The 115,343-nt window shown below is 66.1% G+C and carries 98 protein-coding genes, 2 tRNA genes and 1 riboswitch (2 of these 101 only partly in view); of the genes, 37 read left to right on the top strand and 63 right to left on the bottom strand.

Going from position 1 to position 115,343, the window contains the following annotated elements; translation table 11 throughout:
- The 4 genes from ACWDXS_RS11665 to ACWDXS_RS11650 form a co-directional block, all read right to left on the bottom strand.
- Positions 1–399, bottom strand: partial view of an SAVED domain-containing protein gene (locus ACWDXS_RS11665; protein ID WP_449964643.1) — the 5' portion only. Its footprint begins 642 nt before the window's first position; 399 of the gene's 1,041 nt are visible here — the first part of the coding sequence; it begins with the start codon at positions 397–399; the stop codon falls past the left edge of the window.
- Positions 400–649: 250 nt separating this feature from the next.
- Positions 650–2,410: a ThiF family adenylyltransferase gene (locus ACWDXS_RS11660; RefSeq protein WP_449964641.1), complete on the bottom strand. Its 1,761-nt coding sequence runs from the start codon at positions 2,408–2,410 to the stop codon at positions 650–652.
- Positions 2,407–3,420 (bottom strand): SMODS domain-containing nucleotidyltransferase, encoded by a 1,014-nt coding sequence (locus ACWDXS_RS11655; protein ID WP_449964638.1) that lies wholly within the window; start codon positions 3,418–3,420, stop codon positions 2,407–2,409. The genes ACWDXS_RS11660 and ACWDXS_RS11655 overlap by 4 nt, the downstream gene beginning before the upstream one ends.
- A gap of 202 nt (positions 3,421–3,622) precedes the next feature.
- Positions 3,623–5,203 (bottom strand): Fis family transcriptional regulator, encoded by a 1,581-nt coding sequence (locus ACWDXS_RS11650; RefSeq protein WP_449964635.1) that lies wholly within the window; start codon positions 5,201–5,203, stop codon positions 3,623–3,625.
- Between the two features lie 428 nt (positions 5,204–5,631).
- On the opposite strand from ACWDXS_RS11650, the gene ACWDXS_RS11645 reads away from it, so the two are divergent.
- The 4 genes from ACWDXS_RS11645 to ACWDXS_RS11630 are packed head-to-tail and all read left to right on the top strand — an operon-like array spanning position 5,632 to position 13,863.
- A complete protein-coding gene (locus ACWDXS_RS11645) occupies positions 5,632–7,752 on the top strand; it encodes a hypothetical protein (RefSeq protein ID WP_449964632.1) in 2,121 nt (706 codons plus the stop codon).
- A gap of 42 nt (positions 7,753–7,794) precedes the next feature.
- Positions 7,795–9,417, top strand: a complete 1,623-nt coding sequence (locus ACWDXS_RS11640) for a class I SAM-dependent DNA methyltransferase (RefSeq protein ID WP_449964629.1) — start codon at positions 7,795–7,797, stop codon at positions 9,415–9,417.
- Positions 9,410–10,573, top strand: coding sequence for a restriction endonuclease subunit S (locus ACWDXS_RS11635; protein ID WP_449964626.1), 1,164 nt, complete (start codon positions 9,410–9,412; stop codon positions 10,571–10,573). Before ACWDXS_RS11640 ends, ACWDXS_RS11635 begins: the two co-directional genes overlap by 8 nt.
- A complete protein-coding gene (locus ACWDXS_RS11630) occupies positions 10,570–13,863 on the top strand; it encodes a type I restriction endonuclease subunit R (protein ID WP_449964623.1) in 3,294 nt (1,097 codons plus the stop codon). Before ACWDXS_RS11635 ends, ACWDXS_RS11630 begins: the two co-directional genes overlap by 4 nt.
- A 1,245-nt stretch (positions 13,864–15,108) precedes the next feature.
- On the opposite strand, the gene ACWDXS_RS11625 is transcribed toward ACWDXS_RS11630, so the two are convergent.
- Positions 15,109–15,471, bottom strand: coding sequence for a hypothetical protein (locus ACWDXS_RS11625; protein ID WP_449964621.1), 363 nt, complete (start codon positions 15,469–15,471; stop codon positions 15,109–15,111).
- Positions 15,472–15,473: 2 nt separating this feature from the next.
- Complete coding sequence (locus ACWDXS_RS11620; protein WP_449964618.1) at positions 15,474–15,635, bottom strand: hypothetical protein; 162 nt, start codon at positions 15,633–15,635, stop codon at positions 15,474–15,476.
- A gap of 217 nt (positions 15,636–15,852) precedes the next feature.
- On the opposite strand from ACWDXS_RS11620, the gene ACWDXS_RS11615 reads away from it, so the two are divergent.
- Positions 15,853–16,413: a uridine kinase family protein gene (locus ACWDXS_RS11615; protein ID WP_449964778.1), complete on the top strand. Its 561-nt coding sequence runs from the start codon at positions 15,853–15,855 to the stop codon at positions 16,411–16,413.
- 573 nt (positions 16,414–16,986) lie between these two features.
- On the opposite strand, the gene ACWDXS_RS11610 is transcribed toward ACWDXS_RS11615, so the two are convergent.
- Positions 16,987–19,509 carry a sensor histidine kinase gene (locus ACWDXS_RS11610; RefSeq protein WP_378992154.1) on the bottom strand — a complete coding sequence of 841 codons (2,523 nt, stop codon included), beginning with the start codon at positions 19,507–19,509 and terminating at the stop codon, positions 16,987–16,989.
- Between the two features lie 436 nt (positions 19,510–19,945).
- Between ACWDXS_RS11610 and ACWDXS_RS11605 the strand changes: the two genes are divergently transcribed.
- The 4 genes from ACWDXS_RS11605 (at position 19,946) to ACWDXS_RS11590 (ending at position 24,797) form a co-directional block, all read left to right on the top strand.
- Positions 19,946–20,029 carry a potassium-transporting ATPase gene (locus ACWDXS_RS11605; RefSeq protein WP_067449012.1) on the top strand — a complete coding sequence of 28 codons (84 nt, stop codon included), beginning with the start codon at positions 19,946–19,948 and terminating at the stop codon, positions 20,027–20,029.
- A gap of 83 nt (positions 20,030–20,112) precedes the next feature.
- Positions 20,113–21,783 carry a potassium-transporting ATPase subunit KdpA gene (kdpA, locus tag ACWDXS_RS11600; protein ID WP_449964615.1) on the top strand — a complete coding sequence of 557 codons (1,671 nt, stop codon included), beginning with the start codon at positions 20,113–20,115 and terminating at the stop codon, positions 21,781–21,783.
- Position 21,784: 1 nt separating this feature from the next.
- Complete coding sequence (gene kdpB, locus ACWDXS_RS11595) at positions 21,785–23,926, top strand: potassium-transporting ATPase subunit KdpB (RefSeq protein WP_449964612.1); 2,142 nt, start codon at positions 21,785–21,787, stop codon at positions 23,924–23,926.
- 1 nt (position 23,927) lies between these two features.
- Positions 23,928–24,797 (top strand): potassium-transporting ATPase subunit C, encoded by an 870-nt coding sequence (locus ACWDXS_RS11590; protein WP_449964609.1) that lies wholly within the window; start codon positions 23,928–23,930, stop codon positions 24,795–24,797.
- Positions 24,798–24,850: 53 nt separating this feature from the next.
- Here the strand turns inward: ACWDXS_RS11590 and ACWDXS_RS11585 are convergent, their stop codons facing one another.
- The 10 genes from ACWDXS_RS11585 to ACWDXS_RS11540 all read right to left on the bottom strand — a co-directional run bounded on the left by ACWDXS_RS11585 (position 24,851) and on the right by ACWDXS_RS11540 (position 35,099).
- Positions 24,851–26,995 (bottom strand): amylo-alpha-1,6-glucosidase, encoded by a 2,145-nt coding sequence (locus tag ACWDXS_RS11585; RefSeq protein WP_387442114.1) that lies wholly within the window; start codon positions 26,993–26,995, stop codon positions 24,851–24,853.
- Positions 26,992–28,161 carry a glycosyltransferase family 4 protein gene (locus tag ACWDXS_RS11580; protein ID WP_378992398.1) on the bottom strand — a complete coding sequence of 390 codons (1,170 nt, stop codon included), beginning with the start codon at positions 28,159–28,161 and terminating at the stop codon, positions 26,992–26,994. The genes ACWDXS_RS11585 and ACWDXS_RS11580 overlap by 4 nt, the downstream gene beginning before the upstream one ends.
- A 285-nt stretch (positions 28,162–28,446) precedes the next feature.
- Positions 28,447–29,955, bottom strand: a complete 1,509-nt coding sequence (locus ACWDXS_RS11575) for a PstS family phosphate ABC transporter substrate-binding protein (RefSeq protein WP_378992143.1) — start codon at positions 29,953–29,955, stop codon at positions 28,447–28,449.
- 94 nt (positions 29,956–30,049) lie between these two features.
- Positions 30,050–31,087 carry a PHP domain-containing protein gene (locus ACWDXS_RS11570; protein WP_449964605.1) on the bottom strand — a complete coding sequence of 346 codons (1,038 nt, stop codon included), beginning with the start codon at positions 31,085–31,087 and terminating at the stop codon, positions 30,050–30,052.
- Positions 31,088–31,092: 5 nt separating this feature from the next.
- Positions 31,093–31,674, bottom strand: coding sequence for a dihydrofolate reductase family protein (locus ACWDXS_RS11565; RefSeq protein ID WP_378992139.1), 582 nt, complete (start codon positions 31,672–31,674; stop codon positions 31,093–31,095).
- A 64-nt stretch (positions 31,675–31,738) separates the two neighbouring features.
- Positions 31,739–32,599, bottom strand: coding sequence for a bifunctional DNA-formamidopyrimidine glycosylase/DNA-(apurinic or apyrimidinic site) lyase (gene mutM, locus ACWDXS_RS11560; protein ID WP_378992137.1), 861 nt, complete (start codon positions 32,597–32,599; stop codon positions 31,739–31,741).
- A gap of 3 nt (positions 32,600–32,602) precedes the next feature.
- Complete coding sequence (rnc, locus tag ACWDXS_RS11555) at positions 32,603–33,334, bottom strand: ribonuclease III (RefSeq protein ID WP_358064067.1); 732 nt, start codon at positions 33,332–33,334, stop codon at positions 32,603–32,605.
- A gap of 24 nt (positions 33,335–33,358) precedes the next feature.
- A complete protein-coding gene (gene rpmF, locus ACWDXS_RS11550; RefSeq protein ID WP_040708879.1) occupies positions 33,359–33,541 on the bottom strand; it encodes a 50S ribosomal protein L32 in 183 nt (60 codons plus the stop codon).
- An 80-nt stretch (positions 33,542–33,621) separates the two neighbouring features.
- Complete coding sequence (locus tag ACWDXS_RS11545) at positions 33,622–34,227, bottom strand: YceD family protein (RefSeq protein ID WP_364401610.1); 606 nt, start codon at positions 34,225–34,227, stop codon at positions 33,622–33,624.
- A gap of 98 nt (positions 34,228–34,325) precedes the next feature.
- Positions 34,326–35,099 (bottom strand): DivIVA domain-containing protein, encoded by a 774-nt coding sequence (locus ACWDXS_RS11540; RefSeq protein WP_378992397.1) that lies wholly within the window; start codon positions 35,097–35,099, stop codon positions 34,326–34,328.
- Positions 35,100–35,351: 252 nt separating this feature from the next.
- On the opposite strand from ACWDXS_RS11540, the gene ACWDXS_RS11535 reads away from it, so the two are divergent.
- Positions 35,352–35,897 carry a GtrA family protein gene (locus ACWDXS_RS11535; RefSeq protein ID WP_378992136.1) on the top strand — a complete coding sequence of 182 codons (546 nt, stop codon included), beginning with the start codon at positions 35,352–35,354 and terminating at the stop codon, positions 35,895–35,897.
- Here the strand turns inward: ACWDXS_RS11535 and coaD are convergent.
- Complete coding sequence (coaD, locus tag ACWDXS_RS11530) at positions 35,894–36,379, bottom strand: pantetheine-phosphate adenylyltransferase (RefSeq protein WP_056811926.1); 486 nt, start codon at positions 36,377–36,379, stop codon at positions 35,894–35,896. The two genes, ACWDXS_RS11535 and coaD, sit on opposite strands and share 4 nt — an antisense overlap.
- A gap of 86 nt (positions 36,380–36,465) precedes the next feature.
- On the opposite strand from coaD, the gene ACWDXS_RS11525 reads away from it, so the two are divergent.
- Positions 36,466–37,899 (top strand): RNA-guided endonuclease TnpB family protein, encoded by a 1,434-nt coding sequence (locus tag ACWDXS_RS11525; protein ID WP_378992135.1) that lies wholly within the window; start codon positions 36,466–36,468, stop codon positions 37,897–37,899.
- Positions 37,900–37,936: 37 nt separating this feature from the next.
- Here the strand turns inward: ACWDXS_RS11525 and rsmD are convergent, their stop codons facing one another.
- A complete protein-coding gene (gene rsmD, locus ACWDXS_RS11520; RefSeq protein ID WP_378992134.1) occupies positions 37,937–38,512 on the bottom strand; it encodes a 16S rRNA (guanine(966)-N(2))-methyltransferase RsmD in 576 nt (191 codons plus the stop codon).
- A complete protein-coding gene (locus tag ACWDXS_RS11515) occupies positions 38,509–41,907 on the bottom strand; it encodes a pyruvate carboxylase (RefSeq protein WP_378992132.1) in 3,399 nt (1,132 codons plus the stop codon). Before ACWDXS_RS11515 ends, rsmD begins: the two co-directional genes overlap by 4 nt.
- Positions 41,908–42,208: 301 nt before the next feature.
- Positions 42,209–42,394, top strand: a riboswitch (cobalamin riboswitch).
- Positions 42,395–42,531: 137 nt separating this feature from the next.
- Between ACWDXS_RS11515 and metE the strand changes: the two genes are divergently transcribed.
- A complete protein-coding gene (metE, locus tag ACWDXS_RS11510; protein WP_449964774.1) occupies positions 42,532–44,802 on the top strand; it encodes a 5-methyltetrahydropteroyltriglutamate--homocysteine S-methyltransferase in 2,271 nt (756 codons plus the stop codon).
- Between the two features lie 85 nt (positions 44,803–44,887).
- Here the strand turns inward: metE and ACWDXS_RS11505 are convergent, their stop codons facing one another.
- From ACWDXS_RS11505 to ACWDXS_RS11495, 3 genes are read right to left on the bottom strand one after another with little or no spacing between them, the layout of a single operon-like run.
- Complete coding sequence (locus ACWDXS_RS11505; protein ID WP_449964594.1) at positions 44,888–46,030, bottom strand: bifunctional 2-methylcitrate synthase/citrate synthase; 1,143 nt, start codon at positions 46,028–46,030, stop codon at positions 44,888–44,890.
- Positions 46,031–46,034: 4 nt separating this feature from the next.
- Positions 46,035–46,949, bottom strand: a complete 915-nt coding sequence (gene prpB, locus ACWDXS_RS11500; protein ID WP_449964591.1) for a methylisocitrate lyase — start codon at positions 46,947–46,949, stop codon at positions 46,035–46,037.
- Entirely contained in the window at positions 46,949–48,472 is a 1,524-nt protein-coding gene (locus tag ACWDXS_RS11495; protein ID WP_449964771.1) for an MmgE/PrpD family protein, read from the bottom strand. Before ACWDXS_RS11495 ends, prpB begins: the two co-directional genes overlap by 1 nt.
- Positions 48,473–48,825: 353 nt before the next feature.
- Here ACWDXS_RS11495 and ACWDXS_RS11490 point away from each other — a divergent pair, with 353 nt between their 5' ends.
- Positions 48,826–50,250, top strand: a complete 1,425-nt coding sequence (locus ACWDXS_RS11490) for a short-chain fatty acyl-CoA regulator family protein (RefSeq protein ID WP_378626319.1) — start codon at positions 48,826–48,828, stop codon at positions 50,248–50,250.
- Between the two features lie 11 nt (positions 50,251–50,261).
- On the opposite strand, the gene recG is transcribed toward ACWDXS_RS11490, so the two are convergent.
- Complete coding sequence (recG, locus tag ACWDXS_RS11485; protein WP_378992128.1) at positions 50,262–52,520, bottom strand: ATP-dependent DNA helicase RecG; 2,259 nt, start codon at positions 52,518–52,520, stop codon at positions 50,262–50,264.
- Positions 52,521–54,479, bottom strand: coding sequence for a DAK2 domain-containing protein (locus tag ACWDXS_RS11480; protein ID WP_449964587.1), 1,959 nt, complete (start codon positions 54,477–54,479; stop codon positions 52,521–52,523). It abuts the gene before it with no gap.
- Positions 54,480–54,792: 313 nt separating this feature from the next.
- On the opposite strand from ACWDXS_RS11480, the gene rpmB reads away from it, so the two are divergent.
- The 3 genes from rpmB (at position 54,793) to ACWDXS_RS11465 (ending at position 56,388) form a co-directional block, all read left to right on the top strand.
- Positions 54,793–54,984, top strand: coding sequence for a 50S ribosomal protein L28 (gene rpmB / locus ACWDXS_RS11475; protein WP_011210730.1), 192 nt, complete (start codon positions 54,793–54,795; stop codon positions 54,982–54,984).
- A gap of 99 nt (positions 54,985–55,083) precedes the next feature.
- On the top strand, positions 55,084–55,590 hold the full coding sequence (locus ACWDXS_RS11470; protein ID WP_387442093.1) for a GNAT family N-acetyltransferase: 507 nt from the start codon (positions 55,084–55,086) through the stop codon (positions 55,588–55,590).
- Positions 55,591–55,599: 9 nt separating this feature from the next.
- A complete protein-coding gene (locus ACWDXS_RS11465; RefSeq protein ID WP_378626314.1) occupies positions 55,600–56,388 on the top strand; it encodes an enoyl-CoA hydratase/isomerase family protein in 789 nt (262 codons plus the stop codon).
- Positions 56,389–56,589: 201 nt separating this feature from the next.
- Here ACWDXS_RS11465 and ACWDXS_RS11460 read toward each other — a convergent pair whose 3' ends face one another.
- From ACWDXS_RS11460 to ACWDXS_RS11450, 3 genes are read right to left on the bottom strand one after another with little or no spacing between them, the layout of a single operon-like run.
- Positions 56,590–56,841, bottom strand: a complete 252-nt coding sequence (locus ACWDXS_RS11460; RefSeq protein WP_266291645.1) for a hypothetical protein — start codon at positions 56,839–56,841, stop codon at positions 56,590–56,592.
- Positions 56,842–56,890: 49 nt separating this feature from the next.
- Complete coding sequence (locus ACWDXS_RS11455) at positions 56,891–57,574, bottom strand: uracil-DNA glycosylase (protein WP_358064032.1); 684 nt, start codon at positions 57,572–57,574, stop codon at positions 56,891–56,893.
- 11 nt (positions 57,575–57,585) lie between these two features.
- Positions 57,586–58,590 (bottom strand): thiamine-phosphate kinase, encoded by a 1,005-nt coding sequence (locus ACWDXS_RS11450; protein WP_449964768.1) that lies wholly within the window; start codon positions 58,588–58,590, stop codon positions 57,586–57,588.
- 119 nt (positions 58,591–58,709) lie between these two features.
- Between ACWDXS_RS11450 and ACWDXS_RS11445 the strand changes: the two genes are divergently transcribed.
- A complete protein-coding gene (locus tag ACWDXS_RS11445; protein WP_378992125.1) occupies positions 58,710–59,471 on the top strand; it encodes a DUF3515 domain-containing protein in 762 nt (253 codons plus the stop codon).
- A 66-nt stretch (positions 59,472–59,537) separates the two neighbouring features.
- Here the strand turns inward: ACWDXS_RS11445 and ACWDXS_RS11440 are convergent, their stop codons facing one another.
- Both ACWDXS_RS11440 and ACWDXS_RS11435 read right to left on the bottom strand, forming a co-directional pair.
- A complete protein-coding gene (locus tag ACWDXS_RS11440) occupies positions 59,538–60,629 on the bottom strand; it encodes a D-alanine--D-alanine ligase family protein (RefSeq protein WP_378992123.1) in 1,092 nt (363 codons plus the stop codon).
- A gap of 44 nt (positions 60,630–60,673) precedes the next feature.
- Positions 60,674–61,669 (bottom strand): NAD(P)H-dependent glycerol-3-phosphate dehydrogenase, encoded by a 996-nt coding sequence (locus ACWDXS_RS11435; protein ID WP_378992122.1) that lies wholly within the window; start codon positions 61,667–61,669, stop codon positions 60,674–60,676.
- 31 nt (positions 61,670–61,700) lie between these two features.
- On the opposite strand from ACWDXS_RS11435, the gene cofC reads away from it, so the two are divergent.
- The 3 genes from cofC (at position 61,701) to ACWDXS_RS11420 (ending at position 65,557) form a co-directional block, all read left to right on the top strand.
- Positions 61,701–62,372: a 2-phospho-L-lactate guanylyltransferase gene (gene cofC / locus ACWDXS_RS11430; RefSeq protein WP_378992120.1), complete on the top strand. Its 672-nt coding sequence runs from the start codon at positions 61,701–61,703 to the stop codon at positions 62,370–62,372.
- A 72-nt stretch (positions 62,373–62,444) separates the two neighbouring features.
- Entirely contained in the window at positions 62,445–64,613 is a 2,169-nt protein-coding gene (locus tag ACWDXS_RS11425) for an RNA degradosome polyphosphate kinase (RefSeq protein ID WP_378992119.1), read from the top strand.
- A gap of 23 nt (positions 64,614–64,636) precedes the next feature.
- Positions 64,637–65,557: an NUDIX hydrolase gene (locus ACWDXS_RS11420; protein ID WP_378992118.1), complete on the top strand. Its 921-nt coding sequence runs from the start codon at positions 64,637–64,639 to the stop codon at positions 65,555–65,557.
- A gap of 122 nt (positions 65,558–65,679) precedes the next feature.
- Here ACWDXS_RS11420 and ACWDXS_RS11415 read toward each other — a convergent pair whose 3' ends face one another.
- From ACWDXS_RS11415 to leuC, 3 genes are all read right to left on the bottom strand, one after another.
- Positions 65,680–66,330: an HU family DNA-binding protein gene (locus tag ACWDXS_RS11415; protein ID WP_358105333.1), complete on the bottom strand. Its 651-nt coding sequence runs from the start codon at positions 66,328–66,330 to the stop codon at positions 65,680–65,682.
- A gap of 156 nt (positions 66,331–66,486) precedes the next feature.
- Entirely contained in the window at positions 66,487–67,095 is a 609-nt protein-coding gene (gene leuD, locus ACWDXS_RS11410) for a 3-isopropylmalate dehydratase small subunit (RefSeq protein ID WP_378626302.1), read from the bottom strand.
- A gap of 35 nt (positions 67,096–67,130) precedes the next feature.
- Entirely contained in the window at positions 67,131–68,555 is a 1,425-nt protein-coding gene (gene leuC, locus ACWDXS_RS11405; protein ID WP_378992116.1) for a 3-isopropylmalate dehydratase large subunit, read from the bottom strand.
- A gap of 63 nt (positions 68,556–68,618) precedes the next feature.
- Here leuC and ACWDXS_RS11400 point away from each other — a divergent pair, with 63 nt between their 5' ends.
- Positions 68,619–69,320, top strand: a complete 702-nt coding sequence (locus tag ACWDXS_RS11400; RefSeq protein ID WP_101466364.1) for an IclR family transcriptional regulator — start codon at positions 68,619–68,621, stop codon at positions 69,318–69,320.
- A gap of 51 nt (positions 69,321–69,371) precedes the next feature.
- On the opposite strand, the gene ACWDXS_RS11395 is transcribed toward ACWDXS_RS11400, so the two are convergent.
- From ACWDXS_RS11395 to ACWDXS_RS11380, 4 genes are all read right to left on the bottom strand, one after another.
- Positions 69,372–69,444: transfer RNA gene (locus ACWDXS_RS11395), tRNA-Glu, on the bottom strand.
- Positions 69,445–69,471: 27 nt separating this feature from the next.
- Positions 69,472–69,543, bottom strand: a tRNA-Gln gene (locus ACWDXS_RS11390).
- A 191-nt stretch (positions 69,544–69,734) separates the two neighbouring features.
- Positions 69,735–71,210: a glutamate--tRNA ligase gene (gene gltX / locus ACWDXS_RS11385; RefSeq protein ID WP_379221351.1), complete on the bottom strand. Its 1,476-nt coding sequence runs from the start codon at positions 71,208–71,210 to the stop codon at positions 69,735–69,737.
- A 20-nt stretch (positions 71,211–71,230) separates the two neighbouring features.
- Entirely contained in the window at positions 71,231–72,004 is a 774-nt protein-coding gene (locus ACWDXS_RS11380; RefSeq protein WP_378626299.1) for a fumarylacetoacetate hydrolase family protein, read from the bottom strand.
- 303 nt (positions 72,005–72,307) lie between these two features.
- Here ACWDXS_RS11380 and ACWDXS_RS11375 point away from each other — a divergent pair, with 303 nt between their 5' ends.
- Positions 72,308–73,483, top strand: a complete 1,176-nt coding sequence (locus tag ACWDXS_RS11375; protein ID WP_378992391.1) for an MFS transporter — start codon at positions 72,308–72,310, stop codon at positions 73,481–73,483.
- Positions 73,484–73,667: 184 nt separating this feature from the next.
- Here the strand turns inward: ACWDXS_RS11375 and ACWDXS_RS11370 are convergent, their stop codons facing one another.
- The 3 genes from ACWDXS_RS11370 to serA all read right to left on the bottom strand — a co-directional run bounded on the left by ACWDXS_RS11370 (position 73,668) and on the right by serA (position 77,203).
- Entirely contained in the window at positions 73,668–74,276 is a 609-nt protein-coding gene (locus ACWDXS_RS11370) for a Uma2 family endonuclease (protein ID WP_378992112.1), read from the bottom strand.
- 201 nt (positions 74,277–74,477) lie between these two features.
- Positions 74,478–75,485 carry a 3-isopropylmalate dehydrogenase gene (locus tag ACWDXS_RS11365; protein WP_387442084.1) on the bottom strand — a complete coding sequence of 336 codons (1,008 nt, stop codon included), beginning with the start codon at positions 75,483–75,485 and terminating at the stop codon, positions 74,478–74,480.
- A 119-nt stretch (positions 75,486–75,604) separates the two neighbouring features.
- Positions 75,605–77,203, bottom strand: coding sequence for a phosphoglycerate dehydrogenase (gene serA / locus ACWDXS_RS11360; RefSeq protein WP_378626296.1), 1,599 nt, complete (start codon positions 77,201–77,203; stop codon positions 75,605–75,607).
- A 135-nt stretch (positions 77,204–77,338) separates the two neighbouring features.
- On the opposite strand from serA, the gene ACWDXS_RS11355 reads away from it, so the two are divergent.
- Positions 77,339–78,142 (top strand): nucleotidyltransferase domain-containing protein, encoded by an 804-nt coding sequence (locus tag ACWDXS_RS11355; protein ID WP_378992107.1) that lies wholly within the window; start codon positions 77,339–77,341, stop codon positions 78,140–78,142.
- Between the two features lie 72 nt (positions 78,143–78,214).
- Here the strand turns inward: ACWDXS_RS11355 and ACWDXS_RS11350 are convergent, their stop codons facing one another.
- The gene (locus ACWDXS_RS11350) at positions 78,215–78,418 is read right to left on the bottom strand and encodes a cold-shock protein (protein WP_056812000.1); all 204 of its coding nucleotides are present in this window, start codon (positions 78,416–78,418) and stop codon (positions 78,215–78,217) included.
- Between the two features lie 418 nt (positions 78,419–78,836).
- On the opposite strand from ACWDXS_RS11350, the gene ACWDXS_RS11345 reads away from it, so the two are divergent.
- Positions 78,837–79,619, top strand: a complete 783-nt coding sequence (locus ACWDXS_RS11345) for an MHYT domain-containing protein (RefSeq protein ID WP_378992106.1) — start codon at positions 78,837–78,839, stop codon at positions 79,617–79,619.
- Between the two features lie 113 nt (positions 79,620–79,732).
- On the opposite strand, the gene ACWDXS_RS11340 is transcribed toward ACWDXS_RS11345, so the two are convergent.
- Positions 79,733–79,936 (bottom strand): cold-shock protein, encoded by a 204-nt coding sequence (locus ACWDXS_RS11340; protein ID WP_358063985.1) that lies wholly within the window; start codon positions 79,934–79,936, stop codon positions 79,733–79,735.
- Positions 79,937–80,106: 170 nt separating this feature from the next.
- Here ACWDXS_RS11340 and ACWDXS_RS11335 point away from each other — a divergent pair, with 170 nt between their 5' ends.
- A complete protein-coding gene (locus ACWDXS_RS11335) occupies positions 80,107–81,402 on the top strand; it encodes a hypothetical protein (RefSeq protein ID WP_449964569.1) in 1,296 nt (431 codons plus the stop codon).
- Here the strand turns inward: ACWDXS_RS11335 and ACWDXS_RS11330 are convergent.
- The gene (locus ACWDXS_RS11330; protein WP_449964566.1) at positions 81,392–81,835 is read right to left on the bottom strand and encodes an NUDIX hydrolase; all 444 of its coding nucleotides are present in this window, start codon (positions 81,833–81,835) and stop codon (positions 81,392–81,394) included. The two genes, ACWDXS_RS11335 and ACWDXS_RS11330, sit on opposite strands and share 11 nt — an antisense overlap.
- 76 nt (positions 81,836–81,911) lie before the next feature.
- Here ACWDXS_RS11330 and ACWDXS_RS11325 point away from each other — a divergent pair, with 76 nt between their 5' ends.
- Together ACWDXS_RS11325 and ACWDXS_RS11320 are read left to right on the top strand one after the other, a co-directional pair.
- Positions 81,912–82,556, top strand: coding sequence for a hypothetical protein (locus tag ACWDXS_RS11325; protein WP_378992102.1), 645 nt, complete (start codon positions 81,912–81,914; stop codon positions 82,554–82,556).
- Between the two features lie 87 nt (positions 82,557–82,643).
- Complete coding sequence (locus tag ACWDXS_RS11320; RefSeq protein ID WP_449964562.1) at positions 82,644–83,162, top strand: hemerythrin domain-containing protein; 519 nt, start codon at positions 82,644–82,646, stop codon at positions 83,160–83,162.
- Positions 83,163–83,217: 55 nt separating this feature from the next.
- Here ACWDXS_RS11320 and ACWDXS_RS11315 read toward each other — a convergent pair whose 3' ends face one another.
- The 4 genes from ACWDXS_RS11315 to ACWDXS_RS11300 all read right to left on the bottom strand — a co-directional run bounded on the left by ACWDXS_RS11315 (position 83,218) and on the right by ACWDXS_RS11300 (position 85,047).
- Positions 83,218–83,580, bottom strand: a complete 363-nt coding sequence (locus ACWDXS_RS11315; protein ID WP_387442074.1) for an RpnC/YadD family protein — start codon at positions 83,578–83,580, stop codon at positions 83,218–83,220.
- A gap of 168 nt (positions 83,581–83,748) precedes the next feature.
- Positions 83,749–84,216 carry an NUDIX hydrolase gene (locus ACWDXS_RS11310; protein ID WP_449964558.1) on the bottom strand — a complete coding sequence of 156 codons (468 nt, stop codon included), beginning with the start codon at positions 84,214–84,216 and terminating at the stop codon, positions 83,749–83,751.
- 253 nt (positions 84,217–84,469) lie between these two features.
- Positions 84,470–84,793 carry a hypothetical protein gene (locus tag ACWDXS_RS11305; RefSeq protein WP_378654995.1) on the bottom strand — a complete coding sequence of 108 codons (324 nt, stop codon included), beginning with the start codon at positions 84,791–84,793 and terminating at the stop codon, positions 84,470–84,472.
- Positions 84,790–85,047: a hypothetical protein gene (locus tag ACWDXS_RS11300; protein ID WP_387442071.1), complete on the bottom strand. Its 258-nt coding sequence runs from the start codon at positions 85,045–85,047 to the stop codon at positions 84,790–84,792. Before ACWDXS_RS11300 ends, ACWDXS_RS11305 begins: the two co-directional genes overlap by 4 nt.
- A gap of 188 nt (positions 85,048–85,235) precedes the next feature.
- On the opposite strand from ACWDXS_RS11300, the gene ACWDXS_RS11295 reads away from it, so the two are divergent.
- The 3 genes from ACWDXS_RS11295 to ACWDXS_RS11285 all read left to right on the top strand — a co-directional run bounded on the left by ACWDXS_RS11295 (position 85,236) and on the right by ACWDXS_RS11285 (position 87,469).
- Complete coding sequence (locus ACWDXS_RS11295) at positions 85,236–86,507, top strand: helix-turn-helix domain-containing protein (RefSeq protein WP_387442069.1); 1,272 nt, start codon at positions 85,236–85,238, stop codon at positions 86,505–86,507.
- Positions 86,504–87,109, top strand: a complete 606-nt coding sequence (locus tag ACWDXS_RS11290; RefSeq protein WP_387442067.1) for a GNAT family N-acetyltransferase — start codon at positions 86,504–86,506, stop codon at positions 87,107–87,109. Before ACWDXS_RS11295 ends, ACWDXS_RS11290 begins: the two co-directional genes overlap by 4 nt.
- Positions 87,110–87,229: 120 nt before the next feature.
- Positions 87,230–87,469 carry an HNH endonuclease gene (locus ACWDXS_RS11285; RefSeq protein ID WP_387442065.1) on the top strand — a complete coding sequence of 80 codons (240 nt, stop codon included), beginning with the start codon at positions 87,230–87,232 and terminating at the stop codon, positions 87,467–87,469.
- A gap of 24 nt (positions 87,470–87,493) precedes the next feature.
- On the opposite strand, the gene ACWDXS_RS11280 is transcribed toward ACWDXS_RS11285, so the two are convergent.
- From ACWDXS_RS11280 to ACWDXS_RS11250, 7 genes are all read right to left on the bottom strand, one after another.
- Positions 87,494–88,321 carry a DUF6339 family protein gene (locus tag ACWDXS_RS11280; protein ID WP_387442063.1) on the bottom strand — a complete coding sequence of 276 codons (828 nt, stop codon included), beginning with the start codon at positions 88,319–88,321 and terminating at the stop codon, positions 87,494–87,496.
- Complete coding sequence (locus ACWDXS_RS11275; protein ID WP_449964551.1) at positions 88,318–89,214, bottom strand: hypothetical protein; 897 nt, start codon at positions 89,212–89,214, stop codon at positions 88,318–88,320. Before ACWDXS_RS11275 ends, ACWDXS_RS11280 begins: the two co-directional genes overlap by 4 nt.
- Entirely contained in the window at positions 89,214–91,208 is a 1,995-nt protein-coding gene (locus tag ACWDXS_RS11270) for a hypothetical protein (RefSeq protein ID WP_449964548.1), read from the bottom strand. The genes ACWDXS_RS11275 and ACWDXS_RS11270 overlap by 1 nt, the downstream gene beginning before the upstream one ends.
- Positions 91,205–92,221, bottom strand: coding sequence for a PD-(D/E)XK motif protein (locus ACWDXS_RS11265; protein WP_449964545.1), 1,017 nt, complete (start codon positions 92,219–92,221; stop codon positions 91,205–91,207). The genes ACWDXS_RS11270 and ACWDXS_RS11265 overlap by 4 nt, the downstream gene beginning before the upstream one ends.
- On the bottom strand, positions 92,221–94,776 hold the full coding sequence (locus ACWDXS_RS11260) for a Z1 domain-containing protein (protein ID WP_387442054.1): 2,556 nt from the start codon (positions 94,774–94,776) through the stop codon (positions 92,221–92,223). Before ACWDXS_RS11260 ends, ACWDXS_RS11265 begins: the two co-directional genes overlap by 1 nt.
- A gap of 163 nt (positions 94,777–94,939) precedes the next feature.
- A complete protein-coding gene (locus ACWDXS_RS11255) occupies positions 94,940–96,055 on the bottom strand; it encodes a DNA cytosine methyltransferase (RefSeq protein WP_449964541.1) in 1,116 nt (371 codons plus the stop codon).
- Between the two features lie 43 nt (positions 96,056–96,098).
- On the bottom strand, positions 96,099–97,088 hold the full coding sequence (locus ACWDXS_RS11250) for a DNA cytosine methyltransferase (RefSeq protein WP_449964537.1): 990 nt from the start codon (positions 97,086–97,088) through the stop codon (positions 96,099–96,101).
- A 1,200-nt stretch (positions 97,089–98,288) separates the two neighbouring features.
- Here ACWDXS_RS11250 and ACWDXS_RS11245 point away from each other — a divergent pair.
- The 3 genes from ACWDXS_RS11245 to ACWDXS_RS11235 all read left to right on the top strand — a co-directional run bounded on the left by ACWDXS_RS11245 (position 98,289) and on the right by ACWDXS_RS11235 (position 100,546).
- Positions 98,289–98,504, top strand: coding sequence for a hypothetical protein (locus tag ACWDXS_RS11245; RefSeq protein ID WP_056812051.1), 216 nt, complete (start codon positions 98,289–98,291; stop codon positions 98,502–98,504).
- A complete protein-coding gene (locus ACWDXS_RS11240; protein WP_449964533.1) occupies positions 98,501–99,775 on the top strand; it encodes a hypothetical protein in 1,275 nt (424 codons plus the stop codon). Before ACWDXS_RS11245 ends, ACWDXS_RS11240 begins: the two co-directional genes overlap by 4 nt.
- A 117-nt stretch (positions 99,776–99,892) precedes the next feature.
- Positions 99,893–100,546 carry a hypothetical protein gene (locus ACWDXS_RS11235; protein WP_449964529.1) on the top strand — a complete coding sequence of 218 codons (654 nt, stop codon included), beginning with the start codon at positions 99,893–99,895 and terminating at the stop codon, positions 100,544–100,546.
- Here ACWDXS_RS11235 and ACWDXS_RS11230 read toward each other — a convergent pair.
- The gene (locus ACWDXS_RS11230; RefSeq protein WP_449964526.1) at positions 100,538–101,494 is read right to left on the bottom strand and encodes a helix-turn-helix transcriptional regulator; all 957 of its coding nucleotides are present in this window, start codon (positions 101,492–101,494) and stop codon (positions 100,538–100,540) included. The two genes, ACWDXS_RS11235 and ACWDXS_RS11230, sit on opposite strands and share 9 nt — an antisense overlap.
- Before the next feature lie 89 nt (positions 101,495–101,583).
- Between ACWDXS_RS11230 and ACWDXS_RS11225 the strand changes: the two genes are divergently transcribed.
- Entirely contained in the window at positions 101,584–102,111 is a 528-nt protein-coding gene (locus ACWDXS_RS11225; protein WP_449964523.1) for a DinB family protein, read from the top strand.
- On the opposite strand, the gene ACWDXS_RS11220 is transcribed toward ACWDXS_RS11225, so the two are convergent.
- Complete coding sequence (locus tag ACWDXS_RS11220) at positions 102,071–104,560, bottom strand: tetratricopeptide repeat protein (protein WP_449964520.1); 2,490 nt, start codon at positions 104,558–104,560, stop codon at positions 102,071–102,073. The genes ACWDXS_RS11225 and ACWDXS_RS11220 overlap by 41 nt on opposite strands.
- A gap of 176 nt (positions 104,561–104,736) precedes the next feature.
- On the opposite strand from ACWDXS_RS11220, the gene ACWDXS_RS11215 reads away from it, so the two are divergent.
- Both ACWDXS_RS11215 and ACWDXS_RS11210 read left to right on the top strand, forming a co-directional pair.
- Positions 104,737–105,192 (top strand): carboxymuconolactone decarboxylase family protein, encoded by a 456-nt coding sequence (locus tag ACWDXS_RS11215; RefSeq protein ID WP_378992078.1) that lies wholly within the window; start codon positions 104,737–104,739, stop codon positions 105,190–105,192.
- A gap of 30 nt (positions 105,193–105,222) precedes the next feature.
- Positions 105,223–105,684 (top strand): nitroreductase family deazaflavin-dependent oxidoreductase, encoded by a 462-nt coding sequence (locus tag ACWDXS_RS11210; protein ID WP_378992076.1) that lies wholly within the window; start codon positions 105,223–105,225, stop codon positions 105,682–105,684.
- A 132-nt stretch (positions 105,685–105,816) separates the two neighbouring features.
- Here the strand turns inward: ACWDXS_RS11210 and ACWDXS_RS11205 are convergent, their stop codons facing one another.
- From ACWDXS_RS11205 to ACWDXS_RS11175, 7 genes are all read right to left on the bottom strand, one after another.
- Positions 105,817–107,232, bottom strand: coding sequence for a vWA domain-containing protein (locus ACWDXS_RS11205; protein ID WP_449964516.1), 1,416 nt, complete (start codon positions 107,230–107,232; stop codon positions 105,817–105,819).
- Entirely contained in the window at positions 107,229–108,113 is an 885-nt protein-coding gene (locus tag ACWDXS_RS11200) for an AAA family ATPase (RefSeq protein ID WP_387442036.1), read from the bottom strand. The genes ACWDXS_RS11205 and ACWDXS_RS11200 overlap by 4 nt, the downstream gene beginning before the upstream one ends.
- Before the next feature lie 76 nt (positions 108,114–108,189).
- A complete protein-coding gene (locus ACWDXS_RS11195) occupies positions 108,190–109,548 on the bottom strand; it encodes a DUF2252 domain-containing protein (RefSeq protein WP_449964512.1) in 1,359 nt (452 codons plus the stop codon).
- Positions 109,549–109,694: 146 nt separating this feature from the next.
- A complete protein-coding gene (locus ACWDXS_RS11190; protein WP_449964509.1) occupies positions 109,695–110,774 on the bottom strand; it encodes a DUF4185 domain-containing protein in 1,080 nt (359 codons plus the stop codon).
- Positions 110,775–110,932: 158 nt separating this feature from the next.
- Positions 110,933–111,934: a ketol-acid reductoisomerase gene (gene ilvC, locus ACWDXS_RS11185; RefSeq protein WP_174551969.1), complete on the bottom strand. Its 1,002-nt coding sequence runs from the start codon at positions 111,932–111,934 to the stop codon at positions 110,933–110,935.
- Positions 111,935–112,011: 77 nt separating this feature from the next.
- Positions 112,012–112,515 carry an acetolactate synthase small subunit gene (ilvN, locus tag ACWDXS_RS11180; protein ID WP_019048314.1) on the bottom strand — a complete coding sequence of 168 codons (504 nt, stop codon included), beginning with the start codon at positions 112,513–112,515 and terminating at the stop codon, positions 112,012–112,014.
- Positions 112,512–114,440, bottom strand: a complete 1,929-nt coding sequence (locus tag ACWDXS_RS11175) for an acetolactate synthase large subunit (protein ID WP_378992061.1) — start codon at positions 114,438–114,440, stop codon at positions 112,512–112,514. Before ACWDXS_RS11175 ends, ilvN begins: the two co-directional genes overlap by 4 nt.
- Before the next feature lie 314 nt (positions 114,441–114,754).
- Between ACWDXS_RS11175 and ACWDXS_RS11170 the strand changes: the two genes are divergently transcribed.
- Positions 114,755–115,343: the 5' portion of a PH domain-containing protein gene (locus ACWDXS_RS11170; protein WP_449964505.1), read on the top strand. It continues 191 nt past the right edge of the window; only the first 589 of its 780 coding nucleotides appear in the window; its start codon is at positions 114,755–114,757; its stop codon lies off the right edge, out of view.

The following is a 115,343-nucleotide window of genomic DNA, read 5'->3' as shown; positions in this document are numbered from 1 at the left end:
GGTCAGGTCGATCTCTACCCGGATCTGGCGTCCGTCCACCGAGTACGGGGCCCGGCGGGCTTCGATGAGCGCCTGCGCGATCTGCCTGTGGGATGCTTTGGTCGTAGTGCCGCGGATGCTCGCGCGCGTGGTGACGATCAAGCTGCGGTGCTGGGTCGCGAAATCGGTTGCTGCCATCACCATGTCCTCGTGCCGGGACTTGATCTCCCGCAGGACGTCTACGGTGTAGAGATCACGAAGCTCGGCGTTGTCGATCTTGCGGTGGCAGCTGTGGCACAGCAACAAGACATTGTCGGGGTGGTTGCGTTCGGTGACCGGGATCTCCGACCGACCGCGCGGTGACCCAGGAGTGTCGGTCGCGCCGACGTTGTGGGCCAACTCCCCAACCGACAGGGTCACGTCCCCCCACTCGCAGTCCAACAAAGACGTCGCACACATCGCGCACCGCCCCGCCGACCGCGCCCACACTGTCCTGGCTGTCGTCGCTGAGATCGGTTCTCTATTCACGATTCGGTTCACTCCAGATTGGTTGTCATCTGTGCCGGTGGCCGACTGTCAGCCGAGGTCCAACGGGTGTGGCGGCCTGCCTCACCGTCGATTCATTCACCACTTCCGCCGGGCTGCCGGAAAGGGGAACCCACCCGAGATGTCATTGAGGGGTGCCCGACACAGCCGGAAGGAAGCGATGCCGTACGCCCGCTGGTGCGTGTGGCAGGGCTATGAGGTGAGTCCCGGAAAGAGCTGATTGTGCCTGCAGCAGGTGGAGACCGATCATATTGGCAAGTGTCGCGGCGACGGCTGCGAGGTCTGCGGCCGAACCGTGGAAAGTGGGGAGAGAGCATCCTCTGGTGGGAATCAGTTCATCTCCATCGGCTGTTTCCTGCCAGAGCGGGTGGTAGAGCTCCAGCCCGCCATCGGCGAGCACCGCGCGTCCTGCCTGATCGTCGATGTCAGACGGTGTCCGGGGAGAGTCTGACGTGCAGATGTTGGCGATGCCAAGTGTTCCAGTTCTGGCGTCTGTCCCGACCTGAGCGATGAGCGCCTTGCGTTCTTGCCCGGCGAGTGTGTCAAGGCAGATGGTGATGCCGTGACTGACGGTGGCGTCGAGGATGAGGTCCGCGGCGAGGACAGCGGTCTGGTCGTCGTCGGGCATATGTCCTTCGGCGACGGTGACCGTCAGATCGTCACGGATCGCGCGGAGTCGCGTGGCGAGAGCATGCGCCTTGGTCTGGCCAATGTCGGCTTCGGTGTAGTTCTGTCGCACGAGAAGCCCGCCGGTGATGGTGCCGGGGTCGCAGAGGGTGATGGTGGCGGCTCCGGCGCGTGCAATAAACTCGGCGAGCCATGATCCTAGGCCGCCGCATCCCCAGATGTGGATTGTCTTTCCTCGGAAGCCGTTGACGGGTCGGTTGTCGTCCCGTCGGGTTGTCACTTCGGTTCGTTCGTCGGACATGTTGCACCACTCGATGGGGATGTCGGCGTTGATGGTCGCGTGGTCGATAGCGACTTCGGTTCCGTGCTTCTTGGCGAGGTGCCGGAGTACGTTAGCGGCAGCCGCGGGGAGTCGGCCACCGAGAAGATGGTGCGGTCCGCCTGCCGGGTGGGGAACGGCGAGCACGAAGTACTGCTTGGAGTCGTCGGGGTTTCGTAGTGCACTGGCAAGAAGCGCCGTGAGGAAAGCTGGTGACTGAGGTGTGACCCGTGGAGGCCGTCCTTCGGCGCGGTCGAGGTAAGGGTCGTCCAGAAGTGTCAGTAGCAGTGCAAAGGTGGAGGCCGCGCCGAAGGGGAAGTCACTTGCGAGTGTGAAGACGGGCGTGCGGTGCCCGTCGTGGTCGGTCGAATAGGTGAGGTCATACCGATATGGCGACCGAGTAATCAGCCGAGCTATTTGATGCGGTCGTGATGGGCCGGGCTCACGGGCGACGATTGTGGGGGTTTCCTCGGCCCGATGGAGGATTCCTCCGACAGCGTGGTACATCGCGGTCGAGGGGTCGAATGTCCCGGCGGCTGCGTCGGTGAGCCAGTCCCACAGTCGGGTGAGGAATCCGGCGATCCCGTCGGATGGACGCCATTCGCGGGAGGGGTCGAGGTAGATGCAGAGCCGCTGTCCTTGGAGGACATGTGGGAAGCCGAGGAAACGAGTGTGCTCCACCTCGGCGCGCGGGGCCAGGAACAGCGACGGGCCGATCTTGACGATGAACTCTTCGTCGTCTGCGAGTTCCAGTCCACCGGGGCTACGTGGGATATCTGCGGTGTGGAGCCGAAGCCGGAGGCCGACGGCGCCGTCGGAGTCGAGCTGAGGCTGTTGGGCGATCCGTACGTCGAGAGGTCGTTCCCTCGCGAGCAATCTCAGCTCACCGAGTAGCTGCTTCTGCCAGGTCGACAACGTGGCGCGGTTGCGGGGGCTCATCCGGCGCGGCCAGAGCGCCCCACGGTGCTAACGGCGGCTGAGGCTGCCGTCGGAAATTTGGCGCTGCTGGACGAAGTGGCCGGGGCCTTGAACCCATCGCCGAAGATTCCCTGCCACAGCTCGACGCTGCGTTGCTTGTTCGTCTCCTCGTACGCTGCCTCGATTTCGGCGGCGTGGACGTGGATGCGGGCGCGGAAGTAGCTGTACGTCACCTGCGCTGCCTCCGGGTCAGAACCCCATCGGCGCGTGAAGAAGACACCCGACCCGGACGGATCGGCGACGGAAGGCGTGGTCGGGTTCGCTTGAAGCCAGGTGTCGAGGTCTTTGACCAAGTGCAGAAGGCTCGTCGGAACGTCGGAGTAGTAGCCGGGGTCGAGCAGCGTGCGCTGGTCGGTGACCTGCTCGCCGAGCAGGGTCGTCAGTAGGATAGATCGTGTGCCAGTGAACGAGTTCTTGTGATCCCGCAGATATTTCATCAGTCGGATGACCTTGCGAAGGTTGCCATTGGCGAGTGCGTCCTTCTCCTTCATCCAGTCCGTGAAGCCCTGGGGGTCGGTGATCTCCCAGTCATTATCGTCACGATTGACGATGACTTCGCGTCCGTCGACGAGGTTGAGATGCGGCACGATATCGAGGTGCATGGAATTCGCGTAGACGAGTCGGACGCAGCGGCACTTGCGTGAGTGCGGCATGTTCTTGTAGATGCTGTGGCGGTGCAGAGCCGCGTAGACCTCCTCGATGTACTTCTTGGGATCCTCGGCCCAGTCCGGGTTCTCGCTCATATCGAGCATGAAGTCCGCGTCGAACTCGTTGTCGCCGACCGGGTCGATGATGGTCTTGTGCGCCCACGATCCCTGGGGCGTTTTACCGAGGACGAGTGAACCGATCTGCTCATCGGCCTTCAGCGCTTTGAAGACCGTCTCGACGCGCTGGTCGAGCAGGTCCAGCTTTATCTGGCCGAGGTTGACTGTGTCGTTGAGCAGGACGTTGAAGTAGTCAGTGAGTTTCATCGAAGACCTCCGGAGGTGGGCGTAATGGTCGGGTCGACGCGGTGTCGGCACCCGATCAGCGGTACGGCTTTCGTGGCCTGTTCGGCAATCGCCGTACAACAGATGGGAACGGAACCGGCGCGTCGCGATTGACGCGTTGGTTCCGTCCGCCCAGCGGGGCGGGTGCCGCGCTTTGACCGGGCGGAAACAGGGAAGGGGATGCTCAGGCGACGTCGGTGTTGACCATAGTCAGAGACGTCGGCCCGGCGCTGATCGTGAGGGCGGTGAGCGCTTCGGCGAGCACCAATTCGACCTCGGTCGCGAAGTCGGTCACGGTCTTGTCGATCTTGGTCGCCTCGCGGCGGATTACGTCAGCCGATTTCTTTGCAGCAGCGAGCTTTTCAAGTTTAGACGAGGCGCTCTGCACCTTCTCAGCAGCGGTCGCCAACTGCTCGCCGCCACCGCGCGCGACCACCGTCGCGCTCGCCGCGCGCATCAGCAACACGCACGCGCGCAGCAGATCCGGCTCGTCGGTGTCGGGATCGAAGGCGAGCACCACCCGGCGCGGCCCGAGCACCCGCAGCACCTCGCCGCCGTTCTGTTCTGGCGACCGCACAATGCCCAGCGACGCGGCAGCCTGGCGGTTACGTTCGGCCTCGACGAGGTAGTCCCCCCAACCAGACCGCGGGGAGTCGGTCATCTCGATCACCACCCGCGCGCCCTCGGCGGTGGTCAGCAGCCCATCGCCCTTCTTGCACCGAGGCAGCGCTCCGACCATCGCGCCGGTGTCGTAGTACTCGTCGCCGAGGCCGGCCGCGATGGGTTCCATGAACTGGTGGATTCCTGCGGCGAACGGCTCGCCCTTGCGCGGAGTCACCGAGATGAGGGCTGCTTTGGCCTCCCGCACCTTCAGCGCGGCCGTCATCTCCTCGAACCGCTTGGCCAGGTCGGCGTGGTTGGCCATGAGCAGGTCGCTCGTCGCCAGCTGGCGAGCATCGAGCGCGGCGGTGTGCTTGGCGATCGGCGAGGTCGGGTCGTTGAGGTCGAACTGCTTGGTCGCGGTCGCGATCAGTTCCTGAGTGCCTGCGACGGCCTTGATCGACAGTTCGGCGCTGAACTGCTCGAGCACCGGCTTCAGGCGAGCGACCAGCTCCGGATCCGAGCCACCGAAGAGCCGGTTGACCTGGTCGGTAATGCTGACGGTGGCGGTGCTGACGGTGGCCGCCATTTCCTTGCGGTAGTTCGCGTCAGCCTCGGCCAATGCCTTCTTCGCCGAGTCGACGGTCTTGGTCATCACCGCTGAGGCGTCCTTCGCGGCCTGACCGGTCAACTCTGCCGCCCTGGCCGCCGACGCCGCGGCCTTCTCCCCTACCTCGGCGACCATCCGTTCAAGTTCCTTGGCATCGCTGGCCTGGCCGGTGGCGGCGAGCGCGACCGCTCCGCATTTGACCACCTCGGTGATGAACGCCGACAAGTCCGCATCGGCGAGGGTGTCGGTGTCGTCCACGATGGGACCGCGATGCCCGCTCGTCCAACGCTGGGCTTCGCGCAGGACGTCTCGATCACGCAGGGTCAACTGCTCAATGGCCAGGGCGGTGTTGTTGTCGGTGAAGTGCGCGTTGCGGTTCATGGCTCTCCTCAAGAGGGCGTGGTTGACAGCGGCGCGACCGGTTGTCGCTCCACGTGGTGATGAGCGGGCTTCTCGATCCGGGACCTGGTCGAAATCGAATGTTGTTCTTAGCCTTGGTATTCCGTTGCTGCCCGACCACGTCGGTCCTGGCTGGTCAGATGCCAGCCTTGACACAGCGGGCACGGATAGACCCGCTGCTCGCGCCTGTTCGGGTTCGACGCGTCGATCCCGGCGAGCGCGAGGTCGGCGTCGGCAAAGGTGAAGTACTTCAACTTCCCCGACCCACACCGAGCGATGCGAACCAGCGGTGGCAGCTGTGCCACATCCGCGCCGGTGTGGAGGTCAAGCTTTCGGCGGACCGCAGCCAAACGGGGCGGGTACTGCCGACAGGGACCGTGGGTGCGATGTCCGCTCATGGTGACCTCCTCGCTCGGTGTGCGGTGTGAGATCACGATGAGCCTAAGCACGATATTTGTCTATAAGAATTGCTGATAACCCCTATTATCAAGTGTTCTAAGGTGGATTTTTTGCGTGGACGATAGAGTTCGGGTTAGCGATCGACTGAGAAGCCGAACTCAGCGCAGGGAAGGGTGTGAGCCGAGATGCCTGCAGAGCACGCTGACGCTCGCAAGCTGTCGGACAAAGAAGCCCAGCTGGTCTCCTACACGGAGATCGCAACAATGGCCCAGGTAAAACGCCCCGTCCCCACGACCTGGGCGCGTCGGCACAGCGACTTCCCCCAACCCGTGGACCACGAGGGCACCAGCCCGCTCTTCGACGGCCCGGCCGTAGTCGACTGGCTGGTGGCCACGAGCCACGGCAACACGGACGCCCGCCAACTGCGCGCCGAACTGGCGCTGCATACGCTGTCTGGATGGTGCCGACGAGTACCTGCCCGGATCCTGTTGGATGCCCTGACCTCGCTGATCTGCCTGCGTCAGCAGCTGGAGGCACCACTGAGCGGCAGGGCAGGCTGGTCGGCCCTCGTCGAGCGCGCCGAGGGCCTCGACCCGGATGACACTTTCCTGCTGAGCGAGCTACGCGCCGTGCCGGATGCGGATCATATCGGCCCGGCGCTCGCCACGCTGGCTGATGAGCTGACCGAGGCCGCCTACGCCCCGGCCGAAGCCTTCGACTGGGTGCTAGATTCCCGTCGACGACTCGGTTCCGACGCCCATGTCGCAGACGAGTGCGCCCCGGCCGTCGCCCGCACTCTTGCCCGCCTCGCTCTCACGGCAGAACTCGCGGAGGATGCCGTCATCGCTGTGCCCTACTCCCGCTCAGGAGACCTCCTCTCGATACTGCACGCAGAGAACTCCTCCGACGACGAGCACATTTATGTCGCCGCTGATCCAGATCCGGCCCTGGTTCGGCTGGTGCGCCGCCGCATGCTCGTGCGCGGGGTGTACGAGTTCCACCTGGATGTAGCGGAAGGCGTCGAGCCTGACACTGACGAATGGGGTGACCCGCACGCTCTGGTCTGTGCACTCCCGTACGAGGCGGCCGAAACCCGCACCGCGCTGTCCGTCCTCGAGCACATCCAGAACCTGGCCGACCTTCTGTCGACCGACCGCACTGCAGTGATCCTGGGTCCGGCCGATGCTCTCGTCCACGCGCTGCCAGCCCTCGGCAAAGCTGATCGCCTGAGGAGCTGGTTCCTCGCTGAGGGCCTACTCAAAGCCGTGATCGGCCTGCCCGACGGGGTTTACCCACACCGCCCCGCCTACCGCACCGCGATCTGGGTCCTATCCCGTACGTCGAAGCCAGATCGCCACGGTCTCGTGCTGGTGTCCGACCTCACCGCTGAAGCGATCACCACCACCGCCCTCGACACCATCGTCGAAGAGACCCACGTCTTCCACGCCGCAGGCTGGCGCGCGGACCGTCGACACGAACCTCGCCATGCGGTACTCGTTCCGGTCCTTCACCTCCAGCCCGGCACAGCACTGACGCCTCAGCACCGATCGAATGCGAACCGCTACACCCAGAAGGTTGAAGAGCGCCCGGCGCGCATCTCCGAACTGGAGCTTGCCGTCGAGCAGTTGCGCGAGCAAGACCGTGTAGATCAGAGCAACCCGATCCGGACCCACGCGGTGCTCCGCCCGGAAGATCAGCCAGTACGCCGCACCACCGTCGCGCACCTCCTCAAAGAGCGCCGCCTGCGCCGCCTGCCCGGTCACCGCATCGCAGCCGAGCACATGACAACCGATGGCCATTACCCCGTACTTACCTCCGCCGAGGTCACCGGGGTTGCACCCGTCGGTGGCCGGCGTATCGACCGCTCGATACTGCTCACGGTCTACCAACACGCCGAGTTCACCGAGCCTGGCGACATCGTGGTGACCGCCAACCCCTCCTTTGGCGCGTACGTCGACGAAGAGGGTCTGTCCGTGGTCGCCTACCCTGCACGCGTTCTGCGCGCATGGCATGACCGTGACCCCGAACGCCCTGTACGCCCTCGTGTCCTGGCCACACTGTTGCGCGCCGCCGCAGCGAAACACGGCCGAGCCAGCGGAGCCGTACGCGCAGCCCGCCCCATTGAAGACCTGCTCATCCCCGACCTCGAACCGGTGGAGGCGGAACACTACGACGCATTGCTCGCCGAGATAAGCCGACGGACCGCCCTGCTACGCCAGCAGACCGCAGCCTTTGACGACCTTGTCCGCCTCACCGCCGCTGGCCTCACCGACGGCACGCTCACTCTCAACACAGCAGCACCCTGACCCCGCGCCAACCCGAGAACTTGAAGGAGACGAAAAACCGTCATGCCCCCCGTCAAGAAGAAGCCCGCCGCACAGGCGGAGCTGTTCGCCACTTCCACGCCCAAGGAAATCCAGGACATCCTCTGGAAGGCCGCCGACAAACTGCGCGGCTCCATGGATGCCGCGCAGTACAAGGAGTTCGTCCTCGGACTGATCTTCCTCAAATACATCTCGGATGCCTTCGGTGAGCGCCGCGAACAGCTCGCCAAGGAGCTCGCCGAGGAAGGTATCGAGGAAGATCGCTGGGCGGAACTCCTGGAGGACAAGGACGAATACACCGGCGAACACGTCTTCTGGGTGCCCGAGACCGCCCGCTGGTCTTGGATCGCGGCAAACGCCAAGGCCAAGGGTGTCGGCCTGCTCCTCAACGAGGCCATGGACGCGATCATGCGCGAGAACGCCGCGCTAACAGGCGTACTCCCCAAGATCTTCAACAGCGACAACGTCGACCAGAAGCGCCTGGCCGAACTCGTCGACCTCATCAGCGACGCCCGCTTCGGCGGCTCCGGAGACAAGCCCACTCAGGACGTACTAGGGGAGGTGTACGAGTACTTCCTCGGCAACTTCGCCCGCGCCGAAGGTAAACGCGGCGGGGAGTTCTACACGCCGCGGTCCGTGGTCCAGCTTCTGGTGGAGGTCTTGGAACCGTACGAGGGTCGGGTGTACGACCCGGCATGCGGCTCGGGCGGCATGTTCGTCCAGGCTGGCAAGTTCATCGAGGCGCACCGGGGGCGCGGGCACAAGTCCGACATCGCGGTGTATGGGCAGGAGCTCAACGAGCGGACATGGCGCCTGGGGAAGATGAACCTGGCGATCCACGGGATCGACGGCAATCTCGCGGCACGGTGGGGCGACACGTTCGCCGACGACAAGCACCCGGACCTCAAAGCCGACTTCGTCATGGCCAACCCGCCGTTCAACATCAAGGACTGGGCGCGGAAGGAGTCCGACCCGCGCTGGAGGTATGGCGTCCCGCCGAAGAACAACGCTAACTATGCGTGGCTGCAACACATCGTCAGCAAGCTCGGCGAGCGGGGCACGGCGGGAGTCGTTCTCGCGAACGGATCGATGAGCTCCCAGTCCGGCGGCGAGGGTGAGATCCGCAAGGCGTTGGTCGAGGCAGACCTAGTGGCCTGCATGATCGCCCTGCCCCCGCAGCTGTTCCGCACGACAGCGATTCCCGCCTGCTTGTGGTTCTTGTCTAAGGACAAGTCGTCTCAGGGTGCGCGGCGGTTGAACGACAGACGTGGAGAGATTCTCTTCATCGATGCGCGCGAGATGGGCGAAATGGCCGATCGGACAGAGCGCATTCTGACGGATCAGAATCTTGCGAAGCTCGCAGATACGTACCACGCGTGGCGGGGTACCGCCTCAGCGCGAGATACCGGGATTTCATACGCGGATGAGCCTGGGTTCTGCGCCTCAGCGAGTCTTAAATCGGTCCGGGAGCAAGGATACGTGCTAACCCCGGGCCGGCACGTAGGTGCTGTCGAAGTTGACATAGAGAGCGCAGATTCAATCACGGAGAAGATTTCAGAGCTGACAAAGGACCTGTATGCACACTTCGACAGGTCGGACGCGCTGACGAAGGCAGTTCGAGCGCAACTGGAGCGAATCAATGGCTGAGTGGGATTTTGTCGCTTACCATACGCTCGCTTCGCGCGATCGATCCTCGTTTTCCATGGGACCTTTCGGATCAAAGATCACAAAGGATAACTACGTCGCCTCCGGCGTCCCAGTTATTCGTGGCGTGAACCTGACCCGCGGCGTATTCCTCGATTGCGATTTTGTCTTCATCACCGACGAAAAAGCCGATGACATTCGCGCAGCAAACGTGGAGCCCGGGGATCTCATTTTCACTCACCGAGGCACCATCGGCCAAGTTTCCATGGTAACGCGAAGCCCGAAGTTCCATCGATACGTTATCGGCTCAAGCCAAGTCAAGACTCGTCTCGACGAGACGAAGGCTCTTCCGGAATTCTACTATTATTGGTTCCAATCGACAGAAGGGCAGCGATCGATTCTAGCGAATGCATCAACTGTCGGCGTGCCAGGAATTGCTACGCCGCTCACGTCCATTCGCAACCTCAAAGTCCCGCACCCTCCACTAAGTGAGCAACGGTCTGTGGCTTCAGTGCTTATGGCACTGGACGACAAGATTGCCGTCAACGAGCGCATCGCGGCCACTACTTTAGATTTGGCGCACGCTCGATTTCAGCAGTCTAATTTGTCGACCGAAGGTACCGTCCCGATGGGTGACTTGATCGAACTAAAATACGGCAAATCTCTTCCGGCAACAAACCGTATCGCAGGGGACTACAGCGTTTTCGGGAGTGGCGGTGTCAGCGGCACCCACAATGAGTTTCTGGTAAAGGGCCCTGGCATCATTGTGGGACGCAAGGGGACTGTCGGGTCGGTGTACTGGTCGGAGGAGAGCTTCTTCCCGATCGATACCACGTTCTATGCCGTCTGCAGAGACGGTAACGTATCGCTGGAGTATGCCTACTTCGCGCTCCAGAGTCTGGGACTTGAGCACATGAACTCAGACTCTGCCATTCCTGGACTCAATCGTGACAGGGCCTACTCCGTACCCATGAAGCTGCCCTCCCCCGAGGCTGTTCGCGAATTCACGTCGGAAGTCCGTGCGCTATTTGCATTACAGCGGAGTCGCGAACAAGAGTCTCATACTCTCGGCATCCTCCGGGACACCCTCCTTCCCCACCTGATGTCTGGCCGCCTCCGCGTCAAGGACGCCGAGAAGATTATCGAGGACCACGCATGACATACGATTCCGACGCCGCAGACACGAACACGGCCGAGAACATCACGCACACCAACTACCGCCCCCTGGAAATCGATTGGGAACACCTCGCCCTCGACGAGCTTGAGACGCTCGACTGGTCCAGGAACGAGGGCAACGCGCTCGCCCCCAACTCCGGCCACCGCACCTCCTGGGACGACCTGATCCTCTATTCTGACCTGTGCGAAGCCATCGAGCGGCTCAACCCGGACCTTCCACTGGACGCCGTCCGCGACGCCCTCGCCACCGCCTCGACTCCCACCTCGCTGGACGCGTACGAGGAGAACCGGACCGCCCACGGCTACCTGACGGACGGCATCCGGTCGGTCACGTATACCGACGAGTTCGGGGCTCAGCACAACCCCACTGTTCGTATCGTCGACCTGGCCGACCGGGACAAGAACACCTATCGGGCTGTCCGCCAGGTCACCGTCATCGACGGCGAGAAGAACCGCCGCTTCGACCTCGTCCTGTACGTCAACGGCCTCCCCTTGGCCGTCATCGAGCTGAAGCGCGCCGGAGACGAGGACGTCAAGCTCGAAGACGCGCACGCGCAGATCAGCTGGTACGTGGACGAGTTCCCGACTGCCTTCCGCTACAACGCGATTGTGCTGCTCTCCGATGGCATCACCGCCAAGTACGGCACACCCTTCACGCCATACGAACACTTCGCCCCGTGGAACACGGACGACACGGGCAGACGCATAAACCCCCTGGAGGCCGACGGCCTGACCCAGTCGGGGCAGAACCTCGCCCTACACGGCCTGTTCGACCAGCCCCGGTTCCTCAGCCTCGTCCAGTCATTCATCAACTTCGTACCGTCGAAGCAGATGAAGAGGATCGCGAAGCCGCACCAGTACTTCGCCGTCACCCGCGCCGCAGAGGCCGTGCGCAAGGCTGCGGCGACCGACGGCAAGGCCGGCGTGGTCTGGCACACCCAGGGTTCGGGCAAGTCCGAGGAGATGGTGCTCACCACCAACCTCGTCGGCCGCGATCCGGTACTGCACAACCCCACGGTCGTCGTCATCACCGACCGCAACGACCTCGACGACCAGCTGTACGCCACCTTCCTGGAGAGCGAAATCCTCCCGGAAAAGCCCCGCCAGGTCCTGACCCGTGCCGAACTACGCGAGGAGCTAGCCGCCAAGCGCACCGGCGGCATCCTGTTCACCACCCTGCAGAAGTTCGGCCGTACCAAGGAGGAGAAGGAGTCGGGCGTCGACCACCCGTTGCTCTCCGACCGGCGCAACATCATTGTCGTAGTCGACGAAGCCCACCGCAGCCACTACGACAACCTCGACGGCTACGCCCGCCACCTGCGCGACGCGCTCCCGCACGCCACTCTCCTCGCCTTCACCGGCACCCCGATCTCCGAGGCCGACCGCAATACCCGCGAAGTCTTCGGTAACTACATCGACGTCTACGACCTCAAGCGGGCCGCCGACGACGGCGCGACCGTGAAGGTCTACCACGAGAGCCGCGTCGTCCAGCTCGTCCTCGACCACGACGTCGACCCCACCACTATCGACGAGGAAGCCGACCGGATCACCGACGGCCTCGACGACACCGAGCGCCGCCGCATTGAGCAGGCCGTCGCCACCATGAACGCCATGTACGGCGCACCGGCCCGGATACGCGACCTGACCCGTGACCTGGTCGAGCACTGGGAGGCGAGGCGGGCACGGATGCAGCCGTTCGTCGGCGTATCCGAGAAGCCGGACGGCGCGACCGGCAAGGCGATGATCGTGTGCGCCACCCGTGACATCTGCGTGCGGGTATATGACGCACTACGTGAACTGCGCCCGGAGTGGCACAGCGATGAGATCGACAAGGGCGCGATGAAGATCGTATTCTCCTCGGACTCCCGCAAAGACGCGGCACACCTGCGTGCCCATGCCCTGCGGGACTCGCAGCGTAAGGCGGTCATCAACCGCGCCACGAACCCCGACGACGAGCTCGAACTCCTCATCGTCAACAACATGCTCCTAACCGGCTTCGACGCCCCGCCAGTCCACACCATGTACTTGGACCGCCCCCTCAAGGGTGCCAACCTGATGCAGGCCCTCGCCCGCGTCAACCGGCGCTTCCGCGGCAAGGAGGACGGTCTCCTCGTCGGCTACGCACCGCTGACCGAGAATCTGCAGAAGGCGATAGCCGAATACTCGGATGCGGACCAGGAGGACCGCACCCTGGGCCAGGACATCGACCGCGCCCTGGACGAGCTCCGCAACGAGTACGACATACTCGACGATATGCTTCGCGGCTGGGACTGGCGTCAGCGGCTCGCCCTGCCCAGCCGCACGGCATTCATCGACGCGGCGCTGCGGACCGCGAATTACCTTCGCAACCCGGCAACTCCCGGCAATAACCCCGAGAAGCTCGACAACCCCAATGACACCCTCAGCCGCCGATTCCGCGATCACGCCCACCGGTTGGAGCGCTTCTACGCGCTCGCTGGTTCCTCGGCCGACATCTCCTCTCGCTTCCCGGACCAGCCGCAATGGAAGAGGGACATTCAGTTTCTCGTAGAGGTCCGCGCGTACATGGCGAAGCTCGACGCGATGGACCGGGAAGCCCGCGGCCTGCCCATCGCTCGCGATGTCGAGCTGTACCTTTCCCAGCTCACCTCGGCCGTCGTTGAGACCGGCGGTGTGACAGACCTGTTCGCCGAAGCTGGCCTCGCGACGGCAGACCTCACCCACCTCACCGACGCCGTTGTCTCGCGGCTCCAGAGCAGCGAAACACCGCACCTGGTCGCCGAGGCGTTGCGTCGGCTCGTCGAGCAGAAGATGCGCGAGGTTACCCGCCACAACATCGTGCGTCAGACGACCTTCTCGGAGCGTCTCCAAGATCTCATGGTCAAGTACATGCGTCAGCAGCTCACCAGTGCGGAGATCATCGCGAAGCTGGTCGAGATGGCGAAGGAAGTCAGGAACGACGCCGAACGTGGCAAGCGGTTCGATCCCAATCTGAGCAGCGACGAGCTCGCCTTCTACGACGCCGTAGCTGACCTGGGCAGCGCTCGTGAGGTCATGGGGGATGAGATTCTGGCGGGCATCGCCCGCGAACTGGTCGCGGAGGTCCGCAAGCAGATCAAGAAGGACTGGGTCTCCCGCGAACCGGTCCGCGCGAAGCTCCGCTCTACGATCAGGCGCCTTCTGGCCCGCCGAGGCTATCCGCCCGAGCAAGCACCCAAGGCCATCGAGCTGGTGCTGAAGCAGATGGAGCACTTCGCCAACGACTGGTCGCAGGCCGGAACAGCGGGATCTTGATGTGCCGCCAGGTCTGGGCGGTGGTCTGTTCCGGAAAGTACTGGGCCGGTTCGGTTTCCAGCTGCTCAAGGAAGATGAGCTTGTCCGTCGGATCGATCAACAGGATTCATAACCAAAACGGGGGTAAACGCGGGGTTGGATACAAAACAGGTCAGGCTCGGCCTGAGACCGGGCCTGACCTGCCATTTCTGTGGATCTAAGGAACTCGAACCCCTGACCCCACTCACAGCGTCGAAACTGGCGTACCGGTCAGCCAGAAGGGGCGTCCAGCAACGCCCATCCTGAAGAGTCAGCTGTTGTCAGTGGGCAGCGATAGCGTGTGCGACGCCCGCCGATCGCCCGCTCCAAGGAGCTTTGGCGGTCACCTATCAGCCGGAAGTGCGACGAAAGTGAACTGAGATGGCGCAGCAAGGCAATGACACAAATGACCTTTGCCTGGGGACTGGCGAGCGCGGAGTGCTCGATTTTCAAGCGGTCGGCGATGATTGGTACGTCAAGTGCGCGGTATGCGGGATGACATGGTGCGGCGGAAGCGCTGATAGCGTGTTGCCCCATCGCGATTGGCGAAACCGCTGAATTCAACCGCCGCGGCGTCAGCTCCCGGGACGAACTGACGCCGGTCGGCGCGGCGGCGGACTCCTCGATGGTTCCGCCACCCGACGGATACACTGCGCGCAAGCCACACATCACCGACCGCCGCGCAGCCCTCGTCGACCTCACCGACCACGGCAGAGCCACGACATCGATGCTGCGCAAAACCGCGACACCATGGCTTCCGAGCTGCTCGAAAACCTTCTCGCCCCGCAGGTGTCCGCGTTCTTCGAAACCCTGAACACGGTCATCGCCACGGCACATGCCATCGGCAGCAAAACCGGCTACTGAACACGCACGAACTGCTCGCTCGCCTACAGCGAAACACCCGGCTTCGTTCAATCATCACACCCTCACGGCGGGGCGTCGACGTGAGGCCAGGGACACCACCCAGTACATGCTCGACAGGCACAGCTCCTCATTCCAGGACGAAATCGGCTTCGAGTACCAACCGACCCGCATAGATTCCCCGGTCACCTGCGTTCCCATCTTTGGTGTGCCCCGCCGAGGGCACAAACCTGCGACACGTCTGGATACACCAGGTGTCGGACGCTCCGTTGGCGCAACGCGCGTTCGGCACCCAGTCGCCCTGAGCTGCGCTCTCGGGTGACAGGTGTCCTGATCAAGGCTGACTCGGTGGGCAGCAACAGCGGCTCAGTCTCGCCGTGGACGCAGGGCGTAGCCGGGCACGAGCTGGTCCGTCAGCTGTAGCGGAGTCCGACCGTCGGCGTAGGTGATCGAGTACGTGACCCTGCCCAGCCACTCACCGAAGTAGGTGGGGATCCAGTGGGTGAGCAGCCCGGGGCGCTCCCCGGTCATATCGACTCCGGCACCGTTGACGTGACGGGGCGTGCCCGGATCGCGGATCACGATGGCGTCCAAGCGCACCCACACTGGCTTCGGCGCCTTCATCACGGTCTGCGCGTAGTGCCCCTGCGCGTGCGGATGCTTGGGCTGCGGGGACGTGCCCTCGGTCCGAGCCTCGTCGCTCCCTGATCCCGCGTCGGCGGCCACCATGGTCAGTCAGTCCACGGAGTCAGATCGGTCAGGCGCAACGAGAATTCGTACGACCCCGGCGCGTCGAGCGTGGCCAGGATGCGAGCGTGAGTGCCCTCGACCTCGACCACACGAAACTGCGAGGTGCCAGCCGCACTGATCCTGACTAAGTCACCCACCATCATGTTCACCATCATAATCGAACGTATGTTCCCCAGGGTTGCACCGTCGGTGTCTTCGACGTAGATGACATGGTTGCCTAGATCGGCGAATCTTCACATGGGTGACAGAGAAATGCGACGTCGAGCAGGACGTGGCACTTGTCGAATCAGCAGATCCTGACGCCACGGCCGCACCGGACATTCGCCTGTTGCGGCTTCTTCTGCCCACAATGGCGACGTGATGATCGAGGAGATCGTGGCCAAAGTCGCCGATGCCGTACCGAGGTTGGGCTCCACGAGGCTGGTCGCCGTGGACGGTCCCGGCGGTGCAGGGAAGTCCACGCTGGCAGAGCAGCTCGCCGCCACATGCGGCGCGACACTGCTCCACACCGATGACTTCGCCTCCTGGGACAACCAGTTCGACTGGTGGCCGCGGCTGGAGGAGCAGGTTCTGGAGCCGCTCAGTAGAGGCCAGTCCGGCCGATACCAGCGCTACGACTGGACTACGCGGGCCTTGAGGGAGTGGCATGAGATCGCGCCGCCCGCAGTGCTGATTTTGGAAGGAGTGTCTTCGGCACGCGCATCAGTGCGTGACCGGCTCTCGCTGTCGATCTGGGTCGAGACCCAGCGGCACGTCCGCCTGGAGCGGGGGCTGAATCGGGACGGGCACGACGCACTTCCGATGTGGCAGCGGTGGATGGCTGCCGAGGACGTTCACTTCGCTTCCGATCGAACGCGGAGCCACGCGGACGTGATAGTCAACGGCTGCGCTGGGGATGAAGCACCACACGATCATCAGTGATTCCAGAATTCGCCGACGACATCGTCCGCGGACCCGCTAACCGACACGGTTACCTGGAGCTGTCCACGACGCGCCGATCCGAACGAATCACCGCGTCGAAGAATCCGTCCACGAGGTAAATCTGCCGGTCCCGCCATGAAAGAGACTGGCGGACTCAGGGGAACGTGTGTGCGACTCAAGGCGCGGTGCACCGTGTCGGGCACACAGTCATCGGCGACAGGATCGTGTGCGCGACCGTTAGGCCACCGGGACCAACTCTGCGCCGCTCAGATCCGGCGCATCGTGCAATCCAGGACGCTAGCAACCGCAACGACCCAGTCACTCGTGTGCGGCATGGTTTGCTGGCCAACCGGCGTGGCTTGTCATCAAACCCGTCATTTAATAGCTGACGTCAGCCAACGCCACCCACACGCTCCAACGCAAGTAGCCGATATCACAACGGCAACCAACCGTACTTCCGGCATATTCGCCGTTCAGCAGCCTACTGAACCAACGACGCCCGACGCTGCCAACGTTGACAACGACATCCGCCGCACGCTAGCCCCATGTGAGTACATGGAGTTGCCCATGTGCTCACTTTCCTCGGGAGTCGACGTGTGCCGGCGCCGCGGGTGTGCCGGACGGCAGATCGACGAGCATCGTGAGCCCACCTCCCGGGGTCGGCTCGGCGTGGACGGTGCCGCTCATTGCTTCGACGAAGCCGCGGACCACGGACAGGCCGAGGCCGACGCCGGTGGTGTTGTCGCGGTCGCCGAGGCGCTGGAAGGGTTCGAACAGTTGCTCTTCGGTGCCGGACGGGACGCCGGGGCCGACGTCGACAACCGCGATCGACACCCGGTCACCGTCGTGTTCGGCGGTCACCCGCACGGGCGACTCGCGACCGGAATGGCGCAGGGCGTTATCGATCAGGTTGGCCAGGACGCGTTCGAGCAGACCGCTGTCGGCGAGCACGGAAACCTCATCGACCTCGACCTTCACCCGGTCCATCGCCGCGCGGCGCAGGCCACGGGTGCCCATGCCGACGCTCACCAGCGCACGATGCACCGCCTCGTCCATGTACACCTGTCGCAACTGCGGCGTGACGACGCCGACCGCCAGTCTCGAGGAGTCGAGCAGATTGCCCACCAGCGCGGTCAGCTGGTCGACGGATTCCTCGATCGCCTCCAGCAGTTCGCCGGTGTCCTCCGCCGAGAATTCGATGTCGTCGCTGCGCAGGCTGGACACGGCCGCTTTCGCGCCTGCCAGGGGGGTGCGCAGATCGTGGCTGACCGCCGACAACAGCGCACGGCGCAGCCGGTCGGCTTCCAGCAGCGCCGCCGCCGCGCTGGCTTCCTCCGCCAATCGGGCCTGGCGCACCAGCCCGACCGCCTGATTGGCGACCGCGTTGAGCACCGGCCGATCGGAGGAGTCGATCGACCGACCGGCGAGCAGCAGGTGACTCTGCGCGTCACCGGCTTCGATGACGGTCTCGGCATCGGAGGGACGTGTCGGTGGTTCGGGACCGACCGCGGCGACGATCCGATCGCCGCACTGCACACTCACCGCGCGCTGGCCGTAGGTTTCGCGGACTTGCTCGAGCAGGTTGTTCAGGTCGGCGCCGTGCAGCACGGATCCGGCGAACATCGTCAGCAGCTCGGCTTCCCGGGATGCCTTGCGCGCCTGCAGTGTTCGCTTCGCCGCGACATCGACCAGCGCCGCCACGGCCACCGCGACGATGAGCAGCACGACCACGGTGACGAAGTTGTCCGGCTCGGCGATGGTGAAGCTGAAGCGCGGGTCGGTGAAGTACCAGTTGAGCAGCAACCCCGACAGCAGCGCTGACAGACCGGCGGGAACGATACCGCCGAACAACGCGACCGCGACCACGCCGACGAAGAACATGGCGCTGAGCCCGCCCAGCTGCAACCACCCGTCGAGGAATACCGCACAGATCGCGCTCACCAGCACCGGCACGATCACCGCCGCGGGCCACGCGCTCACCGGCCTCCTCGGACGCAGCCAATGCCTGCGCACCCCGCGATTGGCCTCCTCGTGCGTCACCATGTGCACGTCGATCTTGCCCGAGCGCTGCACCACGGTGGAGCCGATGCCCTCATCGAGCATCCGCGCCCAGCGCGAACGCCGCGAAGTACCGAGTACCAGCTGGGTGGCATTGACCTCTCGCGCGAATTCCAGCAGCGCGGTGGGCACGTCGTCGCCGGTCACGGTGTGCAGCGAGGCGTCGAGACCGGCGGCGAGATCGCGCAGCTTGGTCATCCGTTCGGTCGACACCCCGACCAGCCCGTCGCCGCGCACCACGTGCAACACGACCAGATCGGCACTGGACTTGGACGCGATCCGCCCGGCCCGGCGCACCACCGTCTCCGACTCGGGACCACCGGTGACCGCGACCACGACGCGTTCACGCGCCTCCCAGAGCTCGGTGATCTTGTGGTCGGCCCGGTACCGGGCCAGCGCCGCATCGACCTGGTCGGCCAGCCACAGCAGCGCGAGTTCGCGCAGCGCGGTGAGATTGCCGGGGCGGAAGTAATTGCGCAGCGCCGCGTCGACCTTGTCGGCGGCGTAGACATTCCCGTGAGAAAGCCTGCGCCGCAACGCTTCCGGTGTCAGGTCGACCAGTTCCACCTGATCGGCGCCACGCACCACCGCGTCGGGCACGGTCTCCCGCTGCTCGATCCCGGTGATCTGCTGGACCACATCGTTGAGGCTCTCGAGGTGCTGCACGTTCACCGTGGAGATCACGTCGATACCCGCGGCCAGGAGTTGCTCCACGTCCTGCCAACGCTTCTCGTGCACGCTGCCCGGTGCGTTCGTATGCGCCAGTTCGTCGACCAGCACTACCGCGGGCTTGCGCGTGAGTACCGCATCGACATCGAGTTCGGGCAGCTCGGTCCCGCGATAGGAGACCGTCTTGGTCGGAATCTGCTCGATGCCGTCCAGAAGTTCGGCGGTCTTCTTGCGCCCGTGCGTCTCCACGACGGCCGCCACCACATCACGGCCACGTTCGGACCGCCGATGCGCTTCGCCGAGCATGGCGTAGGTCTTGCCCACGCCCGGCGCCGCACCGAGGTAGATGCGCAGTTGTCCGCGTTTCACCGGTCCATCATCGCGTGTCGACGCGCCGGAGCCGACGTGCGCACCGGCAACACACCGACGCTCACCATCGGTGTGTGCGAGGTGTTCAGCCGACCGAGCATCCGGATCAACAGCAGCGATCCGGCAAAACCGAAAATCACCGCAAGGGTCACTACCGACACCGCGATCTCACTTTCCGTGCACCAGGGACCGCCGGCGCCATTCGCCGACCGGTGCCCACTTTCTACCGCCCGAACAGGCGCGTGATCTCGATCTTTACGGTGTGTTGACAGCTATCGCGCCTGCTTTGACGGCATCCTCACACCCATCGGCAGCGTCAACGTTGCGCAAAGGCCGGGCCCCGAGGCGCTAAGGAGTCGTAAGGAAGCCACGCCGAGCCGCGATCCGGCGTTTCACTCACCTAGGTGCTCCACCTCGGAGCGCAAGGAGGTTGGAAATGTCTGTCGTGGTGTTCACGGTGCTCACCGTGGCGATCTTCGCGCTGCTGGGCTTGATCCAGCGAGGGGTGGAGAAGCTGTGATCGCGAACCTTGTAGGTCTCGCGCTGGCTGCCGGAGTCGCCGTCTTCATGGTCGCGGCGCTGCTCTTCCCCGAGAGGTTCTAGGTGAACACGACTACTGCGGGGATCGTCTTCGTGGCGGCCCTGGTTCTCGCGCTCGCCCTGGTCCATGTGCCGCTGGGCGACTACATGTACCGGGTCTACAGCAGCGACAAATACTCCCGCGCCGAGCGGCTGATCTTCCGCGCCATCGGCGCGAAGCCCGAGGTCGAGCAGACGTGGCCCGTCTATGCCCGCAGCGTGCTGGCGTTCTCGGCGGTCAGCGTGCTGTTCCTGTTCTTCTTCCAGCTGGTGCAGGGCGCGCTGCCGCTGCACCTCGACGATCCCGGCACCGAGATAACCCCCGCGCTCGCGTGGAACACCGCGGTCAGCTTCGTCACCAACACCAACTGGCAGAACTATTCCGGTGAGTCCACCCAGGGTCACCTGGTGCAGATGGCCGGTCTCGCGGTGCAGAACTTCGTCTCCGCGGCCGTCGGCATGGCGGTGGCGGTGGCGCTGGTGCGTGGCTTCGCCCGGCGCCACACCGGCGACCTCGGCAACTTCTGGGTCGACCTGGTGCGCGGCACCCTGCGCATTCTGCTTCCGCTGGCGTTCGTCTTCGCGATCGTGCTGGTCGCGGGCGGCGTCATCCAGAACTTCCACCTCCACGATCAGGTCGCGCAGACCATCGGCGGCGCCGAACAGACGATCACCGGCGGTCCGGTGGCAAGCCAGGAGGTCATCAAGGAACTCGGCACCAACGGCGGCGGCTTCTACAACGCGAACTCCGCGCACCCGTTCGAGAACCCGAGCACCTGGACGAACTTCCTCGAGATCTTCCTGCTGATGGTGATCGCGTTCTCGCTGCCGCGCACCTTCGGCCGGATGGTCGGTTCCACCAAGCAGGGCTACGCGATCGTGGCGGTGATGGGCACGATCGCCCTGGCCAGCATCTCGCTGACCAACCTGTTCCAGCTCCAGCACCACGGCACGGTGCCGACCGCGATCGGCGCCTCCATGGAAGGCGTGGAAACCCGTTTCGGCGTGGCCGATTCGGCCACCTTCGCCGGTGCGACCACCCTCACCTCGACCGGCGCGGTGAACTCGTTCCACGATTCCTACACCAGCCTCGGCGGCATGATGACGATGTTCAACATGCAGCTCGGCGAGGTGGCGCCCGGCGGTGTCGGCTCCGGCCTGTACGGCATGTTGATCCTCGCCGTGATCACGGTGTTCGTCGCGGGCCTGATGGTCGGACGCACTCCGGAATACCTGGGCAAGAAGATCACCCCGCGCGAGATCAAGCTGGCGGCAACGTATTTCCTGGTGAGTCCGCTGATCGTCCTGGTCGGCACGGCGGTGGCCATGGCCTTGCCGGGACAACGAGCGAGCATGCTCAACGGCGGGCCACACGGCATGTCGGAGGTGTTGTACGCCTTCACCTCCGCGGCCAACAACAACGGTTCCGCCTTCGCCGGTCTCACCGGCAACACCGAGTGGTACAACACCGCACTCGGCCTCGCGATGCTGTTCGGCCGATTCCTGCCGATCATCATCGTGCTGGCACTCGCGGGTTCGCTGGCCCAGCAGGGCACCACCCCCGCGTCGATCGGCACGCTGCCGACGCACCGGCCGCAGTTCGTCGGCATGGTCGTCGGCGTGACGGTGATCCTGGTCGCGCTCACCTTCCTGCCCGCTCTCGCGCTCGGGCCGCTCGCCGAAGGAATCCACTGAAATGACCACTCCCACAATAGAATCCGCACCGCGGCCCGAGCACCGCACCAAGGGCGTACAACGCGGCGTCCTCGACCCGAAGTTGCTGCTCACCTCCCTTCCCGACGCCGTGCGCAAGCTCGATCCGCGCACGCTGTGGAAGAACCCGGTGATGCTGATCGTCGAGATCGGCGCCGTGTGGTCGACCGTCCTCGCCATCGCCGACCCGAGCTTCTTCGCCTGGGCGATCGTCGTCTGGCTCTGGCTCACCGTCGTTTTCGCGAATCTGGCCGAAGCCGTCGCGGAGGGGCGCGGCAAGGCGCAGGCCGACTCGCTGCGCAAAGCCAAGACCGACACCATCGCCCGCCGCCTGGCCGACTGGACACCGGGTGGGCGCATCGTCGAGGAACGCCTCGCGGCTCCCGAACTGCGACGCGGCGACTACGTCGTCGTCGAAGCGGGCCAGATCATCCCCGGCGACGGTGACGTCGTCGAAGGCATCGCCTCGGTGGACGAATCGGCCATCACCGGTGAATCCGCGCCCGTGATCCGGGAATCCGGCGGCGACCGCTCGGCCGTCACCGGCGGCACCACGGTGCTCTCGGACCGGATCGTCGTACGGATCACCCAGGAGCCCGGCGCCAGCTTCATCGACAAGATGATCGCCCTCGTCGAGGGTGCGAGCAGGCAGAAGACACCGAACGAGATCGCGCTCAACATCCTGCTGGCCGCGCTCACGATCATCTTCGTGTTCGCGGTGACCACCCTGCAGCCGCTGGCCGTCTTCGCCAAGTCGAACAACCCCGGCGTGCCGGACACCTCGGCACTGGACGCGCACGGCATCACCGGCATCGTGATGGTCTCGCTGCTGGTCTGCCTCATCCCCACCACCATCGGCGCGCTGCTCTCAGCCATCGGCATCGCGGGCATGGACCGCCTCGTGCAGCGCAATGTGCTGGCCATGTCCGGCCGTGCGGTGGAAGCCGCGGGGGATGTGAACACACTGCTGCTGGACAAGACCGGAACGATCACCCTCGGCAACCGCCAGGCAGCCGCGTTCATCCCGGTACCCGGCGTTCTCGACGACGACCTGGCCGACGCGGCACAGCTGTCCAGCCTCGCCGACGAGACGCCGGAGGGGCGCTCGATCGTCGTGTTCGCCAAGGAGGTGTTCAACAAGCGCGAGCGCAGCGCGGGTGAACTGCCCGGGGCCACCTGGGTCGAGTTCACCGCGCAGACGCGCATGTCAGGTGTCGATCTGTCCGACGGGCACCAGCTGCGCAAGGGGGCAGCGGGTGCGGTCACCGAATGGGTTCGCGCCCAAGGTGGTTCGATCCCGGCCGAGGCTTCGGCGATCGTCGACGGCATCTCCGCCTCCGGCGGCACCCCGCTGATGGTCGGTGAAGTCCGCGACGCAACACCGCGTCTGCTCGGCGTCATCCATCTCAAAGATGTCGTCAAGCAGGGCATGCGGGAACGTTTCGACGAGATGCGCCGCATGGGCATCCGCACGGTCATGATCACCGGCGACAACCCGTTGACAGCCAAGGCGATCGCCGACGAAGCGGGCGTGGACGACTTCCTCGCCGAGGCGACGCCGGAGGACAAGCTCGCGCTGATCAAGTCCGAACAGGACGGCGGCCGCCTGGTCGCGATGACCGGTGACGGCACCAACGACGCTCCCGCCCTGGCTCAGGCCGACGTGGGCGTGGCGATGAACACCGGCACCTCGGCCGCCAAAGAGGCGGGCAATATGGTCGATCTCGACTCGGATCCGACCAAGCTGATCGAGATCGTGGAGATCGGCAAGCAGTTGCTGATCACCCGTGGCGCGCTCACCACGTTCTCGATCGCCAACGACATCGCCAAGTACTTCGCGATCATTCCCGCGCTGTTCGTGGCACTGTTCCCCGGTCTGGACGCACTCAACATCATGCGCCTGGCCAGCCCACAGTCGGCGATCCTGTCCGCGGTCATCTTCAACGCGATCATCATCGTGGCGCTCATCCCGCTCGCGCTGCGCGGTGTCAACTATCGGCCGAGCAACGCCTCGAAGCTGTTGAGCCGCAACCTGACGATCTACGGCCTCGGCGGCATCATCGCGCCGTTCCTCGGCATCAAGGTCATCGATCTGTTCGTCCAACTCCTCCCCGGGATGTCCTGAAATGCGTATGTCAACCTGGATCCGCCAGCACCTGGCCGCCCTGCGCGCCCTGCTCGTGCTGACCGCGATCACCGGAATCATCTATCCCGTGGCGGTTTTCGCGGTCGCTCAGCTGCCCGGACTCGACAACAAGGCCGACGGCTCGCTCATCGAGCGGGACGGAAAGCTGGTGGGCTCCAGTCTGATCGGGCAGTCGTTCGCCGGCGCCGACGGCAAGGCTATGGCGCAGTACTTCCAGAGCCGCCCGTCGGCCGCGGGCGACGGCTACGACCCGCTGTCCACCGCCGCGAGCAATCTCGGCCCGGAGGACATTGTCGACACCGCCGACCGCACCAGCCTGCTCACCACCGTGTGCGCCCGTTCCAAGGAGGTCGGCGACCGTGAGGGGGTCGACGGCGCCCGGCAGTTCTGCACGAAAGACGGTGTGGGCGCGGCGCTCTCGGTGATCGGGCCGCGTGATGCCGACGGCGACGTGTCGCGGCCGGTGCAGGTGGTCAGCGTCAACGAACTCTGCCCCGCGCGACCGTTCCTGACCACGTTCCGCGGTGTCGCCGTGGAGTGTGCGCAGGAGGGCGAGGACTACGCCGTCGGCCGGATCATCCCGATCCTCGGTGACGCGCCGGCCGAGGCCACGGTCCCCGCCGACGCGGTCACCGCGAGCGGCAGCGGTCTCGACCCCCACATCTCCCCCGAATACGCGACCATCCAGGTCGACCGGGTGGCCGAAGCACGCGGCATCACCGCCACCCAGGTGCGCGAACTACTCGCCGCGCACACCGACGGGCGCACGCTCGGATTCCTCGGGGAGCCACGGGTGAACGTCGTCGAACTCAACCTCGATCTCGACGCCCGCTACCCGTTCGAAGGCTGAAGCACAGCAATCGGGGCCGCGACCATCGCTGGTCGCGGCCCCGATTCCGCGATCTACTCCTCGTCGGTGATCAGCGCCCAGCCCTCGGGCAGGCCCGTCACGGTCACCGCCGAGCCGCACACCTCGAGATCCACCGTCACCCCGTCGCCGAGCCGGAACTCCGACATCCGCACGCACCCCCAGGCCGGGGGAATCTGCGGCCGCAGCGTCAACGTCCTGGCCGGCACATCGGGATCGAGCCCGAGGAACGACCGAACCAGCAGCAACGGCGCCGCACTGGCCCAGGCCTGGGGCGAACACGACGTCGGATACGGCACGGGCGCGGCGAATCTCGCCCGCGGGAAACCACAGAACAGCTCGGGCAACCGGCCGTCGAACGCCGCGGCGGCATCGAGCAGACCACCCGACAGCTTCGTCGCCAGTTCCACCGCGCCCGGCACATGCTGGTATCGCATCAACCCGGCGACAGCGATCGCCGTGTCGTGCGGCCAGATCGACCCGCAGTGGTAACTCATCGGGTTGTAGGCGCCCATATCGGAAGCCAGCGTCCGCAGCCCGAAGCCCGAATCCATCTCCGCCCGGGACAGATTCCGGATCAGGATCTCGGCGTGCTCGTCGGTCGCGATGCCCGACCACAGACAGTGCGCCGCATTGCTGGTCAACGCGTCGACCTGGCGTTTGCGTCCGTCCAAGGCCACCGCGTACCACCCGTAATGGGGTAGCCAGAACTGTTCGGCGAACTTGGTTCGCAACTCGTCGGCCCGTTCCCGCATTCGCACGGCCAGCTCGGGGTCGTCGAACTGGTCGGCGAGCTCCGCACGGGCCAGGAACGCCGCGTACACATATCCCTGGACCTCGGCCAGCGCGATCGGTGCCTCGGCGATATGTCCCGCGGCGTCGTTGATTCCGTCGAAACTGTCCTTCCAGCCCTGATTGATCAGGCCGCGATCGGTGGCGCGCACGTATTCGACGAAACCGTCGTCGTCGCGGTCACCGAAATCGGTGATCCAGCTGATCGCGGCGTCGGCCGCGGGCAGCAGGGTGGCGATCGACGCCGGATCCGCGCCCCATCGCAGACATTCGGCGAGCAGCATCACGAAAAGCGGTGTGGCGTCGACGGTTCCGTAATAGATCTGCCCGCCCAGCACCTGCCCGACCGAGGGCCCGCGCCGCATCTCGTGCATGATCCGGCCCGGCTCCTCCTCGACGAGCGGGTCGATCGTCTGCCCTTGCAATTCGGCCAGCTGCTGCAAAGTGCCCAGTGCCAGATCGGTTTCCAGTGGCAGCGACATCCACGCCGTGAGCAGGGAGTCCCGGCCGAACAACGTCATGAACCACGGCGCGCCCGCCGCCACGAAGGGCCGGTTGGTGCCCGAATCGGTGTGGATCTGCAAGGCGCCCAGATCGCTTTCGGTGCGCCGCAGGATCTGGTTGAGCAGGCCCGAATCCGCGGAGATATCGGTGGCGGTGGCTCGCCAGGCCTGGATCTTGCGCACGGGCTCGCTGGCCCGATATCGCTCGCCCGGTGTCCCCGCGGTCTGCGGGCGTTGCGCGGCACCCGCCGGCTGGGCTGTGATCTCGGTCTGCCAGCGCCCGCCCGCGGGGACCACGACCCGCCAGATCATGGTGCCGGGCAACACCATCGGCTCGACGGTCGAGGTGAGCGCGAGCCCACGTGACAGATCGGCGCGATCGTGCAGCAGCAGTTCACCGTCGGTGGTGGTCATCTCCGCCCGGCGCCCGTGGGTCCGGCCTTCCTTCACCGCGAACAGGTCGACGAAATCGGCGTCGACGTGCAGTTCGAGCACCACCGCTGTCGCCTCACGGCTCATGTTCTCCAACGTGATCAGCTCGTGCATGCCCTCGGCGACGAGCCGATCGCGCACCACGAGCAGGGTGCTGTCGGCCCGACCCTGTTGCGGCGGCCTGCGCAGCACGAACCGCGCCGCGAAGGCCTCCGGGCTCAACACCGACAGCGCCTCGGGCCGTTTGCCGTCGATCATCAGCTCCCAGCGCGAAATCACCCTGGCGTCACGAAAGAACAGGCCCTGCGGCTTACCCGGCTCGATATCGCCGAGCCGGTCGGACAGGCAGAACGTGCCGCCTTCGACCAGGGTGATGTTGCCGCCGCCGCCACCGAGCCCCGCGGGTTCCCCCGCGTTGAGGGGGCTCGGCGCCGAGGCGCTGTCGGTGCTCATGCGCGCCCGTTGGCCGCTACCCCGACGGGCATCGGCATCGCATACGCGGTGTCGTACCCGATCGTGGTGCGGGCGAGCAGATCCCGGTACACCTGTTCGTAGCCGCGGCCGAGGGTGTCGGCGCTGAAGTTGTCGACCACGTGCTTGCGGCAGACCGCCGGATCGTAGGTCTGAACTTCGGCGATGGCCTCGGGCAGCTCGGCCGGATCGTCACAGATCCGCCCGGTGACCCCGTCGACCACCACTTCGCTCACCGCACCGCCACGCAACGCGACCACGGGCGTACCGCAGATCATCGCCTCGATCATCACCATGCCGAACGGCTCCTCCCATCGAATGGGGAACAGCAGACACTTAGCTCCGGAGAGCAGCTTACGCTTGGCGGCCGCGTCGGCGAGACCGAACATCTGATCCTGATCGGTCATCCGCGGCCGCACGAACTCCTCGAAGTAGGCCTTCTCCGGCGGCTCACTGCACTTGCCCGCCAGGATCAGCGGCATGCCGACGGCGTGGGCGGCGTCGAGCGCGAGATGCGGGCCCTTGTCGTCGCTGAACCGGCCGAGAAACAGTGCGTAGTCCTGCTTCTCGGTCTCGTACGGCCACTGATCGGGACACAGCGCGTTGTGGACCCGGCCCGCCCATGGCAGATCGGGCGCCAGCGCGCGCTGACGGTCGCTGATCGCGACGAGCGAGCACTCCTGGCCCAGTTCCTTGTAGTAGCGGTAGCAGTCGTCCTGCACCGGGCCGTGCACGGTGACCACCGTCGGCAACCCGAGATTGGCGTAGGCGGGCGCGTTCAGCGGGCCCGCGAACGTGTGGTCGTGGACCAGGTCGATGCCTTCGGTATCGGCCAGCCGCTCGATGGCGCGGCGCACCCGCAGCGCGTGCACGATTTCCGGGAACGGATCGCCCAGCCGTTCGGGCTGGATCCGGTCCCACAGCGGAACGAAATCCGCTTTGGTACCGTCGACACCCGCACCGAACAGGGTGACGTGATGGCCACGCTCACACAGGGAGTCGACCAGATCGGCGACTACGGCCTCGACGCCGCCGTAGGCCTTGGGTGGAACATCGAAATACGGTGGAACAACCATCGCGATCCGCAGGGGACCACCGTGGTGATCGATCGAGTAGAGATCGGACGCGGACAAACCGGTCGGCGACATTGCCGACGTGTCTGTACTCATGACCTTCCTTCCAGGGACGCAACCTAGCAACACTTGCGCGAACAAGAGATGGCCGCCTCGGCGGAGGTGGAGACGAGAGCTTCACCGCCGTCCATGGGGCATGGTTGGCCTGGCCAGACGCAATACGCACCGTTTCGGGTGCCCGCCTGAACAGAGGGGCCGTCAAGGAACGTACCCCGCTACCGCAGAGTAAACCAGCGTGTTGCTGGAAATGTTCTATATCGATTACCTACCACGGCAGGAGATTACGCGGTCAGAGGCGGTCTACGGCGTACAGATTGCCTGTCCAACCGAATCCAGGCACGGAATATTGCCGAACTCCCGAATAGTGGCCCTGCCTTGACCGTGCATCAGGTAGTCGATGAACTGAGCCGCCAGCGAATCACCGGCCACCTGTCCATGTGTATCGGCGTACTCCACCACCGTGAGCGGGTACGTCCGCATCTTCATGGTGTCCTCCGACGCGTTGACCCCGTCCAGCGCGACGAGTTTCACCTCACCGCTGACCGCCGAAGTCTCCATGTAACCCACCGCGCCAGGAGTACGGGCGACGAACGATGCCACCCCCTCGGTGGTCTTGACCTCGCATTGTTCGCCCTCCGATGGCCTTCCGGCGCACGGGATGAACGGGAACACCTTACGGTTACCTTCGAGCAACCGGTTCTCGAGCGCCGTTCGGGTGCCGGAACCCGCCTCCCGGTCGATCAGCACCACCGGCTGATCGGGCCCACCGATCTGGTTCCAGTTCTTGATGTTTCCCCGGTACAGATCACGGACCTGCTGCGTCGTGAGATTCGGCAGGTCGACACCCGGGTGGGTCACGATCGAGAAGGAACTGAGAGCCAATTGATACTCGATCAGTTTGTCGAAGCCGTTGCCCTTGGGACCGTCACTGATCGCGAGCATCTCCTGCGTCGGGCCGGTCTGGACCAGCTCGACGAGCCCGTCGGAGGTTCCCGCGAAGTCGAAGGTGAATTTCGCTCCGGTGCAGGTCTTTGCGTAGTTCTGCGCGGCCGTGCGAATCATCGGCGCCATCGCGGTGGAACCGACCAGTGTGAGGGCACCCTCCGCGCAGTCACGCGGTGGCGGGTCCGGTTGCAGAGCGAGGACCGCTTGCACCGCGATCAGCGCGACCAGGAAGCCCGACAGCGCCATCAGTTTCTTCGACGGGCCGGAGTGACTCGTGGTCTCGACGACCTTGCCTCGCTTGACCCGCCCGGTCAGGACCGGTTCCACCGGCTCCCCGTCACCGTGCACCCGCTTGAGCACCGCGAGAATCTTGTAGTGCTGGCGTCGTTCGAGCTGCACCTTCGGCAGATCGATGATGCCGGCGAAGTTCTCGCCCTCGCCTCTGGCCCGTTTGCCGATACCCGATGCGGGGCCGAGATTGTCGGAGAGCGGCCCGTCCAGCTCGGTCACCGCCAAACCGATGACCTCACGACCAGGGAACGTGACATGCAGCCCGACCCGCGGATCGGCTCCACTCATCGTGTAGTCGTCGGGGTCGATGGCGAGCGTGCCGTTGTTCTCGACGCGGACCAGCACGACCGACAGCTTGGACAGGTCCAGCTGTGGCCCACCGGCTTCCGGGGTGCTCAGATTCGCCAGGGCGCCGACCAGCGACGCTGTGTCCGTCTCGCCGGTCACCGGCGTGTCCATCTGGACGCGGTATCCCAGCCGACGCCGCCCGACCAGGACGAATTCGCGAACGAACGCCGCCGAGGCCACCACGAGGCCGACCGCGGAAAGTACGAGCTCCACCGGAATGTCCATCAAATCCCCCACTAAACCATGTCGATCAGCGAGTTGATGTGTACCAGGCGGGATTCGGCGGATCAGAGATCGAAATCAGTTGTTGGGCAAGACTTCACCCATTCGATTCCGAGCACCAGGCGAGCAACTGCTCGACCGGCCAGGTGTCGATCACCTTTTCAGCCGTCACACCGTGCGCCAGCGCCCGCTCGCATCCGTACCCCTGCCACGCCAGCTGGCCCGGCGCGTGCGCGTCGGTGTCGATGGAGAACAGGCAGTCCATCTCGACGGCGAGCTCGATCAAACGCCCGGGTGGATCACGGCGTTCGGGGCGGCTGTTGATCTCGACGGCGGTGCCGTAGCGGCGGCAGGCTTCGAAGACGAGTTCGGCGTCGAACGACGACTCCGGCCGGGTGCCGCGCGCCCCTTCCACGAGACGGCCCGTGCAGTGACCCAGGATATCGACGTGAGGGTTCGCGACGGCGTAGACCATGCGCTTGGTCATCGTGTCGCTGTCGTCGCGCAGGTGCCAGTGCACGCTGGCGACAACGACATCCAGGCGTTCGAGGAGATCTGGCCGCTGGTCGAGGGTGCCGTCGTCGAGGATGTCGACCTCGATACCGGTGAGGACGCGAAACGGCGCCATCTGCTCGTTGAGTTCGGCGATCACGTCGAGCTGGCGCAGCAGCCGGTCGGCGGACAGCCCGTTGGCGACCTTGAGACGCGGCGAATGGTCTGTCAGCGCGCAGTATTCGTGGCCGAGCGCGGCCGCGACGCCCATCATCTCGGCGATCGGGCTGCCCCCGTCGGACCAGTCCGAGTGGGTGTGCAGATCACCGCGCAGCGCCGCGCGCAGCTCCTCGCCCGCGGGCGCGATCGGCTTCGCCTGTGCGCGGAGCTCGGCAAGATAGCCGGGAACCTCACCGGCACAGGCCGCTTCGATGATGGCGGCCGTCTTGGGCCCGATCCCGGCGAGCTCACGCCAGCTGTGTTCGCGGGCGCGCGTCGCCACCTCGTCGTCGGCGAGCCCGGCGACGACATCGGCGGCACGGCGGTAAGCCTTCACCCGGTGCGTTTCGGCACGACCGCGTTCGAGCCAGAACCCGACCTCGCGCAGTGCCGCCACCGGACCCGGACTCGCCGCCGATGTCATCGCGACTACTTGATCCGGCCGTACTTGAGGAACGCGACGCCGTCGGCGTACACCCGGCTGGTGATCACCCGGAACTTCTCCGGCGCGGGCAGTTTCGCCCCGCCGCCGAACAGCGGCCTGCCGGTGCCGAGCACCACCGGGTGCAGCTTCAGGAACACCTGGTCGATCTCGGGCAGCAGCGCCTGCGCCAGTTCACCGCCACCGCAGAGCCAGATGCCCAGTCCGTCTTCGCGTTTGAGCTCACGCACCGCGGCGATCGGATCCTCGGCGATCAATTCCACCCCGGGCGCGGGCGATTCGGGCAGCGTCGTGGACACCACGTACTGGCGCAGGTGTTCGTACGGGCTGGCGGTGCCGGTGCGTACCCCGAAGTCGTGGGTCTTGCGGCCCATGATCACGGTGTCGAAGTAGATGTTGCCCGCCGCGATTCCGCGCGCCTCGCGCACCTTGGTGGGCAGGGTTTCCGGGTACTGCGAGATGATCGCGGGCCCGTGATCACCGCCTACCGGGAAGAAGTCCAGCGTTCCGTCCTCGGCGGCGATGAAACCGTCGATTGTCGATGCCACGAAATAGGTCAGCTTGCGCATAACGTCCTCCCTGCACGGACCCGGTCTGTCACGACCTGTCAGAGGAAACGTTAGCGTGCCCGGATCAGCGGCGGCGCGGCTTCCGTTGACACTTCGGACAGGAAAACGACGACCGATTCATGAACTGTTCCCGCACCAGCAGCGTCGCACACCGATCGCACGGTTCGTCCTCGCGCCCGTAAGCGGCCAGTGACCGGGAAAAATAGCCGGATTCGCCGTTCACATTCACGTACAGGGCGTCGAAGGAGGTGCCACCGACGGCCAGCGCTTCGGTCATGACCGCGCTGACTCCGTCGAGCAGGGTACGCACGACCGGCCGGGTGAGTTCGGCGGCCACGCGGGTGCCGTGCAATCCGGCCCGCCACAGTGCTTCGTCGGCGTAGATATTGCCGATACCCGAGATCACCGTCTGGTCGAGCAGCACGCGTTTGATCTCGGTGTTCTTGGCGCGGATGGCCGCGACCACGGCCTCGCGATCGAACAGCGGGTCGAGCGGATCGCGCGCGATATGGGCCACGGAATCGGGCACCACGGTCCCGTTCACCTCGACGAGGTCGGCCAGCGCCCAGCCGCCGAAGGTGCGCTGATCGACGAAGCGCAATTCGGCGCCGTCACCGAGCACGGCCCGGATGTGCGCGTGCTTCTCGACGGGAGCGTCGGCGGGCTGCACCAGCATCTGACCGCTCATGCCCAGATGCACCACCAGTGCGGTATCGGGCTCGTCGAAGGTGAGCCACAGATACTTACCGCGGCGCTGCGCGGAGTCGATCCGCAACCCGGTGAGCCTCGCCGCCAGATCAGCACCACCCGCGATGTGCCTGCGCACGGCTCGCGGGTGGGTGACGGTGACGGTATCGATGGCCCTACCGACGGCGTGCTCGGCGAGACCGCGACGAACAACCTCGACCTCGGGCAGTTCGGGCACGGCTCAGGCTTTGTCTGCGGATTCGGCGGTCAGCGCCTTGTACGCGGTACCGGCGGCCTTCTGCTCGGCTTCCTTCTTGGAGCGACCCACGCCTGAACCGTACGGAACACCGGCGATCACCGTGGTGGCGGTGAACTCCTTGTTGTGGTCCGGTCCGGTGGAGGTGATCTCGTAGGCGGGCACGCCGAGACCGCGTTCGGCGGTGAGTTCCTGCAGGCTGGTCTTCCAGTCGAGGCCGGCGCCCATGCGGGGGCCGCGCTCGAGCAGGTCGGCGAACAGCCGCAGCACCACACCGCGCGCGGTTTCGATGCCGTGCTCGAGGTGCACCGCACCGAGCAGCGATTCCATGCCGTCGGCGAGGATGCTCGGCTTGTCGCGACCGCCGGTGAGCTCCTCGCCCTTGCCGAGCAGCAGGTACTGACCGAGTCCGCCGTCGCCGAGACCACGCGCCACCTCGGCGAGCGCGTGCATGTTCACCACGCTGGCGCGCAGCTTCGCGAGTTCACCCTCGGACTTCTCCGGATGCTCGGTATACAGGCGCTCGGTGATGCTGAGGCCGAGTACCGAGTCGCCGAGGAATTCCAGGCGCTCGTTGGTCGGCAAACCGCCGTTCTCGTACGCGTACGACCGGTGCGTCAGCGCTAGGCGCAGAAGCTCCGGTCGTACGTCGACACCGAGGGCGGTGAGCAGGCTGGCGTGATCCGCCGCGCCCACATTGTCTTTACTGGCTGTCACGTTGCTAGGAATGATCTACAACGATCAGACTGCAGAGGTGACCTGGCGGCCCTTGTAGGTGCCGCAGGACGGGCACGCGATGTGCGGGAGGGTCTTCTCACCACACGCGCGGTTCGGGCAGGTGACCAGGGTCGGCGCGGTGGCCTTCCACTGGCTGCGCCGCGACCGGGTGTTGGAACGCGACATCCGACGCTTGGGAACAGCCACGGCTACTTCTCCTCTTGGTTTTCGCTGACTACACCGGCATCAGATGCCGCGGCAACGGTTTGGTCTTGGTGGTGGAACCCTCAGGCGGGGTCGCCGGTACCGGGCTCGTCAGTGGCAAAATTCGCCAACTTCGCCCAGCGAGGGTCCAGTATCTCATGCCCATGATCAGGACCCGCAATCGCCATCCGCACACCGCACTCGGGGCACAGGCCCGCGCAGTCCGGCGAGCACAGCGGCTGCAGCGGAAGCTCCAGCCCGATGGCGTCGAGGATCACCGGCTCGAGGTCGACGAGATCGTCTTCCATGCGGTAGACCTCGGCATCCTCGGTCGTCTGCTCGGTGGTGCTGTCCGGATACGCGAACAACTCCGTCAGACGAATCTCCACCTGGTCCTCGAACGGTTCGAGGCAGCGCGAGCACTCCCCGGCCGTCGGCCCGGACGCCGTGCCGGTGACCAGCACACCCTCCGAGACCGCCTGCAATTGCAGATCGAGTTCCACCTCGGCATCGGCCGGGATGGCGATCAGGTCGAGACCCAGCCGCTCGTGGTCGGTGACCGTGCGACGCAGCTCCCGCATGGTTCCCGGCCGACGGCCGAGATTGCGGACATCCAGCACAAAGCCCGCCTCCGACACAGGACCACTGGTCTTGCGTGGACGCGCGGACGAACCGGAACCGGCGGACATCACGGACTCACTTACCGTCGAGGGGATAATGGGCAACCACTCCACAGTACGGCAGGACCCCGCCGGAACTCAAAACGCGCGCTGGGCGCCAGGACCGGTCAGCGCCGGTGCTCGGCAGCGTATTCCGGGTATTCGGCGGCCGGTGCGCCGCGCATCTGCTGGCGTCCGCGGGTGATCGAGCGCCGGGTGGTGTTGAGCGTCTCTTCCATGGATGCGAGCCTGTTGCCGAAATCGGCCATCTGCTCGTCGACGTAGTCGTCACATTCGGTGCGCACCCGGTCGGACTCGGCCTGGGCCTCGTCGATCAGACGGGCGGATTCGGCGTGCGCGACCCGGACGACCTCGGTCTGCGCGACGAGGCGGGCCTGCTCGGCCTTCCCGTCGGCGACCGAACGTTCGTAGGAGGCCTTGCCCGCTTCGATGGCCCGGTCGGCGTCGATCTGGGCGCGACCGGTGAGCTCGTCGTACTCGGCATTGCCGTCGGCGACGACCTGATCGGCCTCGGCCTGGGCCGACGTCACCAGGCGGTCGGCGTGGGCGGTGGCCTCGGCGACCATCCGGTCGGCGTGGTCCTTGGCGTCGGCGAGGATGCGATCGGCCTCGGCGCGCGCCTTGTCGATGGTGGTGCGTGCCTGCTCGTTGGCCGTGGTGACCGTCGTTTCGGCGCCGGAACGGGCGTCGCCGACGATCTTGTCGCGGTGATCGAGCACGTCCTGGGCGTCGTCGAGTTCACCGGGTAGCGCGTCGCGGACGTCGTCGAGCAGCTCGAGAACATCGCCGCGCGGCACGATGCAACTGCGGGTCGGCGGGATGCCACGCGCCTCTTCGACGATGGCGACCAGTTCGTCGAGTGCTTCGAATACGCGATACATGCTCACTACCCTCCTGCGGACTCACGGCGAAACCACTACCGCCGACGCCCAGTGTGCCTGTCCGGGGCGGCTGTGCCGAATGTCGTCGCGGTGTGTCGCGACAGTGTCCAAGATCGCACAGATATCAAGTGGAGTGCAGCCCTCCACTTCGGCTACCATCGGTAAGCACGACAACGCCGTCCGCCGGGAAGCACCGCAACCTTTTCGCTGTTGTACTCCTCGACGTCTGTTCATTTGGGATCGGAGTCGAACATGACCCTCCTGGAAACTCCTAGGAGTCCGGTGTCGCACGTCGCGGGCATGTTCACTCCCTGGACCGGTCCGTTCCCCGTGGTGACGCCGAGTGAAGTCGCACCCGCGCTGCGCCCGCAGTTCGAGGGCGCGCTCACCTACCTGCGCGGCGACCGGGCGCTGCCCCAGCTCTTCCGCTTCGCCCTCGTCGGCGGGTCGAGCAACATCGCCTATGTGTTGCTGTTCTTCGCGATGCACGGCATCGGCCCGCTGGTCGCCAATGTGGCCGGATCGGTGGTCAGCACGATCATCGCCAACGAATTCCACCGTCAGCTCACGTTCCACGCCACCGACCGGGTCACCTGGTTCACGGCGCAGTGGGAAGGCGGCGGGATCGCGTTGATCGGACTCGCGATCACGACCGCGTGTTTGGCCGGACTGGATTTCTGGGCACCCGGACTGGGTGACATCACGCAGGCACTGACGGTCCTGGCCATCACCGCCGCGGTCGGCGGCATGCGATTCCTCGCCCTGCGTGGACTGTTCCGCCTGCCCGCGACTTCCTAGCCCTTACGTTCGGCCAGGCGGTCCAGCAGTCGCTTGTGGACCGCCGGCGGGAGCATGTCGCTCACGTCGCCGCCATAGGCCGCCACTTCCTTGACCAGCGAGCTGGACAGGAAGCTCAGGGACGGGTTGGTGGCGATGAAGAAGGTGTCCACGCCGGCCAGTTTGTGGTTCATCTGGGCCATCTGGAGCTCGTAGCCGAAGTCGCCCGCGTCGCGCAGCCCCTTGACGATCGCGCTGATCCCCTCCTGCTTGGCGAAGTCCACCGTGAGGCCCTGCCAGGAGGCGACGCGCACGTTCGGCAGGTGGGCGACGGATTCGCGCAGCAGTTCCATGCGCTCCTCGACGGTGAACATGCCCTGCTTCTTGGGGTTCACGTTGACGGTGACGATCACCTCGTCGAACTGGGCGGCCGCGCGAGCGAACACGTCGAGGTGACCGTTGGTAACCGGGTCGAAGGAGCCGGGGCACAGTGCTGCAGCCATACCTCAGAGACTATCTGAGAACTGAGACGGCCCGTGCCGGGCGGCTCGTCATTCAGTGTCGGTGGTGCGTGTCACACTCGTGGATGATGAGCCGCCACACGACTTTCCGGTATTGCCTCGACCCCATAGTCGAGCAGTCCGACATGCTCGCAAGGCATGCCGGTGCGGCCCGATTCGCGTTCAACCAAAGCCTCGACTTCGTGAAAACCGCTCTCACCCAACGCAAAACCCGCCCAGCACATCCGGTCCCATGGACTCGGTTCGACCTGATCAAAACGTTCAACACCTGGAAGAAGACCGAAGCCGCAGGACGGGTCTTCACTGTCGACGCGGCTGGGGTCACCGAAGTACAGGTAACCGGGTTGGCATGGCGTGCTCAGGTGTCTCAGCAAGTTTTCGAGGAAGCCGCCGTCGACTGCGGTCGCGCGCTGGCCGCGTTCTCTGATTCCAGAACCGGCAAACACGCGGGTAAACGGGTCGGGTTTCCCCGGTTCAAGAAGAAGGGTACAACCGTCCCGGCATTCCGGATCCGTAACAAGCCCGCCAAGTCGGGGCGAGCGTCGATCCGAGTCGGTGACCAGGGACGCGCTCGGTCAGTGGCGTTGCCTGGGATCGGCGCGATCCGGGTGCGCGAGGACACCCGCCGGTTGCGGCGGATGCTTACCAAAGACCGGGCGAGGATCCTCTACGTCACCGTCGCCTATCGGGTGCGACGCTGGTGGATCAGCCTGACCGTCGAAGCATCTGATCTCCACACAGCCCATCGTCACCGGCCCCGGGAACACGCTGATCACGGTGGCTGGGTCGGGATCGACCGCGGTTTGACCGCGTTCGCTGTCGCCGCGAACTCCACCGGTGCCGAGGTCGCTCGTATCACCAACGCCCCCAAACCACTGACTACCGGGCTGGATCGTCAACGACGGATGGCGAAGTCGGTGACTCGGAAGCAGAGCGGGTCCCGCAACCATCGGCAGGCGGTTGCCCAGCTGGCCCGCCACCATCACAAGGTCGCCAACATTCGCCGTCATTTCGCTCATCAAGTTGCTAACCAGTTGGTCAAGACCCACGACCGGCTCGTTGTCGAAGACTTGAACGTTGCGGGAATGCTCGGCAACCGTCGTTCGGCCCGCGCGATCAGCGACGTCGGATGGGCCGATTTCGCGCGCCTGTTGGTCTACAAGCAGGCATGGCACGGTGGCACGGTCACCGTCGCGGATCGTTGGTTTCCATCGAGTAAACGGTGCTCGGCCTGCGGCGCACATAATCCGACGCTGTCGTTGGCGGATCGCGTGTTCGTCTGCGAATGTGGGTTTCGCGCTGACCGGGACCACAACGCGGCGGTCAACCTCGCACTGTGGCCGACGATTGAACAAGACTTTTCACGATCCCCGGACCCCCGAGCAGGAGGCCGGGTTACCAAAGTCCGCCGACGGGAAGGCTCTGACCGGCACCCTGTGGGTGTCGGTGAAACCGTCCTGGTAGACGCGGGAACAGAGGTTCACGCCACGCTTGTGGCGTGAACCGACGACGCCCGAGAAGGGCGGTGTCCGGGACGATCTAGGTTTCCGGACACGCTGTAGCACCGAACTCGGCGAGTTCGACTCTGGTCTCCCCGTATTTGCGTGTCTTCAACGCCACATAGCCTGCGGGCCAGGTGATCTCGGGTGAGCGGCTCGACCGTTCCACCACCACCAGCGCTTCCGGCGCGAGCCAGCCGTTGTTCGCCAGCGCGGTGAGGTCGGCGATCACGTCCTCGGTGCTCACGTCGTAGGGCGGATCCGAGAACACCACGTCGTAGGCCCTCGGCGCGGATTGTTTCAGCACCGAGGACACACTGCCGAGCCGCAGTTCGGCACCGGGGAGACCGAGCTCGGCGATATTGGCGCGCACCACCTCGCCCGCCTTGCGATCGGACTCCACGAGCAGCGCCCGCTGCGCCCCGCGCGACAGCGCTTCCAACCCCAGCGCCCCCGAGCCCGCGTACAGGTCCAGGACCAGCGTCCCGTCCAGATCCAGGCGGGCGTCGATCGCGCTGAACAGCGCTTCACGCACCCGATCGGAGGTAGGGCGGGTACCGGCGGGCGGCACCTTCAAGCGCCGCCCGCCCGCCACACCCGCGACGATGCGTGTCATTCCGACTCGCGTGCGACCAGTTCCACCAGCAGGTCGCCGCCCTCGACCTGGGCCACCTTGGTGGTCGCGATCCGGCCCACCACGCCACCGCGCGGCGCGGTGATGGCCGCTTCCATCTTCATCGCCTCGATGGTGCCGACCGTGTCGCCGGCGTGGATCTCGTCGCCCTCGGACACCGCCAGGGTGACCACACCGGCGAACGGTGCCGCGATGTGGCCCGCGTTGTTCTTGTCCGCCTTCTCCGCCGCGGGCACCTCCGAGGCGACGGACCGGTCACGCACCGCGACCGGGCGCAACTGCCCGTTCATGATGCACATGACCGTGCGCATACCCTTCTCGTCCGGCTCGGAGATCGCCTCGAGGCCGATGAGCAGGGTGACGCCCTTCTCCAGCTGCACGCGGTGCTCTTCGCCGCGGCGCAGGCCGTAGAAGAACTGGTTCTCCGACAGCCCGGTGGTGTCGCCGTACTTCTCGCGGTGGGCGTTGAACTCGGCGGTCGGGCCGGGGAACAGCAGCCGGTTCAGCGTGGCGCGACGCTCGGCGGACGAGCCGTCGAGGGCCTTCTGATCCGCCGGGCTCAGCGGGGTCTCGGGCTTGGGCTCGTTGCGCCCGGCCAGCGCCTTGCTGCGGAACGGCTCGGGCCAGCCACCGGCCGGGGTGCCGAGCTCACCACGCAGGAAGCCGATCACCGAATCGGGGATGTCGTACCGGCCCGGGTCGGCGGCGAAGTCCTCGATGTCGACACCGGTGCCGACCAGGGCGAGCGCGAGATCACCGACGACCTTCGACGACGGAGTCACCTTGATCAGGCGACCCAGCAGCCGGTCGGCGGCCGCGTACTTGGCCTCGACCTCTTCGAACCGGTCGCCCAGGCCCAGCGCGATCGCCTGCTGACGCAGGTTCGACAGCTGACCACCCGGGATCTCGTGGGTGTACACCCGACCGGTCGGCGCGGGCAGACCCGACTCGAACGGCGCGTAGACCTTGCGCAGCGCCTCCCAGTACGGCTCGAGATCGCACACGTTCTGCAGGTTCAGGCCGGTGTCGCGATCGGTGTGCGCGGTGGCGGCCACGATCGCCGACAGCGCGGGCTGTGAGGTGGTGCCCGCCATGGCCGCGGACGCACCGTCGACCGCGTCGGCCCCGGCCTGCCAGGCCGCCAGGTAGGTGGCCAGCTGGCCGCCGGGGGTGTCGTGGGTGTGCACGTGCACCGGCAGATCGAAGTTGCTGCGCAGTGCGGTCACGAGTTTCGCGGCGGCGGGGGCACGCAGCAGACCGGCCATGTCCTTGATCGCGAGGACGTGCGCGCCCGCGTCGACGATCTGTTCGGCCAGCTTCAGGTAGTAGTCGAGGGTGTAGAGCGATTCGTTCGGGTCGAGCAGGTCGCCGGTGTAGCTGAGCGCGACTTCGGCTATGGCGGTACCGGTTTCGCGGACCGCGTCGATCGCCGGGCGCATCTGGTCGACGTTGTTGAGCGCGTCGAAGATGCGGAAGATGTCGATACCGGTGGCGGCGGCCTCGGAAACGAAAGCGCGCGTGACCTGTTCGGGGTAGGGCGTGTAGCCCACGGTGTTGCGACCGCGCAGCAGCATCTGCAAGCAGATGTTCGGCACGGCTTCGCGCAGCGCGGCCAGGCGCTCCCACGGGTCCTCGTGCAGGAACCGCAGTGCCACATCGTAAGTCGCGCCGCCCCAGGCTTCGATCGAGAGCAGTTCGGGGGTCAGCCGCGCGACATGACCCGCCACACCGAGCAGACCGTTGGTGCGGACACGGGTGGCCAGCAGCGACTGGTGTGCGTCACGGAAGGTCGTGTCGGTGACACCGAGTGCCCTCTGCTCGCGCAGGGCCTTCGCGAAACCCTCCGGTCCGAGAGTGAGCAGACGCTGGCGCGAACCGTCCGGCGGCGGCAGCGTGAGGTCGACAGCGGGCAGCTTGTCGTAGGGGTACACCGTGGTCGGGCGGTCGCCGTTCGGCTTGTTGACGGTGATGTCGGCCAGATAGGTCAGGATCTTGGTGCCGCGGTCGGCCGAGCCGCGCGAGGTGAGCAGTTCGGGACGCTCGTCGATGAACGAGGTGGTGACCCGGCCCGCCTGGAAATCGGGGTCGTCGAGCACCGCCAGCAGGAACGGGATGTTGGTCGTCACGCCGCGGATACGGAATTCGGCCAGCGCCCGGCGGGCGCGCGCGGCGGCGGCGGGCAGGTCACGACCACGGCAGGTGAGCTTCACCAGCATCGAGTCGAAGTAGGCGCCGATCTCGGCGCCGAGATTCGCGCCGCCGTCGAGGCGGATGCCCGCGCCGCCGGGGGTGCGGTAGGCGGTGATGCGGCCGGTGTCGGGGCGGAAGCCGTTGGCCGGGTCCTCGGTGGTGATGCGGCACTGCAGGGCGGCGCCGCGAATCTGCACCGTCTCCTGGCTCAGCCCCAGGTCGGCGAGGGATTCGCCCGCCGCGATGCGCAGCTGCGACTGCACCAGGTCGACGTCGGTGATCTCCTCGGTGACCGTGTGCTCCACCTGGATGCGCGGGTTCATCTCGATGAACACGTGGTTGCCGCGCTCATCCAGGAGGAACTCCACGGTGCCCGCGTTGATGTAGCCGATCTGGCGGGCGAAGGCCACCGCGTCGGCGCAGATGCGCTCGCGCAGTTCCGGTGACAGGTTCGGGGCGGGCGCGAGCTCGATCACCTTCTGGTGGCGACGCTGCAGCGAACAGTCCCGCTCGAACAGGTGCATGACGTTGCCGTGCTGGTCGGCCAGGATCTGTACCTCGATGTGGCGCGGGTTCACCACCGCCTGCTCGAGGAACACCGTCGGATCGCCGAACGCCGACTCCGCTTCGCGCGACGCGGCCTCGATCGACTCACGCAGCTGCTCGGGCGCGGCGACCCGGCGCATGCCACGGCCACCACCACCGGCGACGGCCTTGACGAAGATCGGGTATTCGAGTTCGGCCGAGGCGGTGAGCAATTCGTCGATATCGGCCGAGGGCTCGCTGGACTTCAGCGTCGGCAGTCCGGCCGCCTTCGCCGCCGCGATGGCCGTGGCCTTGTTGCCGGCCATCTCCAGGATCTCGGCGGTGGGGCCGATGAAGGTGATGCCCTCGGCGGCACAGGCCGCGGCGAGGTCGGGGTTCTCCGACAGGAAGCCGTAGCCGGGGTAGATCGCGTCGGCGCCGGCGCTCTTGGCCGCCTCGATGATCGCCTCGATCGACAGATACGCGCGAACGGGATGACCCTCTTCGCCGATCTGATAGGACTCGGCAGCCTTCAGGCGATGGACGGAATTGCGATCCTCGTGCGGGAACACCGCGACCGTTCCGATGCCGAGTTCGTAGGCCGCGCGGAAGGCACGGATAGCGATCTCACCACGATTTGCGACCAAGACTTTCGAGAACATTGGCCTACGGTACCCGGCCACGAGCCGGGGCCGGACACGCAAGGTGGCTTCGCAGCAATCTTCACACCGCACACCTGCCTACCTGCGAAGTTGCGTTCATCGGGCCGTCACATCTCACCGTGCGCAGCGGTGCGCGGTGCGCACGGACAACGTGGGCGCAACCGCAGGTCACGGCCGTGTTCAGGACGGGGCGGTGACCCATGTCCCCGCCGAGGGCCTATGCTGGGCGGGCAGCTGGTTCGCGTGCGCGGTGGAAGAGTCGGAGCCCCGACCTCCCGCGTAGGCGTCGAAACCCGGGTGCGGATCATGTTCCGCACCGGGTGAGAGGGAACCCGGTGAGAATCCGGGACTGTCCCGCAGCGGTGAGCAGGAACGACCGCCGTCATCAGCACTGGGCTGCACGCCTGGGAAGCGACGGCCAGTAGGTCGGTCGATCACACGACCGGTGCCCGCGAGTCCGAAGACCTGCCGACTGTGCCGGATACGCCGTATCCGGCGGCCACCGCCTCGTGGATCGGGCGCGCGGACCACCGATACCGACCTGTCGTGTTCTCTCGCGACTCTGTCGGCCGTGTGGCGTGTGCCCGCGAAAAGGCGGCGGCTCTCCCCGCACGACACTGGAGAATCTCCGTGACTGTTTCGCATACCCCCTTCACCGCAACGGTTCTCGGCCTACCGCGAGTGGGCCCGAACCGGGAACTCAAGCGCGCCACCGAGTCCTACTGGGCGGGCCGCGCCGATGCCGCGCACCTGCACGCGGTCGGCCGGCAGCTCCGTCGCGCCCAGCTCACCGAACTCGCCGCGGCCGGAATGGATTCGGTGCCGGTGGGCACCTTCTCCTACTACGACCAGATGCTCGACACCGCGGAACTGCTGGGCGCACTGCCGGCGCGGGTCGCCGGAATCGCCGATCCGCTCGACCGCTATTTCGCGGCCGCGCGCGGCACCGACACGATCGCTCCGCTGGAGATGACCAAGTGGTTCGACACCAACTACCACTACCTGGTGCCCGAAATCGACGCGGCCACCACCTTTTCCCTGCATCCGGGCAAGCTGCTGACCGAACTCGACGAGGCGATCGAGCTGGGGGTCCCCGCACGGCCGGTGGTGATCGGTCCGATCACCTTCCTGAAGCTGGCCAAAGCCGTCGACGGCGCCGCACTGAAGCGGCTGCCCGAGCTGGTGCCGCTGTATCTCGACCTGCTGGCCCGGCTGGCGGACGCGGGCGCGCGGTGGGTACAGATCGATGAGCCGGTGCTGGTCACCGACCTGACCGAGGCGGAGCTCGCCCTGGTCGGCCAGACCTACAGCGCGTTGTCGGCCGCGCAGAACCGGCCCGCGATCCTGGTCGCCACCTACTTCGGGCACCCCGATGCCGCCCTGGCGGTGCTGGCCGACACCGAGATCGAGGGTGTCGCCCTCGATGTCACCGCGGGCGCCGATCTCTCGGCGGTCGCGGCGTTGCCCACCCTGTCCCGCAAACTGGTGGTGGCGGGTGTGGTCGACGGCCGCAATATCTGGCGCGCCGACCTCGACGCTGCCCTCGGCACCCTGGGCACCCTGCTCGGCAGCGCCGACGCGGTGGCCGTATCGAGCTCGTGCTCGCTGCTGCACGTGCCGTATTCGCTGACTCCCGAGACCGGGCTGGACGAGCGGCTGCGCTCGTGGCTGGCCTTCGGCACCGAGAAGGTCGGCGAGGTGCGCGTCCTGGCCACCGCACTCACCGCGGGCGTCGACGCGGTCGCCGACGAGTTGGCCGCGGCCCGCGCCGCCGCCGACTCACGCCGGACCGATCCGCGGCTGCACAACGACCAGGTCCGCGGCCGGTTGGCCGCGCTCGACGAGAACGACCTGACCCGCTCCCCCGCCGACGAGCGTCGCGCCCGCCAGCGCGATCACCTCGACCTGCCGGTGCTGCCGACCACCACCATCGGCTCCTACCCGCAGACCTCGACCATCCGGCTGGCCCGTGCCGCGCTGCGCAAGGGCGAGATCGACCAGGCCGAGTACGTGCGGCGGATGCGGGCCGAGATCGCCGACGTGATCACCCTGCAGGAAGAGCTCGGTCTCGACGTGCTGGTGCACGGTGAACCCGAACGCAACGACATGGTGCAGTACTTCGCCGAACTGCTCGACGGTTTCGCCGTCACCGAGGCGGGCTGGGTGCAGTCCTACGGCACCCGCTGCGTGCGTCCGCCGATCCTGTTCGGCGATGTCACCCGGCCCGCGGCGATGACGCTGTCGTGGATCGGATACGCCCAGTCGCTGACCACCAAGCCGGTCAAGGGCATGCTCACCGGCCCGGTGACCATCCTGGCGTGGTCGTTCGTCCGCGACGACCAGCCGCTGGGTGACTCGGCCCGCCAAGTCGCGCTCGCCATCCGGGACGAGACGCTCGACCTGGAAGCCCAGGGCGCGCGGATCATCCAGGTCGACGAGCCCGCCCTGCGCGAGCTGCTGCCGCTGCGCGCGGCCGAACAGCCTGCGTACCTGCGGTGGTCGGTGGACTCGTTCCGCCTCGCCACCGCGGGCGTCGCCGACACCACCCAGGTGCACACCCACCTGTGCTACTCGGAGTTCGGCGAGGTCATCTCGGCGATCGCGGGCCTGGACGCCGATGTCACCTCGATCGAGGCGGCGCGCTCGCACATGGAGGTCCTCGACGATCTGAACGCGGCCGGGTTCGCGCTCGGTGTCGGGCCTGGCGTCTACGACATCCACTCGCCGCGGGTGCCGTCGGTCGAGGAGATCACGATCTCCCTGTCCGCGGCGCTGAAAGCCGTTCCGGCCGAACGACTCTGGGTGAATCCGGACTGCGGCCTGAAGACCCGCGGACCGGTGGAGGTCGAGGCGTCGCTACGCAATCTGGTGACGGCCGCCGCGGCGCTGCGCTGACCGACGGGAGCTGAGCACCGCGACGGTGAGCGGCACACAGACCACTGCCCCGGACGGAGATTTCCGTCCGAGGCAGTGGTTCGGTTCAGCTCGCCCTGGCGACCGGAACCGCACGCTGGGCCACGCCGCGATACTCCGACAGCGGCCGGATCAGCGCGTTGGCGGCCGACTGCTCGGCGATGTGCGCGGTCCAGCCGGTGATCCGGCTCATCACGAAGATCGGCGTGAACATCTCGATGTCGAAGCCCATCAGGTAGTAGGCAGGCCCTGCCGGAAAGTCGAGATTCGGCGCTATGCCGGTTTTCTCGGCCATCGCGGCGGCGAGTTCGTCGTACATGCGGACCCACTGCTGTCCCCCGGTCACCGCCGCGACCTCGTCGAGGGCCGCCTTCATCGTCGGCACCCTGGAGTCGCCGTTGCGGTACACGCGATGCCCGAAGCCCATCACTTTGCGCTTGGCGCCCAGGGTTTCGGCGATCCATGCCTGCGCGTGCGCGGGATCGGCGATCTCGAGCATCGTGTGCATCACCGCCTCGTTGGCGCCGCCGTGCAATCGTCCCTTCAGGGCGCCGATCGCCGCCGTGATGGCGCTGTAGGAGTCCGAGCCGGTGGAGGTCACCACGCGAGCGGCGAAGGTCGACGCGTTGAATCCGTGCTCGGCGTAGAGGATCAGCGAGATCTCGAACGCGCGCACGATCCGCGGATCCGGTACCGCACCGAAGCACATGTACAGGAAGTTCTCGGCGAAACCGAGCTGGGAGTGCGGTGCGATCGGGTCGAGCCCCCGGCGCCTGCGCATCGCCGTCGCGATCACCGTCGGCAGCAGCGCGGTCAATCGCAGTGCGCCGTCGAGCCTTTCGCGCTCGCTCGTACTCTCGGAGGCCGCGTCCTCGGTGCCGAGGTAGCTCACGACCGTACGGACCGCGTCCATCGGGTGGCAGGTCTGCGGCATCTTCTCCAGCAGGGCGAGCACCGACCGGTCGATCCGGCGCTGGGCGCGTTCACGCTGGCAGAGCAGTTGCAGCTGACCGTCGTCGGGGAGTTCGCCGTACCACAGCAGGTAGGCGACCTCCTCGAAACCGCAGCGCGCGGCCAGGTCCTGGACCGGGTAGCCACGGTAGGTCAGCGAGTTGGTCTCGGCGACGACCTTGGAAATGCTCGTCGTGTCGACCACCACCCCGGCCAAGCCCTTGGCGATGGCGGGTTGTGTTGTGTGTCCACTGGTCATGGCGTCACTCACCCACTGTGAAGTCGAAGATGCCGGAGTCGAATGCGTTGTAGTGCCGGTAGCCGAGCAGTTCGTAGAGCCGAGACCGGTGCTGCATCCGGTCCAGCAGCGCCGATTGTGTTCCAGCCGTCGCTATCTCGCGCAGGCCGTCTTCGATCGCGCCCATCGCCAGGCGCAGCGTGGTGACCGGATAGATCACCGCGTTGTAGCCGAGATCGGTCAATGTCCGCGCGCTCAGCAGCGGCGTCTTACCGAATTCGGTCATGTTCGCCAGCAGCGGGACAGCCACGGCGGCACGGAACTTCGCGAACTCGGCCTCCTCGGCCAGCGCCTCGGTGAAGATCAAATCCGCGCCCGCGTCGACGTAGGCTCGTGCCCGCTCGATCGCCGCGTCGAGACCCTCGATCGCGCGTGCGTCGGTGCGGGCACAGATCACGAAGTCCGGATCGCGGCGCACCGCCACGGCGGCCCGGATGCGGCGCACCATCTCGGCGGTGTCGACGACCGCCTTGCCGTCGAGATGTCCGCAGCGTTTCGGGTTGACCTGGTCCTCCAGATGGCAGCCTGCCAGGCCCGCGTCCTCCAGGAGGGTCACGGTGCGGGCGGCGTTCATCGGTTCACCGAAGCCGGTGTCGGCGTCGATGAGGACGGGCAGATCGGTGGCGCGGGCGATCTGGCGGCCACGCTCGACGACCTCGGTGAGCGTGGTCAGGCCGATATCGGGCAGTGCCAGCTCGGCCGAGATCACCGCGCCCGACACGTAGACGCCGTCGAATCCGATCTCCTGAATCAGTGTGGCCACCAGCGGGTTCACCGCTCCTGGCAGCCGCTGCAGGCGACCTGAGGCCAGCCCGGCGCGGAAACTCGCCCGCTTCTGCGCGGCAGTGGTGTGCGCGGCGAGCAGTCCGGAAACAGTCATCAGAACAGTCCGTCCCGTGCGGCGGGCAGCCGGTCGAACAGCGCGGGGTCGACGGTGAAGCTCAGCTGATCGAGCTCGCCTGCGCCGAGTTCCGGTGTGCGCTGGGCGGCATCGAGGAAACGGTCCTGCTCGGCGGGCAGCACGACACCGTCGGCGAGGACGCGGAACTTCTCGATGTACTGTTCGCGCGCGAACGGCCGCGCGCCCAGTGGATGCGCGTCGGCGACCGCGAGTTCGTCGACGATCACCTCGCCGTCGTCGAGAGTCACCACGGCACGGGCGCCGAAGGCCTTCTCGGCCGGATCGGTCGCGTGATAGCGGCGCGTCCACTCGGGATCCTCGACCGTGGAGATCTTGCGCCACAGCGCCACCGTGTCGGGTCGCTGGGCGCGCTCGGGCGCGTAGGAGCGCTCGTGATGCCAGGTCCCGTCCTGGAGGGCGACCGCGAAGATATAGGGGAGCGAGTGGTCGAGGGTCTCGCGGCTGGCGTGCGGATCGAACTTCTGCGGGTCGCCGGATCCGGTGCCGATCACGTAGTGCGTGTGGTGGCTGGTGTGCAGCACGATCGAGGCGATGCGGGCGGTGTCGGTGATCCGCTCGCGCAGTCGGCGGGCGAGGTCGATCGGGGCCTGGCTCTGATATTCGGCGGAGTGTTGCTTGGTGTAGCTGTCGAGAATGGCGCGCTTGGCCGCGCCCGGAGTCGGCAGCGGCACCTGGTATTCGGCATCGGTGCCGCCGAGCAACCAGGCGATCACACCGTCGGCGCCCTCCCAGATGGGTGCGGGCGCGCCTTCACCACGCATCGCCCGGTCGACCGCCTCGACGGCCATCTTCCCGGCGAACGCGGGGGCATAGGCCTTCCAGCTGGAGATCTCGCCCTTGCGGGACTGCCGCGTGGCGGTCGTGGTGTGCACTGCTTGGCCGACGGCCTGATAGATGGTCTCGGCGTCGAGGCCGAGCAGCGTGCCGATGCCCGCGGCGGCCGACGGGCCGAGGTGAGCGACGTGGTCGATCTTGTGTTCGTGCAGGCAGATCGCGCGCACCAGGTCGATCTGGATCTCGTAGCCGGTGGCGAGCCCGCGGATCAGCTCGGCGCCGGACCGGCCCAGGTGCTGGGCGACGGCCAGAATCGGCGCGATGTTGTCGCCCGGATGCGAGTACTCCGCCGCGAGGAACGTGTCATGGAAGTCGAGCTCGCGCACCGCGACCCCGTTCGCCCACGCCGCCCACTCGGGTGAAAATCGCTGCCCGCCGGGCAGTCCGAAGACAGTGGCCCCGTGGCGTGGCGAGGCGGCGGACAGTGGATGGGCCGCCGCCTGCGCGCGGGCGGTGCGGACCGGACCGCGCAGGACCGACGCCGCGGCCACGGCGGCGTTGTCGATGATGCGATTGACGATCATGTCGGCGACCTCGCCGGTCACCGCCACCGGATCGGTGGCCACCTCGGCGATCAGCGTGGCCAGATGCTGTGACCGCGGAAAGTCCTCGGCGGCCCCGACGCTGCGAACGATATGGGTTTTCATTGCCATGGTTCGCACGCTACGCACTGGATCTATCGCTGGATATGGGCTGAACAAGCGTATTTTTGCGTGCAATGGACGACAAATCAGCAACTATTGCGAAGATCGGCGATCATCGCCGGATCGGTGATACCGAAGCGCTATGGTTGATTCTCCCGGCAACCACGCAGAGAACGCGCGGGCGGCCCTCGGCGATAATGCGGTCGCCGCACGCGAGCCCGCCTCTGCCGCCGAGCGCGACTTCGCATGTTACGCACGGGTAGACACAGGTAAAATCCCTTGCGGGACTGGACTTCTCCCGAGGCATTCGCCACTTTGAGCAAACATTGCGAACAGGTCGCGTTAGGATCTGCGACGTGCGGAAGATGTACGCGGGGGCCAGGCTACGAAGGCTGCGCGAAGAACGGCGGATGACCCAGGCAGCGCTCGCGAAGTCGTTGGACCTCTCACCCAGCTATCTCAATCAGCTCGAGCGTGATCAGCGCCCGCTGACCATTCCTGTTCTGCTGAAACTCAACTCGACCTTCGATCTGGACGTGCAGTTCTTCGCCGCCGACTCCGACGCGCGCCTGGTCTCGGACCTGCACGAGGTACTGGTGGAAGCCGCGGGCGGCGGCGACACCGCCCCGATCACCGAGGTCGAGGAACTGGCGACCCGGCTGCCCGAGGTGGCGCGCATCGTCATCGCGATGCACCGGCGGTTGCGCGCGGCGACCGACCAGCTCGACCTGCTGTCCTCGCGCGTCGACACACCGGCCGGCGCGCCGGGCACCCCCATGCCGTACGAGGACGTGCGCGACTTCTTCTACGACCACCGCAACCACATCTCGACCCTCGACCATGCCGCCGAGCAACTGTTCGAGGAATCCGGTCTGAGCATCGGCTCGCTGGATCGTCAGCTGGCCAGGATCGCCGAGGAACGCGCCGGCGTCACGGTGCTGGTCCGCGGCGACGGCGCCGACCCGGCCATCCCGAAACGCCACTACGACCCCGACACCCGAACCCTCACCCTGGCCAGGCGACTGCGCCCCGGGCAGCGCGCCTTCCAGATCGCGACCACCCTCGGCCTGCTGCTCTACGGCCGCGAGATCGACAACGTGCTCGCCGAATCCCGGGCGCTCACCGGCGAATCGCGCACCCTGGCCAGGGTCGGGCTGGCCAACTACTTCGCCGGCGCGCTGATCCTGCCCTACGGCCGGTTCCTGCGCTCGGCCGAGGAATTGCGCTACGACGTCGACCTGCTCGCACTGCGGTTCGAAGTCGGCTTCGAGACGGTCTGCCATCGGCTCAGCACCCTGCAGCGGCAGGGTCAGCGCGGCGTGCCGTTCTTCCTGGTGCGTACCGATCGGGCCGGCAATATCTCGAAACGCCAGTCCGCCACCGCGTTCCACTTCTCCCGGGTGGGCGGCAGTTGCCCGCTGTGGGTCACCCACGAGGCGTTCGCGCACCCCGGACGCATCCTCACGCAGATCTCGGAGATGCCCGACGGGCGCCGGTACCTGTGGATCGCGCGCACCACCCCCGCCGCCGCGCAGGGGTTCGGGGCGGCGTCGAAGAACTTCGTCATCGGGCTCGGCTGCGACATCGAATACGCCGACCGGCTGGTGTATTCGCAGGGGCTGCAGCTCGACGATCCGCAGGTGGCGGTGCCGATCGGGGCCGGGTGCAAGGTGTGCGAGCGTCCGTCGTGCCCGCAGCGCGCGTTCCCGCAGATCGGGCGGCCACTGTCGGTGACCGAACACACCAGCACCGACCTGCCGTACCCGCGCCTACCTCGCTGACATCGCGGGGGTCAGGACTTGGCGAGGTATTCGATGCGTTCGCCGTCGACGGCGGCGTGCATCATGCCCGCCAAGCCCGGATGATGCACCAGACCCGGGTCCTCGGCGACGACCTGGCGGGCGAGTTCCTGTGCGGCGGTGATCACCTCGAGGTCGTCGAGCAGCGAGAGCAACCGCAACGACCGGGCGGTACCGGACTGCGCCGAACCGAGGACGTCACCTTCGCGACGCTGGCGCAGGTCGAGCACCGAGAGTTCGAAGCCGTCGGTCGTCGCCGCCACCGCCTCCAGCCGCGCCATCGCTGTCCCGCCCGGCGCGGCATCGGTGACCAGCAGGCACAGGCCCGGGTGCTTGCCTCGGCCGATGCGACCGCGCAGCTGGTGCAGCTGACTCACCCCGAACCGGTCGGCGTCGACGATCACCATGACGGTCGCGTTCGGCACGTCGACACCGACCTCGACGACCGTGGTGCAGACCAGCACGTCGATGGCGCCGTCGTTGAATTGGCGCATCACGTGGTCTTTTTCATCGGACGGCAGCCTGCCGTGCAGCAGGCCGACGCGTACACCGGCGAGCGGACCGGCGCTCAGCGTCTCGTACATCTCCACCGCGGCCGCGGTGGTCGGGCCTTCCTTTTCCGCCTTCTTCCCCTTGGCCGGTGGCGCGTCGGGATCCTCGCCGATGCGCGAACAGACGACATAGGCCTGCCTGCCCTGGCCGACCTCCTCGACGATGCGCTCCCAGGCACGATCCACCCAGCCCGGGTGCAGTTTGCGCGGAACAACTTTCGACACGATCGGTGAGCGCCCCTTGGGCAGCTGGGTGAGCGTGGAGGTTTCGAGATCGCCGAGTGTCGTCATCGCGATGGTGCGCGGGATCGGGGTGGCGGTCATCACCAGCAGGTGCGGGCTGATGCCGTCTTTCGCCTTGGCGCGCAACGCGTCTCGCTGTTCGACACCGAAGCGGTGTTGTTCGTCGACCACCACGAGGCCGAGGTCGTAGAACTCGACGGCATCCTGGATCAGCGCGTGGGTACCGATGACGATGCCCGCCTCGCCGGTCATCGCGTCCAGCAATGCCGCCTTCTTCGCGGCCGTCGACATCGATCCGGTGAGCAGCACGACCTTCGTCGAGTTCTCCGCAGCGCCGAGTTCGCCCGCGTTGCCGAGGTCGCCGAGCATCGCCCGCAGCGACCGATAATGCTGGGCGGCCAGGACTTCGGTCGGCGCGAGCAGGGCGCATTGACGCCCCGAGTCCACGACTTGGAGCATGGCGTTCAGTGCCACGATCGTTTTGCCCGAACCCACCTCACCCTGCAGCAGGCGGTGCATCGGGCGGGTACGGGAGAGGTCTTCGGAGATCTCCGCGAGCACCTGCTGCTGGCCTTCGGTGAGCTCGAACGGCAAGCGCTCGTCGAAGGTGGCGGCGATACCGTCGGCCGAGGGCGGACAGGCGGGGGCGGTGCGGCCCTCCACCTCGTGGCGGCGTTCGGCCAGCACGAGCTGCAAGGCGAGCGCCTCATCGAAACGAAGCCTGTCCCTGGCCTTCTCGATATCCAGCTTGTGTTCAGGGAGGTGGATCAGGCGCAGCGCTTCCGAGAGCGCAAGCAGTTGGCGCTCCTCGCGCAGGTCGGCGGGCAGCGGGTCGTCGATGGGGTCGAGCTGGTCGAGTACCTGGCGAATGCAGGCCAGCAGGTCCCAGCTCTGGACCTTCGCGGTCGCCGGATACACGGGGACGAATTCGCGCTCGAAGAACGAGGCATCCACTCCGCCCGCGCCTTTCGCACTCTGCGCCAGCCCGCGCAGCGCGCCGCTACCGCGCACGGAGGTGAGTTCCTCCACGCCGGCTTCGGCCTTGTCGGGCAGGATCAGGTAGTCGGGGTGCGAGAGGTTCCAGCGGTCGGGACGCCACCAGTGCACGGTGCCCGACATCATCGCTCGCACACCTTCTTTCACCAGATATCGCACCTTGTCGCCGTTGAAGAAGGTGGCTTCCAGTGGACGCTGGGCGCCGGTGTCGAGCTGCACCTTCAGCAGGGAGCCGCGCCGGTTCTTCATCGGGCGCAGTTCGGTTTTCGTGATGCGACCGATGACGGTGATGTGCGCACCCTCCTCCGGCTCCTCCTCGGTGAGGGGCTGCCCCTGCGTGGCGTAGCGCACCGGATAGTGGCGCAGCAGATCCTCGACCGTGGACATGTCGAACGCCTCGGTCAGCCGGTCGGCCGCCTTGACGCCCAGCACATGGTCGAGCCGGTCACTCAACGTCGCCATCTACTCGACCCCTATCTGCACCAGATCCGCTTGCTGTCCACCGGAATACACCACCACCTCGACGCCGGGGAAACCGGCCGTCACATGCTCGGCGAGCACCTGCGCCAGCTCTGGCCCCGTATCGGCGCCCATCAGCAGGGTCACCAATTCCCCACCGAGACCGAGCATCCGGTCGAGCAGAATGCGTCCCGCGCCGACCACATCGGGGTCGATCACCACCACATCCTGGCCGACGAGCCCGAGTCCGTCACCGGGAGAACACATTCCGACCATCGTCAGGGCCCGCACCCGAGCAGCCCGCAGGGCACCCCAGCGCATGGTCGCCGCCGCCTCCGACATCGCGAACGCGTCATCCACCGCGATCCGCCCGCGATCGTGCACCGCCAGCGCCGCGAGACCCTGCACCATCGACGCGCTCGGCAGCAACAACACATCACGCGACCCGTCACGCGCGGCCACACCGACCGCGACGAGTTCCTGCGCGGGCAGGGCGCCGTTGGGCAGCACGAGCACCTCACGATGTGGCATCCGCCGAATCGCGGTCAGCAGAGTGCTCGTATCGACCTGCCGATCCCCGCGCAACACCACCGCCCCGGCATCTTCGAACAGGCGCGTGGCTGCAGCGCCTGCCACCACCGCCAGGACGCCGCGGTCCGCGAGGACACCGCGCGCGGCGGGATCGCCGAAGACGCGACCATCGCGAGCACCGCCGGTGACGGGAAAGACGTCTCCCTCCGCGGGACGCGACAGTCGATCACCGGCACCGCTCGCAACCTGCGCGCACACCGCGGAGTTGTCTCGCGCACCCGTCCCGCCCCGCGCGTGCCGCGCACCGAGCCGGTCGGCGCCTCGCGCGTGGTGGCCGTGATCGTGATGGCCGGGCTCGTGGTGGCCGCTGTGCGGCGCGGTCACCGCGAAACTCTCGATTCGAATGCTCGTCACCGTGCCCACCGCGAGCCCGGCCTCGATCGCCGCCCCCGCGTCGCGGCAGTGCACATGAGCCGACCAGGTGCTGTCGCCGTCGCCGACCACCACCACCGAATCACCGAGAACGGCGAGTCGATCGCGCAGCCCACCCGCGGCGGTCTCGTCGGTGCCGGAGATCACGTACATGACCTCGAAGTGTGGATCAGCGTCCCGATCACGGTGATCATGGTCGTCGCGTATCCGCTGCTCCCGGCCGTCGGAAACGGCCTCCCCCTCGCCGTCGCGCGCAGGTTCGTGATCGATGTCACCGGACCCGCCGGGCAGAGTCGCTCCCCGCTCGTCGCCGTCGTCCGGCCGCCGGTGCGGCCCCTGGTCCGCGCGCTCGCCCCGCGTGTATCTGACTCGCGCGGGAGCCTCACCGCAGACTTCGGCCACGAGGCAATCGAGCAACACCAGCAGCCCACGCGCCCCCGCGTCGACGACTCCCGCCGCGCGCAGCACGCCCAGCTGGGTCGGAGTCCGGCTCAGTGCCCGCGCGGCACCTTCGGCGGCGGCACGGGCCACCTCTTCCAGGGAGGGTTCGGCGACCTCGGCGGCCGCGGCGGCGGCGCGGTCGAGGACCGTCAGGATCGTGCCCTCGACCGGGGCACTCAGTCCCGTGCGCACGAGCACGGCCGACCGCCGCAATGCCTCCTGCAGCCGCGCACCGGTCAACGGGCCTGCGACAACGGCCTCCGCGATCCCGCGCAGGACCTGCGACAGGATGATGCCCGAGTTTCCGCGCGCACCCGTGGTCGCGCCGCGGGCCAAGGCCTGGGCGACGAGGTGGGACGTGGCGTCCTGCGCGTCGAGCACGGCCCGCTCCGCCGTCGCGACCGCGGCGCGCATGGTGGCCAGGAGGTTGGTCCCGGTGTCGGCGTCGGCGATGGGGAACACGTTGAGCGCGTCGATCTCCGCGCGGCGTAGCTCCAGGTCGGTGCGGCAACCGCGGGCCCAGACCAGCAGATCGGGGCCGTCGAGAGACTCCCGCACGTGCGCCACCGCCACCTCGCTCCCCGTTCTGCGTACCCGCGCGCCGAGCACGCACGCCAGGTTAGCGGCAGCTACCGACCGGGGTACGCTGACCTCGGACGGGCCCTCAGCCGGGCTGTGCTCGGCAGGTCGACCGGGATACCCGGTTTGGAACTTCGAGGCCCGGCCCGCTAGTCTTGCAGGGTTGCTTTGTGCGGCCCACGTGGGTCTGCGCTGGCCGACGACAGTCGGCAAGGCATTTGACGACATCAGTTTCCGGTTCAGCGGGCATACGTGCGCCGCTGTCCGCTTATGACATGAAGGAGCTCGCGACATGGCTGCCGTTTGCGACGTCTGCGCCAAGGGCCCCGGTTTCGGGAAGTCGGTCTCGCACTCGCACCGGCGCACCAACCGTCGCTGGAACCCGAACATCCAGACCGTGCGTGCGCAGGTTGCCCCTGGCAACACCCGCCGGATGAACGTGTGCACCTCCTGCCTGAAGGCGGGCAAGGTCGTCCGCGGCTGATTTTCAGCCCGTACATTCTGCCGACAATGCCCCGGCACCCCTCGTGGGTGATCCGGGGCGTTGTCGTACAACGGCCCCGCGCCCTCGAACGAGCGCGCCGTGTCTGACTGGCGGATCGCGCCGCTCACGGCGAACCGGGTCACCGAACTCGCCGCGTGCCACATCGCCAGCTGGCGTGAGGCCTACGACACGCTCGTGCCCGCCCACATCCTCGACGGCTTCGACCTCGAACGCTCCGCGATCAATTGGGAACGTCGTCGTGCCGCGGGCACCCACCGTTTGCCGGTCGCGCTGGTCGGCGACCGCCTGATCGGTTTCGCCGCCGGGCGGGATCTGCCCGTACCGGGTCGACCGGCGGACCGGTGCCCGTCCACCGAGGCCGAACTCGAAGCGCTCTACGTCCGCAGTGCCTGGCACGGCACCGGCATCGCCGACGCCCTGATCGAGGCGGCGGCCCCCGGATCGCCGTGCACCCTCTGGGTCTTCGCCGACTATCCGCGCGCCCACGCCTTCTACCGCAGGCACGGCTTCACCGACACCGGCAACCGCCGCACCGACCCGTTCACCCTGCTGCCCGAACAATTGTGGCGACGCGAGCCGGGTTAATGTGACGCCATGAGTACCACCGAACCGGTCGCCGCCGCCGAGATCATCGACGGCGTGCTCCAGCTGACCATCGCCACCTCCGCCGCGGGCACCTCGATGGATTTCGACCTGATCAACGCGGGCACCGCGGCCCTGCGCGCCCTCGACCCGTCGGTCGGCGCGATCCTGCTCACCGGCGCGGGCGCGAACTTCTGCGCGGGCGGCAATGTCCGCAATTTCGCCGGGGCCGATGACCGCGGCGCCTACCTGCACCAGCTGGCCGACGAACTCCACGAGTTCGTCCGCGCGCTCGCGGCCGCCCCCGTTCCCGTGATCGCCGCGGTGCAGGGCTGGGCGGCGGGTGCGGGCATGAGCCTGGTTTGCGCCGCCGATATCGCGATCGGTGGGCCCTCGACGAAACTGCGCCCCGCCTACCCCGGCATCGGCCTGTCCCCCGACGGCGGCATGTCCTGGCTGCTCCCCCGGATCGTCGGCCTGGGCCGCGCCAGCGAGATCCTGCTCACCGACGCCGTCCTCGACGCCGACGAAGCCGTCCGCCTCGGCATCCTGAGCCGCACGGTCGCCGACGACGACATCCGCGCCGAAGCCCTCCGCCTGGCACAGACCTTCGTCAACGGCCCCCGCGCCACCTACTCGGCCATGAAAAAACTGCTGGCCCAGTCGCCCACAGCGATTCTGGACCAGCAGCTCGATGCCGAACGCGACAGCATCTCGGCCGCCGCGAACAGCGACACCGGCCGCGAAGGCGTCGACGCCTTCGTCGGCAAGCGCAAGCCGAACTACGTCGGCCTCACCTAGAAGCCACCAACTTCGACATAGAAGTCACCAACTCCCGCGACTGAACTGACCACCCCGGCGCGACCAACGCCACGCCGGGTGTCAGCCACCACGGGTTTTCGGCCGCCTCGCATCCGAAGGGCGAGACGGAACGCCGAAGGCGCAGTATCGCCCTTCGGATGCGAGGCCCTCAGGGCCGAAAACCCCGCGGCGCCAGCCGCTCTAACAAGCAGCGCCGAGGGCGCTGAAGGTGTTCTGCAGCAGGCAGGTCACCTTCGCGTTCACGCCCGAGGAGATCGTCGAGGTGCCGGTGGAGGTCCATTCCTCGCCGACCTGGGTGGTGGCCACCGGTGCGGCCTGCTCGTTGTAGGGCTCGAGCTGCAGGCCTGCGGCGGTGGCCGAGCCCGCGCCCGCGGTGATGGCGGCGGCGACGGCGGCGGTCGCGAGGGCAGCGCGAACGGTGGAGATGTGCATCGGGTTGTGCTCCTTCATCATTCTCTTCTGGTGCGGGCGACGCCCCGGGTCAGGGCAGCCGCCAGTCGACGGGGTCGGCGCCGAGTTCGTCGAGCAGTTCGTTGACCCGGGAGAACGGTCGTGAACCGAAGAACCCGCGCGAGGCGGAAAGCGGTGAGGGGTGCGCCGATTCGACGTAGGGCACCTCGGCGTCGACCAGTGTGGGCTTCAGTGAGCGGGCGTCGTTGCCCCACAGCACCGCCACGAGCGGCTCGTCACGGGCGACCAGCGCCCGGATCGCCTGCTCGGTGACCGCTTCCCAGCCCTTGCCCCGGTGCGAGGCGGGCGCGCCGGGGGTGACGGTGAGTACCCGGTTCAGCAGCAGCACACCCTGATCCGACCAGGGGCTCAGGTCTCCGCAGGTCGGCGTATCGAAGCCGAGATCCTTGCTGTATTCGGCGAAGATGTTGGACAAGCTGCGTGGAACCGGCGAAACCTGCGGTGTGACAGAGAAACTCAGCCCCATCGCGTGGCCCGGTGTCGGGTACGGATCCTGGCCGACGATCAGCACGCGCACCGCGTCGAACGGGCGCTGGAACGCGCGCAGCACGTTCTCCCCTTCGGGAAGATAGCCGCGGCCCGCCGCGTTCTCTTCGCGAAGGAATTCGCCCATTTCGCTGATGCGGTCGGTGACCGGCTCCAGTGCCCGGGCCCAGCCCGGATCGATGATCTCCGACAGTGGTTTGGCACCCATGACCGCACAACCTATCGTTCGCCGTCGGTGGGCGTGGCGTCCGCCCCACGGAACGATTCCCAGCCGGTGCCGCCGGTGGGTGTCACGCCGTCGACGGTGACGCCACTGCCTGCGGTTACTACGCCGATCGGCCGCCAGCCCGCGGGGAGCGCCACCTCGGCCGGCCAGGTTCCGGCGAAAGCGTGGTCTTCGCCGCCGGCCAGAATCCATTGCGCGGCATCGGCATCGAGCAATGTCGCGAGGGCCGCCAGTTCGGGGTCGGTCAGTGCCGCGCTGTGCACGTCGATCGCGACGTTCGAGGCGGCGGCGAGATGACCGAGGTCGGCGAGCAGTCCGTCGGAGACATCGGTGAGGGCGGTCGGGGGGTGCGCGCCGAACGCGTCGATCACCGCCGCGTACGGCGGCTGCGGAACACGATGTGTCGCAAGGGCATAGGTGAACTCGGGATCGGCGAGGTCCGCGTCGCCGGTCAGGACGGCCAGCCCGGCGCCGGACCAGCCGAGTTCGCCTGCCACCGCGACGATGTCACCGGCCACCGCGCCCGAGCGGGTGATCGCGGGCTGTCCGCCGAGGTCACCGAACGCGGTCACCGAGACGATCAGCTGATCGCTGCGCACCAGGTCGCCGCCCGCGATGGAACCCCCGGCGCGGCCGGCCTCGATCCACATTCCGTCGGCGATCCCTTCGACCACGGACACGGGGGTGTCGGCCGGGCAGCCGAGCGCGACCACGAACGCGGTAGGCCGCGCACCCATCGCCACCACATCGGCGGCGTTCTGGGCGATGGCCTTGCGGCCGATGTCGACGGGCGAGGACCAGTCGAGGCGGAAGTGTCTGCCTTCGACGAGCATGTCGGTGCTCACCACGAACCGCCCATCGGGCGCCGCGACCAGCGCGGCGTCGTCACCGGGGCCGAGCAGCACGTGCGCGGCCTGCTCCCGACCGGCGTTGATCCGGTCGATCAAGGCGAATTCGCCCAGCTCACGCACCGTCTGCGGACGGCTGTCCTCGCTGATGACCGACCCCTTCCCGCTGTGCTGCTGACCGACGAAATCGCCCCGACGGTACCCTTTCGGAGGCGATCGGGCACCACCGACGGCGCAGGCGAACCAGCGAACGGAAGGACCACACAGCTATGGCGGACTCGACACCGGAGGATCGCGACGAGGCGACCACTCCCGACGACACCGCCGCTGCCGACGCGAAATCGTCCGGCGACGAGCCGACGTCCGACGACAATCCGCCGTCCGGCGAAGGCGCCCACCCGGAACCCGCCGCCGAGCCGAGCCTCGCCGCCGACACAGACAGGGACGCGGGCGATTCGGAGTCCGACGACGAGGACGAGGACTCCGACGACGCCGACCTCGAGTCACACCACTCTCCCGCGCTGATCGCCACCGCGGTCGCCCTGCCCGTCGTCTTGATCGTCGCCGTCCTGGTCGCCGCCTTCATCGCCTTGCGCGCCCCCGTCGAACGCGAGCCCCTCGCCCTCGGCCCGGTCCCGGCCCCCGCCGCCGACGGCCCCGCCTGTCAAACACTGCTCCCGGCCCTGCCCGCCGAGCTCGGCGACTACACCAAGTCGACCCTCGTCGAACCCGCCCCGCCGGCCACCCGCGCCTGGCAGCTCCCCGACGGCGGCGATCCGATCACGCTGCGCTGCGGCCTCGACCGCCCCCTCGAGTTCAACCGCGCGTCACCGTTGACGGTGATCGACGGCGTGAAGTGGTTCCAGGTCCGCGACGAGGTCGGCAAGACCGGCACCTGGTTCGCCGTCGACCGCGAGACCTACATCGCGCTGACCGTCCCCGATGGCTCCGGAACCAGCGCGGTGCAGACCGTGTCCGACATCATCAACGCGAATCTGCCTGCCCGCGAACCGACTCCGGGCGAACTCTGAGCTAACCGACTGGCGCCGTGGGGCTTTCGCGCACAACCCCGCCGAAAGCCCTGCGGCCGAACAGAACTACCGCAGCCCGGTTCCGCGCGCGAGCGCCGTCTCGATCAGCGTCGACACCAGCGTCGGGTAGTCGATTCCGGTCGCTTCCCACATCCGCGGGTACTGCGAGATCGGCGTGAAGCCGGGCATCGTGTTGATCTCGTTGATCACCGGACCGTTCTCGGTGACGAAGAAGTCGACCCGCGCCAGCCCCTGGCAGTCGAGCGCGCGGAACGCCCGCACCGACAGCTCCCGGATCTCGTCGGCGACATCGTCGTCGAGCTTGGCGGGCACATCGAATTCGCACACGTCGTCGAGGTATTTGGTGGCGAAGTCGTAGAACTCGGGCGCGGCCGCGTCGGCATCGGGCATGCGGATCTCGGAGACGACGCTGCCGCGCACCTCACCATCGGCGAATTCCAGTACGCCACACTCGACTTCGCGTCCGACGATGCCCGCTTCGATGATCACCTTGGGGTCGTGCGCACGGGCGGCGGAGATGGCCGCGGCGAGATCGGCCCAATCGGTGATCTTGGTGATGCCGATCGAGGAGCCACCGCGCGCGGGCTTCACGAAGGCAGGAAGGCCGATCCGGGTCCGGTCGGCCTCGGACAGGGTCTCGGTGCCCGGCCGCAGCACGACCTGCACGCCGACGGGCAGCGATTCGGCGGCCAGCAATTTCTTGGTGAACTCTTTGTCCATGCCCGCCGCGCTGGCCAGCACGCCCGCGCCGACGTAGGGAATCCCGGCCAGTTCGAGCATGCCCTGCAACGTGCCGTCCTCACCGAAGGGCCCGTGCAGGATCGGGAACACGACATCGACATTGCCGAGGACGTCGCTCGAATCGAGGGCGACCAGCGCACCGGAGCGGCCGGGGTCAGCGGCAAGGGTGAGGGCGGTTCCCGACGCGTCGACCTGCGGTTGCACGCCGTGGCTCAGCGCCAGCTCGCCGATCCCGTCGGCCAGTACCCAGCCGCCGGTCGGGGTGATGCCGATCGGCACCACCTCGTAGCGGGTGGGATCGAGGTTGCGCAGCACACTGCTCGCCGACACACACGAGACGGCGTGCTCGCTGCTGCGCCCGCCGAACACCACAGCCACCCTGATCCGTTCCGTCATGAACGTCACCGTAGTAGGTTCTCGCCGCCGTGGCGCTATCGCCCTTATTCGGGCTTGATCCGCCTGCCGAGCAGGCTGCCGACCGCCTCGCTCACCGATAGCCCCTCATGACACACCCTGTGCACCGCGTCGGTGAGCGGCATCTCCACCCCGTGCTCGGCGGCCAGGGCCCGCACCGATGTGCACGACTTCACACCTTCGGCCACCTGCCCATTGGTTGCTTCCTGCGCGGCGCTCATCGTGCCGCCCGCACCGAGCGCGTACCCGAAGGACCGGTTGCGCGACAGCGGCGAGGTACAGGTAGCCACCAGATCGCCGACACCCGCCAGCCCGGCCAGCGTCACCGGCTGCGCGCCCAGCGCCACCCCGAGCCGGATCACCTCGGCGAGCCCGCGCGTAATCAGGCTGGCCGCCGTGTTGTCGCCCAATCCCATTCCCGAAGCGATGCCGCAGGCGAGCGCGATGACGTTCTTACACGCGCCACCGATCTCGCAGCCGATCACATCGGTATTGGTGTACGGCCGGAAGTAACCGGTGGCACACGCGCGCTGCGCGACCCCGGCCCGCTCGGTGTCGGTGCAGGCGATCACCGTCGCCGCGGGCTGCCGTTCGACGATCTCGTGCGCCAGATTCGGGCCCGACAACACCGCGATGCGTCCCGGCTCGGCCCCGGTGACCTCCGCGATCACCTGACTCATCCGCAGCAGCGTGCCGGTCTCGATCCCCTTGGCCAGACTCAACAGCGTGGCGTCGGACCCGATATCGCCCTTCCACAGATCCAGATTGGCCCGCAACGATTGCGACGGCACCGCCAGCACCACCAGATCCGCCCCGTCCAGCGCGACCCGATGGTCATCGGTGCCCCGCACCGGTGGCAACTGCACGCCGGGCAGGTAGAACGGATTGCGGTGCTCGGTATCGAGCGCCTGCGCCACCTCGGGCCGCCTGGCCCAGATCGTCACGTCGGTCCCCGCCTCGGCCAACACCTTCGCGAACGCCGTACCCCACGACCCCGCACCCATAACCGCCGCCCTCGTCATCAGCCCAATATGCCATGCAAGGATCGGAACCATGCACACCGTGCACGCCGTGATGGCGGTCAAACACATCGGCCGGGCCAAGAGCAGGCTGGCGAACGTGCTGAGCACCGAGCAGCGGGCCCAGCTCGTGCTCGCCATGTTCACCGACACCGCCGTTGCCGCCACCGCGGTGCCCGAGCTGTCGTCGCTGACCGTGGTCACGCCCGATCCGCTGGTCGCCGCCCGCGCGCGCGAGCTCGGCGCGCACGTGCTCGATGAGCCACCGGCCGGTGCCGACCCGCTCAACACCGCGCTCGCCGCGGGCGCCGCCCACGTGCGCGATCGCCACGGACCCACCGCGCTGCTCGCGCTGCAGGCCGACCTGCCCGCTCTCCGCCCGTCCGAACTGGCCGACGTGCTCACCGTCGCCGTCAGCGCGCGATCGGTGGTGATCGATCACACCGGTACCGGCACCGCCGCATTGCTGATCCGCGACGCCACCGCACCGCTGTCGCCCCGCTTCGGCGCCGATTCCGCGCGCGCACACCGCGACGACGGCGCCGTGCCGCTGCTCGGGCACTGGCCGGGCCTGCGCTGCGATGTCGACACCCCCGAGGATCTCGATCTCGTCCGCACGCTCGGCGTCGGCGAATTCACCACCTCGACCCTGCGCGAATTCGGATTCTCATCGCACAGAAGTGATCCCGTTCGCACTGTGTGCTAGCTGATCGCCACAATCGGACCAGTCGGAACGAATCGTGCAATGTCGTGATGCGCGGCGCCCGTTCCTCGAGGGATGATTGATCTCGTGAGCGATACGGAAACCATCAAGCAGCTGCCCCCGATTTCCCCGCCACCTGCGGCCGCCCTCGCCTCGGGCGGTGACGCGAGCGCCCAGCGGTTGCCCAGAGATCGCTACCTCAACCGCGAGTTGAGCTGGCTCGACTTCAACGCCCGTGTCCTGGCCCTGGCCGAGGACGCCTCGTTGCCGTTGCTGGAGCGAGCCAAATTCCTCGCGATCTTCGCGTCGAACCTCGACGAGTTCTACATGGTGCGCGTGGCCGGCTTGAAACGCCGTGCCGAGACCGGCCTGTCGGTGCGCTCGGCCGATGGTCGCTCACCGTCGGAACAGCTGGAGATGATCACCGCCCGTGCCCAGGAGCTCGCCGAGCGGCACGCGAAGGTCTTCATCGACGCGGTGAACCCGGCGCTGGCCGTCGAGGGCATCGACATCATCGGCTGGAGCGACCTCGACGACGATGAGCGCCAACGCCTGTCGAACTACTTCACCGACCAGGTGTTCCCGGTCCTCACACCGCTCGCCGTCGACCCGGCGCACCCGTTCCCCTACATCTCGGGCCTGAGCCTGAATCTGGCCGTGACCGTGCGTGATACCGGCACCGGCGGTGAGCACTTCGCCCGCGTGAAGGTGCCCGACAACGTCGACCGTTTCGTGCGCGTACGCCGCACCGGCGCGCCGTCGGCGATCGCGGCGTTCCTGCCGATGGAAGACCTCATCGCCGCCCACCTCGACCTGCTGTTCCCCGGTCTGACCGTGGTGGAGACGCATTCGTTCCGGATCACCCGCAACGCCGATTTCGAGGTCGACGAGGACCGCGACGAAGACCTGCTGCAGGCGATGGAGCGCGAACTCGCCCGCCGCCGCTTCGGCAAGCCGGTGCGCCTCGAGGTCTCCGACGACATGACCGAGCACATGCTGGAACTGCTGTTACGCGAGCTCGAGGTCGACCCCGCCGATGTGATCCAGGTGCCCGGCCTGCTCGACCTGTCCTGCCTGTGGCAGGTCTACGGTGTCGACCGCCCCGAGCTGAAAGACGCGCCGTATGTTCCGGCCACTCCGGCGGCCTTCGGCGAGCGCGAGACTCCACGCAACGTCTTCGCCGCGCTACGCGAGGGCGACGTGCTGGTGCACCACCCCTACGACTCCTTCTCCACCAGCGTGCAGCGGTTCATCGAACAGGCCGCGGCCGACCCGCAGGTACTGGCGATCAAGCAGACGCTCTACCGCACCTCCGGTGACTCCCCCATCATCAATTCGCTGATCGAGGCCGCCGAGGCGGGCAAGCAGGTCGTCGCGCTGGTCGAGATCAAGGCCCGCTTCGACGAGCAGGCCAACATCAAATGGGCACGCGAGCTGGAACAGGCGGGCGTGCACGTGGTCTACGGCCTGGTCGGTCTGAAGACCCACTGCAAGACCTGCCTGGTGGTGCGCCGCGAGGGTTCCACGATCCGGCGCTACTGCCACATCGGCACCGGTAACTACAACCCGAAGACCGCGCGCCTGTACGAGGACGTGGGGTTGTTCACCGCCGCACCGGAGATCGGCGCCGATCTCACCGACCTGTTCAATTCGCTGACCGGCTACTCCCGCAAGGAGGACTACCGCAATCTGATGGTCGCGCCGCTGGGCGTGCGCGCGGGCATCATCGAGCGGATCGATCGCGAGATCGAACTGGCCGGACAGGGCGCGGCCGCCCGGATCCGGATCAAGGCCAACGCGATCGTCGACGAGCAGATCATCGACGCGCTCTACCGGGCCTCCCAGGCGGGCGTGCCGGTGCAGATCGTGGTGCGCGGCATCTGCGGCCTGCGCGCGGGTGTGCCCGGTCTGAGCGAGAACATCGAGGTGCGGTCGATCCTCGGCCGGTTCCTGGAGCATTCCCGGGTCATGGAATTCGGCGCGCAGGAGCAGACCTGGATCGGCAGCGCCGACATGATGCACCGCAATCTCGACCGCCGCGTCGAAGTGATGGTGCAGGTGAAGGATCCCAAACTCGTCGATCAGCTCGCGCAGGTGTTCGATTCCGCGCTCGATCCGGCGACCCGCTGCTGGATCCTGCTGCCGGATGGCACCTGGCAGGCCAGTCCCACCGATGTCGAGGCCGACCAGGTGCGTGATCACCAGGCCTTCCTCATGCGCCGGCGTCGCCCCGATCAGCCGTGAGCGCACAGAGTCAGGACGGGTCGTTGCGCGACCCGCGCGTACGGCCCAACATCCATGCCGCCGGGGCGGTTCTGTGGCGGGCGGGGACGCTCGGCCCGGAGATCGGCGTGATCCACCGGCCGAAATACGGCGACTGGTCACTGCCGAAGGGCAAGCTCGATCCCGGCGAGACCCCGGTGGTCGCGGCCGTGCGCGAGGTGGGCGAGGAAACCGGCCTCGCTGCCACGCTGGGGCGCTATCTCGGCCACGTCACCTATCCGATCCCGGGCCACCGTCAGCTCAAGCGGGTCGACTACTGGGCCGCCGAGGCGGCCGACGGCGACTTCGCCGTCAACGACGAAGTCGACCAGCTGCGGTGGTTCCCGCTGGCCCGGGTGATGGACCAATTGTCGTATCCGATGGATCGCCAGATCGTGCGGATCTTCGCGCGGCTGCCCGCCCGCACCAACACGGTGCTGCTGGTGCGCCACGCCAAGGCGGGCAAGCGCAACCGCTTCGACGGACCCGACGAGTTACGGCCGCTCGAGGCCGCCGGGGAACAGCAGGCGAAGGCATTGACGCCGAATCTGCTGGCGTTCGGCGCATCCGAGATCTATTCCGCCGATCCCCTGCGCTGCATCCAAACCGTGACCCCGTTGGCGGAACAGCTCAACACCGAAATCAATTGCGAGCCAATGTTTTCCGAGCAAGGTTACGATTCAGCGAAAAGCACGGCACGGCAACGATTTCTGTCGTTGGTAACAGATCGGGGGGTGCCGGTCGTGTGTAGTCAGGGCGGGGTGATTCCCGATCTCACCCAGTGGCTGGCCGAGCAGGGCGGGCTCACGCTGCCCTCGGCGCGCAATCGCAAGGGCAGCGTCTGGGCATTGTCGTTCGTCGCGGACCGATTGGTCGCGGCGGACCATATGGACCGTTCGTTGTCGACGGCAATCGTCACCACCTGAGTCACCCGGACCGGCTCGGAAACAGCCGAAACGGCCCCGGGATTCCCGGGGCCGTTCTCGGTCCAGTGGTGGGTGATGCGGCCTACGTGCACATTCCCCGACCTGATCCCGCTGCGGCAGGATCAACGAGCACGACGGGCGGCAGTCTTCTTAGCAGCAGTCTTCTTGGCGGCAGGAGCCTTCTTCGCAGCGGTGGTCTTCTTGGCGGCCGTGGTCTTGGCCGCCGTCACCTTCTTGGCAGGAGCCTTCTTGGCCGCCGTCACCTTCTTGGCGGGCGCCTTCTTGGCCGCCGTCACTTTCTTTGCCGCCGTGGTCTTCTTGGCGGCAGGTGCCTTGGTGGCGGCCTTACGGGCCGTGGTCTTGGCCGGACCCTTGGACGGCGTGGCCTTCTTGGCCGCGGTCTTCTTCGCCGCGGTCTTCTTGGCTGCCGCCTTCTTCGCCGCCACCGGGGCATTCACGCCTCGCTTGACGGCAGGCCCGGACGAGGCCAGCTTCTGCTTACCCGCGATGACTGCCTTGAACTGCGCGCCCGGCCGGAAGGCAGGCACCGAAGTAGCCTTCACCTTCACGGTTTCACCGGTACGCGGGTTACGGGCAACCCGGGGAGCACGCTTGCGCTGTTCGAACACACCGAATCCGGTGATGGTGACGCTCTGACCCTTGTGCACGGCACGGACGATGGTGTCGACAACATTCTCGACAGCCGCGGTAGCCGTCCGCCTGTCCGTACCCAACTTTTCGGTCAGAACGTCGATCAGTTCCGCCTTGTTCATTGAATCCTCCGCAGACTAATGGCCCGTCGTCGGACCGACTAGGTACCACGGTAAACCCAGTTTGAGCAAGAGTCTATGTGCCACGCCAAAATTCATGTGGTTTAGCACACGTCCAGCTACCGCCGCCCAGGATGCGCCCCTAAGCGCCCCAGCTGATTACGCCCGTGAAATAGGCTCCGGCAGCGTCACGGGTTTCCATGACGGCCTTCCCTTTTCGAACTCGCTGATCTCGTCGGCGCGGCGCAGCGTGAGGCCGACATCGTCCAAACCCTCCAGCAGACGCCACCGGGTGTAGTCGTCAATATCGAACGGCAACACGACGGTTCCCGCTGTGACGGTGCGCGCGGACAGGTCGACAACCAATTCGATGCCGGGCTGTTCCTCGATCAGCTTCCAGAGCATTTCGACATCGTTCTGTGACATCTGCGCGGCCAACAGCCCGCCCTTGCCCGCATTTCCACGGAAGATGTCCGCGAAACGCGACGAGATGACCACCCGAAAGCCGTAGTCCGACAGCGCCCACACAGCGTGCTCACGCGAAGAACCGGTACCGAAATCCGGGCCCGCCACCAGCACGCTGCCCCGGGTGTACGGCTCGGTGTTGAGAATGAACTCCGGATCGGCACGCCAACCGGCGAACAAGCCGTCCTCGAAACCCGTTCGGGTCACGCGCTTCAGGTAAACGGCGGGGATGATCTGATCGGTGTCGACATTGGACCGGCGCAGCGGTACGCCGATGCCTTTGTGAACGGTGAAGGCTTCCATAACGATTCCCTTTCGATCTGTAGGTGATCGGTGACTCAGGCCAGATCGGCAGGCGAGGACAGGGTTCCACGGACCGCCGTGGCGGCCGCGACCAGCGGCGAGACCAGGTGCGTGCGACCGCCCTTGCCCTGCCTGCCCTCGAAATTGCGGTTCGAGGTCGACGCGCAGCGCTGGCCGGGTTCGAGCTGATCGGGATTCATACCCAGGCACATCGAGCAGCCCGCCTGACGCCATTCCGCGCCCGCGGCGGTGAAAATCTCGCCGAGTCCTTCTTTTTCCGCCTGCGCGCGCACCCGCATCGAGCCAGGCACAACCAGCATTCGTACGCCCTCGGCGACCTGGCGTCCCTTCAAAACATCGGCCACCGCGCGCAAATCTTCGATCCGGCCGTTGGTGCAGGAGCCGACGAATACGGTGTCGACGCTCACCTCACGCAGCGGCATTCCCGGCGTCAGGTCCATGTAGCGCAAGGCCTTCTCGGCGGATTCGCGCTCGTTCTCGTCGGCGATCTGGGCCGGGTCGGGCACATTCGCGCCCAGCGGCAGGCCCTGGCCGGGATTGGTGCCCCAGGTGACGAACGGGGTGAGCGTGTTCGCGTCGATGTGGACCTCGGCGTCGTACTGCGCGCCTTCGTCGGTGACCAGCGCGTCCCAGGAGGCCACTGCGGCATCCCAGTCGGCTCCCTGCGGTGCGTGCGGGCGGCCCTTCAGGAATTCGTAGGTCACCTCGTCGGGGCCGATCATGCCGGCGCGTGCGCCCGCTTCGATGGACATGTTGCAGATCGTCATCCGCGCTTCCATCGACAGCTTGCGGATCGCCTCGCCGCGGTATTCCAGCACATAACCCTGGCCGCCGCCCGTGCCGATCTCGGCGATCACGGCCAGGATCAGGTCCTTGCTCGTGACGCCCGGCGCCAATTCACCGTCGACGGTGATCGCCATCGTCTTGAACGGGCGCAGCGACAGCGTCTGGGTGGCGAGCACGTGCTCGACCTCACTGGTGCCGATGCCCATCGCCAGCGCGCCGAAAGCGCCGTGGGTGGAGGTGTGGCTGTCACCGCAGACGACGGTCATGCCGGGCTGGGTGAGACCCAGCTGCGGACCGACCACGTGCACGATGCCCTGCTCCGCGTCGCCCATCGAGTGCAGGCGCACGCCGAATTCGGCGCAGTTGCGGCGCAGCGTCTCCACCTGGGTGCGCGAGATCGGGTCGGCGATCGGCTTGTCGATATCGGTGGTGGGGACGTTGTGGTCCTCGGTGGCGATGGTGAGATCGGTCCTGCGCACCGGACGGCCCGCCGCGCGTAGCCCGTCGAAGGCCTGCGGACTGGTCACCTCGTGCACGAGGTGCAGATCGATGTAGATCAGGTCGGGTTCACGGGAGGAACCATCGCCTTCACCAGTGACGACGACGTGCTGTTCCCACACCTTCTCGGCCAGTGTGCGAGCGCGCTCGGCCATAGCTTGATCACCTTTCGACGGGCATACTTGGTATCTCAGCATTTGAGACGTTAGTATCGTTCTATGAGACAGCATAGCGGTATCGGTGTTCTCGACAAAGCCGTGGCGGTGCTCTATGCCGTCGCCGACGAGCCCTGCGGTCTCAACGACCTGTGCACCCGCACCGGCCTGCCACGCGCCACCGCGCATCGGCTGGCGGTCGGGCTGGAGACGCACCGGCTGCTGGCCCGTGACGGCAACGGACTGTGGCGGCCGGGGCCCGCGCTCACCGAGTTGTCGGCGGGGGCGGCCGATCCACTGGTGGAGGCCGCCGGTGCCATTCTGCCCCGTCTGCGCGAGATCACCGGCGAGAGCGTCCAGCTCTACTGCCGCGACGGTCACGCCCGCGTCTGCGTCGCCGCGCTGGAGCCGCCCGTCGGCCTGCGCGACACGGTGCCGGTCGGTTCGCGACTACCGCTCACCGCGGGTTCGGCGGCGAAGGTGTTGCTGGCATGGGCCGATCCCGAGTTGCAGCGCACGGTCCTGGCCGACGCGGTGTTCGGCGACCGGGCATTGGCCGAGGTGCGCAAGCGCGGCTGGGCGCAGAGTGCCGCCGAGCGCGCGCAGGGGGTGGCGAGCGTGTCGGCGCCGGTGCGCGATGCGGGCGGGGTGATCGTGGCCGCCGTGTCGGTCTCGGGGCCGATCGATCGAATGGGCCGTAGGCCGGGCGCGCGCTGGGCCGCCGATCTGGTCGCGGCCGCCGAGGCGTTGCACAAGCGATTGTAGAAACGAAGAAGGCCCCCGGTCGGATTCGACCGGGGGCCTTACTTTGCTTTGTAGCCCCGACGGGATTCGAACCCGCGCTACCGCCTTGAGAGGGCGGCGTCCTAGGCCGCTAGACGACGGGGCCAGGACGATCTCACAGAGTGAAACCTTGCTGGGGTACCAGGACTCGAACCTAGAATGGCTGTACCAGAAACAGCTGTGTTGCCAATTACACCATACCCCAAAGACCGAAACGCCCGGCCTTGCAATCCCCACCGAGTGGTTGTCGGTGTTGCGAGGCCGTGTTCCGCGGCGATGAGAAGATTACCAAACACTAGGGGGTAAACTACAAATCGCCTGGTCAGAAGCCGCTTTTCGGCCGTTTTCGACCCTGCTGGAGCGGATGCGGCGCAGGGCCGCACCCGCTTCCCACAGCTACTGCGCGGCAGGAGCCCAACCACGGGCGGCACGCAGTCGATCGAGTGAGGCCTCGCGACCCAGCAATTCCATCGACTCGTACAGCGGCGGGCTGATGTGCGAACCCGTCACCGCGACCCGCACCGGCGCGAACGCCTTACGCGGCTTGAGCCCCAGATCGTCGATCAGCGCCTTTTTCAGCGCCTCCTCCAGTGCCGGGGTGGTCCACTCGCCCAGCGGCTCCACAGCGGCGATCGCGGCGTCGAGCACGGGGTCGGCCTCGGCGCCGAGATTCTTGGTGCCCGCCGCCTGGTCGATCGCGAACTCCGCGGGAGCGACGAAGAGGAACTTCAGCAGGTCCCACGCGTCACCGAGCACCACGATGCGGGTCTGCACGAGTTCGGCGGCGACCAGGAATGTCTTCTCGTCGACTTCGGCCCCGATGTGGCCCTTCGCGGTGAGGAACTCACGCAGACGGTGACCGAAATCGCCGGGCTCGAGAAGGCGAATCTGCTCGGCGTTGATCGCGTCGGCCTTCTTCTGATCGAAGCGGGCCGGATTCGAATTCACCGAGGAGATATCGAAAGCCGCGACCATTTCCAGCATGGAGAACACATCGCGGTCCTCGCCGATGCTCCAGCCGAGCAGGGCGAGGTAATTCAGCAAACCCTCGGGGATGAATCCGCGGTCCCGATGCAGAAACAGATTCGATTCCGGGTCGCGCTTGGACAGTTTCTTGTTGCCCTGACCCATCACGAACGGCAGATGCCCGAACTCGGGCGTGAACTCGGCAACCCCGATACGCTGCAGCGCGGCATACAGCGCGAGCTGACGTGGTGTCGAGGAGAGCAGATCCTCACCCCGCAACACATGGGTGATCCGCATCATCGCGTCGTCGACCGGATTCACCAACGTGTAGAGCGGGTCACCATTGCCCCGGGTGAGGGCGAAATCGGGGACGGTGCCGGCCTTGAAGGTAGTTTCGCCGCGAACCAGATCATTCCATCCGAGATCTTCGTCGGGCATCCGCAAGCGGACCACGGCGGGGCGACCCTCGGCTTTGTACGCCGCGATCTGCTCGGCGCTGAGATCGCGATCGAAATTGTCGTAACCGAGTTTCGGGTCGCGGCCGACGGCGCGATGACGGGCCTCGACTTCCTCCGGCGTCGAGAATGCCTCATAGGCCTCTCCGGCCTCGAGCAGCCGGCGCACCACATCCAGATGCTGATCGCGGCGCAGCGACTGCCGGTAGGGCTCGTAGGGTCCGCCGACCTCGGGGCCCTCGTCCCAGATGAGCCCCAGCCAGCGCAGCGCGTCGAGCAGCGCGCGGTAGGAATCCTCGGAATCGCGGGCGGCGTCGGTGTCCTCGATGCGGAACACGAATTTGCCGCCGTGGTGGCGCGCGAACGCCCAGTTGAACAGCGCCGTGCGCACCAGGCCGACGTGCGGCGTGCCGGTCGGCGACGGGCAGAAACGGACCCGTACTTCAGTCATGACTCTCTTCTCCGCTGGTCTCAGCGCTTGGTGGCAACAGGATTGGTGAGGGTGCCGATGCCCTCGACGGTGACCGACACGTTCTGCCCGGCCTGCAGCGGTCCGACGCCTTCCGGTGTGCCGGTGAGGATCACGTCACCGGGCAGCAGGGTCATCACCGAGCTGATCCATTCGATGATCTTCGGAATATCGTGCAGGAACAGCGACGTGCGGCTGCGCTGACGGACCTCGCCGTCGACCTCGGTGACGATCTCCAGATCGCTTGGATCCAGCGCGGTTTCGATCCACGGGCCGAGCGGGCAGAACGTGTCGTAACCCTTCGCCCTGGTCCACTGGCCGTCGTGGCGCTGCTGGTCACGAGCGGTGACGTCGTTGGCGATGGTGTAGCCGAGGATCACCTCGGACGCCTTGGCCGCGGCCACGTCCTTGCACGGACGGCCGATCACCACGGCCAGCTCGCCCTCGTAGTCGACCTGAGAAGAGCTGGGCGGCAGGATGATCGATGCGTTCGGGCCGATGATCGAGGTGTTCGGCTTGATGAAGATCACCGGGTCCACCGGCGCCGCACCGCCCATTTCGGCCGCGTGGGCGGCGTAGTTCTTCCCGATGCAGATCACTTTGCTCGCCAGGATCGGTGCCAGCAGGCGGATATCGGCCAGCGGCCAGCTCCGTCCGGTGAACGTCGGCGAGCCGAACGGATGTTCGGCGATCTCCTTGGCGACGGCATCGCTTCCGTCGCCCTCGATGCTGACGAAAGCGACTCCATCGGGACTGGCAACTCGACCTAAGCGCATGCCCCGGAGTCTATCGAGACGGGGCTACCTGCCCGAACGCACCCGTGATGCGACACCGATCGCTCGATAGCCGCCCGGTGGAAGTGCGGGAAAGATCACACCGGTGTGATTCGAAGCCACTGCCCGCCTGCGGGATTCGCGCGTGCGCCGATGTGACCCGTCAGACACCTCGCCGGTGCGGAAATTCCACGGGTCACCGGTGTAGCGTGATCATCGAAGTTCAAAAAATGAGACATCAATCTCAGATAATGAGATGCAATCGTGCAATCCGGCGAGGTGAGAATCGTGACAGACACGCGGCCGATGGCCCCAGTGACGCGGATCGGTGACGGCAGACGCTGGATGATGCTCGCCCTCGGTGTCTTCGCGCAGACCTCGAGTTCGATCTTCATCCACGGCACCCCGTTCCTGCTGCCCGCGCTCACCGCTCGTGGCGATTCACTCGCGTCCGCCGGAGCCCTGGTGGCATTGCCGACCGTAGGTCTGGTCTGCACCCTGATCGCCTGGGGGTACGTGGTCGACCGGATCGGCGAACGCATCGTGCTGGTGGCGGGGACCCTGCTGATGTTCGTGGCAGGCGTCGCCGCGGCCGTGGTGGACAACCCGGTCGCGTTCGGTGCGCTGCTGTTCGTGGGCGGCATCGGCGCCGCCAGCTCCAACGGCGCCAGTGGCCGGGTGATCGTCGGCTGGTTCCCGCCGGACCGGCGTGGCCTGGCCATGGGTATTCGCCAGACCGCGCAGCCACTGGGCGTCGGCATCGGCGCGCTCACCATCCCGTGGGTGGCCGCGCACCACGGCATCCCCGCAGCGCTGCTGGTACCGGCCCTGATGGCCGGGGTCGCCGCGATCGGCTGCCTGGTCGGCATCATCGACCCACCGCGACCGGCCGCGAAGGCCGCCGACCGCGCCAATCCCTATCGCGGCGACTCCACCCTGTGGCGCATCCACGGCGTCTCGATCCTGCTGGTCGTCCCCCAGGCCACACTGTGGACCTTCGGCCTGCTGTGGCTCCACGTCGACCTGGGTTGGTCACTGGCCGCGGCGGGCGCCTTGATGACCGCCACCCAATTCCTGGGCGCCGCAGGCAGAATCGGCGCGGGAGCCTGGTCGGACCGAGTCGGCTCCCGCCTGGGCCCCCTGCGTCAGGTGGCCATCGCCGCCGCCCTCGCCATGGCCGCCCTGACCGTCACCGCCTGGACCGACTGGTGGTGGGCCGCTGTCCCGTTGATGGTCGCGGCTTCGGTGATCTCGGTGTCCGACAACGGTTTGGCGTTCACGGCCGTGGCCGAGATCGCCGGCCCCTTCTGGAGCGGTCGCGGCCTCGGCATCCAGAACACCGGCCAGAACCTCGCGATAGCCGCCGTCCCACCACTTTTCGGTGCCGTGATCACGGCGACCGGCTTCCCCGTGGTCTACGCCTTGGCGGCGGTCGCCGCAGTGGCGGCGGTGCCCTTGGTACCCAGAGAATCCCGAAAGTAACGGCACGGCAGTCTGGTTCATCGAGACATAGCGCCCCTACCCTGCTCGCACCCCTGCCCTCGAATTGCGTTCCGGGACAGTCGAGTAGCCGTATCACCCACTTACCGGACACAATTCGATCCGCGCCACCAACGGCAAAGGCTCGCTCCGGCATTCAGCCGAAGCGAGCCTTGTTGCCGAGCTGTCAGAAGTCGATCAGTTGTTCGGGATCGAAGGACAATCGAACATCGCTGTCTCCCCGCAACACTGCGTCGAACATCGAGCCGGATCCGACCGCCGGATCGGCACGATAGGTACCTGCGCCCGCATCGAGCAGCAGCCGGATGACTCGAATGCTGGGCCGATGCTCCACGATCCAATATTCGGGAATCCCGAGCGCCGCATATTCACCGACTTTTCGCACCCGATCGGTACGTTCGCTCCCGCTGCCCGGCGAGACCACCTCGACAACGAGCAAGACGTCGAGTCCTGGAAGAATTTTCGGCACCTCGTCCACGATCACCGATCGTGCGACGTCACGAGGAACGATGAGAACGTCAGGCTTCCGTACACCTGAAGGGGTGCTGATCTCCCACTCACCGCCGTCGAGGACCACCAGTGAGTCGTTGGGCAGTGCGCCTCGCACTATTTGAGCCAGCCGGTGCGCGATCCAGTTGTGCCGAGCCCCCGCAGCCACCTCGACCAACCACCCGTCCTCGAGTTCGAACCCTTTGCCGTCCTCCGACAGGTCGTGCAGATCGAGCACAGTGTAGGGGCCGAAGCCGCTGTCACCGACAGCGCGGTCAACCGTCATCTCGCCTCCCGATCTGGGGCCTTCCACCCTTCATCTGCCTGACCGCCCGACTGGACACGCCACGATGTGATCAGTCTAATCACCACGGTCCGGGATAGACACCACCGTCGAGTCGCGTACAGATCCAGCGACCAATCACCCGAAACCTGGAAGGGCCTGCACCATCGAGCACCGGTGCAGGCCCTTCCCCGTCGAGTTGTCCTACACGATGGCCGCGATGCGGTCGCCGACCTCCACGGTGGAGGCGGTGCCGGTGCGCGAGGCCAGGTCCTTGGCGACGGCGGATTCGATGCGCGCCGCGCCCTCGGTGTTGCCGAGGTGGTTGAGCAGCAACGAGACCGAGAGGATGGCGGCGGTCGGATCGGCCTTGGACTGACCCGCGATATCGGGGGCACTGCCGTGGACCGGCTCGAACATCGACGGGTTCACACCCGAGGCGTCGATATTGCCCGAGGCGGCCAGACCGATGCCACCGCTGACAGCGGCGGCGAGGTCGGTGATGATGTCGCCGAACAGGTTGTCGGTGACGATCACGTCGAAGCGGCCCGGATCGGTCACCATGTGGATAGTGGCGGCGTCGATGTGCTGGTACGCCGTGGTCACATCCGGGAATTCGACCGCGACCTCGTCGACGGTGCGCTGCCACAGCGAACCGGCGAAGGCGAGCACATTGTTCTTGTGCACCAGGGTGAGGTGCTTGCGACGGGCCCGCGCGGTGGCGAAGGCGTAGCGCACCACACGCTCGATGCCGAAGCGGGTGTTGTTGGAGACCTCGGTCGCCACCTCGTGCGGGGTGCCGACGCGGATCGCGCCGCCGGTGCCGGTGTACGGGCCCTCGGTGCCCTCGCGCACGACCACGAAGTCGATGTCCGGGTTGCCCGACAGGGGGCTGGTGACGCCCGCGTGCAGCTTCGACGGACGCAGGTTCACGTGGTGATCCAGCGCGAAACGGGTCTTGAGCAGCAGTCCACGCTCGAGCACGCCGCTGGGCACCGACGGATCGCCGATCGCGCCGAGCAGAATCGCGTCGTGCTGCTTGAGCTCGGGCAGCACCGACTCCGGCAGGATCTCCCCGGTGCGGTGGTAGCGCGCGGCGCCCAGGTCGTACTCGGTCTTGTCCACACCGGGCACCACCACGTCGAGCACCTTGAGCGCCTCGGCGATGACCTCGGGACCGATGCCGTCACCGGCGATTACTGCGAGTTTCATGAACTAGCTCCGTTCGAAGTCGGGGCGGACCGTGCCGCGCCGGGATACAGGTGCGCGCCGCCACCGTGAGGTGACGGCGCGCAGCTGCCGATGTCCCGGCTGTACCGGGACGAAACAACTCAGGCCAGGTCGACCAGGACGACCTTCGAGGCACCGACGGCCTCGGCGATCGCGGTCTGCACCTCGGCGGACACCTCGGCGTTGACGCGCAGCACCACGGTGGCGCCTTCGGCGTCCACGTCCTGGCTCAGCTGCGCGGCCAGGATGTCGATCTCGGCCTCGCCCAGCAGGGTGCCGATCTTGCCCAGCGCGCCCGGCTTGTCGCTGTAGTTCAGCACGGCCAGGTTCAGGCCCTCGGCGCGCATGTCGTAGTTGCGGCCGTTGATGTTGACGATCTTCTCGACCAGGTTGGGCTCGGTCAGGGTGCCTGCCACGTTCAGGGTCGAACCGTCGCCGAACACAGCGCGCAGGTCGACGACGCTGCGGTGAGTGGGGCTCTCCGACGCGGTGGTGACGGTGGCGGTGATGCCACGGTCCTTGGCCAGCGCCGGGGCGTTGACGAAGGTGACCTGGTCTTCGACGAGCGCCGAGAACACACCGCGCAGCGCGGACAGCTCCAGCACGGCGACGTCCTGCGCGGACAGCTCGCCGCGCACCTGGACCTCGACACTGACGGGCAGCTCGCTGGCGATGGCGCCGAGCAGCGCGCCCTGCTTGCGGACGACGTCCAGCCAGGGGGCGACCTCGTCGTTCACGGCGCCACCGGTGACGTTCACCGCGCCCGGCACGAACTCACCGGCCAGCGACAGCAGCACCGACTTGGCGACGTCGGTGCCCGCGCGGTCCTGGGCTTCCGAGGTGGAGGCGCCGAGGTGCGGCGTCACGACGACCTGCGGGAGGTCGAACAGCGGCGAGTCGGTGCACGGCTCGGTCTCGAACACGTCCAGGCCGGCGGCACGCACGTGGCCGGACTTGATGGCGTCGGCGAGCGCCTGCTCGTCGATCAGCCCACCACGGGCGGCGTTGACGATGATGACGCCCGGCTTGGTCTTGGCCAGCGTCTCGGCGTTGAGCATGCCCTTGGTCTCGGGCGTCTTCGGCAGGTGGATGGAGATGAAGTCGGCGCGCTCGAGCACCTCCTCCAGGCTCAGCAGCTCGATGCCGAGCTGCGCGGCGCGAGCGGGCGAGGTGTAGGGGTCGTACGCGACGATCTTGGTCTCGAAAGCGGCCAGGCGCTGCGCGAACAGCTGCCCGATGCGGCCGAGGCCGATCACGCCGACGGTCTTGCCGAAGATCTCGACACCGTTGAACTTGCTGCGCGCCCAGGTCTTCTCCCGCAGGGTCGCGTCGGCGGCCGGGATCTGCCGGGCGGCCGAGAGCAGCAGCGTGACGGCGTGCTCGGCGGCGGTGTGGATGTTGGAGGTCGGCGCGTTGACGACCATCACGCCACGCTCGGTGGCGGCGGGCACGTCGACGTTGTCGAGGCCGACGCCGGCCCGGGCGACGATCTGCAGCTTCTTGCCCGCGTCGAGCACTTCGGCGTCGACGGTGGTGGCGGAGCGCACGAGCAGTGCGTCGGCCTCGGGGACCGCGGCGAGCAGCGCCGGGCGGTCGGGTCCGTCGACCCAGCGAACCTCGACACCGTCACCGAGTGCGTCGACGGTCGACTGGGCGAGCTTGTCGGCGATCAGAACTACAGGACGGCCTGCTTGGCTCACTGTGGGGTACTCCTGGGGAAGAAAGGGGGTCGGCAGTTACCGCCGACCAGGATAGTCGCCCGGACTTCGGCTGCCCTTACCCCCCTGCCCGAAAACCGGGTGAACCCTGGGCACCCACCGCACTACGATCACCGCATGTCCTTGCGCACCGTCCCCGAATCGATGGACCCGGCCGTGGTGGCCGCCGTCGACGCAGAGCTCGATCGGGTGGCTGCCGAGCACAACGTGTCCATCCGTCTCGCGATCGAAAGTGGCAGCCGTGCTTGGGGTTTCCCCTCGCCCGATTCCGACTACGACTGCCGTTTCGTCTATGTGGCCGGCCTGGAGACCTACCTGTCTCCGTGGCGCACCCGCGACGTGATCGAAACTCCGCTGATCGGGCTGCTCGACGTGAACGGCTGGGATCTGGCCAAGGCGCTGCGCCTGCTGGTGGCGGGCAACGCGGTGCTCGTCGAATGGTTGATGTCGCCGATCGTCTACCGCGGCGACGAGGCGTTTCGCGCCCGGCTGCGCGAGGTGGCGAGGGAGGTGGCCGATCGCGACCGGATCGCTCGGCACTACCTGCACCTGGGCGCGCGCCAGTGGGCGCTGTTCGAGCGCAACGGCGGTTTGAAGAAGGTGTTCTACGCGCTGCGGCCCGCGATGGCGCTGCGCTGGTTGCGTGAGCATCCGGGTGCCGCGGTGGCGCCGATGCATCTGCCGACGCTGCTCGCCGAGTGCGAGTTGCCGGTCGACCTGGTGGCGGCGATCACCGAACTGACCGATCTCAAGTCGAAGACGAGGGAGATGGGTTCGGCCGCCCCGCCCGCGTTGATCACGGCGTTCATCGACGCCGAATTCGACAGGGCCACCACGGAATTCAACTCCCGCGGGCCGCGTGATCTCACCGCGTCGATGGCTGTCACCGGCGAGTTCTTCCGCGCCGAGGCGCTGCGGTGACTACCCCCGGATAGCAGAAACTCCGCACCAACTGGTGCGGAGCTTCACATTCGTACGCTGGTCAGCGCAGAATCAGATGGCGCGAACGTCCTGAGCCTGGGGGCCCTTCTGACCCTGACCGACCTCGAACTCCACGCGCTGGCCCTCTTCGAGGGACTTGAAGCCGGAGCCGCCGATCGCGGAGTAGTGAACGAAGACGTCCGGGCCGCCTCCGTCTTGGGCGATGAAGCCGAAGCCCTTTTCGCCGTTGAACCACTTAACAACACCCTGTGCCATTTCAAAAACCTTCTGTAGATGAGCTAGGTCCTAATAGTCCGGCCCTGGTCTCGGTGTCCACCATGCCATGATCCGACGAATTCGGCCACATCGCACAGTGCAAAGTGTGCGAACTGTGAGGAAGGCAACCCCCAGATCCTGCCAGCAGCCACTGGCACGGAGGTGACGCGGCCCGCTTTCGGGGTGGATGCTCGCCGTATGCCGAGGCAGTTGCTCCACGGATGCCGGATTAGCCGGGAGCGCACACCAAACCGACTGGAACGCTTCACCATCGAGAGCTCTATGCAATAGGGGCATGTCATCGTCAGCAACCCTAGACATTTTCGAGAAACCCAGTACGGCAAATTCCCTACCAGCGTATTTTCCGAGATCGTGAGGGATCGCACGCCTCGCCGAGAAATCACGCTAGGAGTAGACGGTGCTGGATATCAACCATTTCACTTACGGCTGGGTGACCCCCTTGCTGGCCTATGCCATGTCGGTCGTCGGGTCGATGCTGGCGCTGCGTTGCATGGTTCGCTCGCGCGCTTCCGGCATGCACGGCGGTTGGCTCACGGCGGCCGCGATCGCACTCGGTGGCACCGGTATCTGGGTCATGCATTTCATCGCGATGCTCGGTTTTTCGGTACGCGGCGTGACCATCCGCTACAACGTTCCCGTCACCTTGTTCAGCGCCGCTGTCGCCATGGGTGTGGTGTGGCTCGGATTGTCCATCGTGGTGCGCCGAAGCTGGGACAGCGCCGCATTACCGGTCGGCGGCACGATCACCGGGCTCGGCGTGGGGGCCATGCACTACGCGGGCATGTACGCGATGAAAACCGACGCCGAGATCATCTACGACCCCGTCGTGGTCGCCGCGTCGCTCGCCATCGCGGTGGTCGCCTCGATCGCGGCGCTGTGGTTCGCCCTGCACATCCACGGCATCGTCGCCACCGCGGGCGCGGCCCTGCTGATGGGCGTGGCCGTCACCGGTATGCACTACACCGGCATGTTCTCGATGAGCGCGCACACCAGCGCCCACGTGGCCCATGCCAGCGGCGCCACCGCGGCCCAGCTGCTCACACCCCTGATCATCGGCATCAGCATGGTGACCATGATCCTGCTGATGCAGGTCGGCATCACCGAAGCCGAGGACCCCAACCTCACCCGCCCTGTGGACGGTCAACGCGCCAGCCGCTTCTGGCCCAGCGGCCAGAACTGAAACCTGTCGGACCCCGCCGGCCGCACCGCCTCACCAATCAGCTGCTCATCCTGAGCGCGGTCGTCTCACTGGCGGCAACGGGGTTGGCCGCCTACGCGGTGGCTGTCTTCTGATCACCCGGCCCGCACATCGTGTGCTTCGGGTCCGCGCCGGGTCTCGGTGACGGTGTATTCCACGCGCTGACCGTCGCGCAGCGTGCGGAACCCCGCACCGGCCAGCGCGGTGTATTCGACGAATACGTCGGGTCCGCCCGCGTCGGGAGTGATGAATCCGAATCCCTTGCCGCTGTCGAACCAGGCCACGATCCCGCTCGGCATCCACCGACCTTCCGACTCCTGTGCCTGCCAACCTGATTCGCTAATCGTCGCATGCCGCTGCCCGCGACACGACCGGCATTCGATTCGAGGAGCCGATCGCCCGGTGACGAAGTGGATATGCTCCGGACACGGTCCGACCGGACCGGCTCAGCCGCGAGAACGGGGATTCGGTGCAGCCTTCGACCGTTCGCTGCGCGGCCGAAACCGTGACGATCTTCGTCACCACCTCGGTGGCGGCGCTCGTGATCATGTTGCCGATCAGTTTCGCGTCCTTGGCGGCATCGCTGCACGTCGACCTGCTGGTGTTCAACATTCCGCGGGCGATGACCGGTGCGGCGTTCATCGCGGTGATCACCGCCGCCGTCACGGTGGCGATCGGCAGCGTGCGAACGGCCCGCTGGACCGCGCTGATCGCCCTGGTCGGCATCTTGGTGAACCATCTCGCGTTGCTCCCCGACAGCGCCGACGGTCACCTCGACATTCTGTCGCTGCCCACCTTGAACTTCATCGACGCACTACTGGCGGGGGCTGTCATCGGCGCGCTCGCGGTCGCGGTCTGGAACGAACCGCTCCTGCGCACCGTGTATCTGTTCGGCACGCTCGGCGGCACCATCCTGGGCGACCTGACCCAGTCGCCCACCGACCCGAACTCCGACGGTTTCAGCGGTGCGCTCGGCGGCGCACTGCCCCTGTGGTTCATCGCCGCGAGCGTGCTCGCGCTCGCGTACTTCGCGCTCACCACCGTGGCCACGCCCCGCTGGACCACCGAAACCGCCATTCCGCTGGCGCCCGTGTTCGCCGCCGTCGTCGCCTTCACGACGACCATCATCACCGCGCTCGCCGTGGCATCGCACAAGACCAGCGCCCCCTATCTGATCGTCGCCTCGGTCCTCGCCATCGCGGCCGCGGTCGCCGCCGCGATGATCCTGCCGGGACGCGACGGGATTCTGGTCCTGCTGATGAGCAGCTTCTCGGTCGCGGGCAGCCTCGTCATCACGCTGCCGCGTTCCGGCTGGGTCGATCTCGCCACCCTCGCCGCCACCGCCGCCGGCCTACTGATCGGTATCCGCACACCGCGTCCACTGGTAGCCGCGACGAGTGTGCTCGCCCTGGCCTGCCTCGTCCTGGCCGCCGATATCTTCGACCCACCCGCCACGCTCACCGCGGCCCTCGGCTGCCTCGCCCTCGGCTCGGTCGCCGGGTATTGCCTCGGCACAGCTGTTCCACAAAGTCCCACGTCCGGGACCGTCGGACTCGCGATCCTGTTCGTGCCCTCGATCGGTGTCGCTTTGAGCGACACCGACTTCGGCCATCTCGCCTATTCGTCGTCCTGGTACCGCACCACGGATGTCGACCGCGGGATCGGCCCCGGCGCGGTTGCGATCGTCGTGGCACTCGGCTGCGCGATCGCCGTCCTGGGCCTGATGCGCCTGCGCTCCGAGACCTCCGAGATCGTCAGCCCCTAGCCGAATCCCAGCCGTATTCCGAGAACGCTTCCCCTGTCATCACCTTGCCGATCCCGACCCGGCAGTAGTCGACGATCTCCTCGGGCAGCGCTTCGGGCTCGAACCATCCCAGTTCCGAACATTTTTCGGGCTCCCGGTTAGCGACCCCGCCTGTCCAGCGTCGTACGGTGAAGAACATCTGGACCCGCTCATCGCTGTGCAGCACATGCGCGAATTCCACGTCCCGAGCGTCGATCTCGACCCCCACCTCCTCGCGAGCCTCCCTGATCAACCCGGCCACCGCCGACTCGCCCGCCTCCAGATGTCCCGCGGGCACATGGAACAACCCATCGCCGAACCCCGTATTCGCCCTGCGCCCCAACAACACCCGTCCCTGTGCGTCGACCAACACCAGATGAACCCCCACCAGCACCCGGTACTTGTCCACTGTCACCCCTCCTGATCGAATTGCCCACCCAAGAACTTCGAGACCGCCGCTGTTGCAGATGTTTTCGGGGTATACCCACATCATGAGTTTCCCGGTTTCCTTCGGGTTCGCCCAGGTCGGTCTCCTGGCATTGATCGCCCTCGCCATCGCCCTACTGGTCATGGCCGCACTGGCCGCCACCCGCCGTCGCGGCCCCAAAGCCGTTCTCGGTCGCGCGGTCCCCGGCACCGCCCTCCTCCTCGTCGCGGTCCTCCTCCTCTGGATCGCCACCCTCCTCCAGACCTATCTCGGACTCACCGGCGAGATCAAGGCCGCCCACGTAGTCGCCAAACCCGTTGCCGGCCAGGAACACCAACTCGACCTCGTCCTCACCCAGTTCGACGAAGACGGAAACGCGGGTCAGCCGACAACCCATCGCATCGAGGGCGACATGTTCGCCCTCCAGTCCAACATCGTCGAACTCGAACCGTGGGTCAACGCCCTCGGCTTCCACTCCGGCTACAAGCTCAGCCGCCTGTACGGCCAACGCCTCGACGGCAAATCCCCCGCCCAGGACCAGACCTTCCTCAACGGCGGCGACCGCGACTTCTTCGAAGACATGAACAAAAACCGCTGGTACACCAGCCCTTTCATCCGCTCCGCCTACGGCAACGCCACCATTGCCACCCCCGGCGAATACGACGTCTACATCTCCCGAGACGCCATCAAAGTCCGCCAGACGAACTGATCAGCGCCTCGGATCCTGAGACGTTCGCGTATGGACTCGAGCAAATGAACGATGTCTCGTCTCGTCTCGCGCGGATGTAATTGGACCATGACTGAACGTGACGTGACCATGATGTACGCAGCACACGACGCGTTCCGGCGCGACCTCCGAGCGCTCGCCAGCGCCCCGGACCGTGAACGCTGGACGCAGTTCCACACCCAACTATCCGTCCACCACACCGCGGAGGACGTCGTGCTCTGGCCGAGTCTGCGCCGCCGCGGCGTGAACGCGCAGCTGGTCGAGGCGATGGCCGCAGAACACGACCGCATCGACCCACTCCTCGCCCAGGCGGACCGGGCCTTCGATAGCGCGGGACCGGACGCCGCGCGACCGACGCTCGGGGCACTGTCCGAGCTGTTGCACAACCACCTGCGCCACGAAGAGCAAGAAACACTGCCATTGATCAACGACCGAGAGTGGTCGCTACTCGACCGAGAAATGCGCCGCCGCATCGGACTCCGAGGACTTCGGCCCTACTACGCATGGCTGCTGCGCGATGTAGAGGGTGAACGCCGCCGCAGCGTTCTGTCCACAATTCCCCGCCCACTCCGGCTGGTGATCTCGTAGACGAATAGTTACTGACCAGCCCTGCCACCCCAACACCCCGACGACAAGGTGGAACTCAGCCGAAAAGCTCTTCCGCGCGGGTTGCGGTGACCGCTTGCAACAACCACGCGTTGAGTTGATCGACGTCAGTGGTGTCGGCAAGCAGCTTTCGGTGGTCTGCGGAGAGCTCGATTCCACGGCCAGTAAGCACGGTCAACACCGAGCGCGCGACACCCTGGCCGAGCCCTTGCTCCCGCCCCTGCTCTCGCCCTTCCTCCAAGCCCTGCTCAAATCCTTGCTCACGCCCTTGAGCGCGGAGCCGCTGAGCAGATTCCGAACGGAAGAACGACAGATCCGTGTCCATTTTTTCCCTCCAGAGCTGGGCGGCGTCGGTATGCGAAATTCCCTGTTCGATCAGTTCGGCGTAGAACTCGGTCATCGTCGCACCTCCGCGGGCGGATAGCCATGGTGATCGGGTACCCCGTCCGCCCGGGTCGTCGAGATCGTCGGCCGCTACGAACCGGACACATTGGTGGGCAGATTCATTCAACGCGCAGGGCCGGCAATCTTGGTTCGCTGCGACAATAATCGAACAAGCGAAGGCGAATCAGCCGAGATATGGATAGCTTCCGGACAGGAAGTCACCGATCTGCTGCCGCATGCTCGGGTGGATGTCGTAGGCGCCCAAGTCATCCGGGGCGACATACACTACGCCATCGGCTTCATCATTGATCGTCGGTTCACCTGACACCGGTCGCCCGATGTAGGTGTTCTCATACTGCTGCCGCACCTCACCGTCGCTGTAGGCCACAATGTGGTGGGGATTGCTGTAAATACCCAGGAATCCAGTGATCTCAGCTGTGATGCCCGATTCCTCCTGACATTCCCGGATCGCACATTCGGCCGCGGTTTCGCCGAAGTCCATGGCTCCGCCGGGCAGCGCCCACTGCCCGGTATCACGCCGACGCTGCAGCAGGATCGCCCCGGCCCCATTGACAACCAACAAATTGCAGGCCACCACAAGCGAATTCGGCTTCGGCGCCTTCGGATCGTGGTAGTACTCGATTCTGCCCATACTCGGCCCCTTCGGTGGCGCGGTCAATCGCGCGCTCGTCGCATGCTATTGCCACGCCATCAACATCCGAAAGGGCGGGTCGGATTGCCGCCGTTCGGCAGACAGCGAACGTCTCCGCCGTCGCCCCTAGATCATATGACGTTGGACAACCAGATTGTGGATCGCGTCGCGGACGTTCAGTCACGCCCGGACGGAGCCTCGGCAACCACACGGTGCGCTAGCGCTTGCAAAGCAGACTCGATCAATTTCCGAGTCAGCTCGGACTTCTGCCACCTAGATAGGACCTCGCATAGGTCATCTGGTCATCGACGGTAATGACGTCGCAAGTGCGGACGAGCAGGTCGGGGACATCAGTGCCGAGATGTCGACGGTGGGGTGTGAACACGGCTTCGGCTTTGGTCCGCTGAGCAATGCCGATCAGCTCGCTCATCGGGTTCTGGGTTCGAGCGTCGAATACGATCGTCTTCGCGAGGTCGTATCCGAATCGCTTTGCCAGTGAACGAAGTCGGATCTCATCCCAGTTCTGCGCGGATCCGGAGAGATCGGAGCGCAGGTATCCGATCGCGACCGGTTTCATCCGGCGAGAGCCGATCGTGGCACGTCGAGCATGGCCTGACCGGTCAGGGTAGCCGTGTACGCACTACCACAGGGCGATAGTTCCCAAGCGGCCCGGTAGGTGACCTGGCGGAGTAGTCCGTCGAGGTGGAGGGTGCGCAATGCTCGCCTGGTTCGGCGGATGGACAGCGCTGTAACGGTTGCGATCTGGCGGTCGGTGAGTTGTCCGCCGGGTTGCAGGATGCGAAGGACGAGTGCTTGGTCGACCGTGGACATCGTTGTCTCCCTGGAATGTATCTTCTTCTCACATTTGCCCGCGTAGCCTGGCAATACGACGTTGGAAGAGGGTGGACGAGAACGTCTTCCAGCGTGGCGGGCCTGGCAGGTTCCGAACAGCGCCGAGCCCGATACGAAGGTGGTATGAACCCGATCCATCGATTACCAAGAAGGGCGAGGGGGCGACGATGATCGTCGGCAGGTGGACGGCAGCGCATGTCCGGGCGCTCCGGGTGGATGCACTGAGAGAGAGCCAGCCGGCATTCGCCGAGCGACTGGGCTTCGAGGCCGTCACGATTCGTAAGTGGGAGTACCGGGCAACCGAGGCAAAGCCGGTTCGTGGCGCGTCAGCGGCCGCGCTCGACACACAACTTGCTCGACTTGCCGCCGACCAACTTCGCCGAATGGAGTTGGCGCTCACGGCGCTGGACACGGAGAGCGAGGACGACGTGAACCGTCGGCAATTCGGAATCGCAACCACCGCGAGCGCGGCCTCGCTTGTCGGCCCCGCAGCCAGCCGCGGCCCAGTGGTGGAACGACCGCGAATCGGACTCTCCGAGGTGCGAGCATGGATCGAATACACCGAGGAACTCGAACAACGCGACCAGCGGGAAGGAGGAGCTCGATTGGTGAAGGCCGCGAGCTCCGCGTTGGCCCATGCCCGTCGCGAGGTTGACGAGAGCCACTGTGATCAGGCAACAGGCGCGGCGGCCGCCAGCGCGGTGGGCAACCTCGCCGTCACTACAGGATGGCTGGCATACGATGCCGATCAACACGCATTGGCCCGGTCTTGCTATCGCACGGCCCTAGAGATGTCCGTGCGCTCCGGCGATGATGAACTCGCCGTTCACGCTCTGCTCTATTCGGCGAACCAAGAGATCGCGCTGTCCCGTCAAGGCATGGGCAATCCGCATCTGGCGCTGCAAAATGCGAGTCGGGCGGATCGTCTGGCACAGCATTGGAATCCTGGCCGAGTGCACGCGCTGATCGCCGTCCGGCAAGCACAGGCGTGGGGGCAAGTCGGCAACCATGACGGATTCCGAACCGCGATGAGCAAGGCACACGCCGCGATGGATACAGCCTTGAACTCCGAGATTCTCGGGCGCTGTCCGCGTTGGCTGCGCTTTGTCGATCCGCCGGAGTTGGCGGGACACGAGGCACGTGGCCACAGCGACCTCGGCGACTATCGGACCGCTCTAACCCACTACGAGCGCGCACTACAGGGTCAGAGCGTGCGCAACGAGGCGAACACCCGTGCCTGGCACGCGGCAACTCTTGCTTCCGTGGGGGATACCCGTGAAGCACTCTCGACGGGTCAATCGGTCCTAGACACTCTCGACGCGATCGGATCGACCCGCACCCTGAGGACGATGGCACCGATTCGAGCGCTCCACGCCGCCAAGGACTCTGGATTCGCCGACCGCTACGACCAACTCGATCGGAGCGTTCTCACAGCGTGAACGGACTGCATTTCACCCACTACTCGGCTGCCGCCTCGCGCCAATATCGCAGCGTTGTGGAAGACATCTACCGCCGGTCCTACCGCGAGGCTATCGACTCGGGGCATACCTTCGATTCGCCGGAGGCGTTCATGCACCGTTTCGACGCCTACACCGATCCAACACGGGAGAGCGGCATCGAACTCGTCATCGCCTACCTGAACGATGTCTCGATCGGCCAGACCTGGGGCTGGCCGCTGACGCCCAACACCGCATGGTGGGATGGCCTCACCCTCGATGGTCCGCTCGCTGCCAACGGAGATTTCATTCGTGAGAGCGGCACAAGAACTTTCGCGCTGAGCGAGATCATGGTCGACCAATCTTATGCAGGTCGCGGCCTTGCCCATCGTCTACACGACGAATTACTCGCAGGCCGCACCGAAGATCGTGCGACGCTGCTGGTCGAGCCGGAGAACGACCGGGCGTACGCCGCGTATCGCCGCTGGGGTTGGGACCGTGTAGGACGTCTGACCCCGTCGTGGCCGGACGCACCGACCTTCGACGTATTGCTGATGGCACTCGCCGGGCGGAACACCACCATTCGTGGCGCCGCGTCAACGTAGCTGACTGCCGGCCGCCGCGGTAGCCGACCCGGAGCCGAAACTTCACCAACCACAGTCTCCAACTAGAACTCCGATGAATATACTTGGACCCCGCTCCGTACGGCCGCATGTTGGTCGTCAGTGAGATTGAAGATCTGCGAGTTCGACTTCGAGACGGTCTATGGCGAACGAGGGTCTTGTTACACCGAATGCCACCATGTCACGCCGCTACATGTATCCGGGGCCACCGAGACTCGAACAAGCGACCTCATCCTCCTGTGCGCCAACTGCCACCGCATGATCCACCGCAAGTCTCCTTGGCTGACGCCGGACCAGCTACGCGCCTTGGTCAGATCTGGAACCAAGTCCGGCGCTAGATGATCGCACTACGTCAGCGTGGAGAATTTAGGCCATCGCGCTGACGAAGACCTGCGCCGCTCGGGATTCCACCTCAGTTGCAGGCACCCGTCCGCCGAACGACAGATAGCCGACCACCGTTTCCTTCGCGATCGCGAGCAACTCCTCGTCCAGCGCTCGACTATCCAGCGCCTCGAAGACCACGAACGGCGCCAAGCGTAGGAGTCGTTTGAGGAAGTCTCGAAGGACGTCTCGTTCGGTGAGGTCGGGGCCGGCGAAGTTCATCTGTTTCCAGGTCCGCAGGATCGATTGGATCAGGTGAGGGCTGCCGCCGAGCGCGGCGCGCCGGGCGTAGATCTGGTCGAATGCTGCTTCGCCGAGCACGTGGAGCGCGGTGTATGGGTCGGAATCGGCGGGGGCATACACGAGTTGGGCTCTCCACCACATGCGCCCGAGGACGTGGCGGGTGAGATCAGAGCTCAGAACCCGATCGCCAGGGGGTTTCGGGTAGCGCCAGTGCGCGACATCAGGAAGAACGATCAGCGCTAGAAACGCCCAGACATCGCCGGAGGCCGCCTCGGCGGGCGAAATTCGCATCTCGCTGTGCAGCGCCACGGCAAGTCGCAGATCGAAGCTGTTCTTCTGCTTGACATCCGGTGGTTCCGGAAACCCGGAATCCTTGGCCAAGTCGACGACGATGTCGCGCAGGAGTTGGAGCTTGGACTGCTCGATCCGGGTACCACCGGTTGCGACGAACACCGCGGAGCTGTCGGCAAGCGACCAACGACTGTTCAACTCGATCGGACCGAGTTCCTTGTATTCCGCGGCAAGGAGTTTCGCGCGGTGACGAAGGAGTCGCGGATAGAGGAGTGTCATGCGACCCCCTCGAAAATCTTTACCGCTGCCTGCAATTGTGAAGCGAAGAGGTTCGGGGATTCTTGCGCGGCGAGCCGGGTGTCGGTGATGGACCGGCCGGGGAACAGACGACCGAACAACTCCTGCAGAGTGGCTCCCAGAGTCTCGTCGATATATGTCGCGTCGTCGTCGAATTCACTGATTCGCAGCGCGTGGTCGACCATGGTTCGTGCCACATCTGCGTACAGCATCGACAGCGCCATCTTGTCTTGCAGTCGAGGACTTCCTGCCCGCTGCAATGCTTCAGCGATCAGTGTCTTCTTTTCATTGACCAGCAGCAGCAGTGACCCCATCGTGGCGACATCGAGGTCTGTACCGATCTCGAGGTGCCAGGCGGCATCACCGGGGTAGTTGGTTTGCTCGAAATCGACAATAGCGATGGGGAACTGAGGAGCGTCACCCTGCAGCCGGATCTGCGCACGATCGCTCCACAGCACAGATCCTGCACGACGGGGCGCGACGGGCCGATCGGTGCCATGTCTGCGGCGCGCCAGAACCAGTACGGTGTCGAGCATCAACACGCCACCCAAATCTGCTCCGACTAGATCCGCCCGCAGCTCGACCTCGCCGTTGGCGGGGACGATGACTCGTGACACCGTTCCGCGCAGCTTGGACCCGGTGGATGTCCAGACTGCTGCCAACGCCACCTCGGTACCGGGAGCGAGCATCGACTCGGCCAGCGCTCGCTCGAGATCGATGCGAATAATCCGTCGCAGCGGCAGGTTCGTCTGGTAGTCCCAGTGCGGGAGATGATCCGGCAATGGGATCTCCTCATCACCGATCGTCAGTAGCCACTCCCCCGCCCGGATCACGCCGGCAGTCGGCTTCTTATACGGCAGAACACGATTGGCCATCAGCTGACCGCCTCGGTGTACAGGACGATATCGGTCATCGTGTCCGGGGCGGGCTTGACGATAACCTTCCACACACCGCCGTCGCCACCCTCGATGACGTACCTGGGTGTCGTGTGGACCTCACCATGCGGGTCTTCCCAGCCCACGAGGCCAGGCATCTCGGCGCCTATGGGCGGGTCCATTTCGAGCCCACCTTCACTGTTCAACGCAACAGCAACGTCCGCGCTGACCCGCTGTGCGATCGGCACCGGCAGCTTGAATCGCTGCACTACAACGCCATGCCCCCAGAGCTCGTCAGGTTCGGGATCACCGACGTACTCGATCTTGGGCCGACGACGACGGACAGACACCTGCCTCGCAGCCTGTCCCGGCTGGTGATCGGCCGCTTCACCGACTCGAGCGCCGCCGTCCGACACGGTGGGTTCGCCCAAGCCGCCGGACTCGAACGCTTCCGAAGTGTCGAGGTCATCGGACTCTGCGGGATCGTCTCGCCTCCCGCTAGGCCGCCGTTTCGGTGCAGCTCGCGGCGGTGGCGCGGTATCGCCGGGCCTGCCGTAGTCGGTTGCCGACCCGATGCCCCAGACACCACCGACGAGGGGTGACAGGCGGTCGCTTGCCGCACCGAGGGATACTTGCGCCACCTCGACGCCGGCGCTTCCACGGGGCCCGATGACCTTGTCGATCTCCTCCTTCATCCGTGTGAATGTCATTTTCACGAACGAATACTCAGGGTGGTCAAGCGTCTGATAGTTCCAATTGTCGTGCGTCGGTGGCTCGGCCTTCGCGTACGCATCATCGAGCTCTTTGTCAGCACGGAAAACCCCTGCATAGGCAGAGATTTCACTGGCAGGCTTCGGTCCTGGCCAGTAGGTGACCACGAGCTCGGCCGGTCGCATCAGGCACACATGATGCACCATGCCGGTTTCGAAACCGGCCATGTGCTCAGCGTTGCTCGGTTCGAATCGAAGGGCAACCGTCTGATGCAATCCGAAGCGTCCGAGCAGCTTCTTGGGCCGCCTGCAGTGGAGCTCGTCGGCACCGCTGCCGACCATCTTCCGGTAGGCCTCGACGAACAGCTTCAGGGTCTTCATTCGGGCTGGATCAGGGACCGGGTACTCGATGCCGTCACAGGTCACCGAGAACCGCATCGGCGGCACACCGAAGCTGTCGGGCAGCATTTTCGGCCACAACTGGTAGACGATGGTCTCTGCCAGGTACCGAGCAATATCGGACGGTTCACTGCCGTCCAGGTTCGGATCCAGGATCGAGATCGTCGTTCCGGTTTCGGTCGCCCCGAACGGGCGAAGACCCAACTTGCGCGCCATCGCGTCGGCCGCATCCCCGACCAATGGCTCGATCACGTCACCTGATGCGTCTCCCCACCAGTGCCTACCGGTGTACCGGCGTTCGCGGTCGCTTTCCTTGGCGTCGTAACTCTTCCATAACGCGGCAGCCATCAGGCGGGTCTCGTATTTCCCCTGGTACTGGCAGCGGGTATGTACGAGGATCGTGCCTGACCCCGATGCGAGGTAGAGGATTCCCTTGCCGAAGCCATAGGTTCCGCCACCCAATGCCCGATCGCGTGGCTCGCCGATATTACGAAGAAATGCTACGAAATCGCGGCCTTGGTCGGTGACTGCGTCAGCTCGTGTCGGTCCACCGAGACCACGCGTTCCCCGATCGGAAATCGACAGCACACGAATTGTGGGCTGTTGCAGCGCATCTCGCAACGGTAGCCGCTGCTTGGCGGGCGCCTTGCGCAGAAGGTTATCGCGCCATGCAGGGGCATCGGCCGCACTGACAGTCTGCAGGTCGATGCGATAGTCGACCGGAATTCCGTCTCCCTGGCGCGCGTCCCAACTGTTCTGTGCCGATTCGCGGACCAGGATCGTCAGATGATCCAGCTCGGGCTTACCCAGCTGATTCCTGATACCTTCCGCAGCGCTCGCGCCGTCGGGTGGAAATGGTTGGGAGACCCAGGCAGGTGCCGTCATCGGGATGCCTCGAGCATTACCTTGATATGCCTCTCGACGTCATTGGCTTCCATCGGAGCAGGTGATTCGCCGGACAGGTCGATCGTGTAGTCGACATTGCGGACGTTGGTGGAGATCGACGCGGCCGCCAGGTCTACGGTCGTGAGCCTCGGGAAGGCGACATCGACGTTATACCAATGGTGTTCGTTGATCGAGTACCGCGAATGTACGTAGTGATCGTTATCGGCGGCGCGATAGCCGACAGCCGCGAGGCGCGTGAGGATCTCGCTCTCGTCGTCGGAGAGATCCAGCACACGCTTGATCAGTTCGAGGAAACCTATACCGCCCTGGACGTCGGCCTCCAGCCGCAACCACACCAATCCCAAGATGCCGCCGAGCGGTGGCTCCAACTGGTCCAGGCCGTGGATACGTACCGATCGCCCATCCGGATTCGTCGTGGTTTTCACCTCGAGCGCGCCTACGCTCGTCGCGAAGTCGTGCCGGTGGCCAGTCGGCCCCTTCCACAGCTGGATCGCACCGCTGTCATGTTCGAGCAGGATCTCCAGCACCACCAATTCACCGAATAGTCCGGCGAGCTGCTGTGTCCCCAGTGGTGGCCCGGGATTGAGAAACAGGGCGCGCCAGCGATCGAGGACGCGGTACAGCACCTTCACCGGGTTCCCCGAAGACTCCTCGGTGGCAACGAGAATGTCTGCGCACAGGGTCGCAAAGATATCGTTCAAATCCCGACGGAGGCAGGTGAGATCAGCGTAGTCCTGCACTCGCCCATCGTGTTCCAACGTTCGCTTGCGCAGCTCCAGAACCGGGCCGTTGAGACCCTTCCGCACGACCTGGTGTGCACCGATCGGTACGAGCAGATGGCGGCTTCCTTCGCTGTCCAGGCCTGCGGCCAATGACCCATTCGCTGTCGGGACCGGAAGATCGGACACAGTGACGACGGATGCTTCGGCGCTCGGCCTCCGTTCCAGCCGCCGCCACTGATCGTCGAGAACTTCCTTCAGATCGTTCAGCATCAGATGTCCTCGGAGTCGAGGAGGCTGAAATCCTCCTCTTCGATCTCGACACCAGAAAGATCAGCGGAAATGTAGTCGGATTCCCAAGCGACAGTGCTGTCGTCGTTGGCCGGCGATGGGAACACGAGGCCGACGCCGATCACATGTTCCGGCGCGTTCAGTGGCTCGCGTTTGTCCTTCGACGGCTCGGGTTCCGACACCTTGTCGATCGGATACAACACCACAAGACCGGCATCTGGCTGCTGCGCCTTGCGGGCTTTGGCGATATCGCCTTCCGTTGTGGCAGAAGTGATCCCGTCGAGATCGAGGCCCGCGTCTCTGCGGCTCATCAACGTCTTGATGTCCGTATGGTCGATACCGGATGCGAATTGCGAACGAACGATCCGGCCCACACTGACTCCTGGCGCGAAGTCGAACAGGTTCTGCTCTACTGCGGCTGGTTTGCCAACGACTGCAATGTTCCACCGCCGCAGGGTGCCTGCGTTGCGGATTCGTTTCTCGATGTACCCGCTCATCAGTTTCGCGTCGCATTCCTGCGACTTCTCGTGGAACTGATAGTCGCGCAGGAAGTCCAGAACGAACTCGCTCGGCACGTCGCGAATCAGGTAGCGGCCATCCGCGCCGTTTCCTTCGGCTCGACTGCTGCCGAGCGCCGCCTTCACGAGCGCCCGCGCCGCCGCCTGGTTACCCAGCAGCCAGTCGGCGTCTTTGCGGAAGTATCGGGTCTGAACTCGTTGCCCGCCGTAGGAGGACAGCGCCGACACAGCATCCTTCATCTTCGCTGCAGCCGTAACACGGAGCGACGGGTGTGTCCGCAGTCGCACCGCGAAGGTCATCGGAGTCTTGTCCTCGGTCATGTAAACGTCGATGTCGCGGCGCATCTCGGTCTCGACCGTCGCGAGGTGACGGAACCAATCCTCGAGTTCTTCGGTCATCCAGATGCGCGGCAGATCCGCATATCCGTTCCGGTATCCGAACCAACGCCCCATCTGCAGGAGGGTGTCGTAGGTGGAGACTGTCCGAACGAAGTAGCTGACCGACAGGCCTTCCAGAGTAAGTCCGCGAGACAAAGTGTTGCCGCCCACCGCAATAGCGACAACCGGGCCGTTCTCGTAGTCGAGACGGTCAGTGCTCTCGGAGTTGTCCATCACAATCCGGCAATCACGCAGAACACCAGCCAATTCCGAGGCGAGCTCATCGAATGAGACCAGCTTCTCATCGAACTCGACAGCAGGAACCCTCGACGTCTCCTCGTCCCACAGGTCGCGTAGTTCGCGCCGCAAGGCGGAGTCAGACAGATTGTTCGCGACCCTGGCACGCAGCAACATCAGCGGGTCACGAAAGCTGTTGTGGACAGCGGTTCGCACGCTGGTATGAATCAGCATGGTGCAGTGCGGATTTCCGCTACCGCGAATCCGACGGGCGGCCGTCGTCAGCCAAAAGTACAGAACGGCGCGCCGCAACGTGTCGGTGATCGACGGGTAGAAATCTTCGGCATCTGCCCTGGTCTTCGGGCGAACGAGCGCCACGTCATCGTCCGGAACATTGCGGATCATGTCGTAGCCATCGTCGACGTCTGTCGGGTCTTCGCCATCGAGGGCATAGCGGCCGAACAGCACCTCGGTGCCGAAATGTCCGTGCGGTTTCGGCAGATTCACGATGAAGTGCTCTGGATAGAGATCGTCTGCTGATGGATCGATGAGCAGATTCGCAAACGGCGAGGCCGTGTACCCGACATAGGCGGATTTGGGAAGCGTGTTGAGGATTTGACGGATCAGCGGGTTGATCGACTTGGTCGCAACAGTCGCTTGGTCGGCCTCGTCATCGATGATCAATGCGGGACAGTCTGACAGGTACTCCGAAGCGTCACCCAACCACTTGACCAGCTTGCGCAGCACCGTGGCGTTCTTCTTGACCACGCACAGCACATGGGTCTTGTTCGACTTCCCGAAGAAGCTAGCTGGGTTGGCAGTCGGCGAGAAATCGCGATCGAGGTCGGTGATCTGCGTCCACAGCGTCGGGTTCGGTTCCACCAGCTGCTGAATGAGTCGCGCCTGGGTCTGACGGCGCAGGCCGTTGTGGATGCCGGCCAACACGATGAATAGCTTGTAGCCGCGGTCGGCAGCCTTCGCCATCACTGCGGTGAAGTTGGTGGTCTTGCCGGACTGCACGTAGCCGACCACCAGACCCCGAGTGGAGAACTCGTTCTTCCGAGGATGCTGGAGCAACGACACGATCCGTGTCGACGAGTCGTCCAGACTGTTGATGGCCGGATCCCTCGGCCACCCCTGCTTGATGAGATCGTCCTCGATCGCCGGCCACAGCTTGTCATCCGGATGCGGTCCCGCATACCAGGTTTCGTAGTTGTCGATGACCACCGAGTGCGGCTCGCGCATCTCCTTGATCCGAACCATGTCCTCGTCGTAGCGCTCCATGATCCGCTTGATCACGTCTTCGGAGGCGAACAGCCGGAGCTTCTTGATCGCCTCGACTGGGGTGTCCTTGTCCAAGAAGGACTTGAACACGTCGTACTGGCTGTCGATCAGATCACTCATCGGATGCTCCCACCTGCGCTAACCCTCGGTCGACGATGGGAGGTTTCGCTCCCCCGCGTTGCGGGTAACAGTATCGGCTCGTTCCGACCAGTTGGAAGTGAGTGCGATAGTTGTTACCCGGTCGATGTGGGCTATCGGTGGGCAACGGCAGTTCGCTACACCATCAGCTGAACAGGCGATCCATTCGCTGCAGATGGTCGATCGGCGCCGAGTCTCGGGTGTCGAGCCAGGGGCGATCGACCACCTTTCTGGCGTCTTCGTGGCTCACCTTGAAGCCGAGCGCGGCCGCGAGCACGTGCAATGCCAGAACCGGCGGCACCGCGTTACCGATTTGCTGGGCAACATCCTTGCCCGACCACGGGTAATCCGCCGGGAAGGTTTGTAGCCGACCAGCCTCCTGCAACGTCAGACGGCACAACGGGTTGTCGTCGAGATCGACAACCCTGTTGCGCGACACCTTGCCCGTGACAGTCGCTGAAGGTTGATCGAACCGACGAGTGCCTCGAAGCTTCGGGTCGCCGCCAGTCCCGTAGTTCGAAATAACCTTGAAGGGGCCGCTGCGGCCAAGTGCATCCCCCATCGACTCCCACGGCAGACGCTTCGGGCCGCCTTCAGCTCGGCCAACACCCTTGCGGTATCGGTGATGCGTGGGTTCGGGCAATTCCCGTGCCTCGCCAAGGCTTGCGATGAGGATCGCCCGGCGTCGCGTCTGTGGCACCCCGTACTCCTCAGTGTGCAGAACCCCGCAAACGGCCCGGTAGCCAAAATCCTTGCGTTCCAGAACTTGGGCCATTGCCTGCCAGACAGGTAAGACGGCTTGTACTTGCTCCAGCACGATGAATTTATAGGGATTCTTGGCCTTATGCGCTTCCAGAGCCCAGCGAAGCGGCTCCAGGACCAGGCCTGTTCGCACATCGTCGAGCTGGGAGACCTCGTCTGCCACATCTTCGCCGTCACCCATGCGCCCAACAAAGGACAGCACCTCGTCCAACGCCCTGCGCCCCGCACCGGAACCGGCGACCGTGAACGTCTGGCAGGGCGGCCCACCGGCCAGGATCCACGCTCCGGGCACATCAGCCGGTCCGAAATCCCGTACATCGTGAGGTACGGAATTCAAACCAGCCGATGCTCGCGTCTCGCAGGCGTTCCTATCCCACTCGAACCCGTAGACATCCAGCCCCAACCAACGCGCAGCGACATCGAGCCCCCCGGGGCCAGCGAACAGATCGACGACGTCCGCTGACGGGATAGGTAGCTGTTCGTCGACATCAGGGTGCATGAATCGAGATCTTAGCCGGCGGGCGAACACATGGACACCGCGATCAACCGTTGAGGGTCGCTCGAACTGCCACTCCCAGAGCTCTCGCCAGGGGTGGCGGTGTTGCGTTTCCAAGCTGCCTGTACTGGTTGGTCTTCTTCCCAGCGAACATCCAGTTCGATGGAAAACCCTGCAAGATGGCAACCTGGTCCAGCGTGAGCTTCACCATAGAACTCGCGGGGCCCGATGGATCCCAGGCAAAGCCTGGGCCCGGGTACTCATTTCCCACCGATGATCCGTTGACGGCGAACCGCTGTGCCCAGATCGCCTTCGAGCCAGTCAGTCCTAGGTCGGGGCCGCCGCGGTCATATGACCCGCCGACGATCGTTGGTGCTACCTCATTGGCATAGGCAGCCCACGCGTCCGCGTGCACCCAACCGCCACTGCCCATCGACTGCCTGAGGGCAGTACCTACAGTCAGATGTGGTGACGGTCCGACAGGCCGCAACTCGCTATGGAATCTCGCGACACCGCCGTCCCGGAACGCAATGAGTATTCCGGACGCGCGATCCTGCGGAACGCCGAAATTCATCGCGTTGACAACGAGCCAAGCATATTCATAACCAGCAAATTTGAGGTCCTCATTGATGCTTTCACGAATCGCGAGATACTTCGTGCCCTCCGCGAGGATCGCTACATTCTCGATGAGCACGGCTCTGGGCTGGAGTTCTACGACCAGCTGAACGGTCTTCTTCAACAGTTCGAACTCGATCGAGTTGCTTCGCCCTCGCGACGCCGTCGCAGACGACTTGACTCGTGGCAAACCAGCCGATAGCAAGTCGACATCAACTCGAAGGTCAACCCCGGGTTCGAACTTGAGCAGATCCTGATCTCTGACGTCCCAATTGGGCCTGTTCAGGCTCAGAGTCTGGCACGCAATTTCACGGTCCTCAACAAGAACGACCGGGTCGAACCCCGCCTGCTCGAGCCCCAGCGCAGAACCACCTGCGCCTGCACACAACTCAAGCGATCGCAATCTACTGATTTCCCGCACCTTGCTACCCCTCCACAAGCTTCTCGATCGCACGAAATACGCGAGCAGATCCCTCCCGACCGTGCCAGTGCAACCGTACACGAATTCGGTTGCTGTACAGAAAGATTAACCGGTCGATAGTGCCCTCCAGCAGCACATCAACGGTTGACTCCTTGCTCATGACTAGTCAAATAGGCCCCCCATCCGGTTCTCGATCATGACGGCAGTCACGTCACACTCACCGATCACAACCCCCGACCATCCGCCAGGCAGGTCAATGCCCCGGCTCGACGATCACACGGCGCATGAGCGACTTCCGCACAATAAGTTGCGCCACGCCCTCACTGGGCCGCCCGCTCGAACTCGGCATACTTGACGCCGTGACCGATTGGGTGCCCGTACGGTCCGCCTCCCCCGAGGAGCTCATGGCCAACCTGACGCCGAAGGGTGGGTTCACTCAGGCCGTACTGACAGGCTGGGGTGCGCCCTGACCTCCACCCCAAGGATGGAAAAGGGCTGTGTCAGACCAGGATCGGTGGTCTGAGGATTTGACGACGTTTCTTGGATAGCCGACGGCTATGGTACGGTCGCCGCACAAGTCAGGCCCCGGTGGTGCTACGAACACCGCCGAGGCCCTGGGCGAGAATCTGGTACCAGCAGACTCACCGCCGTAGGCAGGAAGCCTACCGATGATTCTGGCATCTCCGCCAACCTCCCCCCTTGCCGCTGTGCGCCCGGGCGAGTTGTGCGGGTGATGCGCCTTACCCGCGCAGTCGTCGCCCGTCAGAGGGGCCGATGCATCTATTCCGATGACACAGGGTCGGCCGGTAAAGGCGGACTCGGACGGCTCCACCGTGGTTGGTGGCGTGGATACCAGGGCTTCCCTGGGTGTTCCTGACTCTGTGCAGCAACCCAGTCCCGGCCCTTGCCGAGTAATGCCCGGCGGGCGTGCATCACCAAACGACCGTGGCGACGACCGACCGGCGGACCTCGCGTCACGGGTGCATCCGTACCTCGCGGTACCGGGGTACCCCTGCACTCCCTCCGCTCTCCCACTCCCAGCGGGACGGGCAGTCGCGCGTTACCAAATAGTGGTACGTCCGTTCACATGTACCTGGGCTGGGGTTTTCGTTGCCATGCACAGTGATTCGGCGAAGTTCTGGCGCGTGGCGGCGGGAAGGGGGACCCTCGGAGTAGAGGATCGCGTTACCCAGGAGCCGCATGACTGTCAGAAGTGACCGTGAAGGTGGCTTGCCGGAGACATTGCCCGCGCTGGAGCAGTTGCCGGCGGATGAGGCTCGGGATCTGTTCGAGTTGATGAGGGCCGCGAGTACGTTCGAGGCGGCCGCGTTGGACAAGTCCATCGATTCGATGGTCTCCGCGTTGCCGCGGCCGTTGCGCCGGGTGACGAAGAAGATCATGTTCGGCGGCAGATGACGGACCTGACGACGCGGGCGCAGTTGATTCTGCTGGCTCGGACATTGCATGTTCATCCGCAGCGGTTGGATCACCTGCGGTATCTGGGGGCCGATCGGCTGCATGCGTTGCATCAGCAGATCTCGGGGGTGTTGTTCGATCAGCACACGGACACGTTTCGGCGGATCAGCGCGCTGGTGCCGTTCATTCCGTTGACGATCTCGATTCCGCTGGTGCAGAAGCTGGTTCCGCCGATGATGACGGGGCGGGCGGCGGGGTCGGTGGGGTTGGATCATCCGGGCAAGGCGGCGGAGACGTTGACGATGCTCGAGGCGGGGTACGCGGCGGATTGTGCGCCCTATCTCGATCCACGGGCCATCGAGCAGCTGGCCGATCAGATGGCGCCGGGGCCGATCGTCGACATCGTGAACGAGTTGCTGCGGCGGCAGGACTATGTGACAGCCGGTCCGTTCTTGTCCTGTGCGACACCGGAATTGATCGCCGCGGTCGAGGCGGGGGTGCGCGATGACGCGGGGCTGATCTTCTCGGCTGCGTTCTCCTACGACGTCGACGTGCTCAGTGCGGTGGTTCGCCAACTGCTGGATGGGCCGCATCGGCGGGTGCCGCGGATGACGCAGACGGTGTTGGCGGGTTCTCCCGACCTGCAGCATGCTGCGCTGTCGGTGTTTTCCCGGTGCGCGCCCGATGTGATCCGCCGAGTCGGTGACATTCTGTTCGGGAATGCGCGGCCCGGTGATGTCGCGCGGTTGGTGCGCAACGCGCTCGCGCTCGGGGCGGTTCCCGAATTCCTCACGCTGGCTGGGTATCTCACGCCGCTGGGGCTGTGGACGCTGGTCGGCAATCCGGTGTTCAGCGATCCGGATGTCGGGGTGGATCTGGTCGCGCCGATGGATGGGCGCGGCGATGCGGAGAGTTGGCGTGGGTTGTTCACGTTGATGTCGCGGATGGATGACGATGTCAGGAGCGCTGTGGGGTACGCGCTGGCTTTGCTCTCGGAGTCCGCGGTGGCGGAGTTGCCCGCGCGGGCGACCGAAACCGGTTGCTGGCCTGCGTTACTCGATCTGGTGGCGGTTTCCGGGGAGCGGGGGCAGTCGCGGTTCGGGTCGATCTGGGCGCAGTTGGGGCCGGAGCGGCGGGCCTATCTGCACCGGTGCATCACCGAGCTCAGGTACGACTCGCGGTTGGCCGAGATCACCGCACTGGTCGAGCCGGTGGAGGTGGATCTGCTGTTCTATCAGCGGCGGCAGAAGGGGCGCTATCGCAACGGGTGACGCGACATCCGCGTGCGAGTCCGACAAAGTGGGTACCTCGGACATCGACCGTTGATTTCCAGGAGGACCCGTATGTATCCCGCTCCCGCCCAGCGCCCAACCACCGGAGGAACGGCGGTGACCGCGGCGATCCTGGCGTTGCTCGGTGGGTTCGCGGCGTTCGGCGGGGTCGTCATGTACGTGGTGAACACGCTGCGCTTCGACGCGCGGTGGCTCGCGTGGGGGCTCGTGCCGGGATGGGCGTCGATCGTGACGGCGGTGCTGTTGGTGATCGACCTGGTCGCCTCGATCATGCTGGTCTCCGGGGCCATCCTGATCTTCCGCAAGCGCAACCCGGGGCGCGTGCTCGTGGTTCTGGGCTGTCTCGGCGTGATCGGCACGTATGCGCTCGGAGCTCTGTCGACGGTCATCCAGCTCATGGATTACCGGTTTCCGTTGAGTCGGCAGCTGGAAGCGATACTCGGGAATTCCAGCATCGACTCGATACTCGGGGCCGACGTCGACATTCCCTGGGCGGTTTCGCTGCTCATGATGGTGTTTCCGGTGATCACTGTTGTCCTGGCCGTGCTGCCGTCAACGAAACGGTGGTGTCGAGGCGGCGCTGATCGGCGCCCGGCAGGTTGGGCCCCCGGCGCGCCGACGATGCAGCCCTACCCGATGCCCAGACCCGGAATGCCTCCCGCAGGTGGTTACGGTGCACCACAAGGACATTGGCAACAGCCGAACCAGCCACCGCAGGGCGGCTACCGACCGGGTAACCCGCTACGTTGAGCAAGTGAAGCGGGTTCCCCATTCGTGTAACTGCTCGACCAGTTCCGGTGGGCCGAGGACGCGGAAATTCGCTTCTACCTTGCCGAGCACCAGCATCGGCCAGTCGAGGCTGTCGACGGTCATTTCTATGTGGGTGCGGTTGTCGGGGAGGGCGGTGATGGTGCACCAGCGGCCCACTCGGGCGTGGACGTCGGTGGCCGGGGCTGCTATTTCGGCGGTGACGATATAGCCGGAACGGCGGGCGCCGATGGCGTTGTGGACGAAGGTGGCGGCGTCCGGGGCCGGAAGGGTGCGGGGGCGGAAGCGGGCGCCGGTGCTCGCGGAGCCGGTGAGGCGGTCGACCCGGAAGGTGCGCCAGTCGTGGCGGGTGAGGTCGTAAGCGACGAGGTACCAGCGCCGGCCCAGGGAGACGAGACGGTGGGGTTCCACTTCCCTGGTACTGGTGCGGCCGTCCGCGGCGGTGTAGGTGAAGGTCAGGCGTTCTTCGCGACGGCAGGTGAGGGCCAGATCGGTGAGGACGGCGGGGTCCACGTCGGAAAGGGGGACGGCGGTCCAGGCGGTGGATTCGGTCATGGCGCGTAAGGCGTCGACGCGACGGCGTAGGCGGGTGGGCAGGACGGTCACCAATTTGCCGAGTGCGCGGATGGACGGTTCGGCCAGGCCGTCGCCCGCACCCTGGGAACCGGCTTGCAGGCAGACGGTGATGGCGACGGCTTCGTCGTCGTCGAGGACCAGGGGTGGCATGGCCGCGCCCGCGGCCAGCTGATAGCCGCCGTCGACGCCGGGGCGGGCATCGACGGGATAGCCGAGTTCGCGAAGGCGGTCGATGTCGCGGCGCAGGGTGCGGGCCGAAACACGCAGGCGTTCGGACAGTTCCGTGCCGGACCAGGACCGGTGGGTCTGCAGCAGCGACAGCAGTCGGAGGGTGCGTGCGCTCGTATCGGCCATATTCCGAGTATCTCGCAATTGCGGTCAGAAACTGGCCGCAATGGGTTCTACCTTGGGTTTCACAACACCGACAAGCAAAGGATCCGGACATGACCACGAGCACCCAGATCGACACCGAGCGCACCGACATCCTCGAGATGCTCGCCAAGCACCGGCACTTCCTGCGCTTCACTGTCCGCGACCTCACCGACGAGCAGGCGGGTCTGCGCACGACCGTCAGCGAGCTGTGTCTGGGCGGACTGATCAAGCATGTGGCCGCGGTGGAAGCGAATTGGGCGGGCTTCATCCTCAACGGGCCCGCGGAAGCCCCCGACTTCTCCTCGATGACCGAGGAACAGATCGCGCAGTGGGGCGAGATCTTCCGGATGCTGCCGGGCGACACGCTCGAGGGCGTCCTGGCCGAGTACGAGCAGGTGGCCGCACGCACCGACGAGCTCGTGCGCACCCTCCCGGATCTGAACGTGAGTCAGCCCCTGCCGGAGGCCCCGTGGTTCGAGCCCGGCGGACGCTGGACCGCGCGCCGCACGCTGATGCACATCATGACCGAGACCGCCCAGCACTCCGGGCACGCCGACATCATTCGTGAATCGCTGGACGGAGCGAAGTCGATGGGGTGATCTCGGCGAACAGGGACTCGGCCGCCGTACGGTGTTCGGTGGCGGCAGCCGGGTCCGTCGCGTCGAGAACGTCGGCAATGCCCTGGTGGGCTGTCGCCTCCTCGAAGCGGTGTCCCAGTCTCGGTGCCAGGGCCAGGGTTTCGCGGTAGAGGTCGAGGGCTTGCTCGGGAAGTCCTGCGAGGCGGCAGGTTTCGGCGTAGCCGTTGAGGAAGTGGATCTTCCAGTGATCCTCGAAAAGGGCGTCCAAGAGGGCGAAGGCCTCTCGGTGACCGGCGAGGGCTTCGTCGTAGCGACCCATTTCACGCAGGGCGACGCCCCGGCAGTTCAGGCACCAGGCTTCGTTGTGTTTGTGGCCGTCCTCACGAGCGAGGGCCAGGGCCTGGTCGAGGTGGTCCAGAGCTTGCGCGGGTTCGTCTGCCGCGATCGCTACGCCGAGAGTGATCTGGGCCTGCAGCGAGGGGTTGACCGCGGGGATCGCGAGGGCTTCGCGGGCGAGTTGGACGGCTTGTTCGCGATGACCCAATTGGAGCAGGGCCCAGGCTTCGCTGGCGATGGCGTCGGCGGCGCTCGTCGGACAGCCGCCGGTGGTGTAGAGGTCGCGGGCTTGGCGGAACAGTTCCAGTGGTTCTTCGATACTGCCTTCGTCCCAGCGCAATTGGGCGCAGCGCATCGTCAGTTCGGCCCGGGGTAGCGGGTCACCCACTGCGGCCACCAGGGGTGCGGCCGCGGCGTAGGCGGCGGCCGCTTCGGTCATCCGCCCTGCGTTGTATCGGGCGAAACCCAGGTCACTGTGAGCTTCGGCGAGTTGGCGTGGGTCGCCGAGATTCTGTGCGGCGGTGAGGGATTGCTCGAAGAGCGCGTTGAGATGTGTGGTGCCGCACCGGCGGGCGAAGAACGCGCGCATGAAGCGCGGCAATTCGCAGACGTGGGTATCGGCGCCGACTTCGACGGCGGCGTAGAACACGGCCATCAAGTTGGTGTACTCGGAGACGAACCAGAAGAACGCGGCGTCGCGGCCGGGGAACCGCGGCAGATCGGCGGGCGGTGCGCCGGCCGAGACCGGGCGGGTCGGCGACAGGAACGGCATGGCGCCGTCGGCGGCGGCCGCGGTGTGCACGTAGTAGTCGAGGATGCGGTGTAGTGCGCGTTCACGGTCGGCGGGGGTGTCGTGTTCGAAGGTGGCGGTGCGGGCATGCTGGCGGACCAGGTCGTGGAGGCGGTAGCGGCCGTCAGCCGGTTGCTGGACGAGGTGCGCGTCGAGGAGATCCTCGAGCATGGCGCGGGCGCTGCGCAGCGAGACGTCGGCCACGGCGGCGGCGACGTAATCGGTGAACGTGGAGCCGGGGATCAGGCCGAGCAGCCGGAACAGGCGGCGCTGGTCCCGGTTCAGCTGACGAACCGACATGCCGAAGGCGGTGTCGAATTCGCTTGCCCCCTCGGACATCCGCTCCACGAGAATGCCGATCGACCAACCCGGGCGATGACGCAGACGAGCGGCCGCGAGGCGCAACGCCAGCGGGAGATTGCCGCACAGGCGCAGCACTTCGGCGGCCTGCTCGGGTTCCTTGGCGAGCCGTCCGGCGCGTGCGTCACCGCTGGCCCGCACCAGCAGTTCGGCGCTCTCTTCGGGAGTGAGTACGTCGAGGGTCACCGGCGGGACCTCGTCGAGCTCGAGCAACCGGTTGCGGCTGGTGATGATGGCGACCGACTCGCCCGCACCCGGCAACAGGAGGCTGACCTGCGCGGCGTCGGCGACATTGTCGAGCACGACGACAGCGCGCAACCGCGCCAGCTCCGAACGCCAACAGGCGGCGCGCAATTCGACGCCCCCGTCCTGCGGCACCCTTTCCGAAGGGACCTGCAACGCGGCCAGCAGCGCACGGAGGGCGGCGTCGGGGTCGAGCGGCTGACGTCCGTCGGTGAAGCCGTGGAGGTCCAGGTACAGCTGGGCATCTGGGTATTCGGCGGTGAGCTGATGCGCGGCGTGCACGGCCAGTGAGGTCTTCCCGACGCCTGCCATGCCGTCGATGGCGACCACGCGATCGGCACGCACGGCGGCGATCACCTCGGCCAGTGCCTGCTCGCGGCCGGTGAAGTCGGGCACGTCGCGGGGCAGGTCGTTGCGGGGCGGCGGTGGGGCGTCGGCCGGCGGGCTCGGCGGGGCCGGCTGGCGGCTGGTCTTCGGCGGGGCAGGCAGAGGGTTGTTGGCGCGCTCCCAGAGGGGACGCAGCGGGCGCGGGTCACGTTTGACCAGGCGGCACAGCTCGATGACCGCCGGCCACGGCGGGACCGTCTGGCCGCTGAGATAGCGCGAGAGCGAGGACGAGCTCAGGCCGGTGTCGCGGGCCAGGGCGCGCACGCCACGACCGGACAGTTCCTGGATCAGGCGCAGGCGCGAAGCGAGCTCGTCCTGCGGGTACGCCCGTGCCGTCTGCTGTTGCACAACCACCGTATTCCACTCCCGTTGTCCCGGCCTGAACCAGAAATCTCACGACGGACAAGCCGGTGGTCAGGGCCGTTTTCAGCTGTCCCACAGTGTCCCACAGCCATTCTGTTCCAGCGCCGGACGGGCTGTTATTGGGTCACACCGCAAGCAGCGGAGAAACACCGAACAAGGAGAACGACATGCAGTCTCGGATGAAGAACCCCGCCATGGTCCTCACCGACGCGATGGGCCCCATCCAGCAGGTACTCAAGGCCGTGGAGACCGGTGGCGTGGACAGCGAGATCCTGGAGCTGGTGCACCTGCGGGTCAGCCAGATCAACGGGTGCAGCGCCTGCGTGCACGGCGGCACCACCACCGCACGCAAAGCGGGCGTCAGCGAAGACCGCCTCGCCACCGTGGTCGCCTGGCGCGAGACCCCCTTCTTCTCCGAGGAGGAGCGCGCCGCCCTCGAACTCGCCGAGGCCGCTACCCGGCTGGCCGACCGTCCCGACGCGGTCACCGACGAGATCTGGGACAGCGCCGCCAGCTACTTCGACGAGAAGCAGCTCGCCTCGATCGTGCTGATGATCGGCGTCACCAACATGTTCAACCGGCTCAATGCCACCACCCGTCAGATCGCCGGCGCCTGGGGCTGAGGCGCCCCCTCCTCGAAAGGAACAGTGACCATGTCCGCGAATCAGCAAGCGAGCAAGAGTAATTCCCACGGCGGGTTCTCCCGGTGGATGCAGCACCGGATGAACGCGCGCATGAACCGCAAGATCCGGCGCGGCAAGGGCACCTTCATGGGAATGGACGTGCTGATCCTGCACACGGTCGGCCGCCGCAGTGGCCAGCCGCGCGATACCCCGATCAGCTGGTTCCCCGGCGAGGACGACTCCTGGCTGCTGGTCGCCTCGGGCGGCAAGGACGGGCACCCCGACTGGTTCCTCAACCTGATGGGCCATCCCGATCAGGCGACCGTCCAGCTGCCCGACCGCGACCCGGTCGCCGTGACGCCTCGGGTACTCGACGGCGCCGAGCGGGCGACGGCCTGGGACCACATCGCCGCAGCCCAGCCCCGCTACGACAAGTACCAGGCCAAGGCGGGCCGGGAGTACGCGGTCGTGCGGCTGGCGGCCACCGCTTGAACGCTCGTGTCGAAAGCAGAGGGCCTGCCGAGGCGTTTCAGACTTCTCGGCAGGCACGGGGGACCGAGCGCCCCACGAGGACGCCTCGGCGCGACCATCGCCCACAGTCAGCGTCGACCTGGCCGAGCTGAATCAGGCGGGCAGCAGTCTGCCGATCACCTCGGCGAGCTGGGCTACGTTGCGACATTCGTGCATGGTGACGATGTCGGTGTAGTCCTCGGCGGCCGAGTCACCGGTCGACCACGAGCGCGACGGCTCCGGGTTGAGCCAGTAGACGGCCTTCGCTCGCTCGGTGATCGCTTGCAGCGCGGCCAGATTCGGATCGGTGCGGTTGGTGCGGGCGTCGCCGAGGATCAGGACACACGTACGCGGGCCGACAGCGTCGAGATAATGGTCGACGAAGCCCTGGAGGACCTCGCCGTAGTTGCTGGATCCGAACCGGGCGACGCCACCTTCACGGACGATGTCCTGCGCGAAGCCCGGTGACGGCGGCTCACCGGGAGTGAAGTACTGGGTGATCTCGGCACAGGTGTCGACGAAACCGAAGCTGCGGACCTTGCTGAACTGGTCCTGCAGCGCCTGCACCAATTGCAGCGTGAATTCGGCGAAACCGCTGACCGAGCCCGAAACATCGGCCAGCACAACGAGGTCGGGCCGACCGCGCTTGCGGGCCCGCAGCACCGGATCGACCGGGACACCACCGGTGGCCATCGATCGGCGCAGGGTGCGGCGCAGATCGATCTGACCGCGCACCGCCTTCTTGCGACGCACCGCCAGCCGGGAGGCGAGCTTGCGGGCCAGTGGGTGCACCAGGCGGCGCATCTCGGCGAGGTCCTGTTCGCGAGCCCCGAGGAAATCCGTTCGGTCCGCTGAGTTCTCGACGCCGCGCCGGGCGATGTAGTCGGTGCCGCGCAGTTCGGCCGAACGCAGGCGTGCTTCGGTTTGCACATCGGTGCGGAACTGGTCGACGCGGCGACGGGCCTCGATGGTACGCACCGCCGTATCGAACTGCCCCGAGCCACCCATGGTTCGGGCGAGCTGCTCGGAGATCTCATCCGGGCGTAGCGATTTCATCGTCAGGTAGGAGGACCAGCCGGCGCCGGAAGCCTGGGTGACCCGGCCCGCGCTCTCCCCCGCACCGCCGTAGGCGCCGAAGGTGTCGAGTGCTTCGCGGGCCAGCTCGGCAGTGTCCTCACCCTGGACGAGGGTGGCCAGCAGACGCTCGCGCAGGTCCTCGGCGCTCTCGCTCGGGCGCGCGGGTGGCAGCGAGACGCCGAGGAAGTACAGGTCGAAGAGCTGGTCGAAGACCTTGCGTTGGCCATTGCGGCGCAGCAGGCAGGCGGCCAGGCCCGAGCGCAGGACGCGGGGGTCGGTGGTGCCGAGAGCTACCACCGCCGCGGCCGCGTCGATGGTTTCGCTGGGGCCCGCGTGAATGTTGTGCTCGCGCAGCAGAGTGACGAAATCGACGAGCCGAGCGCCCGTGGGGGCGAAGCGCGAATCCGTTGCCGCGACAGGCGCCGAGCTGCCGAGGTGATCGCGGCTCGTCACCGCACACTGCCGTCCGTCTGGTCGTCGAGGCCGAGACGGTCGATGGCCACGCGGTGGTCCGACTGATACTTCAGCAGGACTCCGAGTGTCGAGCGGACCACGCCGCCGGTCAGCGTCCGCGTTCCCAACGCGACCAAAGTTCTTGCCCAGTCGACGGTTTCGGCAATCGAGGGTGCTTTGCGCAGCGAGAGCTGCCGCAGTGCGCTCACCGTCGCCACCACCGGTTCGGCCAGCGACGCATCCAGCTCGGGGACTTTGAGCGCGACGATCGCCTTCTCCAATTCCGCTGTCGGATAGTCGATATGGAGATACAGGCAGCGGCGCTTCAACGCTTCGGACAGGTCGCGGTGAGCGTTGGAGGTGAGGATGACGAAGGGCTTGCGGACGGCGGTGACCGTGCCCAGCTCGGGGATGCTCACCTGGAAGTCGCCGAGGACTTCCAGCAACAGACCCTCGAGCTCCACGTCGGCCTTGTCGAGTTCGTCGATGAGCAGAACCGTGGGGTCGGGGTTGCGGATCGCCGCCAGCAGCGGGCGGGCGAGCAGGAACTCCTCGGTGAAGACGTGGTCGCGGGTGCTGTCCCAGTCCTCGCCGGACGTGGCGGTGATGCGAAGCAGCTGCTTGGCGTGGTTCCACTCGTACAGGGCACGGGCTTCGTCCACGCCCTCGTAGCACTGCAGGCGGATGAGCTCGGCGCTCACCGCGGCGGCGATCGCCTTGGCGAGCTCGGTCTTGCCGACACCGGCGGGACCCTCGATCAGCAGCGGTTTACCGAGGCGATCGGCGAGAAAGACCGCAGTCGCGATATCGAGGGACGGCAGGTAACCGGCGGCCGTCAGCCGGTCGGTCACCTGGTCCACCGAGGAAAAGAAGTTACTCATCGGTAATGAGTGTATCGAGTGTTGCCGAGATGGCGGCGACGCGAGCCCCTGTAGCTCCGACGCCGCCTGTTCGGCCTCAGTACGGGTTGTCGGCCACCTCGACCCGGCCGTCCTTGATCGCGGCCTGTAGCAGGCCGTAGTCGGCTTTGCTCTGATCCGAATACGACATCGCGAAATCGCTCAGAGCCGTGTCGAACTTCTCGCTGCCGCCGATATAGGCGTCGATGGCCAGCGGATCACCGGAGCGACAGTGGGCCCGAGCCAGCACGCCACCGCAGACGGCGCCATAGTTGGACAGTTGCCGGTGGGTCAGATTGTCGATATCGACGGAGCCCTTCATGTCGCGGAACTGACGCCAGTAGTGATGCACGCCCTCGGGGCCGGTGGCCCAGCCGAGGAAGATGTCGCTCGACGCCTGCATCAAGCGCTGACCGGCGACGACGCGATGTCCCTGGTGCTTGTACCGGCTCGCCTTCTGATACGGCGCCAGCACCGACGTGTCGGCCTCCTTCAACTGCAGGAACAGCGGAGCGCCGGACTCCTTGTCCATCAGCAGCGCGATGAAGCACCGGGTGCCGACACTACCGACCCCGACGACCTTCACGGCGGCCTCGACGAAGGTGTAGCGGTTGAGCAGCACGCGCATGTGGTCGGGCAGGGTGCGCCGATATTCGGCGAACAGCGCCGTCACGGTCGCCGCGTCAGGGGTGGTGATGGGTACCAGCAGTGGCGGCTGATTCTTGATCCGCGGAATGCCGTCGGCATCGGGTTCGGTGAGTTTGTCCAGCGCTTGCAGGCTGGTGCGCTTCTTGGCCGAGGCGATCGTCTTCTCCGCCAGCTTGCGGCCCTTCTTCTTCTGGACCAGCTCGAGGACCATGTCGGAGTCGACCCGGTCGTACCAGATCTCGAGACTGTCCTGCTCAGCCATCGCCTCGATGCCCTCGCGATAGCCGCGGGCGGTGGCCTCCGCCGCCGAGGCCGCGTCCTCATCCGAACAGCCGTTGCCCAGCGCCGCGACCGCGACACTGGCGACCAGGCGTTTGACGTCCCACTCGAACGGGCCGGGCAGCGTCTCGTCGAAGTCGTTCACATCGAACACGAGATTGCGTTCAGGAGTGCCGAAGAGCCCGAAGTTCGACAGGTGCGCGTCACCGCACAGTTGCACGGTGAGCCCGGTATCGGGACCGGATCCGAGGTCATTGGCCATGACCGCCGCGGCACCACGCAGAAAGGTGAACGGCGACACCGCCATTCGCGCCATCCGGATCGGCACCAGGCTCGGCACCCGCTTCGCGTTCTGCTTCAGCAGAATCGCCACCGGGTCCTCCCGGCCCGGCTCCGGTTTCCACTCCCCCAACGCGGTACGAGAAACCCGCTTCCGCGCCGCTTTACCGACCTCCGCCGCCTGCCGATCGAAATCCTCAACCGTCGTCATCGAGCAAGTCTCGCGCTACTGGACCACCACGGCAAGGACCAGTGGGTAACCATGCGGTGACAGAGTGCGCCACCACCCAGCAAACACGAACAACTCATCGAGCGAGACTCCCGCTATCGACCGCCGACAGCAAGGGGCGGGTGGCGCTACGGACCAAGGCGCCTGCGCCACTCGTCGACTCGGCGGACGAGCTCCTGCCACCAGGTCCGATGCGGGTCCGGTGGTGGAGTCGGCCAGGGCTCGGGCGTCGGTTCGGGGTCAGGGGCCGGGACGAGCACCTTCCGGCGAATCCCGGTGCAGGTGAATTGGGTCGCCCGATAGGGATTCCCGTTCTGCGCCCACTCGGAGACGATGAGGGTGAACTTGCCGTCTTCGAGCCTGCTGTAGGGGTGTATGTAGCCGCCGTACAGGCGCGCGACGGTGTCGACACCGCGCGACATCCCGGTGATCGGCCGGTGTGTGTGGGTCGTGATCCAGTTCGTGTTGTCGATGCGGTCGCCGACCTTGACGAAGATCGAGTAGTCCCCCGCGTCGAATCCGGAGATCACGGCCCTGTTCTCGACATAACGCAGGCAGATCTCACCGAATTGCCAACCGGGCAGGATCGGCGTGGGCTCACGGTTCCAGGCCCAGTTGTCGCCGTCCCAGCCCCAGCCCTGCCAGGCGTGCGGATCGGACAGTCCGTCGACCGTCGCGCGCCACAGCAGCATGTCCTTGTTCCTGGCCAGGCCGCCGGTGGAGATGATGTGTACCCAGTCGCTGTGCGGGTCCTTGGCCCAGGAGATCATGACCCGCTTGCCGTCGAACGCGCCGCACCAGAACTTCGACCCGCTGCGCGCCCAGGTGACACCGCTGTCGTCGGATGTCCATACCTCGCACCACTTCTCGTTGCCCAGGCCCTGGGTGTACATGACCCACAGGTAGATCCGGCCGTCGACGGTCATCGCGTCGCACGGCAGGACGGTGGAGTACTCGGCGTTGTCGTGCTGGTAGTCCCACAGCTGGCGGCCGTCGGTACCCGGCACGGTGGCCATGACGATCGGCTCGGCGGGGTCGCGTTGAGACGTGCGAGTGATGATGGGGGAACGCCAGTTCCCGATGCCGCCCATCGGTGGGCCGTACGGGCCGTCCCCGGAGAACGAGTCCCCCCAGATGAAGCCGACATCGCCGTCGGGCAGCTCGAACGGAATCGCGAGATCGCCGCCACCGAGGTCAGCCGAAGGCACAGGGTTCAGATCCGTGACGCGAATGACACACCCACCCCGGTCGGCTCGAACCAAAATCGTTGGGCTGGTTTCACTTCCGTCACGCCACCAAGCTACGTCACAATGCCGAAAGGCCCGCTCGCACGTGGCGAACGGGCCCTTCGAGACGCGGTGAAACCTTACGCGGTTTCGGTGATCGGGCGGTCGACCCAGCTCATCAGGCCGCGCAGCTTGGCGCCGGTGACCTCGATGGGGTGCTCGGCGTTCTCCTTGCGCAGACCCTCGAGCTCCTTGTTGCCGCCTTCGACGTTGGCGACGAGGCGCTTGACGAAGGTGCCGTCCTGGATGTCGGTCAGGATCGCCTTCATGCGCTCCTTGGTGCCGGCGTCGATGACGCGCGGGCCCGACAGGTAGCCACCGAACTCGGCGGTGTCGGAGACCGAGTAGTTCATGCGGGCGATGCCGCCCTCGTACATCAGGTCGACGATCAGCTTGAGCTCGTGCAGGACCTCGAAGTAGGCCATCTCGGGGGCGTAGCCCGCCTCGACCATGACCTCGAAACCGATCTTGACCAGTTCCTCGGTGCCACCGCAGAGCACGGCCTGCTCACCGAAGAGGTCGGTCTCGGTCTCTTCCTTGAAGGTGGTCTTGATGACGCCGGCGCGGGTGCCGCCGATGCCCTTGGCGTAGGACAGCGCCAGGGCCTGGCCCTCGCCGGTCGGGTCCTGATCGACAGCGATCAGAGCCGGAACGCCCTTGCCGTCGACGAACTGACGACGCACCAGGTGGCCGGGGCCCTTCGGGGCGACCATCGCGACGGTGACGCCGGCCGGAGCCTTGACGAGACCGAAGTGGATGTTGAGGCCGTGGCCGAAGAACAGCGCGTCGCCGTCCTTCAGGTTGGGCTCGATGTCGTTGGTGAAGATCGACGCCTGCGCGGTGTCGGGCGCGAGCACCATGATCACGTCGGCCCAGGCGGAGACCTCGGCGGGGGTACCGACGGTCAGACCGGCCTCTTCGGCCTTCGGGCGAGACTTCGAACCCTCGGCCAGGCCGACGCGGACGTCGACGCCGGAGTCGCGCAGGCTCAGCGAGTGCGCGTGGCCCTGGCTGCCGTAACCGATCACGGCGACCTTGCGGCCCTGGATGATCGACAGGTCAGCGTCGTCGTCGTAGAACATCTCGACTGCCACTTTGGTTGGTCCCTTCTGAATGAATGCGGTTAGGAAAAGTTATCGCGGAGGTTGCTGAAGGAGGTTCAGCGGGTCGCGGTGATCGATTTGGGGCCGCGGCCGACGGCCACGACACCGGACTGCACGATCTCGCGGATCCCGTACGGCTCGACCATGCGCAGCAGCGCGTCGAGCTTGGAACGGGTGCCGGTCGCCTCGATGGTCAGCGCGTCGGGCGACACGTCGATCACCTTGGCGCGGAACAACTGCACGGCCTCGATCACCTGCGTGCGCACCGACGCGTCGGCCCGCACCTTCACCAGGATCAGCTCGCGGGCCACCGAGGCGTCGGCGTCCTGCTCCACGATCTTGATGACGTTGATCAGCTTGTTGAGCTGCTTGGTGACCTGCTCGAGGGGCAGATCGTCGACGGTCACGACGATCGTCATCCGCGAGATCTCGGGGATCTCGGTGCCACCGACGGCCAGGGATTCGATATTGAAGCCACGGCGCGAGAACAGGCTCGCGACTCGCGCCAGCACGCCCGGCTTGTCCTCGACGAGGACGCTCAGGGTGTGGGTGGTGCTCATTCGTCGTCACCCTTCTCGGAGGTGGCCTGCTCGCGTTCCATCGCCTCGTGGATGACGGCCGGCTCGGAGACCGACTCGTCCTCGTCGAAGAGCGGACGGATGCCGCGGGCGAACATGATCTCGTCGTTGCTGGTGCCCGAGGCGACCATCGGCCACACCTGGGCGTCCTTGCCGACGATGAAGTCGATCACGACCGGACGGTCGGTGATGGCCTGGGCCTGGCGGATCGCGTCCTCGACCTCGGACTCCTTCTCCACCCGGATGCCGACGCAACCCAGCGCCTCGGCCAGCTTCACGAAATCGGGGATGCGCAGGGAATGCGTGCCGAGATCGGTGTTGGAGTAGCGCTGTTCGTAGAACAGGGTCTGCCACTGGCGGACCATGCCCAGGTTGCCGTTGTTGATCAGGGCGACCTTGATCGGCACCCCCTCGATGGCGCAAGTGGCCAGTTCCTGGTTGGTCATCTGGAAGCAGCCGTCACCGTCGACCGCCCAGACTTCCTTGTCCGGCGCGCCCATCTTGGCGCCCATGGCAGCGGGCACCGAGTAGCCCATGGTGCCGAGACCGCCCGAGTTGAGCCAGGTGCGCGGGTTCTCGTACTTGATGAACTGCGCGGCCCACATCTGGTGCTGGCCGACGCCGGCGCAGTAGATGGCCTCGGGGCCCGCGAGACGGCCGAGGGTCTCGATGACGTACTCCGGCGAGACCGAGCCGTCGCTGGGCGTCTTCCAGCCCAGCGGGTAGTTCTCGCGGATGCCGCTGAGGTAGGCCCACCATTCGGTGAGGTTCAGCAGCGGTGCGTCGCCGGCCTGCGGATCGGCCTTGAGGGTTTCGATCAGCTCGACGATCACCTCACGCGCGTCGCCCACGATCGGGACGTCGGCGTGACGGTTCTTGCCGATCTCGGCCGGGTCGATGTCGGCGTGGATGACCTTCGCGTCGGGCGCGAAGGAATCCAGCTGACCGGTGACGCGGTCGTCGAAACGGGCGCCGAGGGTGATCAGCAGGTCCGACTTCTGCAGCGCGGCGACGGCACCGACGGTGCCGTGCATGCCGGGCATGCCCATGTTCAGGGTGTGGCTGTCGGGGAACGCGCCCCGCGCCATCAGCGTGGTGACCACCGGGATGCCGGTGAGTTCGGCCAGCTCGAGCAGTTCCGGCGAGGCGTCGGACTTGATGACGCCACCACCGACGTAGAGCACCGGCTGCTTGGACTCCAGGATCATCCTGGCGGCCTCGCGCACCTGCTTGCCGTGCGGCTTGGTGACCGGGCGGTAGCCGGGCAGACGCATCTCCGGCGGCCACGAGAACGTGGTCTGGGCCTGCAGCGCGTCCTTGGTGATGTCGACCAGGACCGCGCCGGGGCGACCCGAGGCGGCGAGGTAGAACGCCTCGGCCAGGGTGCGCGGGATCTCGGCGGCGTCGGAGACCAGGAAGTTGTGCTTGGTGATCGGCATCGTGATGCCCGAGATGTCGGCTTCCTGGAACGCGTCGGTGCCGACCAGGCTCGACGGCACCTGACCGGTGATCGCCACGATCGGGACCGAGTCCATCTGGGCGTCGGCCAGCGGGGTCACCAGGTTGGTCGCGCCGGGGCCGGATGTGGCCATACACACACCGACCTTGCCCGAGGCCTGCGCGTAACCGGTCGCCGCGTGACCGGCGCCCTGCTCGTGCCGGACCAGGACGTGGCGGACCTTCTTCGAGTCGAACAGCGGGTCGTAGACAGGAAGGACCGCGCCGCCGGGAATGCCGAATACCGTGTCGACGTCGAGCTCTTCGAGGGACCGAACCACCGACTGGGCGCCGGTCACGCGCTCGGGCGCGACCTGGCGGCGGGCGGGGTTGGTCGCCGGGCTACCAGGGGTAGCTGAAGGCGCTGACCTGCGGGCCGATGGCCCGGGTCGTGCGGTTGGTGCACTCACCGTCTTCGTTCCTCACTGTCTCGTTCTGACTCGGACTGACCCGACAGGGCCGCTGGCATTCGCCCGAACACAAAAAAGCCCCCGCCCAGCGCATGGCTGTTCGAGGGTGGCGCGTCGCAAACGCGAGCTGACGTATTGACTAGGTGTCAGGCTCAGCGCTGGACGCGCCGGCCGATTACGAGCTCGTTTCGAATCACGCATACGACGTTAGGCGCGCGTAGTGCGTCGAGTCAAACAGGCTTTCCGCTCCGGTCCCATTCTGTGGGACTCGAGTGGTTGCGTGGGTCCGTGTACCAAGATGCGAGGATAGGAGGGTGTCATCACCGCATCAGTCCGTGCCACCGGCTAAATCGTCCCACACCACCGACGAGGGAACCGATACGGGTCGCCCGTCGCGACCCGGCGGCCTGCGCTCGGCCAGTCCGGGGCGGCTCGCGGCGATCGGCGCGGTGGTGCTGGCCTACCTGGTCTTCATCGTCGTCGGCACGGTGCAGGACTGGTCGCTGGGGGTGCGGATCGGGCTGATCGTGCCCGTCGCGGTGGTCGTCTGGCTGCTGATGCCGCGCCGGACGAACACGCCGACGCCGGGTGTGCACGTGATCGGCGTTCCCCGCCTGGCCTATATCGGCGTACTGGTGCTGGCGTTCTGCGTGTTCTTCCCGTTCGTCGGGTGGCCGGCCGTCCTGTGGCCGCTGCTGCTGGCCCCGGTGATCGCGGTGTGGTGGGTGGTGCGCACGCACACGACCGTGTCCGAGTCCGGGCTGGATCTGAGCTCGATGACCAGCACGAAGCACCTCGACTGGGCGCGGATCAAGGGGATCAGCATTCCCAAGCGCGGCTCTGTGCGCGCCCGGCTCGACGACGAATCCGAGGTGAAGCTGCCTGCCGTCGGTTACGACCGGT

The sequence above is a fragment of the Nocardia sp. NPDC003183 genome (genome assembly GCF_053590715.1).
The sequence above is the reverse complement of the archived record's forward strand: the minus strand, read 5'-3'. Positions and strand labels throughout refer to the sequence as shown.

Bases quoted from the DNA above. Each gene is read 5' to 3' on its own strand.
- ACWDXS_RS11400 (WP_101466364.1), top strand. From the start codon at position 68,619: ATGAGACAGCATAGCGGTATCGGTGTTCTCGACAAAGCCGTGGCGGTG.
- ACWDXS_RS11275 (WP_449964551.1), bottom strand. From the start codon at position 89,214: ATGGCCAATCGTGTTCTGCCGTATAAGAAGCCGACTGCCGGCGTGATC.
- ACWDXS_RS11265 (WP_449964545.1), bottom strand. From the start codon at position 92,221: ATGCTGAACGATCTGAAGGAAGTTCTCGACGATCAGTGGCGGCGGCTG.
- ACWDXS_RS11590 (WP_449964609.1), top strand. From the start codon at position 23,928: ATGCGTATGTCAACCTGGATCCGCCAGCACCTGGCCGCCCTGCGCGCC.
- ACWDXS_RS11425 (WP_378992119.1), top strand. From the start codon at position 62,445: ATGATTGATCTCGTGAGCGATACGGAAACCATCAAGCAGCTGCCCCCG.
- ACWDXS_RS11210 (WP_378992076.1), top strand. From the start codon at position 105,223: ATGTCCGCGAATCAGCAAGCGAGCAAGAGTAATTCCCACGGCGGGTTC.
- coaD (WP_056811926.1), bottom strand. From the start codon at position 36,379: ATGGCTGCAGCACTGTGCCCCGGCTCCTTCGACCCGGTTACCAACGGT.
- ACWDXS_RS11295 (WP_387442069.1), top strand. From the start codon at position 85,236: ATGATCGTCGGCAGGTGGACGGCAGCGCATGTCCGGGCGCTCCGGGTG.
- ACWDXS_RS11635 (WP_449964626.1), top strand. From the start codon at position 9,410: ATGGCTGAGTGGGATTTTGTCGCTTACCATACGCTCGCTTCGCGCGAT.
- ACWDXS_RS11445 (WP_378992125.1), top strand. From the start codon at position 58,710: ATGGCGGACTCGACACCGGAGGATCGCGACGAGGCGACCACTCCCGAC.
- ACWDXS_RS11515 (WP_378992132.1), bottom strand. From the start codon at position 41,907: ATGTTCTCGAAAGTCTTGGTCGCAAATCGTGGTGAGATCGCTATCCGT.
- ACWDXS_RS11255 (WP_449964541.1), bottom strand. From the start codon at position 96,055: ATGCACCCTGATGTCGACGAACAGCTACCTATCCCGTCAGCGGACGTC.
- ACWDXS_RS11310 (WP_449964558.1), bottom strand. From the start codon at position 84,216: ATGGGCAGAATCGAGTACTACCACGATCCGAAGGCGCCGAAGCCGAAT.
- ACWDXS_RS11570 (WP_449964605.1), bottom strand. From the start codon at position 31,087: ATGACATCGGCGGCGAGTCCGGGTCCGGTGGCGGCACTGCGCGAGGTC.
- ACWDXS_RS11375 (WP_378992391.1), top strand. From the start codon at position 72,308: ATGGCCCCAGTGACGCGGATCGGTGACGGCAGACGCTGGATGATGCTC.
- ilvC (WP_174551969.1), bottom strand. From the start codon at position 111,934: ATGTTCTACGACGACGACGCTGACCTGTCGATCATCCAGGGCCGCAAG.
- ACWDXS_RS11615 (WP_449964778.1), top strand. From the start codon at position 15,853: ATGATCGAGGAGATCGTGGCCAAAGTCGCCGATGCCGTACCGAGGTTG.
- ACWDXS_RS11315 (WP_387442074.1), bottom strand. From the start codon at position 83,580: ATGACCGAGTTCTACGCCGAACTGATCGAACAGGGAATTTCGCATACC.
- ACWDXS_RS11200 (WP_387442036.1), bottom strand. From the start codon at position 108,113: ATGAGTAACTTCTTTTCCTCGGTGGACCAGGTGACCGACCGGCTGACG.
- ACWDXS_RS11370 (WP_378992112.1), bottom strand. From the start codon at position 74,276: ATGACGGTTGACCGCGCTGTCGGTGACAGCGGCTTCGGCCCCTACACT.
- ACWDXS_RS11585 (WP_387442114.1), bottom strand. From the start codon at position 26,995: ATGAGCACCGACAGCGCCTCGGCGCCGAGCCCCCTCAACGCGGGGGAA.
- ACWDXS_RS11655 (WP_449964638.1), bottom strand. From the start codon at position 3,420: ATGAAACTCACTGACTACTTCAACGTCCTGCTCAACGACACAGTCAAC.
- ACWDXS_RS11215 (WP_378992078.1), top strand. From the start codon at position 104,737: ATGCAGTCTCGGATGAAGAACCCCGCCATGGTCCTCACCGACGCGATG.
- ACWDXS_RS11320 (WP_449964562.1), top strand. From the start codon at position 82,644: ATGACTGAACGTGACGTGACCATGATGTACGCAGCACACGACGCGTTC.
- gltX (WP_379221351.1), bottom strand. From the start codon at position 71,210: ATGACTGAAGTACGGGTCCGTTTCTGCCCGTCGCCGACCGGCACGCCG.
- ACWDXS_RS11525 (WP_378992135.1), top strand. From the start codon at position 36,466: ATGAGCCGCCACACGACTTTCCGGTATTGCCTCGACCCCATAGTCGAG.
- ACWDXS_RS11440 (WP_378992123.1), bottom strand. From the start codon at position 60,629: ATGACGGAACGGATCAGGGTGGCTGTGGTGTTCGGCGGGCGCAGCAGC.
- ACWDXS_RS11640 (WP_449964629.1), top strand. From the start codon at position 7,795: ATGCCCCCCGTCAAGAAGAAGCCCGCCGCACAGGCGGAGCTGTTCGCC.
- ACWDXS_RS11540 (WP_378992397.1), bottom strand. From the start codon at position 35,099: ATGTATCGCGTATTCGAAGCACTCGACGAACTGGTCGCCATCGTCGAA.
- ilvN (WP_019048314.1), bottom strand. From the start codon at position 112,515: ATGAGCACCACCCACACCCTGAGCGTCCTCGTCGAGGACAAGCCGGGC.
- ACWDXS_RS11195 (WP_449964512.1), bottom strand. From the start codon at position 109,548: ATGACGACGGTTGAGGATTTCGATCGGCAGGCGGCGGAGGTCGGTAAA.
- ACWDXS_RS11580 (WP_378992398.1), bottom strand. From the start codon at position 28,161: ATGTCGCCGACCGGTTTGTCCGCGTCCGATCTCTACTCGATCGATCAC.
- ACWDXS_RS11225 (WP_449964523.1), top strand. From the start codon at position 101,584: ATGACCACGAGCACCCAGATCGACACCGAGCGCACCGACATCCTCGAG.
- ACWDXS_RS11660 (WP_449964641.1), bottom strand. From the start codon at position 2,410: ATGAGCCCCCGCAACCGCGCCACGTTGTCGACCTGGCAGAAGCAGCTA.
- leuD (WP_378626302.1), bottom strand. From the start codon at position 67,095: ATGGAAGCCTTCACCGTTCACAAAGGCATCGGCGTACCGCTGCGCCGG.
- ACWDXS_RS11465 (WP_378626314.1), top strand. From the start codon at position 55,600: ATGAGTACCACCGAACCGGTCGCCGCCGCCGAGATCATCGACGGCGTG.
- ACWDXS_RS11340 (WP_358063985.1), bottom strand. From the start codon at position 79,936: ATGCCGAGCGGGATCGTGGCCTGGTTCGACAGCGGCAAGGGATTCGGA.
- ACWDXS_RS11505 (WP_449964594.1), bottom strand. From the start codon at position 46,030: ATGACCAGTGGACACACAACACAACCCGCCATCGCCAAGGGCTTGGCC.
- recG (WP_378992128.1), bottom strand. From the start codon at position 52,520: ATGGCGACGTTGAGTGACCGGCTCGACCATGTGCTGGGCGTCAAGGCG.
- ACWDXS_RS11565 (WP_378992139.1), bottom strand. From the start codon at position 31,674: ATGCGCAAGCTGACCTATTTCGTGGCATCGACAATCGACGGTTTCATC.
- ACWDXS_RS11630 (WP_449964623.1), top strand. From the start codon at position 10,570: ATGACATACGATTCCGACGCCGCAGACACGAACACGGCCGAGAACATC.
- ACWDXS_RS11270 (WP_449964548.1), bottom strand. From the start codon at position 91,208: ATGACGGCACCTGCCTGGGTCTCCCAACCATTTCCACCCGACGGCGCG.
- ACWDXS_RS11305 (WP_378654995.1), bottom strand. From the start codon at position 84,793: ATGAAACCGGTCGCGATCGGATACCTGCGCTCCGATCTCTCCGGATCC.
- ACWDXS_RS11415 (WP_358105333.1), bottom strand. From the start codon at position 66,330: ATGAACAAGGCGGAACTGATCGACGTTCTGACCGAAAAGTTGGGTACG.
- cofC (WP_378992120.1), top strand. From the start codon at position 61,701: ATGCACACCGTGCACGCCGTGATGGCGGTCAAACACATCGGCCGGGCC.
- rpmB (WP_011210730.1), top strand. From the start codon at position 54,793: ATGGCTGCCGTTTGCGACGTCTGCGCCAAGGGCCCCGGTTTCGGGAAG.
- ACWDXS_RS11495 (WP_449964771.1), bottom strand. From the start codon at position 48,472: ATGAAAACCCATATCGTTCGCAGCGTCGGGGCCGCCGAGGACTTTCCG.
- ACWDXS_RS11350 (WP_056812000.1), bottom strand. From the start codon at position 78,418: ATGGCACAGGGTGTTGTTAAGTGGTTCAACGGCGAAAAGGGCTTCGGC.
- ACWDXS_RS11230 (WP_449964526.1), bottom strand. From the start codon at position 101,494: ATGGCCGATACGAGCGCACGCACCCTCCGACTGCTGTCGCTGCTGCAG.
- ACWDXS_RS11280 (WP_387442063.1), bottom strand. From the start codon at position 88,321: ATGACACTCCTCTATCCGCGACTCCTTCGTCACCGCGCGAAACTCCTT.
- ACWDXS_RS11605 (WP_067449012.1), top strand. From the start codon at position 19,946: ATGTCTGTCGTGGTGTTCACGGTGCTCACCGTGGCGATCTTCGCGCTG.
- ACWDXS_RS11535 (WP_378992136.1), top strand. From the start codon at position 35,352: ATGACCCTCCTGGAAACTCCTAGGAGTCCGGTGTCGCACGTCGCGGGC.
- ACWDXS_RS11365 (WP_387442084.1), bottom strand. From the start codon at position 75,485: ATGAAACTCGCAGTAATCGCCGGTGACGGCATCGGTCCCGAGGTCATC.
- ACWDXS_RS11625 (WP_449964621.1), bottom strand. From the start codon at position 15,471: ATGGTGGCCGCCGACGCGGGATCAGGGAGCGACGAGGCTCGGACCGAG.
- ACWDXS_RS11325 (WP_378992102.1), top strand. From the start codon at position 81,912: ATGAGTTTCCCGGTTTCCTTCGGGTTCGCCCAGGTCGGTCTCCTGGCA.
- ACWDXS_RS11645 (WP_449964632.1), top strand. From the start codon at position 5,632: ATGCCTGCAGAGCACGCTGACGCTCGCAAGCTGTCGGACAAAGAAGCC.
- ACWDXS_RS11240 (WP_449964533.1), top strand. From the start codon at position 98,501: ATGACGGACCTGACGACGCGGGCGCAGTTGATTCTGCTGGCTCGGACA.
- ACWDXS_RS11245 (WP_056812051.1), top strand. From the start codon at position 98,289: ATGACTGTCAGAAGTGACCGTGAAGGTGGCTTGCCGGAGACATTGCCC.
- ACWDXS_RS11455 (WP_358064032.1), bottom strand. From the start codon at position 57,574: ATGGGTGCCAAACCACTGTCGGAGATCATCGATCCGGGCTGGGCCCGG.
- ACWDXS_RS11435 (WP_378992122.1), bottom strand. From the start codon at position 61,669: ATGACGAGGGCGGCGGTTATGGGTGCGGGGTCGTGGGGTACGGCGTTC.
- ACWDXS_RS11355 (WP_378992107.1), top strand. From the start codon at position 77,339: ATGTCCTTGCGCACCGTCCCCGAATCGATGGACCCGGCCGTGGTGGCC.
- ACWDXS_RS11300 (WP_387442071.1), bottom strand. From the start codon at position 85,047: ATGTCCACGGTCGACCAAGCACTCGTCCTTCGCATCCTGCAACCCGGC.
- ACWDXS_RS11620 (WP_449964618.1), bottom strand. From the start codon at position 15,635: ATGATGGTGGGTGACTTAGTCAGGATCAGTGCGGCTGGCACCTCGCAG.
- ACWDXS_RS11575 (WP_378992143.1), bottom strand. From the start codon at position 29,955: ATGGACATTCCGGTGGAGCTCGTACTTTCCGCGGTCGGCCTCGTGGTG.
- prpB (WP_449964591.1), bottom strand. From the start codon at position 46,949: ATGACTGTTTCCGGACTGCTCGCCGCGCACACCACTGCCGCGCAGAAG.
- ACWDXS_RS11380 (WP_378626299.1), bottom strand. From the start codon at position 72,004: ATGCGCTTAGGTCGAGTTGCCAGTCCCGATGGAGTCGCTTTCGTCAGC.
- ACWDXS_RS11460 (WP_266291645.1), bottom strand. From the start codon at position 56,841: ATGCACATCTCCACCGTTCGCGCTGCCCTCGCGACCGCCGCCGTCGCC.
- rsmD (WP_378992134.1), bottom strand. From the start codon at position 38,512: ATGACACGCATCGTCGCGGGTGTGGCGGGCGGGCGGCGCTTGAAGGTG.
- kdpB (WP_449964612.1), top strand. From the start codon at position 21,785: ATGACCACTCCCACAATAGAATCCGCACCGCGGCCCGAGCACCGCACC.
- ACWDXS_RS11545 (WP_364401610.1), bottom strand. From the start codon at position 34,227: ATGTCCGCCGGTTCCGGTTCGTCCGCGCGTCCACGCAAGACCAGTGGT.
- ACWDXS_RS11260 (WP_387442054.1), bottom strand. From the start codon at position 94,776: ATGAGTGATCTGATCGACAGCCAGTACGACGTGTTCAAGTCCTTCTTG.
- leuC (WP_378992116.1), bottom strand. From the start codon at position 68,555: ATGGCCGAGCGCGCTCGCACACTGGCCGAGAAGGTGTGGGAACAGCAC.